The sequence below is a fragment of the Kitasatospora sp. Root107 genome (genome assembly GCF_001424875.1).
In the GTDB taxonomy this organism is placed as follows: domain Bacteria; phylum Actinomycetota; class Actinomycetes; order Streptomycetales; family Streptomycetaceae; genus Kitasatospora.
In genome coordinates this window covers 1-115,343 of sequence record NZ_LMCT01000045.1, presented here as the reverse complement: position 1 = coordinate 115,343, position 115,343 = coordinate 1, and the positions used below count along the sequence as shown (strand labels likewise).

93 protein-coding genes, 1 tRNA gene, 1 other RNA gene, 2 pseudogenes and 1 riboswitch (1 of these 98 running past the window's edge) are annotated in these 115,343 nt (G+C 70.6%); of the genes and pseudogenes, 21 read left to right on the top strand and 76 right to left on the bottom strand.

Features of this window, described 5'->3' with window-relative positions:
• A protein-coding gene (locus ASC99_RS29155) for an MBL fold metallo-hydrolase (RefSeq protein WP_057237609.1) crosses the window boundary here: on the bottom strand, nucleotides 1-633 show its 5' portion. Its footprint begins 114 nt before the window's first position; the window shows 633 of its 747 coding nt (coding positions 1-633); its start codon is at nucleotides 631-633; its stop codon lies off the left edge, out of view.
• A 188-nt stretch (nucleotides 634-821) separates the two neighbouring features.
• Nucleotides 822-1,016 carry an AlpA family transcriptional regulator gene (locus tag ASC99_RS29150; RefSeq protein ID WP_057237608.1) on the bottom strand — a complete coding sequence of 65 codons (195 nt, stop codon included), beginning with the start codon at nucleotides 1,014-1,016 and terminating at the stop codon, nucleotides 822-824.
• 184 nt (nucleotides 1,017-1,200) lie between these two features.
• Here ASC99_RS29150 and ASC99_RS29145 point away from each other — a divergent pair, with 184 nt between their 5' ends.
• The gene (locus ASC99_RS29145; RefSeq protein WP_063857229.1) at nucleotides 1,201-1,605 is read left to right on the top strand and encodes a type II toxin-antitoxin system PemK/MazF family toxin; all 405 of its coding nucleotides are present in this window, start codon (nucleotides 1,201-1,203) and stop codon (nucleotides 1,603-1,605) included.
• A 64-nt stretch (nucleotides 1,606-1,669) separates the two neighbouring features.
• Here the strand turns inward: ASC99_RS29145 and ASC99_RS29140 are convergent, their stop codons facing one another.
• The 7 genes from ASC99_RS29140 to clpS all read right to left on the bottom strand — a co-directional run bounded on the left by ASC99_RS29140 (nucleotide 1,670) and on the right by clpS (nucleotide 6,330).
• On the bottom strand, nucleotides 1,670-2,638 hold the full coding sequence (locus ASC99_RS29140; RefSeq protein ID WP_057237606.1) for a PLP-dependent cysteine synthase family protein: 969 nt from the start codon (nucleotides 2,636-2,638) through the stop codon (nucleotides 1,670-1,672).
• 73 nt (nucleotides 2,639-2,711) lie between these two features.
• A complete protein-coding gene (locus tag ASC99_RS29135; RefSeq protein WP_057237604.1) occupies nucleotides 2,712-2,984 on the bottom strand; it encodes a MoaD/ThiS family protein in 273 nt (90 codons plus the stop codon).
• A 93-nt stretch (nucleotides 2,985-3,077) separates the two neighbouring features.
• Nucleotides 3,078-3,194, bottom strand: coding sequence for a putative leader peptide (locus ASC99_RS42370; RefSeq protein ID WP_350676536.1), 117 nt, complete (start codon nucleotides 3,192-3,194; stop codon nucleotides 3,078-3,080).
• 150 nt (nucleotides 3,195-3,344) lie between these two features.
• Complete coding sequence (locus ASC99_RS29130) at nucleotides 3,345-3,776, bottom strand: Mov34/MPN/PAD-1 family protein (protein WP_057237602.1); 432 nt, start codon at nucleotides 3,774-3,776, stop codon at nucleotides 3,345-3,347.
• Nucleotides 3,777-3,820: 44 nt separating this feature from the next.
• Nucleotides 3,821-5,263, bottom strand: a complete 1,443-nt coding sequence (locus tag ASC99_RS29125) for an amino acid permease (protein ID WP_057237600.1) — start codon at nucleotides 5,261-5,263, stop codon at nucleotides 3,821-3,823.
• A gap of 171 nt (nucleotides 5,264-5,434) precedes the next feature.
• Nucleotides 5,435-5,998 (bottom strand): DUF2017 domain-containing protein, encoded by a 564-nt coding sequence (locus ASC99_RS29120; protein ID WP_057237598.1) that lies wholly within the window; start codon nucleotides 5,996-5,998, stop codon nucleotides 5,435-5,437.
• Nucleotides 5,999-6,036: 38 nt separating this feature from the next.
• Nucleotides 6,037-6,330 (bottom strand): ATP-dependent Clp protease adapter ClpS, encoded by a 294-nt coding sequence (gene clpS, locus ASC99_RS29115; RefSeq protein WP_057237597.1) that lies wholly within the window; start codon nucleotides 6,328-6,330, stop codon nucleotides 6,037-6,039.
• 128 nt (nucleotides 6,331-6,458) lie between these two features.
• On the opposite strand from clpS, the gene ASC99_RS29110 reads away from it, so the two are divergent.
• The gene (locus ASC99_RS29110) at nucleotides 6,459-7,778 is read left to right on the top strand and encodes a nicotinate phosphoribosyltransferase (protein ID WP_057237595.1); all 1,320 of its coding nucleotides are present in this window, start codon (nucleotides 6,459-6,461) and stop codon (nucleotides 7,776-7,778) included.
• Between the two features lie 256 nt (nucleotides 7,779-8,034).
• Nucleotides 8,035-8,625, top strand: coding sequence for an isochorismatase family protein (locus ASC99_RS29105; RefSeq protein ID WP_057237593.1), 591 nt, complete (start codon nucleotides 8,035-8,037; stop codon nucleotides 8,623-8,625).
• A 56-nt stretch (nucleotides 8,626-8,681) separates the two neighbouring features.
• Here the strand turns inward: ASC99_RS29105 and ASC99_RS29100 are convergent, their stop codons facing one another.
• On the bottom strand, nucleotides 8,682-9,716 hold the full coding sequence (locus ASC99_RS29100; RefSeq protein WP_057237591.1) for a hypothetical protein: 1,035 nt from the start codon (nucleotides 9,714-9,716) through the stop codon (nucleotides 8,682-8,684).
• Between the two features lie 317 nt (nucleotides 9,717-10,033).
• Here ASC99_RS29100 and ASC99_RS29095 point away from each other — a divergent pair, with 317 nt between their 5' ends.
• Nucleotides 10,034-10,465 (top strand): hypothetical protein, encoded by a 432-nt coding sequence (locus ASC99_RS29095; RefSeq protein ID WP_057237589.1) that lies wholly within the window; start codon nucleotides 10,034-10,036, stop codon nucleotides 10,463-10,465.
• A gap of 221 nt (nucleotides 10,466-10,686) precedes the next feature.
• Here the strand turns inward: ASC99_RS29095 and ASC99_RS39905 are convergent, their stop codons facing one another.
• Nucleotides 10,687-11,001, bottom strand: coding sequence for a hypothetical protein (locus ASC99_RS39905; protein ID WP_057237588.1), 315 nt, complete (start codon nucleotides 10,999-11,001; stop codon nucleotides 10,687-10,689).
• Nucleotides 11,002-11,215: 214 nt separating this feature from the next.
• Here ASC99_RS39905 and ASC99_RS29085 point away from each other — a divergent pair, with 214 nt between their 5' ends.
• Together ASC99_RS29085 and ASC99_RS29080 are read left to right on the top strand one after the other, a co-directional pair.
• Nucleotides 11,216-11,626, top strand: coding sequence for a hypothetical protein (locus tag ASC99_RS29085; protein ID WP_057237586.1), 411 nt, complete (start codon nucleotides 11,216-11,218; stop codon nucleotides 11,624-11,626).
• Nucleotides 11,627-11,770: 144 nt separating this feature from the next.
• The gene (locus ASC99_RS29080) at nucleotides 11,771-12,838 is read left to right on the top strand and encodes a DUF2332 domain-containing protein (RefSeq protein ID WP_057237584.1); all 1,068 of its coding nucleotides are present in this window, start codon (nucleotides 11,771-11,773) and stop codon (nucleotides 12,836-12,838) included.
• Nucleotides 12,839-12,847: 9 nt separating this feature from the next.
• Here the strand turns inward: ASC99_RS29080 and ASC99_RS29075 are convergent, their stop codons facing one another.
• From ASC99_RS29075 to ASC99_RS29065, 3 genes are all read right to left on the bottom strand, one after another.
• Nucleotides 12,848-13,381 (bottom strand): DinB family protein, encoded by a 534-nt coding sequence (locus ASC99_RS29075; protein ID WP_057237582.1) that lies wholly within the window; start codon nucleotides 13,379-13,381, stop codon nucleotides 12,848-12,850.
• Between the two features lie 94 nt (nucleotides 13,382-13,475).
• Complete coding sequence (locus ASC99_RS29070) at nucleotides 13,476-13,988, bottom strand: GNAT family N-acetyltransferase (protein ID WP_057237580.1); 513 nt, start codon at nucleotides 13,986-13,988, stop codon at nucleotides 13,476-13,478.
• A 99-nt stretch (nucleotides 13,989-14,087) separates the two neighbouring features.
• Nucleotides 14,088-14,588, bottom strand: coding sequence for a GNAT family N-acetyltransferase (locus tag ASC99_RS29065; protein ID WP_157531825.1), 501 nt, complete (start codon nucleotides 14,586-14,588; stop codon nucleotides 14,088-14,090).
• A gap of 84 nt (nucleotides 14,589-14,672) precedes the next feature.
• Between ASC99_RS29065 and ASC99_RS29060 the strand changes: the two genes are divergently transcribed.
• Nucleotides 14,673-15,248, top strand: a complete 576-nt coding sequence (locus tag ASC99_RS29060) for a GNAT family N-acetyltransferase (RefSeq protein ID WP_057237578.1) — start codon at nucleotides 14,673-14,675, stop codon at nucleotides 15,246-15,248.
• Here the strand turns inward: ASC99_RS29060 and ASC99_RS41405 are convergent.
• The 5 genes from ASC99_RS41405 to ASC99_RS29045 form a co-directional block, all read right to left on the bottom strand.
• Nucleotides 15,241-15,429 (bottom strand): hypothetical protein, encoded by a 189-nt coding sequence (locus tag ASC99_RS41405; RefSeq protein WP_157543671.1) that lies wholly within the window; start codon nucleotides 15,427-15,429, stop codon nucleotides 15,241-15,243. The two genes, ASC99_RS29060 and ASC99_RS41405, sit on opposite strands and share 8 nt — an antisense overlap.
• Nucleotides 15,430-15,540: 111 nt before the next feature.
• Nucleotides 15,541-16,938, bottom strand: a complete 1,398-nt coding sequence (gene mycP / locus ASC99_RS36775; RefSeq protein ID WP_082598740.1) for a type VII secretion-associated serine protease mycosin — start codon at nucleotides 16,936-16,938, stop codon at nucleotides 15,541-15,543.
• Nucleotides 16,939-17,028: 90 nt separating this feature from the next.
• The gene (locus ASC99_RS39065) at nucleotides 17,029-18,402 is read right to left on the bottom strand and encodes a WXG100 family type VII secretion target (protein ID WP_162257936.1); all 1,374 of its coding nucleotides are present in this window, start codon (nucleotides 18,400-18,402) and stop codon (nucleotides 17,029-17,031) included.
• Nucleotides 18,403-18,448: 46 nt separating this feature from the next.
• A complete protein-coding gene (locus ASC99_RS39545) occupies nucleotides 18,449-18,931 on the bottom strand; it encodes a hypothetical protein (RefSeq protein ID WP_057237575.1) in 483 nt (160 codons plus the stop codon).
• Between the two features lie 163 nt (nucleotides 18,932-19,094).
• On the bottom strand, nucleotides 19,095-19,778 hold the full coding sequence (locus ASC99_RS29045; RefSeq protein ID WP_057237816.1) for an endonuclease V: 684 nt from the start codon (nucleotides 19,776-19,778) through the stop codon (nucleotides 19,095-19,097).
• A gap of 175 nt (nucleotides 19,779-19,953) precedes the next feature.
• Between ASC99_RS29045 and ASC99_RS29040 the strand changes: the two genes are divergently transcribed.
• Nucleotides 19,954-20,202, top strand: coding sequence for a hypothetical protein (locus ASC99_RS29040; protein ID WP_057237572.1), 249 nt, complete (start codon nucleotides 19,954-19,956; stop codon nucleotides 20,200-20,202).
• A 70-nt stretch (nucleotides 20,203-20,272) separates the two neighbouring features.
• On the opposite strand, the gene ASC99_RS29035 is transcribed toward ASC99_RS29040, so the two are convergent.
• Nucleotides 20,273-20,971 carry an RDD family protein gene (locus ASC99_RS29035; protein ID WP_082598725.1) on the bottom strand — a complete coding sequence of 233 codons (699 nt, stop codon included), beginning with the start codon at nucleotides 20,969-20,971 and terminating at the stop codon, nucleotides 20,273-20,275.
• 92 nt (nucleotides 20,972-21,063) lie between these two features.
• Nucleotides 21,064-22,290 carry an RDD family protein gene (locus ASC99_RS29030; protein ID WP_057237568.1) on the bottom strand — a complete coding sequence of 409 codons (1,227 nt, stop codon included), beginning with the start codon at nucleotides 22,288-22,290 and terminating at the stop codon, nucleotides 21,064-21,066.
• Between the two features lie 228 nt (nucleotides 22,291-22,518).
• On the opposite strand from ASC99_RS29030, the gene ASC99_RS29025 reads away from it, so the two are divergent.
• Nucleotides 22,519-22,935 (top strand): SsgA family sporulation/cell division regulator, encoded by a 417-nt coding sequence (locus tag ASC99_RS29025; protein ID WP_057237567.1) that lies wholly within the window; start codon nucleotides 22,519-22,521, stop codon nucleotides 22,933-22,935.
• Nucleotides 22,936-23,017: 82 nt separating this feature from the next.
• Here the strand turns inward: ASC99_RS29025 and ASC99_RS29020 are convergent, their stop codons facing one another.
• The 4 genes from ASC99_RS29020 to ASC99_RS29005 all read right to left on the bottom strand — a co-directional run bounded on the left by ASC99_RS29020 (nucleotide 23,018) and on the right by ASC99_RS29005 (nucleotide 28,568).
• A complete protein-coding gene (locus tag ASC99_RS29020) occupies nucleotides 23,018-24,409 on the bottom strand; it encodes a glycosyltransferase 87 family protein (protein WP_057237565.1) in 1,392 nt (463 codons plus the stop codon).
• A gap of 161 nt (nucleotides 24,410-24,570) precedes the next feature.
• Complete coding sequence (locus ASC99_RS29015) at nucleotides 24,571-26,106, bottom strand: cellulose binding domain-containing protein (protein ID WP_057237563.1); 1,536 nt, start codon at nucleotides 26,104-26,106, stop codon at nucleotides 24,571-24,573.
• A gap of 342 nt (nucleotides 26,107-26,448) precedes the next feature.
• On the bottom strand, nucleotides 26,449-27,813 hold the full coding sequence (locus ASC99_RS29010) for a HAMP domain-containing sensor histidine kinase (RefSeq protein ID WP_082598739.1): 1,365 nt from the start codon (nucleotides 27,811-27,813) through the stop codon (nucleotides 26,449-26,451).
• Between the two features lie 44 nt (nucleotides 27,814-27,857).
• On the bottom strand, nucleotides 27,858-28,568 hold the full coding sequence (locus ASC99_RS29005; RefSeq protein ID WP_082598724.1) for a response regulator transcription factor: 711 nt from the start codon (nucleotides 28,566-28,568) through the stop codon (nucleotides 27,858-27,860).
• 156 nt (nucleotides 28,569-28,724) lie between these two features.
• Here ASC99_RS29005 and ASC99_RS29000 point away from each other — a divergent pair, with 156 nt between their 5' ends.
• Nucleotides 28,725-29,240, top strand: coding sequence for a hypothetical protein (locus ASC99_RS29000; protein WP_057237557.1), 516 nt, complete (start codon nucleotides 28,725-28,727; stop codon nucleotides 29,238-29,240).
• Nucleotides 29,241-29,263: 23 nt separating this feature from the next.
• On the opposite strand, the gene ASC99_RS28995 is transcribed toward ASC99_RS29000, so the two are convergent.
• Nucleotides 29,264-29,794 carry a VOC family protein gene (locus ASC99_RS28995; RefSeq protein WP_057237555.1) on the bottom strand — a complete coding sequence of 177 codons (531 nt, stop codon included), beginning with the start codon at nucleotides 29,792-29,794 and terminating at the stop codon, nucleotides 29,264-29,266.
• Between the two features lie 181 nt (nucleotides 29,795-29,975).
• Between ASC99_RS28995 and ASC99_RS28990 the strand changes: the two genes are divergently transcribed.
• Together ASC99_RS28990 and ASC99_RS28985 are read left to right on the top strand one after the other, a co-directional pair.
• Nucleotides 29,976-30,458, top strand: a complete 483-nt coding sequence (locus ASC99_RS28990; RefSeq protein WP_057237553.1) for an Lrp/AsnC family transcriptional regulator — start codon at nucleotides 29,976-29,978, stop codon at nucleotides 30,456-30,458.
• A 141-nt stretch (nucleotides 30,459-30,599) separates the two neighbouring features.
• Nucleotides 30,600-31,361: an IclR family transcriptional regulator gene (locus tag ASC99_RS28985; RefSeq protein ID WP_057237551.1), complete on the top strand. Its 762-nt coding sequence runs from the start codon at nucleotides 30,600-30,602 to the stop codon at nucleotides 31,359-31,361.
• Between the two features lie 66 nt (nucleotides 31,362-31,427).
• Here ASC99_RS28985 and ASC99_RS28980 read toward each other — a convergent pair whose 3' ends face one another.
• The 6 genes and pseudogenes from ASC99_RS28980 to ASC99_RS28960 all read right to left on the bottom strand — a co-directional run bounded on the left by ASC99_RS28980 (nucleotide 31,428) and on the right by ASC99_RS28960 (nucleotide 36,320).
• Complete coding sequence (locus tag ASC99_RS28980; RefSeq protein WP_369824163.1) at nucleotides 31,428-32,234, bottom strand: hypothetical protein; 807 nt, start codon at nucleotides 32,232-32,234, stop codon at nucleotides 31,428-31,430.
• Between the two features lie 54 nt (nucleotides 32,235-32,288).
• Nucleotides 32,289-32,939 (bottom strand): IclR family transcriptional regulator, encoded by a 651-nt coding sequence (locus ASC99_RS28975; RefSeq protein ID WP_057237549.1) that lies wholly within the window; start codon nucleotides 32,937-32,939, stop codon nucleotides 32,289-32,291.
• 332 nt (nucleotides 32,940-33,271) lie between these two features.
• On the bottom strand, nucleotides 33,272-33,679 hold the full coding sequence (locus ASC99_RS28970) for a DUF2752 domain-containing protein (protein WP_057237547.1): 408 nt from the start codon (nucleotides 33,677-33,679) through the stop codon (nucleotides 33,272-33,274).
• Nucleotides 33,680-33,750: 71 nt separating this feature from the next.
• Entirely contained in the window at nucleotides 33,751-33,984 is a 234-nt protein-coding gene (locus ASC99_RS28965) for a TM2 domain-containing protein (protein WP_057237545.1), read from the bottom strand.
• A 329-nt stretch (nucleotides 33,985-34,313) separates the two neighbouring features.
• Nucleotides 34,314-34,400: pseudogene (locus ASC99_RS42365) on the bottom strand (LuxR C-terminal-related transcriptional regulator); the annotation flags it as partial.
• A 102-nt stretch (nucleotides 34,401-34,502) separates the two neighbouring features.
• Nucleotides 34,503-36,320 carry a DEAD/DEAH box helicase gene (locus tag ASC99_RS28960; RefSeq protein WP_057237544.1) on the bottom strand — a complete coding sequence of 606 codons (1,818 nt, stop codon included), beginning with the start codon at nucleotides 36,318-36,320 and terminating at the stop codon, nucleotides 34,503-34,505.
• A gap of 347 nt (nucleotides 36,321-36,667) precedes the next feature.
• Between ASC99_RS28960 and ASC99_RS28955 the strand changes: the two genes are divergently transcribed.
• Nucleotides 36,668-37,108, top strand: a complete 441-nt coding sequence (locus ASC99_RS28955; protein ID WP_057237542.1) for an SsgA family sporulation/cell division regulator — start codon at nucleotides 36,668-36,670, stop codon at nucleotides 37,106-37,108.
• A gap of 8 nt (nucleotides 37,109-37,116) precedes the next feature.
• Here the strand turns inward: ASC99_RS28955 and ASC99_RS28950 are convergent, their stop codons facing one another.
• From ASC99_RS28950 to ASC99_RS28935, 4 genes are all read right to left on the bottom strand, one after another.
• Nucleotides 37,117-39,642, bottom strand: coding sequence for a bifunctional lysylphosphatidylglycerol flippase/synthetase MprF (locus ASC99_RS28950; RefSeq protein WP_082598722.1), 2,526 nt, complete (start codon nucleotides 39,640-39,642; stop codon nucleotides 37,117-37,119).
• Entirely contained in the window at nucleotides 39,639-40,961 is a 1,323-nt protein-coding gene (locus tag ASC99_RS28945) for an esterase family protein (protein WP_057237540.1), read from the bottom strand. Before ASC99_RS28945 ends, ASC99_RS28950 begins: the two co-directional genes overlap by 4 nt.
• The gene (locus ASC99_RS28940; protein WP_057237538.1) at nucleotides 40,961-41,590 is read right to left on the bottom strand and encodes a class F sortase; all 630 of its coding nucleotides are present in this window, start codon (nucleotides 41,588-41,590) and stop codon (nucleotides 40,961-40,963) included. The genes ASC99_RS28945 and ASC99_RS28940 overlap by 1 nt, the downstream gene beginning before the upstream one ends.
• A gap of 114 nt (nucleotides 41,591-41,704) precedes the next feature.
• A complete protein-coding gene (locus ASC99_RS28935) occupies nucleotides 41,705-44,245 on the bottom strand; it encodes a phosphatidylglycerol lysyltransferase domain-containing protein (protein ID WP_063857226.1) in 2,541 nt (846 codons plus the stop codon).
• 267 nt (nucleotides 44,246-44,512) lie between these two features.
• Here ASC99_RS28935 and ASC99_RS28930 point away from each other — a divergent pair, with 267 nt between their 5' ends.
• Entirely contained in the window at nucleotides 44,513-45,787 is a 1,275-nt protein-coding gene (locus tag ASC99_RS28930; RefSeq protein WP_057237536.1) for a hypothetical protein, read from the top strand.
• 61 nt (nucleotides 45,788-45,848) lie between these two features.
• Here ASC99_RS28930 and ASC99_RS28925 read toward each other — a convergent pair whose 3' ends face one another.
• A complete protein-coding gene (locus ASC99_RS28925; RefSeq protein WP_057237534.1) occupies nucleotides 45,849-47,312 on the bottom strand; it encodes an MFS transporter in 1,464 nt (487 codons plus the stop codon).
• Nucleotides 47,313-47,403: 91 nt separating this feature from the next.
• Nucleotides 47,404-47,718 carry a multidrug efflux SMR transporter gene (locus tag ASC99_RS28920; protein ID WP_057237532.1) on the bottom strand — a complete coding sequence of 105 codons (315 nt, stop codon included), beginning with the start codon at nucleotides 47,716-47,718 and terminating at the stop codon, nucleotides 47,404-47,406.
• A gap of 35 nt (nucleotides 47,719-47,753) precedes the next feature.
• Nucleotides 47,754-47,814: riboswitch (guanidine-III (ykkC-III) riboswitch) on the bottom strand.
• A 274-nt stretch (nucleotides 47,815-48,088) separates the two neighbouring features.
• Here ASC99_RS28920 and ASC99_RS28915 point away from each other — a divergent pair.
• Nucleotides 48,089-48,160 (top strand) — tRNA-Cys (locus ASC99_RS28915).
• 152 nt (nucleotides 48,161-48,312) lie between these two features.
• On the opposite strand, the gene ASC99_RS41810 is transcribed toward ASC99_RS28915, so the two are convergent.
• The 13 genes and pseudogenes from ASC99_RS41810 to ASC99_RS28855 all read right to left on the bottom strand — a co-directional run bounded on the left by ASC99_RS41810 (nucleotide 48,313) and on the right by ASC99_RS28855 (nucleotide 61,406).
• On the bottom strand, nucleotides 48,313-49,782 hold the full coding sequence (locus ASC99_RS41810) for a WXG100 family type VII secretion target (protein ID WP_057237530.1): 1,470 nt from the start codon (nucleotides 49,780-49,782) through the stop codon (nucleotides 48,313-48,315).
• Between the two features lies 1 nt (nucleotide 49,783).
• A complete protein-coding gene (locus ASC99_RS28905; RefSeq protein WP_057237528.1) occupies nucleotides 49,784-50,113 on the bottom strand; it encodes a hypothetical protein in 330 nt (109 codons plus the stop codon).
• A 142-nt stretch (nucleotides 50,114-50,255) separates the two neighbouring features.
• Nucleotides 50,256-51,620 (bottom strand): type VII secretion-associated serine protease mycosin, encoded by a 1,365-nt coding sequence (gene mycP, locus ASC99_RS28900; RefSeq protein WP_057237526.1) that lies wholly within the window; start codon nucleotides 51,618-51,620, stop codon nucleotides 50,256-50,258.
• Nucleotides 51,621-51,763: 143 nt separating this feature from the next.
• Complete coding sequence (locus ASC99_RS28895) at nucleotides 51,764-52,342, bottom strand: hypothetical protein (RefSeq protein WP_057240859.1); 579 nt, start codon at nucleotides 52,340-52,342, stop codon at nucleotides 51,764-51,766.
• 11 nt (nucleotides 52,343-52,353) lie between these two features.
• Entirely contained in the window at nucleotides 52,354-52,743 is a 390-nt protein-coding gene (locus tag ASC99_RS28890; RefSeq protein ID WP_057237522.1) for a hypothetical protein, read from the bottom strand.
• Nucleotides 52,743-54,011 (bottom strand): amidase domain-containing protein, encoded by a 1,269-nt coding sequence (locus tag ASC99_RS28885; protein ID WP_057237520.1) that lies wholly within the window; start codon nucleotides 54,009-54,011, stop codon nucleotides 52,743-52,745. Before ASC99_RS28885 ends, ASC99_RS28890 begins: the two co-directional genes overlap by 1 nt.
• A complete protein-coding gene (locus ASC99_RS28880) occupies nucleotides 54,008-54,316 on the bottom strand; it encodes a type VII secretion target (RefSeq protein WP_057237518.1) in 309 nt (102 codons plus the stop codon). The genes ASC99_RS28885 and ASC99_RS28880 overlap by 4 nt, the downstream gene beginning before the upstream one ends.
• 117 nt (nucleotides 54,317-54,433) lie before the next feature.
• Nucleotides 54,434-56,770 carry a xanthine dehydrogenase family protein molybdopterin-binding subunit gene (locus tag ASC99_RS28875; protein ID WP_057237810.1) on the bottom strand — a complete coding sequence of 779 codons (2,337 nt, stop codon included), beginning with the start codon at nucleotides 56,768-56,770 and terminating at the stop codon, nucleotides 54,434-54,436.
• 474 nt (nucleotides 56,771-57,244) lie between these two features.
• Nucleotides 57,245-57,697 (bottom strand): annotated as a pseudogene (locus tag ASC99_RS41395) ((2Fe-2S)-binding protein); the annotation flags it as partial.
• Between the two features lie 11 nt (nucleotides 57,698-57,708).
• On the bottom strand, nucleotides 57,709-58,575 hold the full coding sequence (locus tag ASC99_RS28870) for a xanthine dehydrogenase family protein subunit M (RefSeq protein WP_057237808.1): 867 nt from the start codon (nucleotides 58,573-58,575) through the stop codon (nucleotides 57,709-57,711).
• A gap of 252 nt (nucleotides 58,576-58,827) precedes the next feature.
• Complete coding sequence (locus ASC99_RS28865) at nucleotides 58,828-60,444, bottom strand: beta-N-acetylhexosaminidase (RefSeq protein ID WP_057237516.1); 1,617 nt, start codon at nucleotides 60,442-60,444, stop codon at nucleotides 58,828-58,830.
• A 51-nt stretch (nucleotides 60,445-60,495) separates the two neighbouring features.
• On the bottom strand, nucleotides 60,496-60,774 hold the full coding sequence (locus ASC99_RS28860; RefSeq protein ID WP_057240860.1) for a DUF3039 domain-containing protein: 279 nt from the start codon (nucleotides 60,772-60,774) through the stop codon (nucleotides 60,496-60,498).
• Between the two features lie 62 nt (nucleotides 60,775-60,836).
• The gene (locus ASC99_RS28855) at nucleotides 60,837-61,406 is read right to left on the bottom strand and encodes a YqgE/AlgH family protein (protein ID WP_057237512.1); all 570 of its coding nucleotides are present in this window, start codon (nucleotides 61,404-61,406) and stop codon (nucleotides 60,837-60,839) included.
• Between the two features lie 270 nt (nucleotides 61,407-61,676).
• Between ASC99_RS28855 and murA the strand changes: the two genes are divergently transcribed.
• The gene (murA, locus tag ASC99_RS28850; protein WP_057237510.1) at nucleotides 61,677-63,017 is read left to right on the top strand and encodes a UDP-N-acetylglucosamine 1-carboxyvinyltransferase; all 1,341 of its coding nucleotides are present in this window, start codon (nucleotides 61,677-61,679) and stop codon (nucleotides 63,015-63,017) included.
• A gap of 72 nt (nucleotides 63,018-63,089) precedes the next feature.
• On the opposite strand, the gene ASC99_RS28845 is transcribed toward murA, so the two are convergent.
• The 5 genes from ASC99_RS28845 to ASC99_RS28825 form a co-directional block, all read right to left on the bottom strand.
• A complete protein-coding gene (locus ASC99_RS28845) occupies nucleotides 63,090-63,371 on the bottom strand; it encodes an HU family DNA-binding protein (protein ID WP_057237508.1) in 282 nt (93 codons plus the stop codon).
• Nucleotides 63,372-63,885: 514 nt separating this feature from the next.
• Complete coding sequence (locus ASC99_RS28840; RefSeq protein WP_057237506.1) at nucleotides 63,886-65,361, bottom strand: NAD-dependent malic enzyme; 1,476 nt, start codon at nucleotides 65,359-65,361, stop codon at nucleotides 63,886-63,888.
• A 324-nt stretch (nucleotides 65,362-65,685) separates the two neighbouring features.
• A complete protein-coding gene (locus tag ASC99_RS28835; protein WP_057237504.1) occupies nucleotides 65,686-67,968 on the bottom strand; it encodes a UvrD-helicase domain-containing protein in 2,283 nt (760 codons plus the stop codon).
• Nucleotides 67,969-68,175: 207 nt separating this feature from the next.
• Entirely contained in the window at nucleotides 68,176-69,351 is a 1,176-nt protein-coding gene (locus tag ASC99_RS28830; RefSeq protein WP_057237502.1) for a uroporphyrinogen-III synthase, read from the bottom strand.
• Between the two features lie 310 nt (nucleotides 69,352-69,661).
• Nucleotides 69,662-71,041 carry a NarK/NasA family nitrate transporter gene (locus tag ASC99_RS28825; RefSeq protein ID WP_057237500.1) on the bottom strand — a complete coding sequence of 460 codons (1,380 nt, stop codon included), beginning with the start codon at nucleotides 71,039-71,041 and terminating at the stop codon, nucleotides 69,662-69,664.
• A gap of 438 nt (nucleotides 71,042-71,479) precedes the next feature.
• Between ASC99_RS28825 and ASC99_RS28820 the strand changes: the two genes are divergently transcribed.
• Nucleotides 71,480-72,817 carry a ricin-type beta-trefoil lectin domain protein gene (locus tag ASC99_RS28820; protein ID WP_057237806.1) on the top strand — a complete coding sequence of 446 codons (1,338 nt, stop codon included), beginning with the start codon at nucleotides 71,480-71,482 and terminating at the stop codon, nucleotides 72,815-72,817.
• 94 nt (nucleotides 72,818-72,911) lie between these two features.
• On the opposite strand, the gene ssrA is transcribed toward ASC99_RS28820, so the two are convergent.
• The 9 genes from ssrA to ftsE all read right to left on the bottom strand — a co-directional run bounded on the left by ssrA (nucleotide 72,912) and on the right by ftsE (nucleotide 79,543).
• Nucleotides 72,912-73,288: a transfer-messenger RNA gene (ssrA, locus tag ASC99_RS36770) on the bottom strand.
• A 90-nt stretch (nucleotides 73,289-73,378) separates the two neighbouring features.
• Nucleotides 73,379-73,858, bottom strand: a complete 480-nt coding sequence (gene smpB, locus ASC99_RS28815; RefSeq protein WP_057237498.1) for an SsrA-binding protein SmpB — start codon at nucleotides 73,856-73,858, stop codon at nucleotides 73,379-73,381.
• 45 nt (nucleotides 73,859-73,903) lie between these two features.
• Nucleotides 73,904-74,548, bottom strand: a complete 645-nt coding sequence (locus ASC99_RS28810; RefSeq protein ID WP_157531821.1) for a hypothetical protein — start codon at nucleotides 74,546-74,548, stop codon at nucleotides 73,904-73,906.
• Nucleotides 74,545-75,120: a hypothetical protein gene (locus ASC99_RS28805; protein ID WP_057237494.1), complete on the bottom strand. Its 576-nt coding sequence runs from the start codon at nucleotides 75,118-75,120 to the stop codon at nucleotides 74,545-74,547. The genes ASC99_RS28810 and ASC99_RS28805 overlap by 4 nt, the downstream gene beginning before the upstream one ends.
• Nucleotides 75,117-76,319 (bottom strand): hypothetical protein, encoded by a 1,203-nt coding sequence (locus tag ASC99_RS28800; RefSeq protein WP_057237492.1) that lies wholly within the window; start codon nucleotides 76,317-76,319, stop codon nucleotides 75,117-75,119. The genes ASC99_RS28805 and ASC99_RS28800 overlap by 4 nt, the downstream gene beginning before the upstream one ends.
• 9 nt (nucleotides 76,320-76,328) lie before the next feature.
• Nucleotides 76,329-76,640: a hypothetical protein gene (locus tag ASC99_RS28795; protein WP_063857225.1), complete on the bottom strand. Its 312-nt coding sequence runs from the start codon at nucleotides 76,638-76,640 to the stop codon at nucleotides 76,329-76,331.
• Nucleotides 76,641-76,745: 105 nt separating this feature from the next.
• Nucleotides 76,746-77,852, bottom strand: a complete 1,107-nt coding sequence (locus ASC99_RS28790; RefSeq protein WP_057237488.1) for a S41 family peptidase — start codon at nucleotides 77,850-77,852, stop codon at nucleotides 76,746-76,748.
• A gap of 34 nt (nucleotides 77,853-77,886) precedes the next feature.
• Complete coding sequence (ftsX, locus tag ASC99_RS28785) at nucleotides 77,887-78,792, bottom strand: permease-like cell division protein FtsX (RefSeq protein ID WP_057237485.1); 906 nt, start codon at nucleotides 78,790-78,792, stop codon at nucleotides 77,887-77,889.
• Between the two features lie 61 nt (nucleotides 78,793-78,853).
• Nucleotides 78,854-79,543, bottom strand: a complete 690-nt coding sequence (gene ftsE / locus ASC99_RS28780) for a cell division ATP-binding protein FtsE (RefSeq protein WP_057237484.1) — start codon at nucleotides 79,541-79,543, stop codon at nucleotides 78,854-78,856.
• A 441-nt stretch (nucleotides 79,544-79,984) separates the two neighbouring features.
• On the opposite strand from ftsE, the gene ASC99_RS28775 reads away from it, so the two are divergent.
• Nucleotides 79,985-80,179 carry a hypothetical protein gene (locus tag ASC99_RS28775; RefSeq protein WP_057237482.1) on the top strand — a complete coding sequence of 65 codons (195 nt, stop codon included), beginning with the start codon at nucleotides 79,985-79,987 and terminating at the stop codon, nucleotides 80,177-80,179.
• Between the two features lie 80 nt (nucleotides 80,180-80,259).
• Here the strand turns inward: ASC99_RS28775 and prfB are convergent, their stop codons facing one another.
• From prfB to ASC99_RS28760, 3 genes are all read right to left on the bottom strand, one after another.
• Nucleotides 80,260-81,369, bottom strand: coding sequence for a peptide chain release factor 2 (gene prfB, locus ASC99_RS28770; RefSeq protein WP_057237481.1), 1,110 nt, complete (start codon nucleotides 81,367-81,369; stop codon nucleotides 80,260-80,262).
• A 9-nt stretch (nucleotides 81,370-81,378) separates the two neighbouring features.
• Nucleotides 81,379-82,668, bottom strand: a complete 1,290-nt coding sequence (locus ASC99_RS28765) for a serine/threonine-protein kinase (RefSeq protein WP_057237479.1) — start codon at nucleotides 82,666-82,668, stop codon at nucleotides 81,379-81,381.
• 165 nt (nucleotides 82,669-82,833) lie between these two features.
• A complete protein-coding gene (locus ASC99_RS28760) occupies nucleotides 82,834-84,657 on the bottom strand; it encodes a serine/threonine-protein kinase (protein ID WP_057237477.1) in 1,824 nt (607 codons plus the stop codon).
• A 251-nt stretch (nucleotides 84,658-84,908) separates the two neighbouring features.
• On the opposite strand from ASC99_RS28760, the gene ASC99_RS28755 reads away from it, so the two are divergent.
• Nucleotides 84,909-87,638 carry an FHA domain-containing protein gene (locus ASC99_RS28755; RefSeq protein ID WP_057237475.1) on the top strand — a complete coding sequence of 910 codons (2,730 nt, stop codon included), beginning with the start codon at nucleotides 84,909-84,911 and terminating at the stop codon, nucleotides 87,636-87,638.
• A gap of 48 nt (nucleotides 87,639-87,686) precedes the next feature.
• Here the strand turns inward: ASC99_RS28755 and ASC99_RS28750 are convergent, their stop codons facing one another.
• The 6 genes from ASC99_RS28750 to ASC99_RS28725 form a co-directional block, all read right to left on the bottom strand.
• The gene (locus ASC99_RS28750) at nucleotides 87,687-88,658 is read right to left on the bottom strand and encodes a CU044_5270 family protein (protein WP_057237474.1); all 972 of its coding nucleotides are present in this window, start codon (nucleotides 88,656-88,658) and stop codon (nucleotides 87,687-87,689) included.
• Nucleotides 88,658-89,275: an RNA polymerase sigma factor gene (locus ASC99_RS28745; RefSeq protein ID WP_157531819.1), complete on the bottom strand. Its 618-nt coding sequence runs from the start codon at nucleotides 89,273-89,275 to the stop codon at nucleotides 88,658-88,660. The genes ASC99_RS28750 and ASC99_RS28745 overlap by 1 nt, the downstream gene beginning before the upstream one ends.
• An 87-nt stretch (nucleotides 89,276-89,362) precedes the next feature.
• Nucleotides 89,363-94,303 (bottom strand): NAD-glutamate dehydrogenase, encoded by a 4,941-nt coding sequence (locus tag ASC99_RS28740; RefSeq protein ID WP_057237472.1) that lies wholly within the window; start codon nucleotides 94,301-94,303, stop codon nucleotides 89,363-89,365.
• A 273-nt stretch (nucleotides 94,304-94,576) separates the two neighbouring features.
• Nucleotides 94,577-96,202, bottom strand: a complete 1,626-nt coding sequence (gene pruA / locus ASC99_RS28735; RefSeq protein WP_057237803.1) for an L-glutamate gamma-semialdehyde dehydrogenase — start codon at nucleotides 96,200-96,202, stop codon at nucleotides 94,577-94,579.
• Nucleotides 96,203-96,294: 92 nt separating this feature from the next.
• Nucleotides 96,295-96,948, bottom strand: a complete 654-nt coding sequence (locus ASC99_RS28730; RefSeq protein ID WP_082598719.1) for an HAD family hydrolase — start codon at nucleotides 96,946-96,948, stop codon at nucleotides 96,295-96,297.
• 587 nt (nucleotides 96,949-97,535) lie between these two features.
• Entirely contained in the window at nucleotides 97,536-102,317 is a 4,782-nt protein-coding gene (locus ASC99_RS28725; RefSeq protein ID WP_157543672.1) for a LamG domain-containing protein, read from the bottom strand.
• A gap of 640 nt (nucleotides 102,318-102,957) precedes the next feature.
• Between ASC99_RS28725 and ASC99_RS41990 the strand changes: the two genes are divergently transcribed.
• On the top strand, nucleotides 102,958-109,719 hold the full coding sequence (locus tag ASC99_RS41990) for an RHS repeat domain-containing protein (protein WP_162257935.1): 6,762 nt from the start codon (nucleotides 102,958-102,960) through the stop codon (nucleotides 109,717-109,719).
• A gap of 694 nt (nucleotides 109,720-110,413) precedes the next feature.
• Here ASC99_RS41990 and ASC99_RS28715 read toward each other — a convergent pair.
• Both ASC99_RS28715 and ASC99_RS36765 read right to left on the bottom strand, forming a co-directional pair.
• Nucleotides 110,414-111,478, bottom strand: a complete 1,065-nt coding sequence (locus ASC99_RS28715; RefSeq protein ID WP_057237466.1) for an IS110 family transposase — start codon at nucleotides 111,476-111,478, stop codon at nucleotides 110,414-110,416.
• 397 nt (nucleotides 111,479-111,875) lie between these two features.
• The gene (locus ASC99_RS36765) at nucleotides 111,876-113,396 is read right to left on the bottom strand and encodes an IS1380 family transposase (protein ID WP_063857224.1); all 1,521 of its coding nucleotides are present in this window, start codon (nucleotides 113,394-113,396) and stop codon (nucleotides 111,876-111,878) included.
• Between the two features lie 482 nt (nucleotides 113,397-113,878).
• Here ASC99_RS36765 and ASC99_RS28705 point away from each other — a divergent pair, with 482 nt between their 5' ends.
• Nucleotides 113,879-115,327 carry an IS4 family transposase gene (locus ASC99_RS28705; protein ID WP_057237464.1) on the top strand — a complete coding sequence of 483 codons (1,449 nt, stop codon included), beginning with the start codon at nucleotides 113,879-113,881 and terminating at the stop codon, nucleotides 115,325-115,327.
• The last annotated feature ends 16 nt before the right edge of the window (nucleotides 115,328-115,343 follow it).

Genomic DNA, 115,343 nt, shown 5'->3' with positions numbered 1-115,343 from the left:
CAGGCGGCCGACCCCGGCCGCGGCGGCGTGCTCGCCCGCCTCCCGGCCGTTCAGGTGGACGTCCGCGAAGGTCTCCTTGCCGTGGGTGTAGGCCGCCTCGCAGAGGAACAGGTCGGCGCCCCGGGCGAGTTCGACCAGCTCGGCGCACGCGCCGGTGTCGCCGGAGTACACCAGGCTGCGGCCGCCGTGCTCGATCCGGAAGGCGAAGGTCTCCACCGGGTGGCTGACCCGGGCCGTCGTGACGGTCAGCGGGCCGAGCCGAAAGCTGCCCTCGGTGAGGGTGTGGAAGTCGAAGACCTCGGTCATGCCCGGCTGCTCGGGCATGTCGTACGCCCGGGCCAGCCGGTCGGCGGTGCCCGCGGGCCCGTACACCGGGACGGACTCTGGGCAGCCCTCCAGCCGGTAGTTCCGGGCGACCCAGTAGGCGCAGAGGTCGATGCAGTGGTCCGCGTGCAGGTGACTGAGCATCACCGCGTCGATGTCGTACAGGCCGCAGTACTTCTGCAGGGCGCCGAGCGCGCCGTTGCCGAGGTCGAGCACCAGCCGGAAGCCGTCGGCCTCGATCAGGTAGCTGGAGCAGGGCGACTCGGCGGACGGGAAGCTTCCCGAGCACCCCACCACGGTCAGTCTCATGCCGAGCCCCTCCACCCCGATGGGTCATGGTCCGTGCCTGCGGAGCTACCTGGTGGTAGCGGCCGGCTGCCAGACGAGAGTAAGGGCCGGGAGGCACTTTGCCCCCGTCTCCGTGCCGTGCTGTGGCTGATGTCACCAGAACGGGCCGCGCCGGGCGCGGGGCGGGGACGGGGGCGGGACGAGGCGCCTCAGCGGTTGCCGGGGCGGTTCCGGGCCCAGGCGCGGATGGTGCCCGCGAACCAGCGGGGGTGGCCGCTGCCGTCGATCATGTCCGGATCGGGCAGCAGGCCGTGCCGACGGTAGTTGCGGACGGTGTCCGACTGGACGTTGATATGCCTGGCGATCTCGGTGTACGACCACAACTCATCGCTGTGTGAGGACATCTGGGCCACCTTCAGGGAGGGTTCCGAGGGTTGCTGTCGGGAGGTCGCGATCAGCTTTTCCGGCCCAACGAGGATCTTTAGCCCAGAAGGGACTCTGTAGTCGTTCCGTGACAAATCAGCAGCACCAAACGGATAAATGCTCAACTGTCACAGTCGGCCCGAGACGTGGTTGTACGGTCTGCGGATGGAGAAATGGCTGATAGCCGCGTTGGTCGTGCTGGTCCTGCTCGCGGTGCTGGTGGCCGTCCGCCGACGGCGGCCCTCCGCCCCGGCCGGTGGTGGTCCTGCACCTCGCGAGGTGTGGTGGGCCGAGGTGCCGTTCGAGGACGGGCCCGGCACCAAGGACCGGCCGTGCCTGGTGCTGCGGGTGAACCGGCGGACCGCCACCGTCGCGAAGATCACCAGCAAGCGGCACGACGACCGTCCGGGCGTGCTGGCCCTGCCGCCGGGCGCGGTCGGCGACCGGCAGGGCCGGTCCAGCTGGCTGGAGACGGACGAGCTGCGCGAGGTACCGCTGCGCGCCTTCCGCCGCCGGGTCGGACCGCTGGACGGGCCGACCTGGACGAAGGCCCAGCGGGCGCTGCGCTGAACGACGGACGGCGCGGCCCCCGCCCAGCGGGGACCGCGCCGTACCGCATCCGACTGACGGGCCGTCAGGCCCAGAGCTGGCCCTGCAGCGCCTCGACGGCGGCCTCGGTCGACTCGGCCGTGTAGATGCCGGTGGAGAGGTACTTCCAGCCGCCGTCGGCGACCACGAAGACGATCTCCGCCCGCTCGCCGGCCTGGGCGGCCTTGCGGCCGACCCCGATCGCGGCGTGCAGGATGGCGCCGGTCGACACGCCCGCGAAGATGCCCTCCTGCTGGAGCAGGTCGCGGGTGCGGCGGACGGCGTCGGCCGAGCCGACCGAGAACCGGGTGGTGAGCACCTGGGCGTCGTACAGCTCGGGGACGAAGCCCTCGTCCAGGTTGCGCAGCCCGTACACCAGGTCGTCGTAGCGCGGCTCGGCCGCGACGATCCGGACGCCGGGGACCTTCTCCCGCAGGTAGCGGCCGACGCCCATCAGGGTGCCGGTGGTGCCCAGGCCGGCCACGAAGTGGGTGATGTCGGGGAGGTCGGCGAGGATCTCCGGGCCGGTGCCCGCGTAGTGCGCGCCGGCGTTGTCCGGGTTGCCGTACTGGTAGAGCATCACCCAGTCCGGGTGCTCGGCGGCGATCTCCTTGGCGATCCGGACGGCGGTGTTGGAGCCGCCTGCCGCGGGCGAGGGGATGATCTCCGCGCCCCACATCCGGAGCAGCTCGCGGCGCTCCTCGCTGGTGTTCTCCGGCATCACGCAGACCATCCGGTAGCCCTTGAGCTTGGCCGCCATGGCGAGTGAGATGCCGGTGTTGCCGCTGGTCGGCTCCAGGATGGTGCAGCCGGGGGTGAGCAGCCCCGCCGCCTCGGCCCGCTCGATCATGTGCAGGGCCGGCCGGTCCTTGATCGAACCGGTCGGGTTGCGGTCCTCCAGCTTGGCCCAGAGGGTCACCAGACCGTCCCCGTTGCCGGGCACGGCGGCGGAGATCCGGGGCAGCCGGACCAGCGGAGTGTTGCCGACGGCTTCGAGCGGGCTGTCGTACTTCATCTGACGGAGCCTCCGGCAGTCGAGGAGCGGATCGGGGCGGCGGGGCCGCGGACCCTCCGGCGGTTGGGGGGTCCTAGCCGCCGGCGACGGCGGGGAGGATGGTGACGCTGTCGCCGTCCGTCAGGCCGGTGCCGATGCCCTCCAGGAAGCGGACGTCCTCGTCGTTCAGGTAGACGTTGACGAAGCGGCGCAGCTCGCCGCCGTCCAGCAGTCGGGCGGCGATGCCCGGGTGCCGGGCGTCCAGGTCGGCGAACAGCTCGCCGAGGTTGGCGCCGGCGCCCTCGACGGCCTTCTGGCCGTCGGTGTACGTGCGGAGGATGGTCGGGATGCGGACCTCGATGGCCATGGCTGCGCTCCTGATCGGGTGTGAGTTCGGGTGGCCGCGGGCGCGGCAGGGGAGGGTGGCCCCGGGGGCCGGGAAAAGCGGTTGGTGCCGAGGTCAGCAGGCGTCGGCGGGGCCGGGACAGATCGCGCTGGCGAGCCGGCACAGGTCGACGTGCAGGCGCGCCACGAGGCGGATGCCCGGGGCCTGGTTGCTCACATCGACGGAACGCATGGGCTCATCGTATAGATTCCCGCCCCTGCTCCGACATCTCCGTCTCGGTATCCGGATGTTTCCGTATCTACAGGTGAGATTGCGGGGTTTGGACACGGCGCGGTCCGCCGTATCGGCCTGGTCAGGCGGGTACGGCGGGCCGGGAGTCGGTCAGGCTGCGTACGTCTCGACGATCTCGACGTCTTCCTCCGTGATCACACCGTCCACGATCCGGAACGAGCGGAACTGGAACGGGTCGCCGGGCTCGGTGCCCTCCGCGGTGGAGACCAGCACGTAGTGGGCCTCCGGCTCGGAGGCGTAGCTGACGTCGGTCCGCGACGGGTAGGCCTCGGTGGCGGTGTGCGAGTGGTAGACGATCACGGGCACCTCGTCCCGGTCGTCCATCTCGCGGTAGAGCTTGAACAGGTCGCCGGAGTCGAACTCGTAGAAGGTGGGCGAGCGGGCCGCGTTGAGCATCGGGATGAACCGCTCGGGGCGGTCGCTGCCGGCCGGGCCCGCGACCACGCCGCAGGCCTCGTCCGGGTGGTCGGCACGGGCGTGGGCGACGATCGCGTCGTGCAGCTCTCGGGTGATGGTCAGCATGCGGTCAGGATAGCCAGCCGTCCGAGCGGTCCCCATCGACTGTCTCAGTCACCGGACTTGGCGTGGACGTGGTCGTGCCCGTGCGGCACCACGGCCTCCGGCTTACGGCTCTTGAGCACCTGGTAGCCGATCACCAGCAGCAGGGCCCAGACCGGGAAGACGTACAGCGAGATCCGGCTGTCCTCGTCGATCGCGATCAGCACGATCACCATCACCAGGAAGGCCAGCGAGGCCCAGCTGGCCGCCGGTCCACCCGGCGCCTTGAAGGTCGGCGCGGGCAGGTGGCCACCCTTCCAGGCGGTCCGGTAGCGGATCTGGCAGATCAGGATCATCGCCCAGGTCCACAGGCCGCAGACGGTGGCGACCGAGGTGATGTACTCGAACGCCTTTGCGGGGGCGAGGTAGTTGAGCACCACGCCGAGGCCCATCAGCAGGCAGGAGACGGTGATCGCGGCGGCCGGGGTCTTCTGCCGGTTGAGCGCGGTGAGCTGCCCCGGCGCCTGGCCACGGATCGCGAGGTCGCGCAGCATCCGGCCGGTGGAGTACATCCCGGAGTTGCAGGAGGAGAGCGCGGCGGTGAGCACCACGAAGTTGATGATCCCGGCCGCCGCCGGGATGCCCATCTTCTCGAACGCGGCCACGAACGGGCTGACGCCCGGGGCGAACTCCCGCCACGGCACCACGGCCAGGATGACCACCAGCGCGCCGATGTAGAACAGTGCGATCCGCCAGGGCAGCGTGTTGATCGCGCGCGGCAGGGTCTTCTGCGGGTTCTCGCTCTCCCCCGCCGTGACGCCGACCAGCTCGACCCCGAGGTAGGCGAACATGACGATCTGCAGGGTCATCACGGTGGCGCCGATGCCCTTGGGGAAGAAGCCGCCGTCCGACCAGAGGTTGCTGAGCGCGGCGGTGTCACCGGCGTCGCTGAAGCCGAGGGTGAGCACCCCGATGCCGATCAGGATCATGCCGATGATCGCGGTCACCTTGATCATCGAGAACCAGAACTCGATCTCGCCGAACAGCTTCACCGAGATCAGGTTGGCGCCGTACAGGATCACCAGGAAGACCAGCGCGGAGATCCACTGCGGGATGCCGGGCGCCCAGAACTTCACGTACACGGCGGCGGCGGTGGTCTCCGCCATGCCGGTGACCACCCAGAACAGCCAGTACGTCCAGCCGGTCACGTAGCCCGCGAACGGGCCGAGGAACTCCCGGGCGTACTCGGCGAAGCTGCCGGAGACCGGACGGTACGTCAGCAGCTCGCCGAGTGCGCGCATGATCACGAAGATCACCAGACCGGCCACCGCGTAGCTGAGGATCAGGCTCGGGCCCGCCTTGGAGATGGCGGTGCCGGCGCCGAGGAAGAGGCCGGTGCCGATCGCGCCGCCGATCGCGATCATCTGGATCTGACGGCTCCCCAGACCGCGGGCGTAGCCCTCCTCGTCCGGTACCGGATCGGTCACCTCGTCGAACTGCTGCTGGGTCATCGGGCACCGTCCTTGACTCGTGGGGAGTGGCAGTCGTACCACGGTTCGCCCGGATAACGGTGCATATCTGAGCGATATTTGAGCATGTGATGTCAGGTTTGGTGGCGCTGTGCCGGAAATGCCGGAGCCCCTGTCCCAGGGTGTGGGACAGGGGCTCCGGGGCCGCCTCGATCAGTCGGCCATCGCCTCCAGCAGCGACTCCTGCAGAGCGCCGAGCCACAGGTACGCCATCGCCAGCGGCTTGGCCGGGTCCTCGTCCGGCAGTGCGAAGAAGTCGTCGTCCTCGCTGACCTCCAGCCGGGTGCCGAGGATCAGTCGCAGGTCGTTGGTGGCGCCGAGCCAGCGCGGGCACTCCTCGGCCGGCAGTACCAGCTCCTCGCCCGCACCGAGGCCGTCCAGGGCCCGGATCACCGCCAGCACGTCGTCCCGCTTCCGGGTCCGCAGGTCGGGCTCGGTGTAGCGGCGGAACTCGGCCGAGGCCGCCTCCGCCTCCTGGTCGTCCGGCTTCCCGGGGTCGCCGTAGGCGTCCGGGAACAGCCGGGCCAGCGCCGGGTCGGCGGGCGGCCTGCTCGGCCCCTCGGCGAACAGCGCGGCCAGCGGGTCGGCATTCGCGGCCGGCCCGGGGCCGATCATCTCCAGCACCTGCATGAACAGCGAGCGCAGCAGTGCGGCGTCACCCTCGTCCAGCGCGGCCCGCGCGCCGCCGTCGCCCGTGCTCTCGAACAGCCGAACCATGATTAGTCGTCAACCCGTCGTCGTGGTGGGGTGGTTGGTCAGTCGTGCTGGAGCGTGGCCCACAGACCGTAGCCGTGCATCGCCTGGACGTCCCGCTCCATCTCCTCGCGGGAGCCGCTGGAGACCACGGCGCGACCCTTCTGGTGGACCTCCATCATCAGCGTCCTGGCCTTCTCCTTCGGGAAGCCGAAGTAGGCCTGAAAGACGTACTGGACGTAACTCATCAGATTGACCGGGTCATTGTGGACGATCGTGACCCAGGGGGTGTCGGGCTCCACCGCTGGAATGCCTTCGACCTCCGGGCGCTCGATCTCCACGGGCGCGACACTCACGGCTGCACTCCTCGTCGGGACACGGTTTACCGTCTCTCATGCTTCCATCCGGGGGACGCACGAGCGAATCCGGGTCGATCGGTGAGAGAAATCGTCAAACTGACGCTAAGTCCAGTAGCATCATCCCCATGGATGCCGACACCGTGCGCCGCTCCACGGCGCTGCTCACCGACCGCTACGAGCTGACCATGCTGCAGGCCGCCCTGCGCAGCGGCGCCGCCCACCGGCGCTCGGTCTTCGAGGTGTTCACCCGCCGACTGCCCAACGGCCGCCGCTACGGCGTGCTGGCCGGAGTCGGCCGGGTGCTGGACGCGGTCGAGGACTTCCGCTTCACCGCCCCGCAGTTGGACTGGCTGGCCGACCAGAAGGTGGTCGACGAGACCACCCTGCGGTTCCTGGCCGACTACCGGTTCTCCGGCGACATCCACGGCTACCCCGAGGGCGAGGTCTACTTCCCCGGCTCGCCGCTGCTCACCGTGGAGGGCAGCTTCGCCGAGGCGGTGATCCTGGAGACGCTGATCCTGTCGATCCTCAACCACGACTCGGCGATCGCCGCCGCGGCCTCCCGGATGACCAGCGCGGCGGGCGGGCGGCCGTGCATCGAGATGGGCGCCCGCCGGGCGCACGAGGACGCCGCCGTGTCGGCCGCCCGGGCCGCGTACGTGGCCGGCTTCGGTGCCACCTCGGACCTGGCCGCGGGCTTCACCTACGGCATCCCGACCACCGGCACCGCCGCCCACGCCTTCACCCTGCTGCACGACAGCGAGCGGGACGCCTTCACCGCGCAGATCGACTCGATGGGCCGGGGCACCACCCTGCTGATCGACACCTACGACCTGAACGAGGCGGTCCGCACCGCCGTCGAGGTGGCCGGGCCCGGGCTGGGCGCGGTCCGGATCGACTCCGGCGACCTCACCCTGCTGGCCCACCGGGTCCGCCGCCAACTGGACGAACTCGGCGCCACCGGCACCCGGATCATCGTCACCTCCGACCTGGACGAGTACGCCATCGCCGCGCTGGCCGCCGCCCCGGTGGACGGCTACGGCGTCGGCACCAGCCTGGTCACCGGCAGCGGGGAGCCGACCTGCGCGATGGTCTACAAGCTGGTCGCCCGGGCCACCGGCCCCGACGGGCCGCTGGTCTCGGTCGCCAAGCGCTCCTCCGGCGCCAAGTCCAGCGTGGGTGGCCGCAAGTGGGCCGCCAGGCAGCCCGACGCCGAAGGCGTGGCGATGACCGAGGTGGTCGGCACCGGTCCGGTGCCGGCCGAGCTGGAGCCGCACCTGCTGCACGTGCCGCTGATCCGCGACGGCAAGGTGGTCGGCCGCGAACCGCTCACCGCCGCCCGGGACCGGCACCTCCGGGTCCGGGACTCGCTGCCGCTCTCGGCCACCCAGCTCTCCAAGGGCGAGCCGGTACTGCCCACCGAGCTGCGGCTAGGGGCTGTCTGACGATTCGCGTCGGATCAGGCCAGGTCGTTCGGTGCGTGCGATCGGCGTGCGGCCGGGACGCCCTCGTAGCGGAGCTACTTGGGCGTTGCGGCCGTGCGGCGATCGTGCGTGCCGGGCGGGCCGGACCCGACGGGAATCGTCAGACAGCCCCTGTCTGACGGGGCGTCGCCCCTTCCGCCTACGCGCGTAACTGCCTACAGTGGCCACCATCGAGGCCCACCACACCGCCCCTGGTGGCGGAGAAGGAAGCAATCCCATGCATCGGGCACTGATCGTCGTGGACGTGCAGAACGACTTCTGCGAGGGCGGCAGCCTGGCGGTGGCCGGTGGTGCCGAGGTGGCCGCCTCGATCACCGATCTGATCGCCGAGTCGACTCCCGGCTACGCGCACATCTGCGCCACCCGGGACCACCACATCGACCCGGGGTCGCACTTCTCCACCGAGCCGGACTACGTGGACTCCTGGCCGGTGCACTGCCTCGCCGGGACGGAGGGGGTGGGCTTCCACCCGAACTTCTCACCCGCGGTGATCTCGGGCGCGATCGAGGCGGTCTTCGACAAGGGCGCGCACGCGGCGGCCTACAGCGGCTTCGAGGGCTTCGACGAGAACGGGGCGACGCTGGCCGACTGGCTGCGCGAGCGGGACGTCACCGAGGTGGACGTGGTGGGGATCGCCACCGACCACTGCGTCCGGGCCACCGCGCTGGACGCCCGGCGGGAGGGCTTCACCACCCGGGTACTGCTCGACCTCACCGCAGGTGTCGCGGCCCCCACCACCGAGGCCGCGCTGACCGAACTCCGGGAAGCCGGAGTCGAGTTGACCGGGACGCCGATCGTCCGCAGCTGATCTTCCGTCCGTCCGCGCCCCCGCTGCCGCCACTGCCGCGCCGGGGGCGCGGCCGTTCACTCATGACCGGTCACCAGCAGCTCGACCACGTCGGTACCGCCCGCCAGGAACGCCTCCCGCAGCTCGTCGCCGACCACGTCCGGCTCGGCGGCGAGCCGGGACCCCGACACGTACACCACCCGGATCCCGAGGTACTCCATCCGGTGCTGGCCGCCGCGCACCCAGGCCGCCTCGCCCTCGCTGACGCAGCGCAGCTCCGAGTCCACCTCCACCGCGACCGCGGCGGCCGGCCAGTACAGGTCGGGTACGGCCACGAAGGTGCCACCGCGCATCCGCAGCTCAGGACCGGTCAGCGGGGTCGGCAGCAGCCACTCGTCCACCAGCTCGCCGATCCGGCCGAGCACCGACTCCCGCTCCGCCGCCAGCAGTTCGTCCACCGCGGCCCGGACCCGCTCCTCGCCGAGCAGGTCGGCCTCCCGCAGCTCGGCCAGCAACTCCCGTAGCGTGCAACCCGGTTCGGCCTTCGCCAGCGCCTCCCGGAGCACCGCCCTGAGCTGCCCGGCCGGCACCTCGCCGGTGTCGAAGGCACCCGCGTCGGTCCACTCCCGCAGCGTGTCGGCCACCGCCCTGGCCACCGGAGCGCAAGCCAGCCCGTGCACCGAACGGGCCACCAACTCCCGCTCCGTACGCCGGATCCGGACCTCCCCCGCATCCTTCAGCCGACGCTGCCGGGGCACCAGCACCTCCACCCCGGTCACCGCGGGCAGGCGCGGCGCGGAGCTGAATCCGTACAGCGCTAGCGCCGCCGCACCGGTGATGACCGCACCGTCCCGGCCGCCCTCCTCGCGCCCGTTCTGCGCGGCGTACAGCAACGCGGCCCACATCCGCTGCTCCGGCGTCGGCTCGCCGCCCTGCAGCAGGTAGACCCTGGGCAGCAGCCGCTGCCACGGGCCACCCTCGCGACAGTGGCCGCTGACCACCCTGGTCGGCACCCCACGGGCACGGAGCTGGCTGGCGGTGATCACGTTCTGCTGGCGGCGGGCCAGCTCCTCGAGGGAGGGCGACTGCGACGGAATCTGGTAGCTGCTCATGCCGACAACCCTCCCCACCCACCCCCGCTCCGCATCCACGACCTGACGCACCGTTACCCAACCGTCGCGAAACCGGGACTCACCCGCACTAAAGTCCCCATACCCTCACCCATTTGGACCAATGGATGTTCAGCCGTATGCCGGTATGGATCGAAGTTGGCCTGTACCATCCGATTTTCCGCACGGCGGTTGTACGGCCATCCCACCCCGCCGAACACCCTTCCACCTGCAGCGGCTGACCCAGAGTGACGAGCGCCATACGCCTCCCCGCCGTCCGGGGGTCACGGCAGCCCCTCAGGATTGCCTAACATCGCTTCATGCCACGTGACGAATCCGCCACCCTGCGCGCTGCCCAACTGCGCCTCGGTCGCCTGCCCGGCTACGTCCGCCAGCCGGACCTGGCCCGGCGCAGCGGCGACGACGGCCACATGTACAAGAAGGGCTGGGAGGTCCGTTTCACCGCACGGACCGAGGAGGAGATAGCCGAGATCCGAGATCTGGTGATCGCGGCGGGCTTCGCCCCGGCCCGGCCGTTCTTCAAGGGCAACCAGCTCATCCAGCCGGTCTACGGCATCGCCGCCGTGCACGCCTACCTCGAGGCGCGGGAGGCCGCCGAGGCCACCGGCATCCCGGAGCAGCCGAACCGGCGCGCCGCCGCCACGGCAGCAGCCGCGGCCGCAGCCACCGCAGCCGGCGCCGCCGCCAAGCGCGCCCGCCACAAACCTGAGGAACCCAACCGCACCTGCTGACCCTTCCGCAGCTGCCCAGCCAGGTGAGACCAGGGGCTCGGGGCTCCGCTGATGTGCGGCTCCGCCGCGTGGGCGACGCCGGCCTCGGAAGGTCACACGTGCGTATGTGGTCAGGCACTTTCGCGGTTCCCCTGGACAGTCCAACCTCGAGCCCTGCAAAAGGCCTCAGGCGTACGGGTCCAGGTGGACAGTGGCCGCGCGCAGGCGGGGGACGGCCCGGATCAGAGCGTATTCGGCGGCTTCGGCGGGGTTGTGCACGTGCCAACGAGCAGCGCGACCGCACCGGAGAGCGCCACCACCACCGCCTGCGCGCCCGCCGTGAGCGCCAGTACCACCAGCGAGATCCAGAGCGTGCGCAGACCCTCGGCGGGGGACTCCAGGGTGCTGTCGAGCCGGTCGGCGGCGTCGTGCGAGTGCGGCCGGAGCAGATGCGAGGGCCCGTGCCGGTGCGAAGGTCCGTGGGAGTGGTCGTGGTGGTGCTCATTCCGGTGCTCGTGCGGGTGTCCATGCGGCCTTATGGAGGTACGGTGGCACATCAACTCCCTTGCAGCCGCTGCCGTTCTACCCACCCTGACCAGGTGTGTAGCGCTCGCAACTGACAGACCGTCATACAACGGCTCAATCCCACCCCTCCCCGAGTATCTGATGGGACTTGTCACTCAAAGCAGCCGCCCGAGGCCCTAGAGTGAGCATGGGCACCCGTCAACCGTCGCCCGTCACCCGCCACCCCGTCCGGATCGAGAGGCTGATGTGACCAACCGTCATGACCCGGCCTCCTCCGTGGAGTTCATCGCCTTCCGGGAGCTGCACCACCCCCGGTACCTGAGTTATGCCCGGGTCTGGTTCCGCGAGGGCGGTCTGGCCGCGTCGGTGGTGGAGGACGCCTTCGCGGCGATGGCGGCGGGCTGGGCGGAGATCCTGGGCAGCCCCAACCCGACGGCCGCCGCCTGGCGGATCCTGCGGGCCACCGTCGCCGCCCGGTTCGACCCCACCCGGGCGCCGGCTCAGCCCCAGCGGGTCAGCGCCGCCGACGAGGACCTCGCCATCCTGCACTACGTGGTCGGCCTGGCCACCCCGGAGATCGCCGACGTGGTCGGCACCGACACGGCGAACGTGGCCAGCCAGCTCCGGCACGCGCTACGGGCGGCAGCCGACTGGTGACGGCGGCCACCGGCCGAGCCCGCGACCGCGGCTGCCCGCCGGTGATCGTCGTCACCCCGGTGGAGCCTTCACCCCGGCCGCACGCAGGCCAATGATGGGAGACACCGCCCCTGACGGGCGGTCACTCGACCGAGGAGCCCGCCGGTGCCACTCCCCCACGCCGCCGCCGTGATCGACCGGCAGGCCACCGCATGCGGTGAACTCGGCTCCCCGCTCTACGAGTTCCTGCTCCGCCGGGCCGCACTGGACGTGGCGGCGGGCGGCCCGTGCGCGGCGGCGATCGCCGGGTACGAGCAGGCTCCCGAGCCGGACGCGATCGCACTGCGGCTGCTCGGCGGGGTGCACGCGCTGGTGCTGACCGGCCGGGCCCCGGCCCTGGCGGCGTACTACCCGAGCGCGGGCGGACAGTTCGCCCTGCCCGTCCCGGAGGCCGCCTGGACGGCCTTCCGGGCCACCGTCGCCGAGCACCTGGACCGGGTCAGGGGCTGGCTCACCAGGCCCCCGCAGACCAACGAGACCGGCCGGGCCAACCTGCTGATCGCCGGGCTGCTGCACGTCCTGGCGGACGCCCCGTTGCCGGTCCGGCTGTTCGAACTCGGCGCCAGCGCCGGGCTCAACCTGCTCGCCGACCGGTTCCGCTGCGAGTGGTCCGGCGGTGCCCACGGCCCGGCCGACTCGCCCGTCAGGCTGACCGACGCCTGGCGCGGCGACCCGGTCTTCCCGCTCGACCGCCCGCTGCCCGACCTCGAGTTCACCGAGCGGCGCGGGTGCGACCTGACCCCGATCGACCCGCTCTCGCCGGAGGGCGCGCTCGCGCTGCGCTCGTACGTCTGGGCCGACCGCCCCGAGCGGGCCGCCCGGCTGAACGGTGCGCTGGCGCTGGCCGCCAAGCACCCGGTGGAGGTCGAGCGGCTCGGCGCCGCCGACTTCCTCGGCGGGGTCTCGGTGGCCGAGGGCGCGCTCACCGTGGTCTGGCACTCGATCATGCAGCAGTACGTCCCGGCCGCCGAATGGGCCCTGGTGGAGAACGAGTTGGCGCGTCTTGCGGCCGCCGCCACCCCGACCGCCCCGTTCGCGCACGTGGCCTTCGAGCCCAGCCGGGTGGCCGGTTCGGACCAGCGCCGGTTCGTGCTCACCGTCCGGACCGGGCCGGGCCCGGAGCAGGTGCTCGCCGAGGCCGTACCGCACGGGCTGCCCGCCTGGGCCTGCTAGGGCAGGCTGCTACCCCTTGGCGGCGGTGACGTCGTACAGGTGGTGCACCGGGTCGTGGATCAGGTACCGGGCGAACGACTCGACAGTGAACCTGGCACCGTCGCTGCGGTCACCGGTGCGCTGCCACTGCTCCGCGCTCACCGACTCGAACCCCTGCGCCAACTGCTCGGCGGCGGGCAGCAGTTCGGCCGCCACCAGGGCCGGGTCCTGCTCGCCGTAGCGTTCGGCGACCGCGGTCTCGTCCTGGTTCCAGTTCGGAAAGAGCGGGCCGTCCTGGTCCAGCATCAGCCGCAGCCGGACGTGGAACAGCCGGAAGACGTCCCGGACATGGCAGGCGTACTCGAGGTCCGACCACACCTCGGGTGCGGGCCGACGACGCAGCTCAGCTTCCGGGCGCTCGCTCAACAGGGTCACCCAGGCGGCGGCGTTGGCCCGGACCAGTCCCGCGACCTCCTCGCGCACGACCGCCGGCGTGTCGAAGCCGCAGTCGGGGCAGGGGCGGTGCAGGACCCAGGTCCAGTCCTTGGTGTCAGGAGTGATCATGCCTCCAGGATGCTGGCCGGACACTGCCCCGGCCAGGGCCTTGATCGCCAGGCAGCGCCGAAATACCGCCAGCTACCGCCAGACAGCCGTTACTTCAGCCGACGGGCGGCTCGGCCCCGGTCAGCGGGAGGTGCATCACCAGCAGGTCGACGTAACCGAGCTCCGGGTGCAGGAACCCCTCCGGCACGGCCGCCAGCACCGTGAACCCGAACGACTTCCACAGCGCCACCGCCCGGGTGTTGCTCGACGCCACCGCGTTGTACTGGATCGCCCGGTAGCCGTCCGCACGGGCCTGCTCGATCACGTGCGCGCAGAGCGCCCGGCCGACCCCCCGGCCCGCGTGCGCCTCGTCCACCATGAAACCGGCGTTGGCGATGTGCGACCCCGGCCCCATCTGGTTGGGGTGCGTCTCGGCGCTGCCCAGCACCGTGCCGTCCGCCGCCACCGCGACCACCGTCCGGCCCGGCAGCCGCTTCATCCAGATCTCCCGGGCGAACTCCTCGGAGATGTCCCGGGGCCAGGTGAAGGTGTCGCCGGCCGCGACGATCCGGTGCAGGAAGGGCCAGATGGCGGGCCAGTCGGCCGCGGTCGCCTCACGAATGATCACCCTGGCAGTCTGCCCCGCGCGGAGCCCCGGGGCGAGCGGATTTCCCAGCGGTACTGCTCTGCTCCGTCTGCTCTGCTCTGTCTGGTCTGTCTGCTCTGCTCAACCGAGGGGCTTTGCGAACCAGACCTCCGCATACGGGTCGTCCCCGTACGGATCGACCGGCCGGTAGCCGAGGCTGCGGTACAGCCCGATCGCCTCGACCAGGTCCTTCCTGGTGTTCAGCCGGATCAGCCCCGCCCCGCGCGCCCGGGCCAACTCCTCGGCCGCGCCCACCAGTCGGGCCCCTGCCCCGCCCCGCCGGGCCGCCTTCCGGACGTACATCCGGGTCAGCTCCGCGTCACTGTCCGCCAGCCCCACACCCTGCCAGCGCAACCCCACACAGCCCACCGGCACCGCCCCGTCCCTGGCCACCAGCAAGGTCCCCTTCGGCTCCCGCAGATCCGCCCCGTCCCCCAACGCCTCCGTGATCTCCTCCGGGGTCGCCGGACGCCCGTAGTAGCGGCTGGCGAGCTCGTCGATGTACTCGTGCAGCACCGTGGCCGCATCCGGGTGGTCCACGGCGATCGGGGAGACGGTCCAGCTCAGGGGTGTTGCGTTCATACCGCCATTCTCGCGGCAGCGCTGCCTCGGGCGGCAACGCATTTTCCGGTGGCGTCAGCGGCCGCCCGCCGCTAGAACTGCTGGGTGATCAACAACGCGGCCCTCCTCCGCAAACCCACCCTGACCGGCGAAAACCTCCGCCTGGTCCCGCTCTCGCCTCGCCACGCCGAGTCCTTCTGGCGCGCCACCCAGGACCCCGAAAGCCGCCGGCTGACCGGCTCCCGACGAGACTTCACCCTCGCCGACATCGAACACTGGTGCGCTACCCGCGCCGACCAGCCCGAACGCCTCGACCTCGCCATCGAGGACCTCGACGGCCGCTACCTGGGCGAGCTCGCCCTGATCGACCTCGACCGCGACAGCCGGTCCGCCGCCTTCCGAATCGCGCTCGCCCCGACCGCCGCCGGCCGAGGACTCGGCACCGAAGCCACCCGCCTGCTGCTCGACCACGCCTTCACCGCCGTCGGCCTGCACCGCGTCCACCTGGAGGTCTTCGACTACAACCCCCGGGCCCAACGCGCCTACCAGAAAGCCGGCTTCACCCTCGAAGGCCGCCTCCGCCAAGCCCACCACTGGGACGGCCAGTGGCACGACACCCTGCTGATGGCCGCCCTGGCCACCGAATGGCGGGCGGCCACCCCGACACCCGCTGCTACCTGACCGTGCAACTCGAGTCGACCGACGTGGCCGGCAGCCCGACGATCGACTGCGCCCAGCCCAGCAACTCCGAACAGACCTTCGCCTCCTCGGCATTGGCCGGCGGATGCCCCTCACTGCCACCGGCCACCGCCGGAGAAGCAAGGCTCAGCGCAAGCAGAAGCACGGGCAGAATGGACTTCAAACGACGACTGCGCATAACAGAACGGCCCTTCGGGATGATGGCTTACTGACGGGCCATCAGTACCCGAAGGGCCGCCCCCACAGCGGGGATTATGCGCCGTTCGTGGGCGTGTCAGCGGTACGGGTTGCCGCCGCCGGCGCCGCCGGGCTGGGGCGGGTACTGCTGCGGGGGGTACTGCTGCGGATTGCCGCCGTACGGCTGCTGGGGCGGCTGCGGTGCACCGTACGGCTGCTGCGGCGGGTACTGCGGCTGCGGTGCACCCCCACCACCCCCGTACGGAGGCTGGCCACCGCCACCGCCCCCCTTGTTACGTCGGGCCAGCACAATCACGCCGCCGACCACCACAACGGCCAACAGACCGACGATGGCCCAGACATACACCGGGACCCCGCTGTCGCTGTCACTCTTCGGCGCTGCGGCCTGGTCATTCCCACCGACCGTGCTCCCATTGGCCGGAGCGGACGGCTGCGGCGAGGCCGAGGATCCCTCGGGCTGACGCTGCGACTCCGGCCGCGTCAGCAGCGGGTTCTCCTTCGGGCCGTTGTCCACGGCGGGGTTGGCGGCCAGCGCCTTCTGCGGCGAGGCAATTCCATAGCCGTAGCTGTCGTTCGGCAGCTTCTGCCCATCGGGCACCACCGCCGACTTGATCAGCCGGTTGATGACCTGACCGGCCGACAGGTCCGGGTACTTCGAGCGCACCAGCGCCGCGATCGCGGAAACATAGGCGGTCGCATCAGAAGTTCCGCTCCCGGAGTGATATCCGGTCGGCGAGGCATAGTCGGCGGAATAGATCTCCACCCCGGGTGCTACGAGCGTCAGCTCTGGGCCCTTATTCGACTTCTCCCAAAGCTTCCCGAATCTGTCGACAGCACCTACGGCGACAACACCGGGGACAGCTGCCGGATAGCTTACCGGCGTGTCGTGGTTCCCAAGGTTTCCAGCTCCGCCTACCAGTACGACATCCTTGTCGATGGCGTACTTGATGGCCTGCCGCACATCATCGAGCGCCCCGCCGGTAAATGACATGTTGATGACCTTGGCGCCTTTGTCGACAGCGTAACGAATTCCCTCGGCCAGACGGTCCTTCTCCCCCTGGCCGGTGTCCCCGGAAGCCGTGACCGCGATTTTGACGGGCAGGATTTTGGCCTTAGGCGCAAGGCCGATGACACCTTCCCGATTCCCATGCCCTCGGGCGGCGATCAGGCTTGCCATGGCCGTTCCGTGGCCATTCGTGTCAACTCGCCCGTCACTCTGCCCGCCGGAGAGGTCGATGCCTGGCAGGATCTGCCCGGTGAGGTCTTGATGGCCCGCTGCAACGCCACTGTCGATAACCGCCACGATGACGTTCTCGCCCTGGCTGACCGGCCACACCTTCGCCTCGGCATCGAACTTGTCGATGGCCCACTGCCCGGTGCGAACATTGTCAGCAGCAGCTGGGCCGATGACGGCACCCCATAGGAGTGAGCCCAGAACGAGTACTGCTGCTCCCCGAATCTGCCGACTGGACATCAACCCTCGCCACTCCACTCGCTGGAAACGTTGCACTACTTCGACGGATGGGCAGGGTGCCGTACCCCTGCCCATCCGGTCATCCTCTTGTTACTCGACCACGTTCGGATTGGTCGGCTGCCCAACTGCCCAGGTGTCCTCGTCCTCGACGAGATAGTCCGGGCGGCTCTTACCGTTCTTGTCCTTGTCCTTCTTGCCTGGCTGAGCGGCACCGGGCATACCGCCTCCTGCAGCTCCGCCAGTCTGACCCGCCTGCGCGCGGCCACGGCCGAGCCCCGATCCGCCCTCGGTGAAGGACCCACGACCGGTGCCCCCCGAACCGACTGCACCTGCTGTACCACCGGCACGCCGGGCCGCACTCGAGCCTGCTCCACCTGTGGCCCCGCCAGCGGCAGATCCCCCTGCACCCGCGCCTGGCATCCCAGACGCGCCGAAGGCGCCACTCCCTCGACCCGCCGATCCTGCAGGTGCCCGCCTAAGGTCGGAGTCGGCGGCACTCCTCGCCCCGCTGAACCCGCCTGATCCCTTCGGGGTTCCGCCCGAGGAACCGCCGATGACTCCAGTACCACCAAGGTTGCTGCCGGACCCAGCCCCCGTCCCCGGCCCGCCGTTGTAGCCTCCGGACGACCTAGGGGCATTACCTGTCGGCTTCGTCCCAGCTACGACACCATCAATACCGGTGCCCGGTCCGAACGACCCCGGAGACTGCGGCTTGGGGAGCGGGTTTGCAGTACCACCCTTAATCCCAGGATCCGTAGGACCGCTGGGCTGGAACTTCTTCGGCGGCTGAGATCCGGTCGCACCCACCGAACTGGTGGACCGGGACTGGACCGCGGCTCCGCTCGAGCTGTTTGCTCCGGCGAAACCCACACCTGCACCCATGATCAGGCTGCTGAATGCCGCTGGGCCCGAAGAGTCCGGAGCCGGGATGGAATCCCAGTCCTCAATCCGCCCCCGGGAAGGCGGTTTCAGGTAGTCGGTTGCCGTGCGGTACCGAGTGGCCAGAAGGTTCATGACTGCAACTGCCTGAGCCTTCTTCTCATCCGTGACGGCAGTCCTGGTGTCCTCATTGTCGGTACCGGCGGCGGACGCAGCAGTGTCGCCAACGGCGTCGGCAGCCTTGGACCAGAAGCCGGGCTCCTCCGGCATCGTGCGCTTGGCTTCGTCGATGGCTCCCGACATCAGCTCAAGAGTGACGGCAGCGTCATTGGCGTAGGCAGCGACATTGTTGATGCTGGTGGCCAGCTTGGTCATCTTGGTGTGAAACGCCTCGCTGGTGGCACCTTCCCAGGTCGTGACAGCATCCGACGACGCAGTGGTCAGGGCGGTCCGGATCTGCTTGAGGGTGTCACTGGCACGCCGCCAGGGGTCGGCTGCGGACATGATGCCGCCAGAGTCCATGCCACCGACCATGCGCCGAAGATCGCCATGGCTGTAGCCATTGAAGTTGGTGTATTCGCTCACGAGCGGGTGCCTCCTGTCCGCCGGAAAATCCTGGATGCTGGGGTGCTCACCATGTTGACTGGGGCTCGCCGCTGCCGGCCGGGGTCGCTCCGGCGGGCGGGTTGGGGCTCGACTGCGGGACGCCGGGGCGCGAGGACGAAGAGCTGTAACCGACCTGCGTGGCGATCGTGGTGCCACCGACCGACCAACCATCGGAGTTGACCTTGAGACCGCGGGTGGTCTCTGTCTCCTGCTCCTCGTAGTTGCCAGCAGTGAGGTCCGCCTTGCGTTGGGCCTCGTCGATGGTGTCCTGGAGATAGTTCATGACGTCCCGAAGGCTGTCCCGCATGACCTCGTACTTGTCGAACAGCGCCTGCGCCTCAGGAAACGTCCCGAAGGCGGACCGCCCGACCCCGCTCTGCCCGTGCGTCCGGCTGCCGTCCGCACGTGCCTGGAACTCGTCTAGCAGCCCCCGTACCTGCGACGCGAACGCCCGTAGGTTGTCGACCTCGACGCGGTAGCCGGCACCGCCGCCGTTCCCCGTGCTCACGACTGTCCTCCCCCATGGAGCCAGGGCTGGACTGGTATGCCCTGGTATCAACTGTTCCGGTACGACCCGGTCTTGAGAACACGGGCCTACAACCCTCATGTCTAACACATACGGCCGTCGGCCTGAACGGCGACGTGACACCGTGCGAGCGATTGGTACCGAATCAGGACACGGCCGCCGCCAGCGCCCGACGGCAGAGCGAGTCGGCCCGGCGGGTCGTCTCGGGTTGGCGGTAACCGGCCGTCAGGCTCAGGGTGGTGGCCACCGATTCGGCCAGGCCGATGCGGTGGCCGACCGAGACGAAGACCGGCTTGGTGCCCGCTCGGGTGCGGAGGACGGCGCCGACCTGTTCTCCGGTTTCGGGGTCGAGCAGCGGCGCGGTGGCGCCACGTTCGGGACCGGGCTGGGTGAACGTGAAGGTGAACGGCGTCTTGGCGACACCGAGGGTGCGCAGGCCGGTGAGCACGCCCAGGTGACTGGCGAGCCCGAGGCGGCGCGGGTGGGCGAGGCCGTAGCCGTCGCAGACCACCAGGTCGGGGGTGTGCCGGAGGCCGGCCAAGGCGTCCAGCACGGTGGGGAGTTCACGGAAGGCGAGCAGACCGGGGACGTACGGGAAGCTGATCCGCCCGGTCGCGGTGGTCTCCTCCACCACGGCCAGGGTGGGCAGCGAGAGCAGGACCGCCGCCGCGACCACCACGTCCCGGTCGTCGTCGTAGGCCACGTCCACACCGGCGACCAGCGCATCGGCGGCCGGGCCGGGACCGGACGGTTCGACCAGGCCTCGCAGGCGTTGCTGCACGGCGAGAGCCTCGGCCTCGGTGGTGGGCCAATCGGCGGGCTCGGGCATGGACTTCCCCCAGATCACTACGGCTGTTCGATGCCACCGTACCGAGCGCGCGAGTGAGCCTGTGCGCCCCCGGCATCGGCCGAAGGCGTACTTGTCCCGGGCGAGCGCTGGGTACACCTTGGTAAGGCAAGGCTTCTCCCGGCAGCGCAAGGCTCATGCGAAGGACGGTCCCGTCATGTCGCGTCCCACCATCGCCCAACTCACCACCGGCACCCTGACCGTGGTGGCCGCGGCCGCGGTGCTGCTCGCCGTCTCCGGGTCGCGGGGGGTGTTCGAGATCGCGGTACTGGTGGCCTTCGCCGTGGCACTCGGCACCCTGGCCACCGCGCTGCTGGTGACCGTCGCGGCGCAGCGGCCGGCGGCCGGTTCGCACCGGCTGCAGCCCGGTCGGACCAGCACCCCGGAGTACGCGGCACATCGCTGACGAAACGCGGTGCGGGCCGACGCACCAGGGCCCGCGAGCCGACCTGCTGCTCACGGGCCCTGAGGTGCGGTCAGACGGTGGAGACGACCACGGTCTTGGCGGCCTTGTCGTGGATGCACTGGCGGTACGGTTTGTCGAAGACGCCGAACAGGCCGTCCACCGGCCACCACAGCGCGCCGCAGCAGATCACCGCCGGGAGTACGAAGGTCGCTGCCCGGGTCCAGGCTGCCGCACTGGTCGGGGCGCTGCCGTCGACCAGCATCGCGACCCGAACCTTCATCAGCTTCTTGCCGAAGGTCTGGCCGTCCCGGCTGAGCATGACGCCGTCGTAGACCAGATAAAGGGCGTAGCCGAGCCAGGCCGCGCCGACCCAGCCGCCCTGGTCGCCGAGGTTGGCGAACGGGAGCACCACCACGATCGCGACCGCCTGCACCAGCAGGAAGTCGACCAGGCGGGCCAGGATCCGGGCACCCCAGCCACCGAGCGGCGGCATCCCGGGGACCGGCCCGGGACCCGTCTGGTACGGGGCACCGTAGGCGGGCGGCGGCGGCGCGCCGTACGGGCTCCCGTCGTAGCCGCCGGGCGCACCGTAGGAGCCGCTGGGGGGCGGCGTGCCGTAGGGGTCGGCCGCCGACGGGGGCGGGGGCGGTGCGCCGTACGGATCGGGCGGCACACCCTGCGGCCCACCCGGTTGCGGGGGCTGCTTGTCGAAGGAGGGCTTGTCGCCCCCCTCCGGCGCGGGGTCTGACGAAGGGTCATGGGTGCTCATGACCCGAGTAGAACATCACGGATACTACGATGTTGGGATATTTAGTCCGTTTTGACCCATTGGACCACCCGCAGCGGCGTACTGAAGACCCGTCAGGAGCGCACCACCCGGGTCCGCGCCGCCCGGTCCGGCCAACCCCGCCGGGCCGGACGGTCCCACAGTGGCGCCAACAGGCCGACCAGCGAGAGCAGCGCCACCTGCCGGACCAGCCACCGCACCGCCGAACGGCCGAAGGTCGGCGCCAGGGCCGCACGGGTCGTGTCGGCGACCCGGATGCCGACCAGGCGCTTGCCGAAGGTCTGACCGGTCCGGGCGACCGGCAGCACCTCGTAGAGCAGCGCGGCCAGCACCAGGATGCCGAGCAGCGCTCCGACCCGGCCGAGCACCAGGCCGTCCACCAGCCAGACCCGCACCTGGCCGTCCTGCCCGACGCTCGCCGCCTTGGCCTGGTCGACCTTTGTCTCGATGTGGGCGATCACCGAGCCGATCATCGGTACGCCCGCCGCGACGGCGACGACGACGAGTGCAAACGTGTCGACCAGCCGGGCCACCGCGCGGCGGCCGAGACCGGCGGGGAGCGGGGCCGGCGGCTTGCGGGCGGCACTCCGACGCGGCGCGGGCGTCCGTGCGACGGCGGCGAGCGTCCGTGCGGAAGCTGCCGACTTCTGCACGGTCGGCTTCAGCACGGCGGGCTTCACCGCGGCCGACGGCTGCACGGCGACCGGCGGCACCGCCACGGGCTCCGGCGCCACTGCGGGCACCGGCACCGCTACGGGCGTCGCCTGCGCGGCGGGCTGCGGCGAGGTCGCCGGCTCCGCGACCGGCGTCGGCTCAGGGAGGGTCGCAGTAGGTGCACCCCAGGAGACCACCTCGGGCTGCGGGGTCGGCATGGCCTGCCACCCGGTGGCCGCCGGGGGCTCCTGAACGTTCAGCAACTCCCGCTCCGCAAAAGGCGCCAGCACGAAGGACGCACCACCCGTGGTCTGGTCGAAGAAGACCGGTCCGGTCTCCTCGACCGCCAGGACGGGCTGCGGGAACGGAGCGGACGGAGCCGACTGCAGTGGCTCCGTCCGAGCGGGCGGTCCGACGACCGGCCGGGGCGGCGGCGCAGCCGGGGCGAACGTGGTGGCCGCCCGATGAGTGACCCCCCGGGGTGGCGCCGGCGATTCACCGGCGGGTGGGGCCGGGCGGCTGGTGCCTGGCACCCAGGCGGAGCCACCCCAGTAGCGGACGAAGCCGGGGACGGACGGGTCGGGGTAGTAGCCCGGCGCCGGGTCGAGGGCTGTGTCCAGGTCACCGGCGAGGGGCCGTTCCGTCATGGGGGTCTCTTTCCTGGCAGCACCGTGGAGCGGACGACCCGTCAGCACCCGTACGCGGGCGGACAGTCGTCGAGCAGTCACAAAGGGTAGTGCCTCGGGGGCGCGGCAGCGGGCAGTTGGTCAATTCCAGGACGTTGGGCGAATGCGTGTAAGAGCTTCGCCGGAGCTCACTCTCTCCTGATGCAGGGGCTCGGAGGCGGGCCCCACGACATCGAGAGGAATCCCGTCATGGAGCGGTCCACGAGCGTCATCGAGCACGAACTCGAACTCAACCTGGTGCTGTCCCCCGAGCGCAGCGTCCCGGTCCCGGCCCGGCTGTCCTACGGCAGCCACGACCCGTTCGCCGTGCACATCACCTTCCACCTGGACACCGGCACCCCAGTGACCTGGGTGTTCGCCCGCGAGCTGCTGGTCGAGGGGACCTTCAGGCCGTGCGGCCAGGGGGACGTGCGAATCTGGCCGACCCGGTCGGGGCGGCGCAGCGTGCTCTGCATGGCACTCAGTTCGCCGGCCGGGGACGCCCTCCTGGAGGCGCCGCTGCCCGCTGTCGCGGCCTGGCTGGAGCGGGCGCACCGCCTGGTGCCGCCGGGCGCCGAGCTGGCCGCCCTGGACCTCGACCACTCGCTGGCCGAACTGCTCGCGTGAACATAAACGCCGACGTGAACGCCTACTCAGGCGCGAACCTCCACACAGACGTGAACGCCGGTGTGCCCCCCGGCGCCGACCCTCAGCGCTGCCGCAGCGACTCAGCCGCCCCCGCCGCCCCCGCGGAAGTGCGCTGCCGAGGCAGCCGGATCAGCGGCGCCCCCGCCGCCCGCCGCCGCGAACGGATTCGCAGTGCGGCGACCAGCAGGAAGCACAGACCGGTGAGCGGGTAGACCGCCGCCGGGAGCTGGGCCAGCGGCGAGAGGTGCAGGTCGAGATCGCCCTTGTGCGGAACGACCCACATGCCGAACGAGAGGAAGGCGAGCAGCGTGGCAGCGAAGATCAGCCGCCACCGCAGCCGCCGGATCGCCGCCGGCCGGGAGCGCTCGTGCGCAGCCTCCGCGGCCAGCAGCACCAGCACCGGCACGCACCAGACCCAGTGGTGGGTCCAGCTGATCGGTGAGATCAGCACCGCCGTGACGGCCGCGCAGCAGACGCCCCAGGCCTCGGCCCGGGGCAGCCAGCGGGCGCTGCGGACCACCCAGGCCGCAGTGGCCAGCCCGGCGATCGCGACCAGCGCCGCGACCGCGGTGGCGACGGCCCCCGGGTGGGCGGTGTGCAGCAGCCGGGCGACCGCGCCGCTGATCGACTGGTTGTCGACGATCTCGGTCTTGCCGACCCGCGAGGAGTCGTAGAGGTACTTGGTCCAGAAGCCCCAGGTCGCGTCGGGGAGGATCAGCGCGCCGAGCAGGAAGGTGCCGAGGAAGGTGGCCCCCGCCACGAAGGCGGCCTTGGTCCGGCCGGTGATCAGCAGGTAGACCGCGAACAGGCCGGGGGTGAGCTTTATCCCGGCCGCGATGCCGATCGCCACGCCCTTGGACCGGCGCGAGTCCGGGCGGGTCAGGTCCCAGAGGACCAGGCAGGCCAACGCCAGGTTGATCTGCCCGTACCGGAGCGTGGTGAAGACCGGTTCCAGCCAGACTCCGAGCCCGGCCACCAGCACCACGCCGACCGCGCGCAGGTCCCTGCGCGGCCAGCCGACCAGCCTGAAGCAGAGGTGCGCGAACAGGGCCAGCAGCGCGACGTTGCCGCCCGTGATCGCCACCCGCAGGAAGCCGACGCCGAACCAGGTGGTCGGCACGAACAGCATCGCGGCGAACGGCGGGTAGGTGGCGGGCAGGCCCCACTCCGTCACCCGGAGCCCGTACAGGTCCTGGCCGTTCGCGACGGCAGCGCCCTCGGCCCGGTAGACGATCATGTCGACCATCGAGGTGCCGACGAAGTGCCGCACCGTCGCGTACGTCAGCAGCGAGAACAGCGCCACCGCCGTGGCGATCGCCAGCGGGCGGCGCGGAGCCTCCCGAAGCGCCCGGACGGGGGCGCCGAGGGCGGCGGTGACCCGCCGTCCGGGCGTGACAGGGGCAGCTGGGGCAGGCTCCTGGGGGGCCCTGCGCTGCTCTTGCGCCGTTGTCACGTGTTAGCTCCGTCCGCCGGTAGACCAGCTAGCGACCTTACCGGACCACCGGAAACCCGCGACTTGGCGCCGTCCCCGCAGTCCGGGCCCGGGCGCCAGGTACGGAAAAGAAAAGGGGGTGCCCCTGACCCCCCGTGGGTCAGGGGCACCCCGACGGATCGTCAGCCGGTGTAGGCGCCGAACGCCCGGGTGAAGTCCAGCGGCTGCTGGGCGATGCTGCTGCAGCTGGCGTCGGCGTACGGCTTGGCGCCGCCCGCGCAGGCCTTGTCGCGGGTGCCGGACCACATCGCCAGCCAGGCCAGGTGCTTGGTCTTGGCGAACTCGGCGAGCTGGGTGGCGTCGGCGACCGTGAAGATCTCACTCGCCACGTCGTTCACGCCGATCATCGGGGTGACCGCGACCTTGGCCCAGGCTGCTGCGTCGGCCAGGCCGAGCACGCTCTTCAGCTGCGCCTGGGTCGCGGTGGCCGCGTCGATCGCGTACTTGCCCATCCGGCCCTGCGGGTTGGGGGCGGCGCCGTCGCCGTAGTCCATCGCCATGATGTTCACCGCGCCGATCGCGACACCGTTGCTCTTGGCGTTGGCGACCAGGTTCACGCCGTCCTGGGTCAGCCCGCTGGGCAGCGCCGGCAGGGTGTAGGAGACGTCCAGGGTCTTCCCCTTGGAAGCGGCATTCTTCTGCAGCTGGACGATGGCCTGGGCGCGACGGGTGTTGGCGGCGACGTCGCCGAGTGCACCGCCCTCGACGTCGAAGTCCACCTTGGTCGCACCGTACGCGTCCACGGTCTTCTGGTAGGCGGCCGTCAGCTCGGCCACCGAGGAGCAGGCGGTGGCCAGTTCGCTGCCGTTGGCGCCGCCGAACGAGACCCGGACGTCGCCACCGATCGCCCGCAGGGCACCGATCTGCGAGGCCACCGCGTCGGCACCGAGGTCACTGACGCCGCCCCACTTCGGGGTGCAGCCACCGCCGGAGACCACGAAGGCGAGGGTGTAGTTCTTCACGCCGGTCGCCTTGGCGGTGGCCACCAGGTCGAACGGCGGGTAGAGCGAGGTGTCCACGTACGGCGCGAAGTGACCGTTCGTCACCACCGGCGGCGGGGTGCTGGCCGACGCGGTGGGGGTGGGCGAAACGGTCGGGGTCGGGGTGGGCTTCGCCGAGGTGGGAGCCACGGTGGGGGTGGGCGAAGCGGTCGGGGTCGGGGTCGCCGTGGTCGGGCGGCCCGAGGGGGTGGGCGGAGTGGTGGAGCCCGCCGTGCACGGGGCGTCGTTGATCAGACAGTTGGCGGGCTCGGCCTGGGCGGCGCCGCTGCCCTGCACCACGAAGCCGACGTCCAGGGACTTGCCCGGCTCGATCCGCTTGCCCCAGTCCTGCGGCTTCACGGTGACGTGCTGGCCGGTGGCGGTGAAGGTGGCGTTCCAGAGCGAGTCGATCCGGGCGCCGGCCGGGAGGTCGAAGCTGAGGGTCCAGCCGTCGATGGCCTTGCTGTCCGGGTTGGTCACCAGGTACTGGCCGGTGTAGCCGATCTCCCAGGCGCTGGTCCGGCTGTAGACCGCACCCGGGGACGCAGCGCTGGCGGAGGCGGCGAAGGTCACCACGACGCCGGCGACGATCGCGGTGGCGACGGCGGAGGCGCCGATCACCGTGCCCTTGCGGCTGCGGCGGCGGTGCCCGGCGCGGCGGGTGGGCTGGTTCGTCATGGGCTGAGACCTCCGGCTGAGTGACCGTCAACCGGGGCTCCACGCCACCGGCCCGCCCGACGCTAGCGCCGCCCCACCGGCCTCAGGTCCCGCCTCAGCCAGCCGAACGCCTCTGTTAGGGATCACTTAAGGCAGGGGGCTCGAAGCTGCACCTTTTGGCAGGCGCTCCAGTGCTACGGCCCAGGGGCTCGGGGAACTGCGAGGAGATCTGGCGCCGGGGTCACAGGCGAAAGTGCCTGACCACCTACGCACGGATCACCTTGCACGAGGTCGGCGTCGCAGTTCCCCGAGCCCCTGGGCCGTAGCTGCCTGAGCAGTTGCCGACAGCACACCGACGGTGCGTCAGCTGCGGCGCTTGCGCGACAGCCGGGGCAGGGCCGGGCGGGTCTCCAGGCGGAGCCGGAGTTCGGCGCCGCCGAGGACGGCGGAGCGGCCGAGGGCGAGGTCGCCGCCGGTGGTTTCGGCGAGCTTGCGGACGATGTCCAGGCCCAGGCCGGTGGAGCCCTCGCCGCCCTGGCCCTCGCCGCGGCGGAGGGCGGCGTCGGGGTCGGCGAAGCCGGGGCCCGCGTCGCCGACCAGGACGATCACCGATCCTTCGGTGACCAGGACGTCGACCGAGAAGGCGGTGCCGATGGCGGTGTGCCGGAAGACGTTGCCGAGCAGGGCGTCCACGGCGGCGGCCAGGTCGCCGCGCTGGACGGGTACGGGCGCGGTGCCCTCGGCGCCGGCCAGCTGCCAGCGGCGGCCCTCGTCCTCGGCGAGGGCGGACCAGAAGCCGACCCGTTCCCGGATCACCTCGGCGGCGTCGCAGCCGAACGCCACCGAGGGGACGTCCTCGGGTGCGCGGCGAGCGGTACGGATGATCAGGTCGACCTCGCGCTCGAGTTGGGCGACGGCGTGCCGGGTGGCGTCGGCGGCGTCGCCGGTGCCGAGCGAGGCGGTGTTCAGTCGAAGGACCGTCAGGGGGGTGCGCAGGCGGTGCGAGAGGTCGGCGGCGAGCTCGCGTTCGGCGGCCAGCAGGTGGACCACCCGGTCGGCCATTGCGTTGAAGGCGAGGGCGGCCTCCTGGAGTTCCTCGGGGGCGCCGTCGGCCTGCCGTCCTTCCACCGGGACCCGGACGGCGAGGTTGCCGCTGCCGAGCGAACGGGCGGCGGCGGCCAGCCGACGGGCGGATCCGACGATCCGGGCGCCCATCCGGTCGGCCACCAGGACCGAGATGGCGACCAGTGCCAGCGCGACCAGCGAGAGCACCAGCCAGGCGGTGCCGACGCCCCGGGTGAGGTCTCCCCCGGCGACGTACACCTCGACCACGGCGACCCGGTCGGCGTCCACCGCGACGGGCTGGAGCAGGACGAAACCGCCGGGTGCCTTGTCGATGAAGGACTGGCCCTGGCCGGCCGCGGTGGCGACCGCGAGCTGGGAGGCCCGGCCGTTGCCGACCACGGTGCCGGGGCCGAAGCCGGTGATCGGGAGGTGGACGGCCATCTTCTCCTGGGCGCCCGCGTCGGTGCTGGCCAGCGCGCGGGCGATGGCGTCCTGTTCGGTGGTGATCGCCAGGGCCGGGCCGAGCGCGGCGGCCTGGCGTTCGGCGGAGGTGAAGGCGCGGTCCCTCGCGGTCTGCTGGACCATCAGGCCGAGCGGGATCAGGAAGGCCAGTGCGACCATCGTGGTCCCCGCCACCGCCGCCTTGATCAGCGCCCAGCGCAGCGAGTGCCCACTCCGCGCGGCCCGCGCGGAGACGCTGCTCCGGCTCACGTCGGCTCCCCGCCGTCGAGCCCGGTCACCGGCGCCTCCAGCCGGACCCCGACGCCCCGGACGGTGTGCAGGTAACGCGGCTTGGAGGCGGTCTCGCCGAGCTTGCGGCGCAGCCAGGACAGGTGCACGTCGATGGTCTGGTCCCCGCCGTAGGTCTGCCGCCAGACCTCGGCCAGGATCTCCTTGCGCGGCACCACGACACCGGGCCTGGCCGCCAGGAAGGCGAGCAGGTCGAACTCACGCCGGGTCAGATCCAGCGGCCGGTCGTCCAGTACGGCCTCGCGGCGCTGGGCGTCGATCGAAAGTCCGCCGACCCGGAGCACCTGGGCGACCGGAGGGGTGCCGCCGCTGAACCGGCGCAGCACGGCCGTCATCCGGGCCGTCAGATGCTCGACGGAGAAAGGTTTCACCAGGTAGTCGTCCGCGCCGTCGTTGAGCAGTCGGACGATCTCGGCCTCGTCATCCCGGGCGGTGGAGATGATCACCGGGACGTTGGTCAGCCCCCGGATCATCTTGAGCGCCTCACTGCCGTCCAGGTCCGGCAGACCGAGGTCGAGGATCACCAGGTCGCAGCCGACCTGGGCGACCTCACGAAGGGCTTCCAACGCAGTGCCGACACTGCGGACCGCATGACCGGACTCGGCCAGGTGCCGGATGAGGGCGGAGCGTACGAAAGGGTCGTCCTCGACCACGAGCACTGTTGCCATGGGGCCGCAGGGTACGCCATTCGGGTCCAGTGGTCTGTACCTCGGGGCGGTTCCGAGACGTTCGACGACCGTCCCGGTGTCATTTGTGCAACTTCCCTGCCGATTCGCTGACCTGCACTCCTACCGATCCCGGCGGTACGGCAGGATGTGCACGCGATGCGGAACGGACTGGTACAGCTCGGCGCCTGGACGGCGGCCACGGGGGCAGCGGTGGCGCTGTCCTGGCTCGGCGTGCACGCGGTGCTGACCGACGCCGCGTTCGAGCAGCCCTCGGCCCTGCCGCTGCCTTCGGCGGCGGTACGGACCTCCGACACACCGTCAGTCCCGGTGCCGCCGCCCGCGAGCACGGCCACCCCGACGCCCGGTTCGGCCAGCCCGACGCCGGCGGCCGCGACCACGCCGGTGGCCAGGGCGAGCAAGAAGCCCACCACCGCCCCCGCCAGTCCCACGGCCTCGGTGAAGAGCTACCGGGTCCCGGGCGGGCGGGTCGCCCTGGACATGCAGCCGACCACCGCCGAGCTGGTCTCCGCGACGCCCGACCAGGGCTGGCAGATGCAGCTCTGGCAGGGCGACCAGTGGCTCCGGGTGGACTTCTCCAAGGACGGCAGCACCAACTCGGTCTTCGCCACCTGGAACGGCCACCACCCCGACGTGCAGACCGTGGTGCGCTGACCCGCGAGCGAGCAGACCCCGGCTCAGCCCAGGATGCCCGGCGGCGGCGCGAGGTACCCCGGCAGGTACGGCCCCGGGTACGCGGTCCGCTCGACCAGCAGGTGGTGGGCCGGCCCGGGAGTGCCCAGGGTGGCCAGCACGACGGTGCCGTAGCGGTCGGAGAGCTCGGCCGGTTCGGCCACCGAGAGGGCGCCCCGGTCCACCGCGTAGTCGTACGCGGCGTAGGCGTCGGGCACTTCGATGACCAGGTCGAGGATGGTGTCGCCGTACCGGGAGACGTGCCGGGCGATCCGTTCGGCTCGCTCGGTGAAGGGGTGCAGCGCGGAACTGACGATCAGTCGGGTCGCCCCGGACTCCAGCACGAAGGAGAGGGTGTCAGGCCGGCCGGTCTCGGGTCCCGCGTACGCGGTGCAGCGCATGGCCAGCGCGGCGCAGTAGTAGCGCGCGGTGCGGCGGGCGTCCCGGACGGCGAGCACCGCATCGGTGCGCAGGGCCGGCAGCGGACCGGTCTCGTCCGGGTGGAGGGCGAGCTGTGCAGTGGAGACGTCGGTCAACGAGAACCTCCCCGGTTGGCCTCGTGGCGCGGTGTGGGGGCCCGCACCACGAGGCGGTGGAGGGAGCGTGCCGCCCGGACCGGCGTTGCGCAACTGTTCCGTTTTCCGCTGGGCAAGCTGTGCGACCGGGCCGGACAATGACAGGCGCAGCTGGACACATTGCCCACCGGAAGGAGTGGCCGTGCACACCCCGAACGACGCGATCGACGCGCTGGACGGCAAGTTGATCAGACTTCTCAGCGAGGAGCCCCGGATCGGGGTGCTGGAGTGCTCCCGCCGGCTCCAGGTCGCCCGGGGCACCGTGCAGGCCAGGCTGGACCGGCTGCAGGCCCGGGGCGTGATCGGCGGTTTCGGCCCCCAGGTGGATCCGGCCGCGATCGGCTACCCGGTCACGGCCTTCGCCACCCTGGAGATCTCGCAGGGTCAAGGGGTGGACGTCCGGGCCCATCTGACGTCCGTGCCCGAGGTGCTGGAGCTGCACACCATCACCGGGCACGGGGACATGCTGGTACGGATCGTGGCCAGGTCGAACGCCGATCTCCAGCGGGTGATCGACCGGGTGGTGGGTTTCGACGGGATCGTCCGGGCCTCGACCGCGATCGCGCTGGAGAACCCGGTGCCGTTCCGCGTCCTGCCGCTGGTGGATCAGGCCGCCCGGGAGTGAACTCGCACGGGTGTGCGCGACACAGGCCGGAATGGCATATGCCAACGGTCTGTGCGCGTAAAGATCACAGCTATGAGACCCGTACCTGATCAGGCGTCATGCCCCGTCAACCACCGCTCCCCGTCCGGCCGGAGGGCTGCGGTGAGCCCCGTCGTCGGCGCTCCGCCGACCCTGATCGCCTCCGCCCAGCGTGCCCTGCGACTGCTGGAGGCGGCCGCCCGCTACCCGCGCGGCGCCACCGCCAAGCAGCTCGCCCGGGACACCGGGCTGGCCCTGGGCACCGCCTACCACCTGCTCCGCACCCTGGTGCACGACTGCTACCTCGAACGCCGGGAGGGCCGCTACCTGACCGGCCCCGCGGTCGCCGGGCTCAGCCGGGAGGAGAGCCCGGCCGCCGGACAGCGGCGGCTGGACCGGCTGCTGCGGCGGCTCAGCGACGAACTGGCCGCCGCCGTCTACCTGTCCAGGTACTGCCAGGGCGAGGTGGTGATGGTCGGGGCCCAGGCCGCGCCCGGCGCACCCACCGTCGACGTCCGGGACTTCCCGGCCGGCGCGCACGCCACCTCGGCGGGCAAGACCCTGCTGGCGCTGATGTCCGCCGAGGAGCGCCGGTCCTATCTGGCCAGATACCCGATGGTCGCCTTCACCCCGTACACCCTGCGCGACCCGGCCCAGCTGCCGCTGCTTCCCCGGCAGGGGCCGCAGCGGGCCGCACCGATCACCCAGTACCAGGAGTTCGTGCTCGGCACCGCGGCGGCGGCGGTGCCGATCGTGGCCGGCAGCGGGCTGGCCGCGGTCTCGGTCTCGCTGCCGATGACCCAGGCACACCGGTTACCGCAGATCGCCGCACAGTTGCGGACCAGGCTGAGCGACGATTTCGCGTCCGTCGCCTTCGGGCTGTGACCCGACGGGTCTGAGCCGAACCGGCCACCGGAACAGCGCGCCGACGGAGCGTCAGCAGGCGGAGCATCAGCAGGCGGGCACCGAACCACCGGTGTTCAGCGCGGTCAGAGCAGCGACCGCGTCCGCCAGGGTCTCCACCGGCACCAGCCGCAGTCCGGCCGGGGTGTTCACCTCGGCCGACGAGCACTCACTCCTCGGCACCAGGAAGACGGTCGCGCCGTCCCGGGCGGCCGCCTGGGTCTTCAGCGGTACACCGCCGACCGCACCGATGTTGCCCTGGTCGTCGATGGTGCCGGTACCCGCGATCACCCGGCCGCCGGACAGGTCACCGCCCTTGCCGTCGCCCGCCAGCTTGTCGATGATGCCCAGCGCCAACAGCTGGCCCGCGCTCGGGCCGCCGATCGAGCCCAGATCGACCTTCACCTTCACCTGGTCCGGTGAGAGCTTCAGGTAGTTCAAGGCCGCCACGGTGGCGCTGTCCTGGGACTCCGTCATCTGCTCCGCCGTCACCTGCTCGGCCTTGACCGGGTCCCGCTGCGGGTAGACCGCCTCGGAAGGCAGCACCGCCTCGTCCGGGTCCAGCCAGGCGCCCAGCGCGGTGAACAGGCTGGTCCGCTCGCCCGGGTTGGTCGCCGAGATGGTCACCATCCGCAGCTGCCCGGCGGTCTGCCGGACCGGCGCCCCGGTGACGGTCAGCACCGGCTGTCCCTCGTACGAACCGAGCACGTCCGCGGTGGTCCCCGGCAGGGTCAGCGTGAACGGCAGCGGCACGAAGGCCGCCGTCCCGAACAGCGCCGCGACCAGCACCCCGCACAGGGTCAGCGCGCGGGTCTTCGGACGGGTCAGCACCGGGGGCAGCTTCGCATCGGACACACCGGAATCGTACGGGGCATCCCCGCCGGGCGGAGGCACCGACCACCGGGCCTGTCAGCGCAGCGCGTCGGCCACCTCGGTCGCGGCCTCCACCACCCGCGGGCCGACCCGCTCGGGCACCAGCCCGTTCAGCATCACCACGCCGACGCTGCCCTCGATCCCGCTCAGCCCGAGCAGGGCCGCCGCCGCACCGCTGGCGCCGGACTGCTCCTCCGCCCGGGTGATCACGAAGCCCTGCTCGGGCCGCCGCTGACCGGGGAAGTTGCGGGCCTCCAGGATCGCCCGGCCGGCCGCGCTCTCGTCCAGCGGGTGCCGCAGGCCGGTCCGGTACGCGACGTGGAAGTCGGTCCAGCTCGGCTCCACCACGGCCACCGCGAGCGCCTCGGCGCCGTCGACCAGGGTCAGGTGGGCGGTGGCGCCGAGATCCTCGGCCAGGCTGCGCAGCGCGGGCAGCGCGGCCTCCCGGAGCAGCGGGTGGACCCGGTGGGCCAGCCGCAGCACGCCGAGGCCGACCCGGGCCCGGCCGCCGATGTCGCGGCGGACCAGCCCGTGCTGCTCCAGGGTGGCCAGCAGTCGGTAGACGACCGTCCGGTTGACGGCGAGGCGGGCCGCCAGCTCGGTGACGGTCAGGCCGCGCTCGGAGTCGGCCAGCAGTTTGAGGACCCGGACACCACGGTCCAGGGTCTGGGAGGTCTCGGCAGTCACGACGCGCATTCCTTTCTGCGGCGGTCACCGGGCTTCGGGCAGGCCGGGGCCTGACCCGGAGTCCGGGTTGTACGCGCAGGTGGGGTTTCCGCCCTGGAGCTGTCCGTCGGCGTCGTCGACGAACGGACAGCCCTGCGGTGCCCGTCTCGGGTTGGGGTGGGGCGTTCGAGAGAGCGTGTGGAGAAAGTAGTGAAGGAGGGGCACGCTGCGGAAGGGTCTGTCCAAAATTCGGGCAAGATCTGTTATCGAACGGAACGCAAATCCGGACAACAGGGCCATTTAACCGGGCCTTTTCCGCCCATCTGTTCGAACAGAGTCCGGAGTCCGGACAGTCACCAGAGGTTTCGGCCGACCGTCCAGAGCACTGCGGCGGTCAGTACGGCGGCCGTCCCGCGCGTGCCGAGCCGGACCCGGAAGCGCCGTCCGGCCAGTCCGTGCCGGAGCCAGTTCCCGTAGAGCACCGCGAGCAGCGGGAGGGTGAGCAGCAGCGCCGCGTTGTCCGCCCAGGCGGCGGCGAGGTCACCGTGCAGCAGGTCGTACGCCATCCTGGTGCCGCCGCAGCCGGGGCAGGACAGGCCGGTCAGCCGGCGCCACGGGCAGAACGGCAGCAGCTGCCCGGACAGGTGCGGATCGCGCGACCAGAGGTACCAGGCGCCCAGCGCCCCGGCAGCCGGCAGAGCCAGCGGCAGGGCGGCGGTGCGCAGCCGGGCGGCCGTGCTCAGCCGACCGGCCCCGGGCATACCGGAACCCCCGGCCCGGGTGAACTCACCGGACCGGGGGTCGGGACGCCGACGGCGTACCTGGGGCATCGTCAGCCGGCGAGCTTGCGGCCCTGGGCGTCGGTGCGGTCGTTGCTGGTCAGGAAGATGATGCCGTCGATCAGCGCCCAGATCCCGAGGCCACCGCAGGTGAAGAGCTGGGCGAGGGCCATACCGGTGTGACCGGTGTAGAAACGGCCGGCGCCGAAGCCGCCGAGGAAGATCTGGAGAATGCCGGCGACGACCTTCGACTTGTCGGACAGCTCGGGGTTGGCGGTGTTGGCCACTGTGGGTCTTCTCCTTCATGGCGGCCCGCCCGGAAAATGGCATGGTGAGGCCGCGTCAAATCAATGGGAACGCCGAAGGATCGCGTAGGAATCTCGCCGTGCGACCTGGCATCCGGAACGCTAGCGGACCCGCGCATCCCATGTCTCGGTAAAATCTGACCAGGAAACGACATTGTCATAACATTTCCACAACGGACCGTCAGAGCGCCTGGAGCAGCCCGTCCCTGAGGGCCGCCGCGACCGCCGCGACCCGGCTCTCCACTCCGAGTTTTTGCGTAGATATTGGTGAGATGGCTTTTCGCCGTCGCTTCACCGATGAATAGCCGGGCCGATATCTGACGATTCGACAGACCCTCCGCCAACAGCTGGAGTACCTCGACCTCCCGACGGGACAGCCCGGGTCTGCCGCCGCGCATCCGGCGCACCAGCCGGCCGAGCCCCCACCCGGTACGGACCGCACCGAGAGGGCGCCACCGAACCGCCGGACCCGCTGACTCGCTCCGGCCGGCCGGGACCGATCAGTTGGCCCACTCGCGGACCTTGGCGATCCTGGCCTTCAGCTGGTTGGCCGTCGCCTGGGCCGTGAGGGGCCCGCCGCACTGCCGGCGCAGCTCGTTGTGGATGGTGCCGTGCGGCTGGTTGGTCCGGTGGTGCCAGGCGGCGACCAGCCCGTTCAGCTCCTTGCGCAGCTCGCGCAGCTCCTGATGGGTCACCACCGGGCGCTGCTCGGCCGGGAGTTCCAGCAGGTCGGCCTCGTCGGCCGGCTTGCCCTTGGAGCGCTGGATCTGCCGGGTCTGACGTTTCTGCAGCAGCATCTGCACCTGGTCCGGCTCCAGCAGACCCGGGATACCGAGGTAGTCGTCCTCCTCCTCGCTGCCCGGGTGCGCCTGCATCCCGAACTCCATGGAGTTGTAGAGCACCCGGTCGAAGACCGCGTCGGAGCCGATCGCCTCGTAGCTGAACTCGTCCCCGCCGCCGTCCGGGCCGTCGTTGGCCCGCTCGGCCTCGGCGAGCAGCCGGTCCTCCTCGTCGAAGAGACCGTCACCCTCCTTCTTCGGCCGGTCCAGCACGTGGTCGCGCTGCAGCTCCATCTCGTTGGCGAAGCCGAGCAGGGTGGGCACCGTGGGCAGGAAGACCGAGGCGGTCTCGCCGCGCTTGCGGGCCCGGACGAAACGGCCGACCGCCTGGGCGAAGAACAGCGGGGTGGAGATCGAGGTGGCGTACACCCCGACGCAGAGCCGGGGCACGTCGACGCCCTCGGACACCATCCGGACCGCGACCATCCAGCGGGAGTCCCCCGCCGCGTAGTCGGAGATCCGCTGGGACGACTCGTTCTCGTCGGAGAGCACCACGGTGGCCTTCTCGCCGCTGATCTCGCGCAGGATCTTGGCGTAGGCGCGGGCCACGTTCTGGTCGGTGGCGATCACCAGGCCGCCGGCGTCCGGGATCGCCTTGCGGACCTCGGTGAGCCGCTTGTCGGCGGCCTGCAGCACGCTCGGGATCCACTCGCCCTGCGGGGCCAGCGCGGTCCGCCAGGCCTGCGCGATCAGGTCCTTGGTCATCGGTTCGCCGAGCCGGGCCTCCAGCTCGTCGCCGGACTTGGTCCGCCAGCGCATGTTGCCGCTGTACGAGAGGAAGATCACCGGGCGGACCACGTGGTCCGCCAGCGCGTGCCCGTAGCCGTAGGTGTAGTCGGCGACCGACTTCCGCAGCCCGTCGGTGTCCTGCGCGTACTGGACGAACGGGATCGGGTTGGTGTCCGAGCGGAACGGCGTACCGGTCAGCGCGAGTCGCCGGGTGGCCGGCTCGAAGGCCTCGAAGCAGGCCTCGCCCCAGGACTTGGAGTCACCGGCGTGGTGGATCTCGTCCATCACCACCAGGGTCTTCCGCGCCTCGGTGCGGTTGCGGTGCAGCATCGGGTTGACCCCGACGCCCGCGTAGGTGACCACGATGCCGTGGTACTCCTTCGACAGCGGCCCCGAGGAGTAGGCCGGGTCGAGCTTGATCCCTATCCGGGCGGCGGCCTCGGCCCACTGCTTCTTCAGGTGCTCGGTCGGGGCGACCACGGTGATCTGCTGCACCAGGTGGTTGTGCAGCAGGTACGAGGCCAGGGTGAGCGCGAAGGTGGTCTTACCGGCGCCGGGGGTGGCGACCGCGAGGAAGTCCCGCGGCTGCTTCTCGACGTACGTGTCCAGCGCACCCTGCTGCCAGGCCCGGAGCTTGCCCGCCGTGCCGTACGCGGCGCGGCTCGGGAAGGCCGGGGACAGGTGGTGGGAGCCCGCGCCGACAGCGCGGACCGGCGCATGCGGGTCGGCATCCGAGAACAGCGGGGCCATGGCGGAGGAAGCGGCAGTACTCACGGTCTCCGAAGGGGGATCATCGCAGGTCAGGGCCTGTGCGGCAGGCCCGCCCCGCAGTCGGACAGCGGTCGGACAACCCGCCTAGCCTACCGGCACCCGCCCCGGCCGACCGCCCGACACGAGATCCGCAGGACCGCCCGGAGGTGCACGGCGTACTCCCGCCGAAGCCCGGGTCTACCGACCGGTTTCGACGGAAGGATCACGGGCAGTGTGACGTGGATCACGTCATTTGGTGGCAGAAGTGACGTAAGACCCCACGGGTCCCCCGGCTCTCACTGGTGTGGGCCCAAACAACCGGGCCCACGCCCGATCGGGAGGAACCCATGTCCGCCGCCGTAGTCGAGCAGGTCGCCCAGGCCCGGCTCATCGTCAGCACCCACCGCTCCGCCCTGCTCCGCGTCACGCTGCGGTACCGGTCCGACGACCCGCTGGCGGTGCGGATGGGCTTCCCGGCCGAGTACTCGCTGGACACCGAACCCGAGCTGCCGGACACCCCGCAGCCGCCCGAGATCGAGTGGGTGTTCGCCCGTCAGCTGCTGGCGGCCGGTCTCGACCTGCCGACCGGCGACGGCGACGTGCACATCCGCCCCGCGCTCGGCCGGCGGGCCATGGTCGAGCTGCGGGCCCCCGAGGGCGTCGCGCTGCTCCAGTTCGACGCACCCGAGCTGCGCCGCTTCCTCTGGCGCAGCTACCTCGCGGTGGCCGAGGGCGAGGAGCACACCTTCCTGGACGCGGACCAGGCGCTGGCCGAGCTGCTCGGCTGAGGGGGACGTCAGCCGGACAGCTTGCGCATCAGCCGGACTCCCTGGGCGGGCGTCAGATGCGGCAGGTACGCCTTGCCGATCGCCCGGCTGATGCTGCCCAGCGCGGCCGGGTCCGGGTAGACCATGTACATCGGCCGGTACTCGGGCTGGAACTTGGCCTTGAAGGCGAGCAGCGAGCGGAAGCCGTAGACCGGCTCCATGCTCCGGCCCAGCCAGTCCATGGTGCGGTCCAGCGTGCTCAGTTCGGCGCCGCGTTCGGCCCGGGCCAGCGGTGCGCCGGAGAGGCTGAGGAACTCGGCACCCTCCTCCTTGAAGCCGAGCGCGGCGGAGGCGATCAGGAACTCCATCACACCCCGGAAGCCCTCCGAGCGGCGCCGCATGAAGTCCAGCGTCCAGCCCACCGGGGCGCCGTCCCGGTAGACCGGCATCCAGCTGGTCAGCCCGTGGACGGTGCGGTCGGCGTCCACCGCGACCAGCACCCGGACCGCCGGGTCGGCCAGCTCCGCCAGGCCGCCGAGGGTGAAGCCCATCTCGGGCAGGCCCTTGTCGGAGACCCACTCCTCCGAGATCGAGCGGATCTGGTCCCGGATCGCGATCGGGGCGTCCTGCCAGCTCCACCACTCGGCGGTGATGCCCTGCTTGCCGGCCTTGTTCAGCGAGGTCCTGATGTCCTGCCACTTCTTACCCGTGAAGGCCAGGTCGGGCAGCGGCACCACGGTGTCCTCGGCGACCTGGAGCGAGCGCCAGCCGAGCTGCTCGGCGGCCTGCCGGGTGTCGGCGGTGACCGAGTAGAAGCACGGCGTCCAGCCGCGCTCGTCGCAGTACTCGGCGAACCCGGCCACCGCCCGCCGCCGGGCGGCCGGTTCGCCGAACGGGTCGCCGGTGGTCAGCGCCACGGTGGCGAGCACCCGGTACGGGACGGCTGCCTCGCCCCGCTCGTCGAACCAGTAGTGGTTGCCGTCCCAGGTGGAGATGAAGGAGAGCGTCGAGCCGCCGTACCGGGTCAGCAGCTCCCTGGCCCGGGCCGCGTCCTCGGCGTCCACGTGCACCACCGGACGGCGGAACGCCAGCAGCAGCGCGACCAGGGCGACCGCCCAGAACAGCACCCCGCACCAGATCTCGAGTGCCTGCGCGGTGCCGCCGACCGCGATCGGGTAGTCCGGCACCAGGTCGTTGTAGGCGGGCGGCAGCAGCTCCGAGGGCAGCCCGGCGAACAGCCCGCCGAGGGTGGCGTCCGGCTCGTACTGGTCCCGGACCAGCCAACCGATCCCGACGTACGCCCCGCAGCTCAGCACCAGGGCGGAGCCGATCACCAGCGCCAGCCGGCGCAGGTCCCGTCCTGGCAGCCGCTGGTCGAAGCGCTGACGGGTGATCAGCAGCAGCACCAGCATCGCCACCGGCAGCAGCATCGCCTCACCCATCAGCTGGAACAGGTAGCCGGCGCCGCCGCTGTCGGCGAAGTCGTCGTAGTTGTCCACCAGCACCCAGGCCAGCACCCCGGTCCAGAGCAGTTCGGTGCAGGCGGTGATCCACCAGGCCGCCCGCAGCCCCCGGCGCAGGCCCTCGGCCAGCACCACCAGCAGGGCGGGCACCAGGGCCGCCATCAGCCGCCCGGGCGAGTCGAAGAACCGCTGGGTGGAGTGTGCACGGGCGCAGGCCTTGGCCGACTCCTCGCAGGCCTCGGTGACCTCCTCGGCCGAGGGCACGTGCGAGAAGTACAGCTCGCTCATGGTGTTGAAAGGCCCGATCGCGTCCTGGTAGAGCGAGGCGACCAGCGGGCCGAGCGCGGTGGCCAGCAGGCAGAGCGCGACCAGCACCCGGGCCTCGGTGTGCGAGATCCCCCGTGGCAGAGCCGGCCTGCGGTGGTGCAGCAGCGCGCCCAGCAGCAGGCCGACCAGCACACCCGCGAACCGCTGAACGCTCTCCAGATGGCCGATGTAGAGCATCGCCACCAGGGGCACCAGCACCACCAGCAGCCGCACCCGGCGCCGCCAGAGTGCGGTCAGCCGGTAGCTGAGCACCGCCGCCAGGCCGAGCAGGCCGACGCCGGGGCCGACGGCGATCTGGTCCTGGATCGAGTTCAGCCAGTCCAGGTCGGCCGCCACCCCGAGCCGGACCAGACCGGTGCCGAGCAGCGTGCCGAGCACCTGACAGCCGATCAGCACCCCGGCGGTCAGCGGAGTCCCGAGCCGCTGCTCGGCGACCGGGCCGAGCACCAGCAGCAGCAGGCTGGTGGACACGTAAGCGCCGATGCCCGGACACCAGAACAGCGAACTGACCACGGTCCACCAGTGACCGTCCGTCAGGGTCGGGATGCCGACCCCGACCTGTTCGAGCAGCGACTGCCCCGGCCCGTCACCGAGGCTGCCGGTGGCCGCGCCGACCACCCAGAGCGCGGCGAACAGGGCCACCGTGAGCGGCGCGGTGCGCAGCCGCCCGGCCAGCAGGCCGAGAAGCCGCAGCCAGCGGTGCCAGCCGCGCTCGGGCTCGGGGGCGATCGGGGCGGCCTCGGCCACCGGGAGGGTTTCGGTCATCGGATCAGTCCCGCCTGCTGTGCCAGCCAAGGGATGTTGACGCCCAGTCCGGCCCGGAAGGTGTTCCAGTCGTGGCCGCCGGGGACGGTCTGGAAGTGGGCCTGCATCCCGGCCGCCAGCGCGGCCTGGTAGACCTTCTGCTGCTGCGGCCCGAACTCGCCGTCACCGGCGCCGACCACGAAGGCCGCAGCGGTGTCGGGGAACCTCTTCCGGGCCATCACGTGCAACGGGTCGACCGCGTCGAAGGCCGCCTCGTCCCCGCCGAACGCCTGCTGCACGGTCTCCTGACGGGTACCCAGGGTGGGCTCGTCCTGTCCGGAGATGTCCAGGAAGATGCCGTAGACCTCCGGGGCGTTCACGGCCAGCTGCAGTGAACAGGTGCCGCCCTGGGACAGCCCGCCGATCGCGGTGGACTTCCGGCCGGTGGCGGTCTGCAGATGGGTGTGCGCCCAGTCCGGCACGTCCTGGGCCAGATAGGTCTGGGCCTGGGCGATCTTCGAGTTCATGCAGAGCGAGTTGCCCCACTCCGAGCCGTTCTGGCCGATCGCCACCACGATCGGGGCCAGGCCCTGGTGCGCGGCGGCGAAGGCGTCCATCTGCTGCGGCATCTCTCCGGTGCCGACCCACTGCGCCGGGGTGCCGGGCTGGCCGGTCAGCAGCACCAGTACCGGCAGCAGCGGCCGGGGGTTCGCCTGGTAGGCGGGCGGCAGGTAGACGTACGCGTCCGGGGTGCTGAAGCCGGACTTGACGCCGGGGATCGGGGTGGTCGAAACGGTGCCCTTGGCGGGCAGCCCGGCGGGGGCGTGCCAGACCTCGGCGAGCGTCTTGCCCTCCGGTACGTGCAACGGCGTGACCTGACCGGTGGTCAGCGCGTCGGTCTTGCCGAGCCACGGCTCCAGCATCACCCGCAGGGTGGGGTACTCGTCGAACTGTCGGTTGATCTGCGAGGAGGCCATCAGCACCACCAGCGCGGCCCCCAGCACCGCCACCCCTCGCCCGCGCCAGGGCAGCGGCGGCATCCGCAGCGCGGCCAGGCAGAGCCCGAGCACCGCCATCCCGATCCAGAACAGGGTCGGCCTGGGCAGTCCGTCGGGGAACGGCACCCACCAGTCGTCCACCACGAACCGCAGCAGCACGGTGAGCGCGGCGGCCAGCACCACGGCGCACACCAGCCGCCTGCTCCACCAGTGCCGGCTCCTGGAGTACGCCAGCACGAGCAGCGCGGCCCAGCCGACCGCCAGCACCAGGTACGGGATCACCCCGGTGGTCAGCGACCAGTCCAGCGGGTTCCAACCGGCCAGCTCGGCGTGACGGCCCATCAGGTGACGCTCCGCACCAGGTGGGCGAAGACCACCACGTTGGCGTCCCAGCCGTGCGCCGCCGAGAACCCGCCGCCGCAGGTGATCAGCCGCAGCTGGGAGTCGGCCCGCTGGCCGTACACCCGGGTGTCGGGGAAGTCCGTCTTGGCGAAGCTCTCCACGCCGTCCACGGTGAAGTACCCGGTGCCCTTGTCTGCGCCGTCCACCTCCACCTGGTCGCCCTTGTGCAGGGTGCCGAGACCGTAGAAGACCGCGGGCCCGGACGCGATGTCGACGTGCCCGGCCATGATCGCGGTACCGCGCTGGCCCGGGGTGACACCGTCCCGGTACCAGCCCGTGAGGTTGCGGTCGTGCTCCGCCGGAGTCTCCAGCCGGCCGCCGACATCCAGCCCGAGCGCGGCCACCGGGGCGTCCACCCCGAGCGCCGGGATCCTGATCCGGGTCGGCACCGCGTACGGCCTGGGCGGCACCAGCAGGGCCGCCGTGGTGGCGTCGTCCATCGCCTGGCTGCCGTCCGGACCGAGCGGGCCGCCGTGCCCGCCGCCTGCCAGCAGCCAGGCCCCGACCAGCAGGGCACCACCCGCAGCGAGCGAGCCCGGCCACGGGCTCCTGGAGACCTGCCCGGTCACTCCCGACTCCCCTCGTCCGTCCGACCCTGATCCGTGCCAGTCAACCGCCGCCGGCGCCGCACCGCGCGGCGACCGCGCCCTCGCGGCGACCGCTGCAAGGAACATGACCGCAGGTCAACGCCCTGACGATGGGTCAGCACCGACGCCGGCCATGACCTGCCCCGAACGAGTGACCGCACCGCCCGGCAGTCGGCGCCTGGACAGCAGCCCCTGGGTGCTCACGCCGGCCAGCACGATCGCGGGCAGCTCGGCGGACTTCTCGTACAGCAGGAACCTCGGCACCCAGTGCGGGCCGTACCTGGCGTTCGCCCGGTAGCGCTCCTCCAGCCGCCACCAGCGGGCCAGCGAGTTCAGCACCGCCCTGGCCAGCCGGAGGACGGGCCCGGCGCCGACCCGTGCGCCGCGCTCGAAGACGTGGCGGAACATCGCGAAGTTCAGTGAGACCCTGACCACCCCGAACTCCCCGGCCCGCAACAGCAGTTCGGTGAGCAGGAAGTCGACCAGCCCGTCGTCGGACTCGCGGTCCCGGCGGACCAGGTCGAGGGTCAGGCCGTCGCCGCCCCACGGCACCAGGTTGACCAGCGCGCAGACCCGGCCGTACTCGTCCCGGCACTCGGCCAGCAGGCAGTCGCCGTCCGCCGGGTCGCCGAGCCGTCCCAGCGTCATGGTGAGGCCGCGATCGCCCCGCCCGTGCCGCCAGGCGTCGGCGAGCCGGACCAGCTCGGCCGACTCGGCCGCCGGGACGTCCCGGTGACGGCGCAGCAGCACCCGGTACCCGGCCGCGGTGACCCGCTCCCAGACCTCTCGCAGCTCCGCCGACGGCTCGAAGCCCACCGCCTCGACCACCGCCTCGTCGCCGAACTCCAGCGCCCGCAGCCCCGACCGCTGGTACGCCGTCCCGGCCCGCTCCCCCGCGCCCAGCACCGCCGGGATCCAGGCGTACTGCCTGGCCTGCTGCCGCCAGACCTCGATCGCCTGCGGCCAGGCCTCCGGGTCGCCGATCGGATCGCCGGTGGCGAAGGTGACGCCGTTGACCACCCGGTGCAGCACCGCCGCCTTGCCCGACGGCGACCAGCAGACCGCCCGGTCCCGACGGAGCGCCAGATAGCCGAGCGAGTCCCGCTCGCCGTGCCGGGCCAGCAGCGCGCGCAACCGCTCCTCGTCCTCGGGCTCCAGCCTGACCAGCCCGCGCGGGGAGCGGAACAGCAGCCGGACGGTGACCAGCAGCAGCGCCGCACCCAGCACGTTCAGCAGCAGGTCGAACCAGCCGGGCACCGCCAGATCGGCGTACTCGCCGATGCCGGAGAGGGTGACCAGCCGGAGCGCCACGTAGGTCGCGCTCTCGCCCCAGCCCGGTGAACTGCCCTGGTCGGCCACCCGGAGCAGGACGGCGCCCAGGGCGGTGAGCAGCCCGCCGCCGCAGACCAGGAAGGCCAGCGCGAGCGGCAGGTTGCCCGGCTCGCCCCGGGCCCGGAAGGCCGGGCGGCCGAGCAGCAGGGCCACCAGCACGGCCAGGGTCAGCCCGGCCGAGACCCAGTTGAAGGGGTGCACGCGGTCCTCCGGCAGCGCCGCGAGAGCGACCGAGAACAGCACCGCGTACAGCGCCACCACCGTGGTGGCCACCACCCAGGCGGCCCGCTTGCGGCGGCGCAGCATCACCGCGAGCAGCGCGGCGAACAGCGCCGCGGTGAAGCCCGCGGTCATCAGCACCGGGGTGAAGAACTCACCGCTGTTGGCCCGGTGCACCTGATCGCGGAACGGCGCGATCAGCCCGGCCAGCAGGTTGAGCGCCGCCGCGACCCGCAGGTACCACTCGGCCCCGGTGGCGCACCGGCCGCGCCAGCGCGGCAGCGCCACCGGCGGGGCCTCCACCGGCCGGGGTGACGGGGGCTCAGGCACCGGCTCCGGGTGCGGGCTCGGGTCGGGGGCACCGGCCAGCACGTCGTACACCGAGGTCTTCGCCGCCACCAGCCGCCGGTGGATCCGCTCCTCCCGGCGTTCCGCCCTGGCCAGCCGCCGGGGCCGGGCGTGGTAGCGCCAGCGGGCCCACGGGCTGCGCGGCCTGGCCAGCCGGAGCATCCCGACGACCGCCAGCGGCGCCAGCATCACGCCCAGCAGCCCGGTCCAGAGCTTGCCCTTGAGCAGACAGACCAGCACCGGCACCAGCAGCAGGCCTGCACCCAGCAGCTGACTGCCGGTCACCCCGCCGACGAAGCCGCCCAGCGGCACCTCGCCGATCAGCAGCAGCCCGATCAGCGAGACGGTCAGGATCACCGCGTCCACCGAGGTCCGGCCCTGTTCGCTCCAGTACACGTCCTCCAGGTGCAGCACCAGCGCGAACTCGTCCAGCACCAGTCCGCAGCCGATCCCGAACCCGATCGCCAGCACCTCGCGCAGCGCCCCGCCGTCGCCCCGGACCGCGACGGCGCCGACGCCGCAGATCACCATCAGCCCCTGGCCGAACACCACGTGATGGATGTGCAGGCCGCCGGGCGTCACGTTGCCCGGCCACCAGGAGGTGCCGCGGCGGATCATCCGGACACTGAACCGGATGAACAGGAAGGAGCCGATCAGTCCGAGCAGCAGCAGGAAGAGCGGCTGCCGACCGGTGTCGACGATCCGCTCGTGGTAGGCATCGAGCACCGACTGCCACATGGACGGATCTGCCTCCGTGAGTCCCGGGCTCCCATCTGACGCCGGGTCAGGGACGGTCGCCAGCCGGGTACTCCGAACGGGCGAGCGTCGTCCTCGCGCCCTGAGGATCACCCCCGCCACCGCCCCGCCTTACCCGGCGGACGGCGCCCGCCGTGGCAGGCTGTGGCCCATTAGCCACATCCGTGCACTTATCGGACTATTCATCGGCCGACTCCCGAGGGCCTCGGCTCAAGTCACCCCGCACGGCCTCCAGGAACGGACGTGACCATGGACGCACTCTCCCGCCGCACACTGCTGGCCGCCGGGGCCGCCACCGCCGCCACACTGGCGGCCGGCTGCGCCAGTTCGACCGGCAGCGACGGCGAGCAGGCCGCCGCCGCCCCGCCCGCCGTCGGCAGCCCGGGAGCCCACGCCAGCGTCCCGGCCAAGCCCCCGGCCATCGTGATCGGTGACGGCTCCACCTCGGACACCGGCCCGCAGCCCCACCAGCCCACGCCCGAGCAGCTCAAGCCCGGCGAGCGGCCGCCGCAGTTCGTGGTCTTCTCCTGGGACGGCGCGGGCGAGCTGGACAACCGCCTGTTCACCCGGTTCCGGCAGCTGGCCAAGGACAACAACGCCTCGATGACCTTCTTCCTGTCCGGCATCTACACCCTGCCGGAGGCCAAGAAGGACCTCTACCACCCGCCGCAGCACCGGGTCGGCGCGAGCGACATCGGCTACCTGACGGACCAGCACATCCACGACACCATCGAGCAGATCGGCGCCTCCTGGCTGGAGGGCCACGAGATCGGCACCCACTTCAACGGCCACTTCTGCGGCGCCAACGGCGGCGGCCGGTGGTCGCCCGAGGAGTGGGACAGCGAGATCGAGCAGGCGATGTCCTTCGTGATGAGCTGGAAGACCAACACCGGCTTCACCGACCTGCCCGCACTGCCCTTCGACTACCGCAAGGAGCTGATCGGCGGCCGCACCCCCTGCCTGGAAGGCCAGCGCGGCCTGCTGCCGACCGCGGTCAAGCGGAACTGGAAGTACGACAGCAGCGGCCCCGGCGGCACCCAGGTCTGGCCGCAGAAGTTCCAGGGCGGGGCGCTCTGGGACATGCCGCTGCAGTCCGTCCCGTTCCCCGGGCACAGCTTCCAGGTGCTCTCGATGGACTACAACATCATGTACAACCAGTCCGGCAACAACACCAAGGGCAGCGCGGGTTCGTACGACGCCTGGCGCACCCAGGCCGCCGGGTCGTACCTGGCCGGCTTCGAGCGGGCGTACAACTCCAACCGGGCACCGCTCTACATCGGCAACCACTTCGAGCAGTGGAACGGCGGCATCTACATGGACGCCGTCGAGCAGACCATCAAGACCATCGCGGGCAAGCCCGAGGTCCGGCTGGTGTCGTTCCGTCAGCTGGTCGAGTGGCTGGAGGTGCAGGACCCGGCGGTGCTCCGCAAGCTGCAGACCCTCAACCCGGGCCAGGCACCGACCGGCGGCTGGGAGACCTTCCTCGGCACCCCGGCGGCGGCCGTGAGCCCGGCGGCGGGCTGACCCACCGCCCACCTCCCGTCGACAGCGCGGCCCTGTCCGGTCCGGCCGCGCTGTCGGTGCGTCAGACCGTCTTCACCCGGCTGGTGAGGGCGGCACCCAGCAGGGCCACACCCGTCATCACCGCGAAGATCACCGCGAACGGCGCGACCGGCACTCCCGCCGCATCCGCCGCGCCTGCCGCGCCCGCCGCCGAGTCCGCCACCGTCAGGGAGCCGCCGCCGAGCGCGGCGAACAGCACGCCCGCCAGACCGGCCAGCGCCACGTTCCCGAGCGCGTCACTGAGCTGGAGCGAGGCCGAGTTGACCCCCGCCTCCTCCGGCGCCGAGAGCTTCATCATCAGCACGCTGATACTGGCCACCGCCAGCCCCATCCCGACCCCGCCGACCGCCCAGGCCACCGCCGTCACCCAGACCGGCACCGCCGGTATCAGCACCAGCGCCGCCCCCGCGATCGACACCGCCGTCAGCACGAATCCCAGCCGGATCAGCGCCTCTCGGTGCCGGTCCGCCGCCGGCCGCCCCTGCAGCCAGGAGCCCAGCGCCCAGGACAGCCCGCCACTGGTCAGGGTCAGCCCCGCCATGGTCAGCGACAGGTGCCGCTGAGTGACCATCATCAGCGGGATGAACAGCTCGGCCGTGAAGAACGCCCCCGCCGCCACCCCACGCAGCACGATCACCGTCGGGAGCCCCCTGGCCGCCCGCAGCGCCCCGGCCGGCAGCAGCCGCAGCACGGCCGGCGCCAGCAGCGCCACCCCCGCCACCGCCGGGATCAGCCCCAGCAGGTCGCGGCGCTGTCCCGCGTACTGCAACAGCGCCGCACCGACCGCGGCCATCGCCGCAAGACCGGTCCGCCGCAGGTCGAACTCCGCGCCCTGCTGCTGCGGCTGGGCCCGCTCGGCCCGCCGCAGGGCCGGGCCCATCACCGCCAGCGGCAGCAGGATCAGCACCGGCACCGCCAGGAACACCCAGCGCCAGCCCAGGTGCTGGGTCACCGCACCCGAGATCAGCGGCCCGAGGATCGAGGGCAGCACCCAGGCCGCCGAGAAGGCCGCGAACACGGCCGGCCGCAGCCGCTCCGGAAAGGCCCGCCCGACCACCACGTACAACGCCACGATCACCAGCCCGCCCCCGAGCCCCTGCACCGCCCGGCCCGCCACGAACATCCACATGTTCGCCGCCGCACCGGCCACCACCAGGCCCACCCCGAACACGGCGATCCCGGTGAACAGCGGCCCCATCGGCCCCCGCCGGTCCGACCACTGCCCCGAGACCACCAGCGCGAACAGCGTCGTGGTGAAGTACCCCGAGAAGGCGAAGGCGTACAGCCCGAGCCCGTGCAGCTGCCTGGCCGCCTCCGGCATCGCGGTGTTCACCGCCGTCGCCTCGAAGGCGAGCAGCAGGACGACCGAGACGATCCCGAGGGTGAGCGCGCGGTACGGGCCGCTCAGCACGCCGCCGCTCTCCTCTTCCGGGAGCGGGTCTTCCGGGCTGACGGCGTCGACCGAGGTGGGGGAGGCTGTGGTCATGAGTGCCATCGTAAGTGCCGTGGCCGCCTTTTACTCCTGACCTGCGACCCAGGCCCGCTCAGCCCCTGGACCTAGGACCGCCCCTGTTGGGTCAGTGCAGAACCTTGAGCCCGACCACTCCGCCGAGGATCAGCACCAGACAGGTGATCCGGGCCGCCGTCACCGCGTCCCCCATGACTGCCATGCCATATAGCGCCGTACCGATCGCACCGATCCCGACCCAGATCGCGTACCCCGTGCCGAGCGGGATCGACTTCATCGCGTACGCCAGCCCGCCCATGCTGAGCACCAGCGCGACCCCGAACACCACGCTCGGCACCAGCCGCGAGAACCCCTTGGACGCCTCCAGGGCAACCGCCCACACCGTCTCCAGCACACCGGCGATGATCAGAACAACCCAGGCCATGACGAGCACTCCCTCGCAGTAGGTGTCAGTTCACTACTGCGCCGTCTTGTCAGACCGGGTACGACGCGCTCGTCCGGGGCGATCAACTCGCCTGCCATCGAGGCTAGCACGGCCGACACACGGAATTCATATACGGATATTGACGCGGGCCCGCGCATTCGGGCACTATGAATTCACGAACAGCGCGCCCGGTCGATCCGGGCCACGACGACAGGAGCAGGCCATGAGCAGGGAGACGGTGGCGATCTCGATGCCCCTCACCTGTGCCGCTTCGTGTTGTCGGTCCTGTCGCTGACGTTCTCCTCCCTTGCCGACGGCGGTCCCTGACCTGACGTCACACCTTCTGCCTCACCTTCTGTTCCACCTTCACGGCCGTGTGCCCGAGTGGTTTAGGGAACCGCCTGCAAAGCGGTTTACACGGGTTCGATTCCCGTCATGGCCTCTTTGCCGGATGCGTCGAATTCCCCTGCGCGGGGGGAATTCGGCGCATTCTTTTTCGGCATTCTCTCGGCCCTGTCCCCGCCCCCACAAAGCGAACGGCCCGGCCACGGGGTCTCCCCCGTGGCCGGGCCGTCAGTCCGACCGGACCACCCGCTACTCGATCACCGGCGGGTTGGCCTTGCCGCCGGAACGCCAGGTGTCCTCGTCCTCGACCAGGTAGTCGGGACGGTTGCCGTTCTTGTCCTTCTTCTTCCCGCCGGCACCGGCCCCGGGCATACCGCCCGCACCCGGCGCACCACCACGGGCCTGGCCACCCTGGCCGAGACCGGAACCGCCCTGGGTGAAGGCCCGGCCGCTCGCGCCGCCCGCCTTCGCACCGCCGACCGCACCGCCCTCACGCCGGACCAGGCTCGGCTTACCGCCACCGGCCTTGCCGCCGCCGGCCGCACCACCACCGGGCATTCCACCCATACCGGGCGTACCACCACGGCCCTGACCCGCAGCGCCGCCAGCCGCACCAGCACCGGCCCCGGCACCCGCGCCACCGGCCCGGCCACCCGCACCGGAACCCGCACCGCCACCGGCCAGACCGCCGCCACGGCCACCGCCGGTCCCGATACCGCCACCACGACCGCCACCGCCAGGCAGCCCGCCGACACCACCGGGGAAGCCCCCGCCGATGCCGCCACCGCCACCACCGCCGCCGCCACCGGTCCCGATGCCGCCACCACCCGGAAGATCAATCCCGGGCCGGGGCAACGTCGTCCCCGGCGTCGGCACATGCACCCCACCATCGATCCCGGTACCGGGCACCCAGCCCGGCAGCTTGCCCTCCCCGGTCCCACCGGGCACCGGCGGAGTCCACGGCGTCGGCGGCACGACGGGCCTGCCGTCGTCGCCCGGGCCGGGCAGGTGCTTGGGGGGCGTCGGCGACTTGGGGTCGCTGTTGTCGGGGCCGGACGGGCCGACCGGCGGCGCGATCTTCGGCTGCGGCTTGGGCGGCGTAACCGGCGGCGGCTCGACCGGAGTCGGCGGGTAGGGCTTGCTGGGGTCACTGATGTCGTCAATCGGCGGCTTCCCCAGGAACTCGACTGCCGAGTCGTACTGCGGCGCCAGGTGCTCCATCACCACGATCGCCCGCTGATGAGCGATCTCGGTGGCCGACAGTTCGTCATAGTTCTTGTTGACAGCAGTGGCCCGATCCATGCCGCCTGCCAGGTCCGCCTTGAACTGCGCGTCGGAGCGCTGTCCGAGGTCGCCGACCAACTTCACGCCACTCTCGAACCGGCTGGGGACATCGATGTCCTCCATGACCCCCTTGCTCTGCTCCAGCGCCTGCCCGGCGTAGTTCATGGCAGTGGAGGTCCGTACCGCATACGAGGCCGTGTTGGTCATGCTGGTCTGGATGCGAGTGGCCGCAGTGACGAAACTCTGCGAGGCAGTGCCCTGCCAGGTCTGCGTGGCGTGCTCGACCGCCTTCTGCAAGTCCTCTGCAGCGGCCCGTAGTTCGGCGTCGACGTTCTTCCAGTGGTCGGCCACCTCCTTCAGCCGACCAGGGTTGGACACGTTCAACATCCGCTGGAGCGGGATCAGGGATTGACCCTCGAAGTAGGACCTCGCCATGTCAGTTCCCCTTCCGCTGGGAGTCCATGGCGGACTTCTGGTCTTCGTCGACGCCCCGGTAGTTCTGGTTGACCTGATGGGTCTTGTCACCGAAGTCGTTGATCAGCTGGTTCAGGTTGGCGATGGTGGTGCTGAGGAAGGTCTGCATGTTCCCGTGCGCGGAGCGGAGCGTCTCCGCTTCCTTGAAACCGCTGCCCCCGAAGTCGTTCGGTCCGACCACGGTGTTGTACTTGCTGCTGTTCGCGGTCTGACCGAGGTTCTGCTGGAGGGCGCGCAGTCGTCTGACTACCGCCTCCAGTTCGTCGGTGTTGACCTGGTATCCGTCCGACATTCGGCTCCTCCCCCTGGAGTGTCGATGCTTCCCCGTCTGGCTCTGGCGGGTGCTGAAGTCGCCTCGTCCGACCGGTTGCTGTCATCCGGTCAAGGCGTTCGATCGTATCGCTTAAGCAGAGGGTGCTGACACACCCTCAGCGTCACTGGTTCTGACCGGAACCGTAAGGATTCGGGTACGGCGGCTGCTGCGGCGGCTGGTTGCCGTACGGGGGCTGACCCGGCGGCGGAGGCTGGCTGCCGTACGGCTGGTTCGGGTACGGCGGCTGGGCCTGCGGGTATCCGTACGGAGCCGGTCCCGGCGGGACCGAGGCAGCGGCCCGACGGCGCTTCGCGGCTCGCACGATCAACACGATCACACCGATGAAGAGCAGCACAAGGACCAGTAGGATGCCGCCCGCGATGGCAAGACCCTTGCCCACGAAGGAGAATCCATCCGACTCGACCTCCTCAGCGGCTGATCCCCCGGACGCGGCCCCACCCGGTGCCGGAACAGCAGCGCTGGGCGCACTACTCGAACCGTCCGACGCGGCGGTTTTGGCCAGCGGCCCCTGGGCCGGGCCCGCCGGGATGTCCTGGGTGAGCGCCTCGTACGGGCGGATGATGCCGTAGCCGTAGCGCTCATCCGGGAGCTTTCCGCCTCCCGAGGCCGGTGCCTGCGCCGACTTGACCAGCCGGTTGGCGATCTGACCTGCCGATAGGTTGGGGTACTTGGCCCGCAGCAACGCGGCAGCACCGGATACATGGGCTGTGGCGGCCGAAGTCCCGTTGGCCATGCAGTACCGGCTCCCGCTACAGACCCCGGCAGAGACGACTTCCACTCCCGGCGCGGTCAGCAGTACCCCTGGACCGTAGTTGGACTTCGCCCAGACCTTCCCGCCCTTGTCGACGGCACCCACGGCCAGAACGCCCGGCGTGTTGGCCGGGCTGCTGATCGGGGTCTGTCCGTCATTCCCCGTACCAGCCACGATCAGGACGTCTTTCGAGAGTGCGTAGGCAACGGCCTCGGCAACCTCCTTGTCCGCCGCACTCCGTGAGCCCTGGGAGATGTTGATGACCTTGGCGTCGTGGTCGACCGCCCAGCGGATGCCCTCAGGGATCGCGTCCGAGTTGTCGGCGGAGGACTTGAAGATCGGCAGGATCTTTGCCCCCGGTGCCACTCCGATTGCACCCTCGCCGTTCCCGTGGCCCTTCCCCGCGATGATGGCAGCCATCGCGGTGCCGTGATCGGCGGTCGAACTCTTCTCCCGCCCCTGACCACCGGGGTCGAAGCCCGGAAGTGTCTGCCCTGCCAGATCGGGGTGGGTGACATCAATCCCTGAGTCGATGACCGCGACAGTGACGCCGGTGCCCTTGCTCACCGACCAGGCCTTCGCCAGCTCCAGCGTCTGGATGGCCCACTGCCCATCCCGGACCTGGTCCGCCGAGGCCAACGGCGCAGTGGTCAGCAGCAGACCGGCGGCCAACGTCGTGGCACCCAGTGCGCGCATGGTCCTGGTGAGCGTCATCCCTACCCCGTTACCCCGTCAATTGGAGACCGTGGTCCGCGCCTTGGAGGCACGCACCGTCCGATCGTATCTCCCGACCGGCTGACATGGGCAGGACCCCACGCCTCTGCACGTGTTCCGCACAGCCGCCTTGGCTCGATTCGTCACTTCACCGTCGGGATCTTGTCGAAGATCATCTGCGTGATCTTCCGAGCGACTCCGCAGACATCGGGCTGCGACTCCTTGTCGTAGTTCGCGATGTTGACGTTCAGCGCGTTGTCGCCGAACTCGTTGATGCTGTTGAGCTGCACGACGATGTCGCACTCATCAAGCCTTTTGCCGCTCGCCTTGGTCAGCTTCTGCGAAGCCTGGTTGCCACCGAACCGAAGCTTGGTGCCATCCGGATGAGGGTCGTAACGCTCGGCCATCACCGAGATCGCCAGCATCGACTGCTTCGTGGAGACGACGCAGTAGTTGCCGGGGTCGATGATGCCCTCCATCTCGTCGTTGGTGGCCTTGTTGATGTCCGCGGCGGTGAACACCGTGCAGACGTCAATCGTCTGCGTCTTCTTCTGCACGGTCACCGGCCCGGCGGCCGCGCCCGTGTCCGGGGTCTCGGACTCCACCGGCAGGTTGACCGTACTGCCGGAGTCACCAGTCACGGCACTGATGGCTGAACAGGAGACGAGCGTGAGCGGGAGCACCGCCAACGCCACTGTGCCGACGAGTCGTCGAGTGCGCATGTCGTGAGACCTCATTCCGAATTCTGATGTGCGCGGGCGTCAAAGCTCAGCGGCGCAGCGCCGGAGCACAGCCGCCGCCCCGTCCCCAGGTCGAGCGTGTCGGCGACCAGGAAGACGCCCGTACCCACCAGCGCCACACCGGCCACCATCGCGAGGACCGCCAGGACCCCCAGCCGCACCCGTCCCAGCAGGCGCAGCCCCAACGGCACCAGCACCGCCAGCAGCCCGAAGCCGAGCACACCCCAAGCCCCCACCCGCATACCGGTGTTGGCCGGCAGGTCCAGACAGCTGGCCAGCACCGCACGGTGCCGCTCCTCGTACGCGACGCTGAACCACCACGCGGCCGCGCCACCCAGCACGGCCGCCAGCACACCGAGGAGACCGGAAAGACGCGTCGTCATCAGTACCAACTCGGGGAGACGCGCACGATGCGGACCTTCTGTTCGCCCTCGGCCTTCTCGGTGGCGTGAACCCGCCCGTCCAGGCTGACGTTCTGTCGGGAGGTGGTGTGCTGGGTGTACTTGACGTCGCCGTCGGGGGTGACGGCGGTGACCACGGCGGCGTGGTGGGTGTTGCCCTTCTCGATGTGCTCGTTGTCGCCGGACTGCTCGTAGAAGATCAGGTCGCCGGGCATCGCCTGGGAGGCCGGGACCTCGTAACCGCCGTTCTCCAGCATGAAGTTCTGCAGGTTCTCGGCGGCGCCCCAGCTCTTCGAGTAGTCCATCCGCTCGTCGTACCAGCCGGAGTCGGCGTCGTCGTCGCGTCCCCAGCTGTCGTCCGACCAGCCGGGGCCCCAGCCGCTGTCCGGCTTCTCCTTGACGCCGCCCTGCCGCAGCGACTCCGAGGCGAAGTTGGTGCAGTTGTTGTCCAGCTTGTCGATCGACTGATCGTCCCAGTGATCCAGCGCCCACTGCACCTGCTTGACCCGGTCGTACTTGCCGTCCCGGCCGTGCAGGTCGAGCTTGACGTCCTCCGGGATGCCGTCCAGGTTGGCGAGCTTCACGGGCTCGGCCCGCATCAGTTCGCGCTGCTCCTGCACCGTCAGACCGGCCCACCAGTCCCGGACCACCTGCTGGTCGGTGCCGTCGGGGATGCTGCTGGAGAGGATGTTCATCTGGGTGTGCGAGGCGGCGGTCTGCGCCTCGTCCAGCGCCTTGGACGGGTCCGACTCGTACGTCTTGCCCATCAGGGTGCGCAGTTCGGGCTCGGCGAGCGCGTCGGCCTCGCGGGCCTGGCGCAGCGCCTCCTTGATGAGGTCGGAGACGTCGTTGAGGTTGTTGAGCTTCTCGCTGGTGACGCCCTCGCCCTGGGTGGAGGTGTTGCCGTTCTCGTCCACCGTGATCTGGTAGGCCTCGGCGAGTTCGAGGGCGTGCTGCAGGGTGCGCTGGGCGTACTCCATGGACGAGGCGAGCCCGTCCAGCACCATGGTGATGCCGCGCATGATGTCCGCGCCGGCCTCCAGCCGGTCGGCGATGTCCTTCAGGTCGGCGGCGGCCTGCTGCCCGACCGCGTCGGTCCAGTTCTCCGCCAGCGGGCGGCTGCCCTGGCCCCGGACGTCATCGGCGGCCTGCAACGCGTGCTTGGAGAGCGAGAGCCAGTCCTCGGCGGCGGTCTGCCACTGCGTCGGGTGGGCGTTCTTCAGATCGGCGAAGGTGATCACGGCGCTCACACCCGCCCGAGGTCGGTCATCGCCGCCCGCATCCGGGCGTCCGCCTCGGCGTCGGCCGCGTCGTACGAGTTGGCCGAGCTGTGCAGCTGCTCGGAGAGCTGCTGCATCCGGTCGGCCAGCACCACCATGTGGCGCTCCCAGTCCCCGGCGCACTCCCGCAGGGTCGCCGCGGAGGACCAGCCCGCGTCCAGCGAACCCGCGGTCTCACTGCTGTCCAGCGCACCGGAGAGCCGGCTCTTGGTCTGGCCGCTCAGCTCCCCCATGCTGTCGCCCGCCCTGCGTACCCCGCTGGTGGTGATGTTCATGTCCTGCACTCGGACCCCCGCCCGTTCCCCGCTCAAAAATCAGCTTTACCGGGGAACACCCTAACCAGACGGTCCGACGGTCCGTCAGCCGCCCACCGGCCGGACGTCAGCAAGACGTCAGCCGACCGTCGCGTCCTCGGGCAGGATCGGCAGCCGCCCGACCGCCAGCCCCGTGGCGGCCCGGACGGCGGCGGCCACGGCGGCCGGGGCCACCACGGCCGGGACGGCGCTGACCGCCTTGGCGCCGAAGGTCGCGACCACGTCGCGGTCCTCGATCAGGGCGGCGATCCGGACCTCGGGGGCGTCCAGGGCGGTGGGGAGCCGGTAGCCGGTGAGCGAGGGGTTGACCAGGCGGCCGCCCTCGGTGCGGAGGTCCTCCAGCAGGGCGAGACCGACGCCCTGGGCGACTGCCGCCTCGATCCGGTCCTCGATCTGACGGGGGTTCAGAGCCCGCCCGACGTCCTGGGCGACCGTCATCTCGACCACCCGGACGGCGCCGAGCTCGATGTCGACGTCGACCACCGCCCGCATCGCGCAGAACGCGATCGAGACAAAGGCGTCGCCCTGCCCGGCCTCGTCCAGCGGCTCGGTGGGGTGCGGCCGGCACTGGGCGGTGGCCCAGAGCTCCTTGCCCTCCAGTGCCTCGGTGACCGGCATGCCGAGCACGCCGTCGTACGAGGTGATCTTGCCGTCGGCGATCGAGAGCAGCTCGACGGACATCCCGAAGTTGGCCGCGATCGGCTGCAGCAGCTGGTGCCGGACCATCAGTGCGGCCCGCTCCACCGCTCCGCCGGAGACCCAGGTGTGCCGACCCCGAGCGGACGGTCCGGCCGAGGACTGGTCGCTGTCGGCGGGGGCGATGTAGACCTCGGAGACACCCAGCACGGACTGCACGATCTGCCGGGCCAGGGTGGCGAAGCCCTGCCCCGAGTCGACCGCCGCGCAGATCACGGTGGCGTGGTCGCCGCTGACCCGGACGGTGGCGGTGGAGACCTCGTCCTCGCCCTCCGCGCCGAGCATGTGCACCATGCCGACCGCGTAGCCGATCCCGCGGCGGACGGCGGCCGGATCACCGGCGCCGCCCGGGCCGCCAGGCAGCAGCCACTCGCTGTCCGGGTCGTCCAGCGGGAGTGGTGGCAGCGGTGCGGTGGAGACCGCGTCGAGCAGTGCGGCGACCGGGGCGGGGCAGGTGACGGCCTGTCCGGTCGGCATCAGGTCACCGGTGGCGAGCGCGTTGCGGCGTCGGATCTCCAACGGGTCGAGCCCCAACTGGACGGCCAGCTGGTCGAGTTGGGACTCGTACGCGAAACAGGTCTGCAGTGCGCCCTCGCCCCGCATCCGTCCGGCTGGCGGGTTGTTGGTGCGCACCGCCCAGGCGTCGACGAAGACGTTCGGGCAGACGTAGGGGCCGACCGAGAAGGCCGCGGCGGCGGCCAGCGCCTCGGCCGAGACCTCGGCGTAGGCCCCGCCGTCCAGCAGGATCTGCGCCTCGACCTTGACCAACCGGCCCTCGGCGTCGGCGTGGTGGCGGTAGCGCAGCAGCGCGGGGTGCCGGCTGGTGTGGGTCTGGAAGGACTCCTCGCGGGTGAGGGTCATCTTCACCGGGCGGCCGGTGCGCAGCGCGAGCAGCGCCAGGGTGACCTGGAACGAACGGTCCTCGCGGTCGGCGGTGGCGCCGGGCACGCCGGTGACCACCAGGCGGACCCGGTCCGGGTCCAGGCCGAGACCGGCCGCGGTGCGGTCCCGGTCGCCGTGCGGGTCGGTGGAGGAGAGGTGCAGTTCGACGCCGCCGTCGGGGCGCGGGACGGCCAGTCCGGCCTCGGCGCCGATCGGCGCCGGGTCCTGCCGGCCGACCTGGTACAGGCCCTCGACGATCACCTCGCCGACCGCCTCCGGGTCGCCGCTGCGCAGCGGCAGGTGGCGGAACAGGTTGCCGTCGGGGTGCAGCGGCGGGGCGTTGAAGGACTGCTCGGGGTCGGTGACCGGCTCCAGCGGCTCGTACTCGACCACGATCGAGGCGGCGGCCAGCCGGGCGGTGTCCGGGTGGTCGGCGGCGACGGCGGCGACCGGCTCGCCGTGGTGGCGGACCACGCCGGAGGCCAGCACCGGCCGGTCGGCGGAACCGCGGCCGTCCGGGGCGACGTCCGGCGTGCCCTCGGGGCCCGGCGGCAGGTCGGCGGCGGTGATCACGGCGTGCACGCCGGGCACCGCCAGCGCGGCGCTGGTGTCGATCGAGACGATCCGGGCGTACGGGTAAGGCGAGCGCAGCACCGCGCCCCAGAGCAGCCCCTCGGCCCACAGGTCGGCGGCGTACGGGTAGATGCCGAGCGCCTTGGGCAGCGCGTCGGTCCGCGGGGCGGAGCTGCCGAGGCCGAACGGCTCGGCGCCGTCCGGCAGTTCCTCGGCCGAGGCCGACGGCGCGAGCGGGGCGGTGAGGTCGGTGGGCGAGCTCATGCGCGATCGTCCTCGGGGAGCCGGATGCCGTGGGGCGGGGTGTTGCCGTCGTAGCCCGGCTGCACGCCGGGGGCCGTACCGCCGTGGACCGGCCCGTCGAAGGGCGTGCCGTGTGCAGGGGTCGGGTAGTACGGGGTGCCGTGCGCGGGGGTGCCGACCGGGCCGTCCGCGGCGGTGCCGTGGGCCGGGGTCGCCTCGTGCCGGCCGGTTTCGTACGGGGCTTCGAAGCCCGGGTCGTACGGCGCCGGGTCGTAGTACGGGGGTGGTGGCCGCGTACTCGCGGGCCGCAGGCTGCGGCTCGGCCTCGACCCAGACCTCGGAGTCGGCGTACAGCGGGTGCTCACCGGCCAGCGGCAGGTCGGCGGCGGACTGGGTGGGCAGCACCGGGACCTGCGGGGCCGGCGGGGCGGCGGCCGGCTCGGCGGCGGGCTCCTCGACCACCCCACGCGCCTCGGCGACGGCCTGTACGGCGGCCAGCACGCCCTGGTAGCCGGTGCAGCGACAGAGGTTGCCGCAGAGCGCCTGCCTGGCCTCCACCTCGCTGGGCCGGTGGTTGCGCTGGAGCAGGTCGTGGACCGCCATCGCCATCCCGGGAGTGCAGTAACCGCACTGCACGGCACCGGAGTCGGCGAGTGCCTGCTGCACGTCGCTGGCCGCGCCGCCGGCCGACAGGCCCTCGACGGTGGCGATCTCGCTGTCCGAGGCGAGCGCGGCGGGCACCAGGCAGCCGGCCACCAACTGGCCGTCCACCTGCACCGAGCAGGCCCCGCACTCGCCCTGCTCGCAGCCGTCCTTGGCACCGGCCAGGCCGAGCCGCTCGCGCAGCACGTAGAGCAGGCTCTCGCCGATCCACGCGTCGTTGACCGGCCGTTCGAAGCCGTTGACCCGCAGGGTGTACGAGGCGGTCGGACGCACGTCGGCGCCCATGAGGTCGTCCGTCACTTCAGCGCCCTTCCCAGTGCCCGGCGGGCCAGCACGGATACCGTACGCCGCAGCCTCAGCGCGGCCGCGTGCGCCCCCCCGGGGCCGCTCTCCGTCATGCCGTCGGGCACGCAGGCGGCGGCCACGTAGTCGCCGAACGCGGCGGCCGCGGCCGGGTCGATGGCGCTGGCGGCCTGGTCGCCGCGGGCGTCCCAGTCGATGCAGCCGGCCACCCAGGACTCGGCCTCCAGCGGGCGCAGCGGTACGGGGGCGACGGCACCGACGGCGCACCGGACGGCCCGCCGGGCCGGGTCCAGCACCAGGGCGACCGAGGCGGTGGCGCGGGACGGGCCGCTGCGACCGGTGGCCTTCAGGAAGACCTGCGGGGCGTGCAGCAGCGGGACCCGCACCCAGGTGAGCAACTCGCCCGGGCGGACCGGGTCCAGGCCGGTGAGCAGGTGACTGACCGGCACCTCGCGGGTGGCGCCGGCCCGGGCCAGCGTGACGGTGGCCTCCAGCGCGGCGAGCACCGGCAGGGTGTCCCCGGCGGGTGCGGCGGTGGCGATGTTGCCGCCGAGCGTGCCGACGTTGCGGATCTGCGGCGGCCCGGCGGTCCGGGCGGCGTCCGCCAGCGCCGGGATCAGCGCGGCGAAGTCCGGGCGGTCCATCCGGGCGTGGGTCAGCCCGGCGCCGAGGACCGCGGTGCCGCCGTCCTCGTAGCGCCAGCCGCGCAGTTCGGTGATCCGGCCGAGGCCGATCAGCGCGGCCGGGCGGAGGCGGCCCGCGTTGACCGCTTCCATCAGGTCGGTGGCACCGGCCACCGGCACCGCGCCAGGAGTGGCGGCGAGCGCCTCGACGGCCTCGTCGAGCGAGGCCGGCAGCATGATCGTCCGGTTCACCAGGAATCCACCGTGCTCCACTTGCTCATCAACTGCCCGCCGTCTCCCGGCGGTGCGGCCTGGCCCGTAGGGTACGGGCGATCGGGGCGGGTTGGGCAACTCTGGCACACAAAGCTTGGTGATCATTTCCCGGGGGACGGACAGGCGGGGAGAATCCCGGACGAATCCAGGCGGCAAACGATCCGATCCGGTCGGACCAGATCGGATCTTCACCTGTTGTTGACGTACGGGCCGGGTTCAGGAGTTCCCGGGACCCTCCGACGGACGTCCCAGCACCCCGGGGCGGCGCTGCCAGGGGTGCGGCCCGGCGGCCGGCCGGTACTCCACGCCGAGCGCGTCCAGGCGGGCGTAGTGGGTGGTCATCCGGCGCTCGAAGTCCGCCCAGTCCCGGGCGGCCGGCTCCCGCGGCAGGTCCGACCAGGCCACCTCGGCGAACGCGGCCAGCCGGGGGAAGGCCCGGTAGTCGACGTCCCGGGCGTCGTTCATGAACTCGGTCCACAGGTTGGCCTGGGTGCCGATCACCCGGGCGGCCGCAGCCCCGCCGTCGTCCAGAGCCGTCAGCTCGGCCGGGACCGGCTCGAACCGGTAGACGTCCTCCAGCGTGCGCACGAAGCCGACCGGGATCGGCTCGTCCTCCCCGGCCGCCTGCCGGTGGTCCAGGTAGACGTGCTGCTCAGGGCACATCACCACGTCGTGGCCCGCCTTCGCGGCCGCCACCCCGCCCTCGTAGCCGCGCCAGGACGAGACCGCGGCACCGGGCGCGAGACCGCCCTCCAGGATCTCGTCCCAGCCGATCAGCCGCCGGCCCCGGTCGGCCAGCCAGCTGTCGAAGTGCCCGATGAACCAGCTCTGCAGCCCGTCCTCGTCCGCCAGCCCCAGCTCCTTGATCCGGTTCTGCGCGGCCTGGCTGAGCTTCCACTGCTCCTTGCGGCACTCGTCACCGCCGAGGTGGACGAACCGGGACGGGAAGATCTCGAGCACCTCCTCGAGCACCCCCTCGAAGAACCGCAGGGTCTGCTCGGACACGTTCAGCACGTTCTCGCTGATCCCCCAGTCCGTCCAGACCGACAGCCCGGCGGTGTCCACCACATCGGTGTTGCCGAGCTCGGGGTAGGCCGTGATGGCGGCCTGCGAGTGACCCGGCAGGTCGATCTCCGGGACCACGGTGATGTGCCTGGCGTCCGCGTACGCGACGATCTCGCGCAGGTCGTCCTGGGTGTAGAAGCCGCCGTGCGGCTCGTCGTTGCGGCGCTCGGCGGCCCGGAAGCCGACCATCGAGCGGTCCCGCCAGCTGGCCACCTCGGTGAGCCGGGGGTAGCGCTTGATCTCGATCCGCCAGCCCTGATCGTCAGTCAGGTGCAGGTGCAGCACGTTCAGCTTGTGCGCGGCCATCAGGTCCAGGAAGCGCAGCACGTCCGCCTTGGGCAGGAAGTGCCGGGAGACGTCCAGCAGCACCCCGCGCCAGCCGAACCGGGGCGCGTCCTCGATCTCGGTGTACGGCAGCGCCCAGCCGGTACGGCGCAGCGGAGCGCGGCGGTAGGCGTCGGGGCCGAGCAGCTGACGGAGCGTCTGGGCGCCGAGGAAGGCACCGGCCGGGCTGCCCGCTGCCAGCCGGGCGCCGCCGGAGCCGACCGAGAGCCGGTACGCCTCCGGGGCCAGCGACTCGTCGAGGCACAGTCCGATACCACCCGTGCCCGGGCGCAGCGGGAGGCCGGTGGCGGCATTGAGAGCGGCGCGGAGCCAGGACTCGACGCCCTCCAGGCCTGGTTCGGCGGTCAGCGTCGTGCCGGCGTCCAGCACGTACTCGCCGGTCTCGGGACGGGTGACACTCAGCGGGGCCGGGATGAGATCCATGACCTCATCCTGCCCCGCCGGAGCACCAGTGGCATAGACCAATCGGCCTGCCTACTTCTTGTCGTCGTCCCCGCCCTGCGGCTTGCCGATGCCCTCGAAGATCTCCTTGCACATCGGGCAGACCGGGTACTTCTTCGGGTCGCGCCCGGGCACCCAGACCTTGCCGCAGAGCGCGACCACCGGGGAGCCGGAGAGCGCGCTCTCCATGATCTTGTCCTTCTGGACGTAGTGCGCGAAGCGCTCGTGGTCGCCGTCGCCGTGGGACACCTGGGGGACGGGCTCGACCAGGGTTCCGGTACCGAGACCGCGCTCGGGCTCAAGAGTGCTCATAGGCGCCAAGTCTATGGGGCCCGGAGCCCGTACGGGAGCGGGCCTCAGGCCCTCGGGCGGCCTCAGTTCAGCGTCGGGTCGTCCGGGTACGTCGCCAGCACCGCGAGCGGGCCGCGCTGGCGGCGCAGCACCGCGCGCCAGAGCCGTTCCGGGTCCGGGCAGAAAATGTCACCTGGCTCACAGTCCACCAGGTACCAGGCACCCTCGGCCAACTCGGCCTCCAGCTGGCCGGGCGACCAGCCGGCGTACCCGGCGAAGACCCGCAGCCCGCCCAGCTCGCCGGCCAGCACCTCCGGCGGAGCCTCCAGGTCGACCAGCCCGATCGCGCCGTGCAGGCGCCGCCAGCCGAGCGGCTCCGCCTGGCCCGGCTCGCCGGGGACCACCGCCACCGCGAGCGCCGAGTCCAGGCCGACCGGGCCGCCCTGGAACAGCACGGCCGGTCGGCCGGCCAGCTCTGACCAGCCGTCCAGCACCGCCGCCACCTCGATCGGGGTCGGGTGGTTGAGCACCACGCCGAGTGCGCCCTGCGCGTCGTGGTCCAGCAGCAGCACCACGGAGCGGGCGAAGTTCGGGTCGGTGAGCATCGGCGTGGCGACCAGGAGTCGGCCGGTGTGCGAGGAGGCCGGGGTCATGCCTCATATGATCCCGCAGTCCGGCCCCGGCCGGGCGTCCAACACGAAAGCCGTCCCGGTTCTGGCACCACCCGAACGGGCGTACCGGCCCGCCGTGTCGGCTCCAGGGCGAGCATGATCACCAATAGGGCGCAAGGGAACCAATCGTCCTCCCCTTACCATCTATAGGTGGTGGAAGGGCCTTCTACTCCGGTGGAAGATCCTTCCACTTGCGTCTGCCCTGCTCCGCAGCCGATTCACCCCCCTTTGGCATCCCGGATTGCGAGAACGATGACCGACGACGTCCTGCTGGTCCACGGCGGAAACCCGCTCGAAGGCGAGATCCGGGTCCGTGGTGCGAAGAACCTGGTCCCCAAGGCCATGGTCGCCGCCCTGCTCGGCACGGGCCCCAGCAGACTGCGCAACGTCCCGGACATCCGTGACGTCAAGGTGGTCCGCGGGCTGCTGCAGCTGCACGGCGTGACGGTGCGCACCGGCGACGAGGAGGGCGAGCTGATCCTCGACCCCTCGCACGTGGAGAGCGCCAACGTCGCCGACATCGACGCGCACGCGGGCTCCTCGCGGATCCCGATCCTGTTCTGCGGCCCGCTGCTGCACCGCCTCGGGCACGCCTTCATCCCGGGCCTGGGCGGCTGCGACATCGGCGGCCGGCCGGTGGACTTCCACTTCGAGGTGCTCCGCCAGTTCGGCGCCACCATCGAGAAGCACCCGCAGGGCACCTACCTGGTGGCGGCCCAGCGACTGCAGGGCACCAAGATCGAGCTGCCCTACCCCTCGGTCGGCGCGACCGAGCAGGTGCTGCTCACCGCGGTGCTCGCCGAGGGCGTCACCGAGCTGCGCAACGCGGCCGTCGAGCCGGAGATCGTCGACCTGATCTGCGTGCTGCAGAAGATGGGCGCGATCATCTCGCTGGGCACCGACCGGACCATCCTGATCACCGGCGTGGACGAGCTCTCCGGCTACAACCACCGCGCCCTGCCGGACCGCCTCGAGGCGGCCTCCTGGGCCTGCGCGGCGCTGGCCACCAAGGGCGACATCTACGTCCGCGGCGCCGACCAGATCCCGATGATGACCTTCCTGAACACCTTCCGGAAGGTCGGCGGCGCCTTCGAGATCGACGACGAGGGCATCCGGTTCTGGCACCCGGGCGGCGAGCTCAAGGCGATCGCCCTGGAGACCGACGTGCACCCCGGCTTCCAGACCGACTGGCAGCAGCCGCTGGTGGTCGCGCTGACCCAGGCCGACGGCCTCTCCATCGTGCACGAGACGGTGTACGAGTCCCGGCTCGGCTTCACCGGCGCGCTGAACCAGATGGGCGCGCACATCCAGCTGTACAGCGAGTGCCTGGGCGGCACCCCGTGCCGCTTCGGCGCCCGCAACTTCCAGCACTCCGCGGTGGTCTCGGGCCCGTCCAAGCTGATCGGCGGCGAGCTGGTCATCCCCGACCTGCGCGGCGGCTTCTCGTACCTGATCGCGGCGCTGGCCGCCGAGGGCACCTCGACCGTGCACGGCATCGACCTGATCAACCGGGGCTACGAGAACTTCATGGAGAAGCTCCGCGACCTCGGCGCCCAGGTCGAGCTGCCCAGCGAGGAGCTCGTCACCGTCTGATCGACCTGTTGAAACGACCGTGGCCGGTCTCCCCAAGGGGAGACCGGCCACGGTCGTTGGTGCTGCTTCGGGTTACTTACCCTTGGCGGCTTCCTTCAGCTTCGAACCGGCGCTGACCTTGGCGCTGAAGCCGGCCGGGATCTGGATCGGGTCGCCGGTCTGCGGGTTACGGGCCGTACGAGCGGCACGGTGGGTGCGCTCGAAGGTCAGAAAGCCGGGGATGGTGACCTTCTCGTCGCCCTTGGCGACGACCTCGCCGACAACCTCGGCGAAGGCGGCCAGAACAGCGTCGGCGTCCTTGCGGGTCACCTCGGCGCGCTCCGACAGAGCGGCCACCAGCTCACTGCGGTTCATGTGTACTCCTGTGGTCTGTTCGCGTTGCGGTGTGCGGGGGCCCATCGGTCGTCCCTCCCGGGCCCCCCAATTTCTGGAGGATGGCCGGACGGGCCGCTGGTCCGCACACTGTGCTCATTCAGGCGAGGGTTGGTCAGGGGTCGGGCTTGCACCCCGAAGCGCCTCAAACCGCACTGCCTGGGTACGAATCCTGCCCCGACCGGCACTGAGAAAGCCAATCGGACCCCGGCGCGGTTGACCCGAACAGTGCCCGCCCACCGGAGTTGTGACGCTCCGTCGGCTCCGGCGGACCGGATCGGGCGACGGTCCAATGGACACGCCGGGAGCCCAGGGGGACGTTCCGTACTTGTCGGACACGCCTGCCCCGTGCAGGGCTACCGTACGCCCTGGCACCGACAAGCCCAAACACGCCCCTTCCCCTTGTGTCGCAAGGGTTCGGGGCGTGTGTGACTGAGTAAGGCCGCCGACCGGTCATTTGTCCGAGCGCACGGCCACTCCCGAGCGCCCGTACGACCTAGAGCCGAACGGCCGGGAAAGCCGCGGTGTCGAGCGTCCCGACGATGCCGGGGGTGGGCCTCCCCGGGGCGGGCTCCGCGCCGCCACGGGCCGCCAGGGCGGCCTCCCGGACGGCTGCGGCCACGGTCTTGGCCACGTCGGGGTGGAAAACGCTCGGGATGATGTAGTTGGCGTTCAGCTGGTCGTCGGCGACCGTGGTGGCCAGTGCCCGGGCGGCGGCGATCATCATCTCGGTGTTGACGGTGTGGCTCTGCGCGTCCAGCAGGCCGCGGAACACGCCGGGGAAGACCAGCACGTTGTTGATCTGGTTCGGGAAGTCGCTGCGGCCGGTGGCCACCACGGCGGCGGTCTGCCGGGCCACCGCCGGGTCGACCTCCGGGTCCGGGTTGGCCAGCGCGAAGACGATCGAGTTCTCGGCCATGGTGGCCAGGTCGTCGCCGTCCAGCAGGTTCGGGGCCGAGACGCCGATGAAGACGTCGGCGCCCGCCACCGCCTCCTTGAGGGTGCCGGTACGGCCCGAGCGGTTGGTGTGCTCGGCGATCCAGCGCAGCGAGTCGTTCAGGTCGTCCCGGCCGCTGTGCACCACGCCGCGGACGTCCGCGACGGTGGCGTGCTCGACGCCGGCGGCCAGCAGCAGCTTGAGGATCGCGGTACCGGCGGCGCCGGCGCCCGACATCACGATCCGGACCTCGGAGATCTCCTTGCCGACCACCCGCAGCGCGTTGGTCAGCGCGGCCAGCACCACGATCGCGGTGCCGTGCTGGTCGTCGTGGAAGACCGGGATGTCCAGCGCCTCGCGCAGCCGGGCCTCGATCTCGAAGCAGCGCGGCGCGGAGATGTCCTCCAGGTTGATGCCCGCGAAGCCGGGGGCGATCGCCTTCACGATCGCGACGATCTCGTCGGCGTCCTGGGTGTCCAGGCAGATCGGCCAGGCGTCGATGTTGGCGAACCGCTTGAACAGCGCGGCCTTGCCCTCCATCACCGGCAGCGCGGCCATCGGGCCGATGTTGCCCAGGCCCAGCACGGCCGAGCCGTCGGTGACCACGGCGACGCTGTTGCGCTTGATGGTCAGGCGGCGGGCGTCCTCGGGGTTCTCGGCGATCGCCATGCAGACCCGGGCCACACCGGGGGTGTAGATCATCGAGAGGTCGTCACGGTTGCGGATCGGCAGCTTCGAGGACATCTCGATCTTGCCGCCGAGGTGCATCAGGAAGGTACGGTCCGAGACCTTGCCGATGGCCACGCCGTCGATCGCGCGCAGCTTCTCGACGATCTCCTCGCCGTGCGCCACCGAGGAGGCCGCCACCGTCACGTCGATCCGGAGCGCCTCCAGGCCCGAGGCGGTGACGTCGAGACCGGTGACCGAGCCGCCGGAGGACTCGACCGCGGTGGTGATCGAGCTCACCGCGTTTCCGGTGGCCGGGACCTCCAGCCGCACCGTGATCGAGTTCGAGACACTGGGCACCGTCGCCATCGACGTCCTTCTTCCTGGATCAACACGTCTTTAGATCAACACTTTGTTGAAAATCTCACGCCTTGGGCATGCTAGACCTCGATCGTCGCACCTACCAAGGGCCTGCCAGAAATAACGTTCATTGAGTGTCCGGAGTCGACAAGGCTTCTTGCCCTCCACGGGCGATGCGTTACATTGGACAAGGCACCGACTCGATCCAAGCCCCCGGGCCCAACCTTCGTCGCTACGAGCGACCACTTGCCGCGAGGCGAGCATGGCGGGTCGGTGTCACCAACGTCGGAAGGCCCCTCACCACTGGTGAGGGGCCTTCTTCGTGTCGGACCGTCAGCGCAGCAGCGCCGGCACCCCGTCCGCGTCCGGCAGGTCGTCCGGGCCCGAGAGCACGGTCAGCCGCTGGGTCGCCCGGGTCAGCGCCACGTACAGCACCCGCAGCCCGGCCTCCGACTCCCCCGCGATGCCGACCGGGTCGGCCACCACCGTGGCGTCGTACTCCAGACCCTTGGCCTCCAGGCTGCCGAGCGCCACCGCCCGCTCGCCCAGACCGTCGATCCAGCCGGCCGCCTCGGCCCGGCGGTCCATCGGGACCACCACCGCGACGGTGCCGTCCACCTCGGCCAGCAGCCGGGTCAGCTCGGCCCGGGCGGCCGCCGCGAAGACCGCGGGCTCGGCCGAGGCCGCCGCCGCGAAGCGCGGCGCCAGACCGGTCGAGCGGACCGCCGTCGGGGACGGCGTACCGGGCGCGGCCAGCGCCAGCACCTTGGCCGCCACCTCGGCGATCTCGGACGGGTTGCGGTAGTTCACGGTCAGCGTGTGCCGACGGCGCGGCTTGCCCGCCAGCACCTCGTCCATCGCCGCCTGCGCCTCCTGCGGGAACGGCCAGGAGGACTGCGCCGGGTCGCCGACGATGGTCCAGGTGGCCATCCGGGAGCGCCGGCCGACCATCCGCCACTGCATCGGGGTGAGGTCCTGCGCCTCGTCCACGATCACGTGCGCGTACTCGACCCGCTCGACCGGCACCCGGTCGCGCTGCCGGGCCGACCGGTCGGCGTACGTGGTGACCTCGTCCAGACCGGTCAGCAGGTCCACCGCGTCCACCTCGCGGAACGCTCGCTTGGCCGCCTCGCCGAGCAGCAGCTGCAGCTCGTCGACCATCGCCACGTCGTGCGCCGAGAGCGGGCCCTCGCCACGGTCCGTCAGCTCACGCCAGGAGGTGGCCAGCAGGCGCGCCTCCTCCGGCGTGACGGCCCGGCGGGCGATCCGGTTGGTGTGCCGGGGCTGCTTGAGGGTGGCCAGCACCCGACGGGGCGTCAGGGACGGCCACCAGGCGTCCAGGAAGTCCAGGAAGACCGCCTCGTCCGAGACGTACTCGTCGAAGGCCTCCTTCTCCTCCTGGCGCTGCTCCCTGGCGTAGTGGTCGGACGGGCGCGGCTGGTGCCTGATCGCCTCCTGCCAGAGCGCGTCCAGCAGCAGCCGCCGGGCGCGCGGGCGGAGCAGGTTGAGCGGCGTGCCACCGCTGCCGATCACGTTGCCGCGCACCGTCCGGAGCTTGTTGGCGTCCAGCCGGAGCGCCTCGCCCCGGGCGAACACCTTCAGATCGGTCGGTGCACCCAGCTCCAGCGCGGCCTTGGCCGCCCGGCGCAGTAGCGTCACCATCCGGGCCGAGCCCTTCACGTGCGCGGCCTCCGGGGTGTCGTACCGGCCCGCCTCGATGCCGTCCACCAGGCTGCCGACGGCCCGGATCGCGACCTGGCCCTCCTCACCCAGCGAGGGCAGCACGCCCTCGGTGTACGAGACCAGCAGCGCGGTCGGGCTGACCACCAGAATCCCGCCCGCGTACCGGCGGCGGTCCTGGTAGAGCAGGAACGCGGCCCGGTGCAGTGCGACCGCGGTCTTCCCGGTGCCCGGGCCGCCGGTCACCAGGGTGGCGCCCGGCGCGGGGGCCCGGATCACCTCGTCCTGCTCGCGCTGGATCGAGGAGACGATGTCGCGCATCGAATGGCTGCGGGCCCGGCCCAGCGAGGCCATCAGCGCGCCGTCACCGACCACCGCCAGCTCCTGGCCGTCCAGGGTCGGCGTCAGGTCGGGGCGCAGCAGGTCGTCCTCGACCCCCAGCACCTTGCGGCCCTTCGACCGGATGACGCGCCGTCGGATCACCCGGCCCGGCTCCAGCGGGGTGGACCGGTAGAACGGTGCGGCGGCCGGCGCCCGCCAGTCGATGACCAGCGGCCCGAACTCGGCGTCGAGCACGCCGAGCCGCCCGATGTGCAGCGTCTCGGCGACGGCCGGGTCGGCCGGGTCGAGCGGGGTCTGCGACGGGATGCCGTGCTCCTCGGGAGCATCGGCCTGCTGGAGGTCTATCCGGCCGAACAGGAAGTCCTCGAACTCGGCGTTCAACCGGTGCAGGTGCGCGCCCGCGCGATAGACCTGGGCATCACGCTCGGCGAGCGCGCCGGGCGTACCGACCTGCACGCGCTTGGCGGCGTCCTCCAGGATGTACTCGGCCTCGGCGAGCTTCTCCTCCAACCGGTGGTAGACCGTGTCGAGATGGCGCTGTTCGCCCGCGATCTCGCGGTCGCGAATGGTGTCTGAGTCAGAGCTGCTGTGCATGGCCTCGGGGGGTGCGGCGAAGGACCTCGGAAAAGAGACGGACGGATGATCCTACGCCCTGGACACCACCCTCAGCCAGGCACTCCCCGGGTTCGAACACGCCGTTCGGAAGACAGGGGCTCGGGGCCCTGCTGATGTGCGGCTCCGCCGCGTGGGCGACGCCGACCTCGGAAAGGTGATCCTTACGTAGGCGGTGAGGCACGTTCCTTACGCAGCGCCGTACTTCTCCCCCGGATCCGCCACCGGATCGAGCGCCAGCCGGTACCCCCGCTTGACCACGGTCGCCACCAGCGAAGGCGCGCCCAGCGCGGAACGCAGCCGCGCCATCGCCGTCTCCACCGCGTGCTCGTCGTTCCCGCTCCCCGGCAGCGCCCGCAGCAGCTCGGCCCGCGGCACCACCCACCCCGGCCGCTTCGCCAGCGCCCGGAGCAGCGCCATCCCGGCCGGCGGTACGGGGCGCAGTTCGCCGTCCACCAGCACCGCCTGGCCGCGCAGCTCCAGCAGGTGCCCGGCCACCGAGAGCCGCCGTGACCGTCCCGGCAGCTGCGCGGTGAGCATCTGCACCATCGCGCCGAGCCGCATCCGCTCCGGCCAGACCGTCGCGACGTCCAGCTCCTCCAGCGGGGCCGCCGTCACCGGGCCGACGCAGACCGGCAGCACGTCCCGGCGCAGCGCGTGCAGCAACTCCGCTGTCAGGCCGCGCTGTTCGGCCCGGTCGAGCAGGCTGATCGCGGCCGGGGCACTGGTGAAGGTGACCGCGTCCAGGGCACCCGCGCAGCAGGCGTCCAGCAGCCGGTCCAGCGGGGCCAGGTCGACGGGCGGCAGCCAGCGGTAGACCGGGACCTCCACCACCTCCGCGCCGGCCGCCTTCAGCGACTCGACGAAGTCCCGTAGCGGGGCGCCGTGCAGCTGGACGGCGATCCGCCGTCCGTCGACGCCCTGCTCCAGCAGGCGCTCCAGCACCTCGACCGAGGACTCCGACTCGGGCGACCACTCCTCGCGCAGTCCGGCGGCCCGGATCGCGCCCTTGGCCTTGGGCCCGCGGGCGAGCACCACGGCCTTCCCGAGCCGGTCGATCAGGTCGTCACCGAGCCCCCAGCCCTCGGCGGCCTCGATCCAGCCCCGGAAGCCGATGCCGGTGGTGGCCACCGCGATGTCCGGCGGGTCGGCGACCAACGCGCGGGTGGCGGCGAGCAGGTCGGTGTCGTCGGTGAGCGGCACGATCCGCAGGGCGGGTGCCCGCAGTACGGCGGCGCCCCGGCGTTGGAGCAGGGCGGCAAGCTCGTCGGCCCGCCGGGCGGCGGTGATGCCGATGGTGAACCCGGCCAGTGGCGGTACCGGTTCGGTGCGGTCGGTGGGGCGACTGCTCGTCAGATCGTCCATGGCTCGGTCCTTCGGTGGTGCGCCTCACGGCTGCGGCGGGCCGGAAGGGTGGGTGGACGGGAATCGTCCCTCGCGGCGGTGTCACAGCGAGGTCGGTCCGATTTCCGGCTTGTTTCGCAGGTCGGACCGGCCGTCCAGGGGGTGGACAGCCGGTCGCGCTCGGGCCTGTCTGACCATTCCCGTCGGATCAGGCCGGGTCGTTCGGTGCCCTCGTAGCGGAGCTACTTGGGCGTCCCGGCCGTGCGTCGAGCGTGCGTGCCGGGCGGCGCGGACCCGACGGGAATGGTCAGACAGGCCCGAAGTCAGGCCGTCAGGCGCGGGCCAGCGCGGGGCTCGGTACGGCCTCGCCGGGAGCGGCGGTCGGGCGGCGCAGGTACACCGCCCAGGTGAGCACGAAGCAGATCGCGTACGCCACCAGGAAGGAGACGAAGGCCGGGGTGCCGGTCTTGGCCACCAGGAAGGACTGCCGGAAGGCCAGGTTGATGAAGAGCCCGCCGAGCGCACCGACCGCACCGATCACGCCGACCGCCGCGCCCGACATCCGGCGGGACCAGGCGGCGGCCTGCTCGACCGTGTCGCCGAGCTGGGCGATCCGGTCCTGCGCCTTGGCCTCGAAGATCACCGGGATCATCTTGTAGGTGGAGCCGTTGCCGAGACCGGCGAAGACGAACAGGGCGATGAAGCCGGTCAGGAAGACCGGCAGCGACTTGATCGAGGAGGCGTACGTGACCAGCGCGGCGGCGGCCGCCATCGCGGCGAAGTTCCACAGCGTAATCCGGGCCCCGCCCAGCCGGTCCGCCAGCCAGCCGCCGACCGGCCGGATCAGCGAGCCGAGCAGCGGGCCGACGAAGGTCAGCTGGGCGGCCTGCAGCGGGGTGCGGCCGAACTGGTTCTGCAGCACCAGGCCGAAGGCGAAGCTGAAGCCGATGAAGGAGCCGAAGGTACCGATGTAGAGGACGGACATCAGCCAGGTGTGCTTCTGCTTCACGATCTCGGCCAGCGCCCCGGTGTCGCTCCTCATCGGCGCCAGGTTGTCCATGAACAGCGCCGCACAGACCGCCGCGATCACGATGAACGGAACGTAGATGCCCAGCACCAGCCGGGGGTGGGTCGCCCCGGCCCAGGTGATCACGCCGAGCGCGACCAGCTGGATCACCGGTACGCCGATGTTGCCGCCGCCCGCGTTCAGGCCGAGCGCCCAACCCTTCCGGTGCTGCGGGAAGAAGGCGTTGATGTTGGTCATCGAGGAGGCGAAGTTCCCGCCGCCGAGCCCGGTCAGCGCCGCGACCAGCATGAAAGTGGTGTACGAGGTGCCGGGGTGCATGACATAGGCGGCCGCCAGGGTCGGCAGCAGCAGCAGGACGGCAGACACGATGGTCCAGTTCCGCCCGCCGAACCGGGCCACCGCGACGGTGTACGGAATCCGGACGAACGCGCCGACCAGGGTGGGCACCGCGACCAGGAAGAACTTGCCGGCCGGGTCCACCCCGTACTTCGGCCCCATGAAGAGGACCATCACCGACCAGAGGCTCCAGATCGAGAAGCCGATGTGCTCGGAGATGATCGAGAACAGCAGATTCCGGTTGGCCACCTTCCGCCCGGTCCGCTCCCAGAAACCGGCGTCCTCCGGCCGCCACTCCTGGATCCAGCGGCCGCCCGCTCTGCCCTGCGCTGCCGTATCGGTGCTCATCGCGCTCCCCTTGCCTGCCGGTGCCCTGTGCCAACTGACGTTAGGAGGCGGTGATTTCGCCCTCGTTGTGGCCCGTGACGCCCGAGGAACCGTCCTCTCACCCGACGGACGGCGGCACTGTGAGGGCGGGGCCCCTGACCGGACGGGGTGGTGCAACGCGAAGTGCCTACCCATCACGGCGCCGACGAACCGGACCGGCTGTGAGAAGGGTTGACAGTGCACACGCAGTGGAGCACGCTGCCGTCATTCCGACGACGACCGCCGCCCCTCCCACCCCGGGTGGCGTGTTAACGCTCACATGACTTGTGCGTGTCGCACTTGGCTGTCACCCCGCCAGGAGACCTGCGTGATCGTCAGAAGCCCCATGGCCTGATGGCCCTCCTGGCTGCTCACCACTGCGCCATGTTCGCATCCCACCCCACAGCGAAGGACGAGCAGATGAAGTACCGATCCTTCTTAGCCGCCGTCACAGCCGCCGCACTCCTCGTCCTGGGAGCCGCCGGCACCGCACAGAGCCGCACCCCCGACCCGGTCGCCGCACCCGCGGCCGTCAGTGCCGCCGCGCCGACAGCCGGCTGCGGCAAGGCTCCGACGCTGAGCAGCGGCGCCCACACGATCCAGAGCAGCGGCCAGAACCGCAGCTACATCCTCAGGCTCCCCACCGGCTACGACAGCAACCGCCCCTACCGCCTGGTCTTCGGGTTCCACTGGCGGGGCGGCACCGCGAACGACGTCGACTCGGGCGGGACCGACGGGTACAACTGGTCCTACTACGGCCTGCGGCGACTGGCGGACGGCGCGAACAACGGCACCATCTTCGTCGCCCCGCAGGGCTTCGACAACGGTTGGGCCAACAACAACGGCCAGGACGTGACCCTCGTCGACGACCTGACCCGTCAGCTCGAGGCGGGGCTCTGCGTCGACAGCACGCAGCTGTTCGCCGCCGGCTTCAGCTACGGCGGCGCCATGTCGTACGCGCTCGCCTGCGCACGGCCGACCGTCTTCCGGGCGGTCGCGGTCTACTCCGGCGCGAACCTCAGCGGGTGCGCCGGAGGAACGCAGCCGGTCGCCTACATCGGGCTGCACGGCCTCCGGGACAACGTCCTGCCCATCGCCTCGGGACGCGCGCTCCGGGACACCTTCGTCAGGAACAACGGCTGCACCGCGCAGAACCCGCCGGAGCCGGCGAACGGCAGCCTGACCCACAACGTCACCACCTACTCCGGATGCCGATCCGGATATCCCGTCGTCTGGGCGGCATTCGACGGCGCGGGCCACGACCCCGGCCCCATCGACGGCTCCACCGGTGACGGCTGGCGCACCTGGACGTCGGGCGAGGTGTGGAAGTTCTTCTCCCAGTTCGACTCGACCACCACTCCCCCGCCCGTCGGCCAGCAGCTCGTCGGGCAGCAGTCCGGCCGGTGTGTCGACATCAACGGCTCCGCCACGGCCAACGGCACCCAGGCCCAGCTGTGGGACTGCAACGGCGCCGCCAACCAGCGGTGGACCTACACCGCCGGCAAGCAGCTCACGGTCTTCGGCAACAAGTGCCTGGACGCCTCCGGAAAGGGCACCACGAACGGCACCGCAGTGGTGATCTGGGACTGCAACGGCCAGACCAACCAGCAGTGGAACCTCAACTCCAACGGCACGGTCACCGGAGTCCAGTCGGGGTTGTGCCTCGACGCCACCGGGGTGGCGACGGCCAACGGTACGAAGATCCAGCTGTGGGGCTGCTCGGGCGGGGCGAACCAGCAATGGCGTCTGCAGAGCTGACCCGGGCCGCCTGACACTGCGGCAGCGCCCCGGCAGGCCGGGAAGCACGAAGGCCGCCCTCCGGTGTGGAGGGCGGCCTTCGATACACATGGGGTGGTGGAGATGCCGGGAATCGAACCCGGGTCCAGTGGAGTGGATTCAGGACTTCTCCGAGCGCAGTCCGCTGTGATTTTCTCGGCCCTGGCAGTCACACGGACAAGCCGCCAACAGGCCCAGTCACTGTTTGATTTCCCCACCGACCCCCGTGACCGGGGTGGCAAGTTGAGTTCCCTAAATTATGCCAGGGTCCGGGTCGGGAACTCCCCGGTCTGACACCCGTTCACTTTCGCTTAGGCAGCGAGAGCGAACTGCTGGGCATCGCGCTTAGAATTGGCGATTATTGTTTTGCGGCAGATGGTTAACGAGATCATTGCCGCGTTCCTCGGCTCGCTTCTCCTGTTTCGACTTCCCCTGTCGAAACCGATCATCCCCATGTTTTGTTGAGAAACAGCTCCCGGCGGGCGAACCCTCCGGTTGGTGCTGCGCCCATACTACGCGCAGCGACCGGCCTGGCCAAGCAGATTAACCCTGCTGGCGGCGACGGACCGCCGCGACCGCCCGGTCTGTCTCACGACGGTCCTGCTTCTCGCGCAGGGTCTGCCGCTTGTCGTGCAGCTTCTTGCCGACCGCGAGGGCCAGTTCGAGCTTCACCCGGCCGTCCTTGAAGTACAGCGAGAGCGGCACCAGGGTGTGGCCGGTCTCCTTGGTCTTCGACTCGATCTTGTGGATCTCCATCCGGTGCAGCAGCAGCTTGCGCTTGCGCCGCGCCGAGTGGTTGGTCCAGGTCCCCTGGGTGTACTCGGGGATGAACACGTTGTCGATCCACACCTCGCGCCCCTGGACGTAGGCGTACCCGTCCACCAGGTTGGCCCGCCCCTCGCGGAGCGACTTGACCTCGGTGCCGGTCAGCACCATGCCGCATTCGTACGTGTCGAGGATGGTGTACTCGTGTCGCGCCTTCTTGTTCTGCGCGATCAGCTTCTTTCCGGTTTCTTTAGCCATAGCGCCGATCATTCTCGCATCCCGGCGAGGCCTCTGGCAGCCCCTTTACCGCCGGAGCGTCACGCCGCGGGGCTCGAAGGTGACGGTACGCAGCAGCTCCACCACCACCGGGCAGTAGGTCTCCCAGTCCTGGACGGAGGGCGTACTGAACGTCACCACCGTCAGGCTGCGGGCCTTGGGGTCGGCCTCCCGCGGCACCGGGATCCACGCCTGCAGGGTGGCCACCGGGATCGGCTCGTCCGCCCCGGTGACCGAGACGGCGGCCGGGATCAGCAGCGGCGTGTCCAGCTCGATCTCCACGGCGGCGGGCCCGCACGGCAGTTCGTACCGCTGTAGCTGCCGGCGATCGGACCCGCGTCGGCGGATCTCGATAATCCCCGCGACGGCGATCTCCGGGTCGGCGCAGTCCACCTCCTGATGGGAGATCAGCAGCGAGGCGGCGGACGGACGGCCTTCGTCGATCAGCCCGAAGCAGTTGGCCGCGTAGTACGCCCCGGTCTCCGCGAGCTGCCAGGACGTCCGCGCGTAGCTGGCGAGCAGCTGCTTCAGCACGACGGGATCGGTGTCCTCGACCCGGTCCTCGCCGATCCGCCCCCGCAGGTCGTCAGTGAGCTCGACCATGTCCGCCCCGACCGGGATCTCCCGGAAGTCGGGCGGCAGCTCGAAGCTGATCCGGTACTCGGGGCTCATCCGCCGGGCCCCCACTTCTTCTGGGCTCGGGCGGCTGCCGCCCGGTGGGACGTCCGGTAACCGAACTTGCGGAGCGCGACGAACAGGGCGAACAGGGCGACCATGAACGCGGTCTTCCACTCCCAGTTGTCGGTCGACTTGAGCAGGGCCCCGGTCAGGCCCCCGCCGAACATCAGCACCAGGGCCAGCGGCCCACGCATATTGGCTCGGGCCAATCCCGTCAGCATCCGCAGGTCCTTGGCGTCCTCCGGCGCCATCCCCGAGATTCGGACGCTCGGGTGCCAGCCCGGCGGGTTGAAGCCGAAGGGCACGTCCGTGCGCCAGCTGAACGGGGGCACGAAGGACGGGTCCGCCTGCGGGTTCCGCATGTAGGCCGCCCGGCGGCGGGCGAGCGGGCTGTCGTCCCGGATGAACCGGATGCCGTGCCAGCTGCTCCCGGCCGTCACATCCGCGAGCGCGTAGCCGTAAAGGTGCGCCACCCAGACCACCTCCTCCGGCGTCGCCATGGCGTAGGTGATCGAGAACTCGGGGCGCCCATCGGCGAGGGCAGGCACCTTCTCGACGGGACTCATCGTGCTCCCCTCTCGGCGGCGGCCTGGCGGTCCTTTTCGACGCCCGCCTTCCAGGCGTTCTCGTAGGCGGGGGCGAGCATCATGGTCGTTCCGATCACGGGCAGGAATCCGAGGCTGAGCTCCGCCTTCTGCCGATCATTCCGTGGGACGAAGTACTCGAGCGTCTCGGCCCCGCCCGCGAGTTCCTTGAGATCGAGGAACCCACCGACCTGGTCAGACGCGGGCTTGGCCCCTCTGGCGACAGCCACCACTCCCAGCGACGCCTCCGTACCCGCCTCCGCCGTCTTCCCGATCCCGAAGGTCAGGCTGCTGATGGCGTCCTCGCCGAGCTTCCCCCACGAGACGTCCGCGCCACCGGCCTTGGCCACCCCGTGCAGGGCGAACGCGGCGAGCCCGTTGACACCCGATGCGATTCCCACCGGCCCGCCGATGATCGCGCCACCCGGGATGGCGTCCAGGGTCGCCCCGACGAGGCCGGTGACCGCGCTGACGGTGGAGAACACGTCGCCGACCGCCGCGATCGAGTTGGCGTGGTCCTGGACGAACTTCACCACCTCCTGCCCGGCCTTGATCTGCAGCATGGCGACCTGCTCGATGGACTCGCCGACCCGGGCCAGCAGCCCGGGCCCGTCCGGGGCCTCTTCGGCCGCCGCCCGCAGGGCTGCCGCGCACTTCTCGGAGAGGTCCTCGTGCAGGGCCGAGAGCTCGGCGGCCTGCCGCCGGAGGTCGGCGAGCTCGTCCTCGGCGCTGTCCACCTCGCGGGCCGCCGAGGCCAGCCGCCGCTCGGCGTCGGCCAGTTGGTCGCCGTCGGTGAACAGCACGTTGACCAGGTCGAGGTCGGGGTTGTCCTTGGCCCGCTTGAGCCGGTCCTTCGCGGCCTGGGCCGAGTCCTCGTACGCGTGCGCCTTGGACTTCAGGCCCGCCAGGTCGGCGCCCCAGCGGTCCAGCTCCCGGGCGGCCCGGTCGAAGGACTGCCGGGCGATCTCGAGCTGCCGGGGCAGCGGCTGGATCTTCGCGGTGAAACCCGATGCCGCGTCACCCTGCCATCCGGCGTCGCCGGAGACGGCCCGGGTCAGCGTCGCGTGCGCGTCCTCCAGGTACTTGGCGGAGGTGGTGAGCTGCAGCACCAGGGCGTCGATCCGGCCCGGTTCACCGGGCGTGGGGTCGAACCCCAGCGCCGGGAAGTCACGTTCGAACACGGCGCCCCCTCAGCTCGCCGAGGCCGAAGCCGAAGCGCCCTGGTACACGGCCGCCAGCGCGGCCTCGGTCTGCTGGTACGCCGTGACCGTCCGGTCCAGGCCGTTGGTGACGGCCTGGACGGTCTGGGTCAGCTGCTTGAGGCCGTACTCCCACTTCTCCTGGAAGTCGTCGCAGGCGTGGTCGAGCCGCTTGCTGCCGGTGGTCTTCGGCCCGGTGGTCTCCATCGCGCGCATGGCGGCGCCCATCGAGCCGGTGCTCTCACCCAGTTGACGTGCCAGCAGGTCCAACTGACCCACGTCGACGCGGAAATCCGATGTCACTTGTTCGCCCCCCAGCGTCGCCACCGTGCCGCGTGATCCGCCGGCACCCGTCGTGGCGTTCGGTCATGGTAGCCACACGCTCCGACACGACCGCGTGTTGGGGGGCTACTTACGGCCGAGGCCGGAGAGCACGGTGTCGGCGAGCCGGAGGGTGTCGGCGGGGGTGGCGCGGGCCGGCCGGGGGACGTCGGGGGTCAGGCCGGTGCCGTCCGGGGAGCGGCCGGCCGGGGTGAAGTACCGGCCCACCGTGAGCTCGAGCACGGCGCCGTCGGCCAGTCGGCTGGGCTGCTGGACGGTGCCCTTGCCGAAGGTCCGGGCGCCCACCAGGACGGCGCGGCTGCGGTCCTGGAGCGCTCCGGCCAGCAGTTCGGCGGCGCTCATGGTGCCGCCGTCGACCAGCACCACCAGCGGTGTGGCGGTGTCGCCACCGGGTGCGGCGGTGAGTTCGCGCCGCTCGCCGTGCTCCAGGTAGGAGCCGACCGGGCCGCCGTCCAGGAAGAGCGCGGCGGTGGCGGCGGCCTCGTCGACCAGCCCGCCGGAGTTGCCGCGCAGGTCGAGCAGCACCCCCTTGGCACCCTGGGCGGCCGCCCTGACCTGCTCGGCCACCCCGGCGGTGAAGCCGTGCACCGCGATCCGGACCACCCCGGAGCGCGGGTGGTCCACCGTCACGTCACGGGCCGCCAGTTCGGCCCGGCGCAGGGTGAGTTCGCGCTCGACGCCGCTGGGGGCGCGCAGCGCCAGCGCGACCGTCGAACCGGCCGCACCGCGCAGCCCGGCCACCACCTCGGTGACCGGCAGCCGGTCGGCCGGGGCGCCGTCGATCCGTAACAGCTGCTCCCCGACCGCGATCCCGGCCTGCTCGGCCGGCCCGGCCGGGGTCACCTGGGCCACCGTGGTGGCCCCGTCGGGCGCACGGCGGACCGAGAGGCCGACACCGTGGTACCGCCCCTGGGTGAGGTCGGTGTACGCCTCGCGGCTGTAGTACGCGGCCCACGGATCGTCACCCCCGGCCAGCAGTTGCTCGGCCTGCTGCCGGGAGAGGTCGGCCCCGGCCAGCGTCTGGCCGTTCAGCGCGTCCGAGGAGGTGGCGAGTTGGGCGAGTGCCGGGGGTTCGCTCCAGGCACCGGTCATCGCGCCACCGAGCAGTACGGTGCCGAACACCAGCGAGAGCATGGCCCCCTGGCGTACCCCTCTGCGCAGTGTCACCGACATGGCCCGGAGTCTAGGCGCCGTCCTCTGCCCGACGTCAGACCTTCAGGTACTTCCGCAGAGTGAAGAACGCCGCGATCGCGGCCATCCCCATGCCGACCACGACCAGCAGCGGGATCACCGACAGCACCGAGGAGAGCCCGATGAAGTGGATGAACTCCACCTTCTTGGCCAGGAAGCCCTGCACGAAGAAGTGCCCGCCGACCAGCAGCCCGGAGGCCAGCGTGGCCCCGAGCAGGGCGGCGAACGCGGCCTCGGCGATGAACGGCATCTGGACGTAGAAGTTCGAAGCACCGACCAGGCGCATGATGCCGGTCTCACGCCGTCGGCTGAACGCCGACACCCGGACGGTGTTGACGATCAGCAGCAGCGCAACGAACAGCATCAACACCATGATCACGAACGCGGCCGTCTGCAAGCCGTTCAGCAACCCGAACAGGTTCTCCAGGATCTTCTTCTGGTCCTGCACCGACTTGACGCCCGGCAGGCCGGCGAAGGCGCTCTGCATCACGTCGTACTTGGTCGGATCGGTCAACTTCACCCGCCAGGACTGCGGCATCGCCTCCGCACCCACCGCGACGATCAGCGGGTTGTCCGGGTTGAGGTCCTTCCAGTGCTTGAAGGCCTCCTGCGAACTCTCGAAGCTGAAGTTCTGCACCAGCGGCATCTTCTCCAGCTTCGACTTCACCTCGGCGATCTGCTGGTCGGTGGCGGCACCCGCCAAACACTGGGGCGACTTGGAGTCGGCCTTGGTGCAGAAGTAGATGCTCACCTCGACCTTGTCGTACCAGAAGTCCTTCATCGAGTTGACCTGGTCACGCACCAGCAGGCTGGCTCCGGCCAGGGCGAGCGACAGCGCAACACTGACCACGACCGCGATGGTCATGGTCAGGTTGCGACGGAGACCGACGCCGATCTCCGACAGAACGAACTGGGCGCGCATGGCTTTGTCTCACTCCAGGGTCATTGCGGGTGGGGGCGGGCAGGCGGGCGAGGCGTCAGGCTCAGTGCTGGTAGCCGTAGACGCCACGGGCCTGGTCGCGGACCAGCAGCCCCTTGTCGAGCTCGATCACTCGCTTGCGCATCTGGTCGACGATGGCCTGGTCGTGAGTGGCCATCAGGACGGTGGTGCCGGTGCGGTTGATCCGGTCGAGCAGCTTCATGATGCCGACCGAGTTCTGCGGGTCGAGGTTTCCGGTCGGCTCGTCGGCGATCAGCAGCATCGGACGGTTCACGAAGGCGCGGGCGATCGCCACGCGCTGCTGCTCACCACCCGAGAGCTCACCGGGCATCCGGTCCTCCTTGCCACCGAGGCCGACCAGGTCGAGCACCTCGGGGACGACCTTGTTGATCGAGGCCTTCGGCTTGCCGATGACCTCCAGGGCGAACGCCACGTTCTGCGCCACGGTCTTGTTCGGCAGCAGGCGGAAGTCCTGGAAGACGGTGCCCAGCTGGCGGCGCATGTGCGGCACCTTCCAGTTGGACAGCTTGCCGAGGTCCTTGCCCAGGACGTGCACCTCGCCGACGCTCGGCCGCTCCTCGCGCAGGCAGAGCCGGAGGAAGGTCGACTTGCCCGAGCCGGAGGACCCGACCAGGAAGACGAACTCACCCTTCTCGATCTCCAGCGAGACGTTGTCCAGGGCCGGACGGTTCTGCTTGGGATAGGTCTTGGAGACGTTGTCGAATCTGATCACGGCTGCATCACGGGGGCCATCCTAGGTGGAATGGCGACCGCGTCGGCCGAACTTCCGTGACCCGATCGTTACTTCGGGCCTCGGAGGGCTGGCCGGACGGCACCGTTCCTCGGTCGGTTCCACTCCCGCGGCAGGCCGGGAGCGGCGGCGGAAATGGCGGACTGCCACTTCTCCGGTCTCGGACCATACGCGAAGCGCATCCGGGCTCGCAGGCTCGGCCGGTCCGACGGCCTGAGAATTGGTGGCGAATGTTCTGTTTTGCCCGGATAAATGCGAGCCATGTCACAGACCTGCTTGCGGTTGAGCGGTCCGCCGCCCCCACGCACGGGCCGGATCGTCCGGAACCTGGCACAGTGGTAGGCAGAGAGCGGCCGTATGGGGCAGCCGAAGGAACCGGAAGCCCTCCCGGCGCGTTGCTGTAAGCAGCAAGGAGGAGATCGCATGACGTGCGACCATCTGGTGTGCGCCAACTGCAACGGCCGCGTGAGTGACGGCCGCTGCCCCGTCTGCCGCGCCAACCGGGCCCGGCTGGAGGGCGAGCAGGGCCCGTTCGCCGCACTGACACCCGCCACGCTGCTCGCGTTGCTGGTCGGCCTGCTGGCCGTGGCACTGATCGCCCGGCAGGCCCTGGCCTGACCCGCGCCACACGACAAGAGCCGCACCGAACGACAGGAAGGGCCCCGGGACGACGTCCCGGGGCCCTTCCTCATGTCGCCTTACGCGGCGGTCTCACGCTGCTTGCGCCAGCGGATGCCCGCCTCGATGAAGCCGTCGATGTCCCCGTCCAGCACGGACTGCGGGTTGCCGACCTCGAACTCCGTCCGGAGGTCCTTGACCATCTGGTACGGGTGCAGGACGTACGAACGCATCTGGTTGCCCCAGGAGCTGCCGCTGTCCTTGAGCGCGTTCATCGCGGCCTTCTCCTCCTGCCGGCGCAGCTCGAGCAGCTTGGCCTGGAGGACGTTCATCGCCGAGGCCTTGTTCTGGATCTGCGAGCGCTCGTTCTGGCAGGAGACCACGGTGCCGGTCGGCAGGTGGGTGATCCGGACCGCCGAGTCGGTGGTGTTGACGCCCTGGCCACCGGGGCCCGAGGCGCGGTACACGTCGATCCGCAGCTCGCCCTCGTCGATGTCGACGTGGTCGGACTGCTCGACCACGGGGAGCACCTCGACGCCCGCGAACGAGGTCTGCCGGCGGCCCTGGTTGTCGAACGGCGAGATCCGGACCAGGCGGTGGGTGCCCTGCTCGACCGAGAGCGTGCCGTACGCGTACGGCACCTTCACGGTGAAGGTCGCGGACTTGATGCCGGCCTCTTCGGCGTACGAGGTGTCGTAGACCTCGGTCGGGTAGCCGTGCCGCTCGGCCCAGCGGAGGTACATCCGCATCAGCTGCTCGGCGAAGTCGGCGGCGTCCACGCCACCGGCCTCGGCCCGGATGTTGACCAGGGCCTCCCGGGAGTCGTACTCACCGGAGAGCAGGGTGCGGACCTCGAGCTCCTCGACCGCCTTCTGCACCGAGGTCAGCTCGGTCAGCGCCTCGCTGAGGGTGTCCGCGTCGTCCTCGTCCTCGGCCAGCTCGAACATGATCGAGAGGTCGTCCACCCGGCCGCGCAGGGTCTGCACCTTGCGCAGCTCGCCCTGCAGGAAGGAGAGCCGGCTGGTGACCTGCTGCGCGTTCGCCAGGTCGTCCCACAGGTTGGGGGCGGCTGCCTCCTCCTCGAGGGCGGCGATGTCGGCCCGGATCTTGTCCAGGTCGAGGACGGCCTCGATGGACCCCATGGTCGTTTCGAGGGACTTGAGCTCTTCTGAAGGATCGACGACTGCCACGCCACCAGCCTAATGGTTCGGGGCCACCGACCGTGCATGGGTATCCACAGCCGATCCGACCTGCCAGGGAGCGGGCGCCCCGATCCGCGCGTCGGGCGGCGAGGCCGCGAAGGCCGAGTAGGCGGCCGCCGCACCGGCCAGCAGTAGCACCACGGCGAGCAGCACCGCGTACAGCCGGCGGCGCCGGACCAGCGCCCGCCGCCCCTTCCGGTGGCCGCTCGCCGGGGCCGCCTCCCGGCGCTGGGCCTGCGACTCGGCGGCGTACGAGGCCAACTCCTGGGCGGACGGGCGGCGCAGGCTGGTGTGGGTGTCCCGGGTGGAGTCCGGCGAGGGGGTCGGCACCAGCGGGACGGCCGGGCCCCGGCGGCGGCGGTGGGTGCCGGGTCCGGCGTCGACCTCGGCGTAGACCGCCTCGCCCGGGGTGATCAGTTCCTCGGCCGGGGCCTTGCTCTGCGGCGGGACGTGCGCGGGCAGCCCGGCCAGGTACGGCAGCTGCTCGCGCAGCCGCTCGGCCAGTTCGGCGGCGCGCAGCCGGGAGGCCGGGGCCTTCGCCAGGCACTCGCCGATGATCCGTGACAGCCCGTCAGGAATCCCGGCGATCGGCGGGACGGTCTCGGTGACGTGCCGCCGCAGCACCGCGCCGGTGTGGCCGCCGCCGAACGGGGTGAAGCCGGTCAACAGCTCGTACAGGACCGTGGCCAGCGCGTAGATGTCGACGGCGGCGCGCGGCTCCAGGCCCTCGATGATCTCGGGGGCCAGGTAGTCGGGGGTGCCGATGATCCTGGTCGCCCTGGTCCGGCGCGGGGCGTCCACCAGGCGGGCGATGCCGAAGTCGGTGAGCTTGGCGCGCGGGGCGCCGCCGGGCCCGGCCGGGGCGGCCAGGTCGAGCATCACGTTCTCCGGCTTCACGTCCCGGTGCACGATCCCGGCGGCGTGTGCGGCGGCCAGGCCGTCGGCCACGTCGGCGATCACCGAGACGGCGGCCAGCGGGGTCATCGGACCGTCCCGGTCCAGCCGGGAGCGCAGGTCGGCGCCCTGCACCAGCTCCATCACCAGGGCCAGGTCGTCGCCGTCCATCACCATGTCGCGGACCCCGACCACCCGGGGGTGGTCCAGGCTCATCAGCGCGGTGCGCTCCTGGATGAACCGCCCCACGAGGACCTGATCGGATGCCAGATCCTCACGCAGCAGCTTGACTGCCACCGGCCCGTCCGGGCCCTCGCCGAGCCAGACGGTCCCGGCGGACCCCCGGCCGATCACCTGGTGGACGGTGTACCGGCTGCCGATCTTGCGTGCCAATGCTGCTGCTCCGTAGGCGGCGGGAGCACGCGGTACTGCTGCGTGCTCGGTAGGTCGGTGCTTCAGCCCACCAACCTACGCGCCCGACGGCCGTTCGGGGGACGCCGAACGGCCCTGTAAGCCCTCGGGTGACAGGAAAAATCGTGAAGTGTCGACAAATCTCTACTACTGACTGCCGGTCAGATCGGTGACCCAGTCGCTCGCGGTAGTGAACCAGTCCTGGACGTTCTGCCACCAGATCGGCAGGTCCGTGAAGTTCCACAGCGCGACGGCGGCCACCGCCAGCACCACGATCACCATCAGGCAGCCCTTGAGACAGCCCAGGCCGGGGATGTACATCCGGTTCCGGCTGCGGCGGCGCGGCTCCCGGGCCGGCTCCGGCTCGCGCTGCTGCGGGGCCGGGGGCTCCTGGCGGCGCGGCGGGGCGGGCTCGGGGCGGCGGGCCGGGGCGGGCGCCTGCTGGTACGGCTGGGGCGGCGGCGGGGCCTGCTGGGGGTAACCCTGCTGCGGGTAGCCCTGGGGCTGCTGCTGAGCCTGGTACGGCGGCGGGGCCACCGGCGGGCGCTGGTTGTAGCCGCCGGGCGGCTGCGGGTGCTGCTGTTGCTGCTGCGGGCGCTGCTGCTGCGGCTGACCCGGCTGCGGCGACCGGTAGGGCTGGTACGGCTGCGGCGGGGGCGCCTGCTGGTAGCCCTGCGGCGGGCGCGGCTGCTGCGGCCTGGCCTGGTACGGCTGCGGTGCGACCGGCGGCTCGCCGAAGTCGGCCGGGTCGAAGTAGCTGACCTCGGTCTGCTGGTTGCGGTCCCGGGCTGCCCGCAGCTGGGTCTGCCAGGGGTGCGGCTGCTCGGGCGCGGCGGGGGCGGCGGGCGCGGCCGGCGGGGTGGTCGGCGGCATCGGCGGCAGCACCGACGTCCGGTCGGCGGCACCCTGAGGGGTCATCAACTGGGTGGCAGCACCAGCGTCGTACTGCCCCGAGGGCAGCACCTGGGTCGGCTCGGCACCACCGAAGGCGGAGTCGGTGAACTGCGCGGACACCGGCACGCCGGGCTCGGTCGGCGCGACGTACTCGGGCGTCGGCCGCGGGTCGGGCAGCAGCAGGGCACCGACCTCGAAGGCCGCCTCGGCCTGGTCCGGGGAGGCGTGCACGCCGACCCCGGCCGCGACCACCCGCAGCGCCCGGGCCAGCGCGACCGCGCCTGGCCGCTCGGCCGGGTCCTTGCGCAGGCAGCGCTCGACCACCGTCCAGAGCGGCTCGGGCATGGTGCGCGGGCGCTCCGGGTCCTGCTGGAGGTGGGCCTGCAGGATCGCGATCGGGCTGTCGCCCTGGAACGGCGCCCGGCCGGTGACCAGCTCGTACAGCATGATCCCGGCGCCGTAGACGTCCACCGCGGAGGTCTGCGGGCGGCCGTCGGCGGACTCGGGGGCGACGTACGCCGGGGTGCCGACGAACTCGTGGGTGCGGGTGATGCCCGGGGAGTCCGCCAGCCGGGCGATGCCGAAGTCGGTGAGCATCGGGTGCATCTGCTCGGCGCCGTCCACGGTGTTGCTGGCGAGCAGCACGTTGGCGGGCTTGAGGTCGCGGTGCACGATGCCGTCGGCGTGGCTGACCGCCAGCGCGTCGGCGATCTGCGCCATCAGCAGGCTGCCGGCGATCGGGCTGAACGGGCCGTTGCCGCGCAGGTAGTGGAACAGGTCGGGGCCGTCGACCAGGTCCATCACCAGGGCCAGCAGTTCGCCCTCCACCACCAGGTCACGGACCCGGACGATGTTCGGGTGGCTCAGCCGGAGCAGCACCGAGCGCTCCCGCAGGAAGCGCATCACCACGTCCGGGTCTGCGGCCAGTTCCTCGCGCAGTATCTTGATCGCCACCGGCCGCCCGGGCTCGATCCCGAGCACCACGACGCCCTCGCGCACCCGGGCCCGCCAGACGGTGCCGGTGGCCCCGCGCCCGAGGGCTTCCTCAAGCAGATACTTGCTGCCGACTGGCCGCACCTACGACTCCTCGCGCCGCCGTGTTTTCGGCAACTCTAACGGTGCCCGCTCAGGTTTCCGAGGCGCCAGGACCGCGTCCTGCGGGGCCCCGTCCGACACGAGGTTGACCTGACGGTTCGTCGGCTCCACCATGGCGATCATCGCAAGATCGTCAAATCCGGTGCCGGGAGCGCGGTGTCGGTCCGGGGTGGCAGGATGACAGGCACCACTCTTGTGGCCCAACGGCATCACTGAAGGGGAGTGCGGGGGCGATGCAGATCCGGCTCACTGTCCTCCGACCGCGCAGCGGCCCGGCAGCCGTCGGAACGGCCACCGACGTCCTGGTCACCGCCCCGGTCGGCACGGCGCTCGGCGCAGTCGCGGGGGCGCTCGCAGGCGCGGTGGGCGTACGCGGCCCGCGCTCTGCCACCCATGTGCACCTGTACGCCGGGGCCGAGCGGATCGACGAGCAGACCCTGCTCGGCCACCCGCCACTGCTGGACGGCGCCGTGCTCTCGCTCAACGAGCCCGATCCGGACGCGGACGAGGACGGCCCGCCAGCCCCCGCCGAACTGCGGGTCACCGGCGGCCCCGACGCGGGCGGCGTGCACCGCCTGCACGGCGACCGGATCCACGTCGGCCGCTCCAGCGCCGCCGACGTCCCGCTCGACGACCCCGACGTCTCCCGGCTGCACCTCTCGCTGAACCTGGGCGCCGACGGCCGGGTGACGGTCCGTGACCTCAACTCGACCAACGGCACCGGTATTGACGGCCGGTTCCTCCGCGACGAGGCGGTCGAGCTGACCGACGGCGGGCTGGTCCGGATCGGCGAGTCCACCCTGCAGGTGATCCGGACCGATCTCCGGGACATCTCCGGGTCGCGGACCAGCCCCGACGGGCTCGGCCGGCTGCAGCTCACCGTCACCCCCTCACCCCGGCAGGCGGCGGCGCCCGAGCCCGAGCCGGCCGCCCCCGAGCCACCGGCCACCGGGAGCCGGGCCCGCGCCCTGCTGTCCCGCCGACGCGCCCGCCCCGAGCCCACCGCACCGAGCCCCGCCCAGCAGCACGCCGCCGTCCGGCTCCGGCAGGCCGCCGCCCAGCGCGAGCGCTGGCCCGACCTGGCCGCCGTGCTGCTCACCGCGCTCGGCCCCGGCCCCCGGCTCTGGGAGCGCGGCCCGGCCCACCCCGACTCGCTCACCCTGCGGCTCGGCACCGCCGACCGGCCCGGCGGCCCCGGCACCACCCCGGGCACGGTGCTGCCCGCCGTCCCGGTCACCGTCGACCTGCAGACCGCCGGCAGCCTCGGCCTGGCGGGCCCACGCGCCCGGCTGACCTCCCTCGCCCGCGCCGTACTGGCCCAACTCGCCGTGCTGCACCCGCCGAGCGCGCTCAGCCTGGTGGTGGTCGGCAGCACCGAGGAGCAGACCGCCGACTGGTCCTGGTCGTTCTGGCTGCCACAGCTCCAGCCGGCGCACGGTCAGGCCTGCCGCCTGCTGGTCGGTTTCGGCCCCGAACAGACCGAGGCCCGGCTCACCGAGCTGACCAAGGGCCCCAGTGACGGCCTGTCAGGCCCGCCCGCCACCGTGCTGCTGCTGGACGGCACCCCCGGCACCCCCGAGGGCCGGGCCGCCCTGGCCGTCCTGCTGGAGCAGGGCCCCGCCCTCGGCGTCTTCCCGATCTGCCTGGCCGAGCAGGCCACCGAGCTGCCCGCCGGGCTCGGCGCCACCGCCGTTCTCACCGGCGAGGTCGCCACCCAGTTCACCCTGGACCGCCCGCTCGGCGGCGGCGGTCGCGAACGGGTCGAGGAGATCGCCCTGGACGCGGTCTCCCCCGCCTGGGCCGAGCGCCTGGCCCGGGCCCTCGCCCCGCTCACCGAGGCCACCCCGGTGGCCCGCGGCCCGCTGCCCGACCAGCTCCGGCTGCTCGACCTGCTCCGCCTCGACACCGTCACCCCCGCCAAGCTCTCGGCCCGCTGGGCCGCCCTGCCCTCAGGGCCCGGCACCGCCACCGCCCTGCTCGGCACCACCCGGGACGAGCCCTGCCTGATCGACCTCGCCGACCCGGACGAGCCGAACGGCCCGCACCTCCTGGTCGGCGGCGCCCGGGGCACCGGCAAGACCGAGCTGCTCCGCACCCTGGTCGCCTCACTCGCCGTCTCCGAGCAGCCCGAACGGCTCCGGATCACCATCGTCGAAGGCCGCGGCTCCGCCCCCGACGACCCGTCAAGTCTGCGCGGCTGCACCGACCTCCCCCAGGTCATCGAGCACATCGACGCCGGGGCCGACCCGCGCCGCGCGATGCTCGCCGCCGAGACCCTGCTGGACGAACTGGCCCACCGCGAGGCGCTCTTCGGCGACCAGGACTTCACCGGCTGGCACACCGCCCGGGCCCTCGGCACCCCCGTCCCGTCCCTGGTGACGGCGGGTGGCGGCGCCCGGCACGAGACCGCCGTCCGGGTCACCGCCCCCCGCAAGGCGCCCGACGTGCTGACCGCCGTCCCGGCCCGGCTGGTCGTGGTGGTCGACGACTTCGACGTCCTGCTCGCCCCCACCTCCCCGGCCGGCCGGCCGCTCGGCCGCGCCCTGGCCGCCGTCGCCGAACGCGGCGGCCGGCTCGGCGTCCACCTGGTGGCCGCCACCGGCTCCCCCGAACAGACGGCCGGTACGGAGCTGGACGAGGTCGCCCAGCTCCGGATCGCCCTGCGGACGGCCGACCCGGCCGACTCCGACCAGCTGATCCACCTCGCCGACGCGGCGGCCCTGCCGGAGGACACCCCCGGCCGCGCCTACCTCCGGCGGCCCGACGGCGGGGTGACGGCCTTTCAGTCCGCCCGGGTCAGCGGCCGGATCCCCCGCACCGCCACCCTCCGCCCCACCGTCGTCGCCATCGACCCCACCCACCTCGGCGCCCCGCCCACCCGCCGCCCCGTCCGCGAGCTGGGCAACGGCCCCACCGACCTCGCCCTGCTGGCCAGCGCTCTCCAGCGGGCCACGACGCTCTAGTGCCGGGCGCGGCACCAGGGGCGGCCCTGACGTGAGACAGCCCCTAGCTCACGGGCGGTCACCCGCCTTGTCGACGACGGCCCGGGTGAGCACGGCGGTCTCGGCGATCACGTCGCCACGCTTGCCGTAGCTGGTGCCGTCGCGCACGACGACCTGGCGTTCGCCGAGGAACTCGGAAGTGCTCCGGTCGAAGACCCACTCGACCCGGACACCGAGCGAGGAGGTCAGCCCGACCGCCACGCCGGTCCTGCCCTGGGCGTCGGCCACGTTGTCGATCAGCTCGACGCCGTCGATCAGGGCCGCCGCGCGGTACAGCGCCGCGGCCACCTCGGGCGGCGCGATCTGCTCGCGCAGCAGGTCACCGATGACCCCGAAGGCGTCCTGCTCGGTGTGGCTCTTGCCGCTCCGCTCGTCGATCATCTTCTGCAGCAGCACCTTGGGATCGGTGGGCAGCCCGGCCAGGTACCGGTAAGTCGGGGACTGGATGTTCGGGGTCAGGTTCCGGTCGAGCGAAATGGTGCCATCGGGGTTCACATCGGGATCGACCCCGGGACGGAACGTGCTCGGCTCGTACAGCAGGCCGGCCCGCTTGCCGTCCACCGAGAGCCAGACCTCCCGTTCGTGCAGCGTGCCGTGGATCATCCCGTCCCGCCCGAACTCCGGGAACTTGTCCAGGGACTTCACGTAGACGAACTGGTTGTCCCGCAGCTCCTTGACCGGCTTGGCCGCCGCGACCTGTGCGATCCGGTCGAGCAGCTGCACCGGCCCGGGGTGCGCGGTCGGCGACAGCGACCCGACCGGCCCGGCCACCACGGCCGGCCGGCCGGGCGCCTGGCCGCCCCCGGTACCGATCACCATCACCAGCGCCAGCCCACCGACCACGGCGGGCAGCGCCACCCATCCGTACCGCCGCGCCGGACGCTTCCTGGCTACGGTCTCCCGGTTGATCTCGCTCATCAGATGTCCCCTCAACAGCTGGTGGCGGTCGGCGGGGAGCAACGGTTCGTGCTCACGGTTCATCAGTTCTTCCCCTGTGTCGACCGGACCGCTTCGACGCGGTCACTGACTACCTGTCCGCTGCCCCCGCCGGGTTCCACCAGTTCTTCTGCCGCCAGCTCCCGCAGCCGGGCCCGGGCCCGGGAGAGCCGCGAACGCACCGTCCCGACCGGCACGCCCAGCGCCTCGGCGGCCGCCGCGTAGTCCAGCCCCACCAGGACGCAGAGCTGGAACACCTCCCGGTCCCGTCGTCGCAGCCGCTCCAGCGCCCGCCGGGCGGCGGCCAGCCGGGCACTGTCGTCGAGCCGCCCGACCAGCTCGTCCGCGAAGTCGGGCACCACGTCCCGGTCCGGCAGCCGGGCCAGCGCCGCCCGGTGCCGACGGGCCGCCCGCGCGGTGTTGCGCAGCACGTTGGTGGCGATCCCGAACAGCCAGGGCCGCACCGAGTCGCCGTCCTGGTCCAGCTTGGCGCGCAGCCGCCAGGCCTCCAGGAAGGTCAGCGAGACGGCATCCTCGGCGGCGGCCCAGTCCCCCAGCGCCCGTACGGCGTACCGGTACACCCCTTGCGCATGGTCATCGAAGAGCTCCCCGAACGCGCTCTGGTCTCCGGCGCGCAGCCGGGACCGCAGTGACAGTTCCACGCCCCTACCTGTCCGCTCGCGCCCGCGGGTTCCACACAGAAAAGTGAGGGCGGGACCACGAAGGTCCCGCCCTCACTCACCTACCGGTCAGCGCGTGGTGCGCAGCAGCGTACGGATCACCCGCATCGCGACCGAGAGGCTGGACAGCTCGTACTTGTCCGAACCCCTTATGTCGTCGAGGGTGGTCTTGGCCCGGCTCAGCAGGGTGGAGTTGAGCTCCGCCCAGGCCGCGTACCGCTCCTCCGGCGAGGCGCCCTCGGGGCCACAGGAGAGGATGTCGGCGGTGAGGGCCGCGTGCGCCGCGAACAGGTCCTCGCGGATCGCCGCCCGGGCCATCGAGGACCACCGGTCGGTGCGCGGCAGTTCGATGATCCGGTCCAGCAGGTGGGTGATCTGGAGCCGGTCGGCGAGGTCGTAGTAGAGCTCGGCGACGTCGGTCACCTCGGCGCCGTTGCGGTCCGCGACGCCGACGATGTCCAGGGTCGGGAAGGCCGAGGAGAGTCCGGCGATCCGGCCGGCCAGCTCGTCCGGCACACCGGCTGCGGCCAACTCCCGCTGGATCAGCTCGAACCAGGCCAGGTCCTCGCCGCGGAGCGGCTTGGGCAGGCTGTCCCAGACCTGGTTGACCCGGCCCTGGAAGAACGCGATGTTCTCCGCGATGTCCAGCGGCTGGCGGCGGTTGTTGAGCATCCACCGGGTGGCCCGCTCGACCAGCCGCCGGGTGTGCAGCCGCATCTTGGTCTGCACCCGGGCCGGCACCACGTTGTCCAGGCCCTCGATCTCGCCCCAGATCCGCTCCAGGCCGAAGACCGCGCGCGCCGCCGCGTGGGTCCGGGCGATCTCCTCCATGGTGGCGCCGGTCTCCTCGCGGAGCCGGAACGCGAAGGTGCAACCGCCGCGGTTGATCGTGTCGTTGACGATCAGGGTGGTGATGATCTCGCGGCGCAGCGGGTGGTTGTCGATCGCCTCGGCGAACTTCACCCGGAGCGCGCTCGGGAAGTACTCGTGCAGCGCGGTGCGGAAGTACGGGTCGTCGGGGAGCTCGGTGGCCAGCAGCTGGTCGGCCAGGGTGATCTTGGTGTAGGCGAGCAGCACCGACAGCTCGGGCTGCGAGAGCCCGCGGCCGCTCTGCTGGCGCTCCCGGATCTGACGGTCCGTCGGCAGGAACTCGATGCCCCGGTCGAGCTGGCCGTCGGCCTCCAGCCGGTTGATCATCCGGGCGTGCACGTCGACCATCGAGGCGGCCTGGGCGACCGCGTTGGCCAGCACCACGTTCTGCGCGTAGTTGTTGCGCAGCACCAGGTGGCCGACCTCGTCGGTCATCTCGGCGAGCAGCTTGTTGCGCTGCTTGACCGTCATGTCGCCGTCGGCGACCACCTGGTTGAGCAGGATCTTGATGTTGACCTCGTGGTCCGAGGTGTCCACCCCGGCCGAGTTGTCGATCGCGTCGGTGTTGATCCAGCCGCCGGTGCCCTCGGGGCCGCCGGTCGCCGCGTACTCGATCCGGCCGAGCTGGGTGCAGCCGAGGTTGCCGCCCTCGCCGACCACGCGTGCCCGGACCTGGCCGCCGTTGACCCGGATCGCGTCGTTGGCCTTGTCACCGACCTCGGCGTTGGTCTCGGCGGTGGCCTTGATGTAGGTGCCGATGCCGCCGTTCCAGAACAGGTCCACCGGGGCCTGCAGGATCGCCTTCATCAGCTCGGCCGGGGTCAGCTTGGACTCGGTGATGCCGAGCCGCTCGCGGACCTGGGCGGTCAGCTGGATCGACTTGGCGCTCCGCGGGAAGATCCCGCCGCCGGCCGAGATCAGCGACTTGTCGTAGTCGTCCCAGGAGCTGCGCGGCACGTCGAACAGCCGGCGGCGCTCGGCGTAGGAGACCGCCGCGTCCGGGTTCGGGTCGAGGAAGATGTGCCGGTGGTCGAAGGCGGCCAGCAGCCGGATGTGCTCACTGAGCAGCATGCCGTTACCGAACACGTCACCGGACATGTCGCCGATGCCGACCACGGTGAAGTCCTCGGACTGGGTGTCGACGCCCAGCTCGCGGAAGTTGCGCTTGACGGACTCCCAGGCGCCGCGCGCCGTGATGCCCATGCCCTTGTGGTCGTACCCGGCCGAGCCGCCGGAGGCGAACGCGTCGCCGAGCCAGAAGCCGTAGGACTCCGCCACGCCGTTGGCGATGTCGGAGAAGGTCGCGGTGCCCTTGTCGGCGGCGACCACCAGGTAGGTGTCGTCCTCGTCGTGGCGGACCACGTCGACGGGGTGAACGACATCGCCGGCCTTCAGGTTGTCGGTGATGTCGAGCAGCGCCGAGATGAAGGTCTTGTACGAGGCGATGCCCTCGGCGAACCAGGCGTCCCGGTCCACCGACGGGTCGGGGAGCTGCTTGGCGACGAAACCGCCCTTGGCGCCGACCGGGACGATCACGGTGTTCTTGACCATCTGGGCCTTGACCAGGCCGAGGATCTCGGTCCGGAAGTCCTCGCGCCGGTCGGACCAGCGCAGACCGCCGCGGGCGACCTTGCCGAAGCGCAGGTGCACGCCCTCGACCCGGGGCGAGTAGACCCAGATCTCGAAGGCCGGGCGGGGCGCGGGCAGGTCCGGGATGGCCTTCGGGTCGAACTTCATCGACACGTAGGAGTGCCAGTCGCCGTCCTCGGCGTGCTGGAAGAAGTTGGTCCGCAGGGTGGCCTTGATCAGGTGCAGGAAGGAGCGCAGGATGCGGTCCTCGTCCAGCGAGACGACCTCGTCCAGCGCGCCGGTCAGCTCCTCCAGGATGCCCTCGGTCAGCTCGGCCGCACCGAGCTGGTGGCCGGGGCTGAGCCGGGCCTCGAAGAGGTTGACCAGCAGCCGGGTGGAGTGGATGTTGTTGCGGAGCGCGTCCTCCATGTAGTCCTGGGAGAAGGTGCTCCCGGCCTGCCGGAGGTACTTGGCGTAGGCGCGCAGCACCACGGCCTGACGCCAGGTCAGCCCGGCGCTGAGGATCAGCTCGTTGAAGCCGTCGTTCTCCGCCTTGCCGGTCCAGGTGGCCGAGAAGGTGTCCTGGAAGCGCTCGCGGGCCTCCTCGGTGAGGGTGGTCGCCTCGTGCAGCCGCAGCCCGAAGTCGTAGACCCAGGCCTTGGTGCCGTCCTCGCGGGTGAGCGCGTACGGGCGCTCGTCCAGCACCTCGACGCCCAGGCGCTGGAGCACCGGGAGCACCTCGGTCAGCGAGATCGGGCCGCCGACCCGGTAGATCTTGAACCGGCGCTCGTCGTCACCCGCGCCGACCGGCTGGTACAGGTTCAGGCGGAAGTCGCCCTCGCCGCTCAGCGACTCGATCTGCTTGAGGTCGGCGACCGCGGTGCGCGGCGGGAAGTCGGCGCGGTAGCCGTCCGGGAAGGCGTTGCCGTAGCGGCGGCCGAGCTCGGCGGCGCGCTCCTCGCCCAGCTCGATGTGGAGCTGGTCGTTGAAGCCGTCCATCCAGAACCGGGCGGCCTCGGCCAGCTTGGACTCGATCCGCTCGATCTCGGCGTCGGTCAGGCTGGGCAGTTCGCTGCCCTTGGCGACCCGGACCACGAAGTGCAGTCGGGTCAGCACCGACTCGGTGGACCACACCGAGTACTCGATGTTGTCGCCGTTCAGCTCCTGCTTGAGGAGCTCCATCAGCCGGAGCCGGATCCGCGTGGTGTAGCGGTCGCGCGGCAGGTAGATCAGCGCGGAGAAGTAGCGCCCGTACTCGTCCTGACGGAGGAACAGCCGCAGCCGGCGGCGCTCCTGCAGGTAGAGCACGCTGGTGGCGATGGAGAGCAGCTGCTCGGCCGGGGTCTGGAAGATCTCGTCCCGGGGGAAGGTCTCCAGGATCTGCAGCAGGTCGCGCCCGTCGTGGCTCTCGCCGGAGAAGCCCGAACCGGCCAGCACCTCCTGCACCTTGCGGCGGACCACCGGGATCCGGGTGACCGACTCGGTGTACGCGGCGGAGGAGAACAGGCCGAGAAAGCGGCGCTCGCCGATCACGTTGCCCTGGGCGTCGAACTTCTTCACGCCGACGTAGTCCAGGTACGCGGGGCGGTGCACGGTGGCCTTGCTGTTGGCCTTGGTGAGGACCAGCAGCTTCTTCTCGTGCGCCTTGGCCCGGACCGGCGCGGTCATCCGGCCGAACGCCTCGGAGACCGGGTGGTGGTCGGTGTCGTGGCTGAGCGGGTCGGAGCGCAGGATGCCGAGCCCGGTGCCGGGGACGGCCCGCAGCACCTCCTCGCCCTGGTGCTCGGCCAGGTCGTACTCGCGGTAGCCGAGGAAGGTGAACTTGTCGTCGGCCAGCCAGCGCATCAGCTCCCAGGCCTCGCCGACCTCCTGCTCGGACAGGTGGGCCGGGGGCACCTCGGCGAGCTCGTCGGCCAGGCGCAGCGCGGAGTCGCGCATCTTCGCCCAGTCCTCGACCACCTCGCGGACGTCGCCCAGCACCCGGCGCAGACCGGTCTCGATCGCGCGCAGGTCCTCGCGGTCGGTCTCCCGGTCGATCTCGATGTGCATCCAGGACTCGACGGTGGCGTCGGCGGGCCACTCGGCGCCGGCCGCCTGGCTGCGCGAGCAGGCGTCCAGGTCGAGGATCTCCAGCAGCTTGCCGGTGATGTCACGGCGCACTGCCAGCTGAGGGTGGATCACCACGTGGATGCCGCGGTCCTGCCGGGTCAGCTCGTTGGTGACCGAGTCGACCAGGAAGGGCATGTCGTCGGTGACCACCTCGACCACGGTGTGGCCGCAGGACCACCCGTTCTCCTCGACGGTCGGGGTGTACACCCGGACCTCGGCGGTGCCCTGGGGCCGCTTGAGACCCAGCCGGTACTGGGAGGCGGCGGCGCCGTAGACGTCGACCGGGTCCCGGTCCACCAGGTCCTCGGGGGCGGTGTGGAGGTAGTAGTGGTGCAGGTACGCGGCCAGAGCGCCGTTGCTCAGACCTTCCCCTGGCGCCGCTCCCCCCACCTGGCTGTTCTCAGCGGCGTGTGCTGCCTTGGTGAGCAGTTCGGCCTTGGCTGCGTCCAGCTTGGTCTGCATGGCTGTTTGGCTCCTGTCGCGCGCCGTTGCGTGACTCGGTGATGGCTTGGTCTCAACCGCCGGGTCTGCTCGCAATCCTCCCGCAGCATCGGAGGAAAACCGCTCATGGCACGCATGAAGCGACGTCCGTCCGGGTACTAGGGATGTTTGGCCTGCGACCGAAACCCGACGACGCCAGTCAGCCTAACCGGAGGAAACGAAGGTGTCAGGGGACATGGAGGAGCAAACCCGTAGGAAGATCGGCCCGTCCTGGACACCTTGTCCAATCCGTCCTCAGCCCATGTGCGGATAGCCGTACTCGGTCGGCGGCACGAAGGTCTCCTTGATCGACCGGGCCGAGGTCCAGCGCAGCAGGTTCTGCCCGGCGCCCGCCTTGTCGTTCGTACCCGAGGCCCGGCCGCCGCCGAACGGCTGCTGGCCGACCACCGCGCCGGTCGGCTTGTCGTTGACGTAGAAGTTGCCCGCCGCGAACCGCAGCCGCTCCATCGCCTGCGCGATCGCGTACCGGTCGGTGGCGATCACCGCGCCGGTCAGCCCGTACGGGGCACCGGAGTCGACCCGGTTCAGCACGTCGTCCCAGCGCGAGTCCTCGTAGACGTGCACGGCCAGCACCGGGCCGAAGTACTCCTGGCTGAAGATCTCGTTCCGGTGGTCGGAGCTGACCAGCACCGTCGGCCTGACGAACCATCCGATCGCGTCGTCGTACTGGCCGCCGGCCGCCAGCTCCACCGTCGGGTCGGCCACCGCCCGGTCGATCGCGGCGGTCACCCGGGCGTACGCCTTGGCGTCGATCAGCGCGCCCATGAAGTTGGACAGGTCGCTGACGTCGCCGACGGTGAGCGCGTCCACCTCGGCCAGGAACTCGTCCTTGATCTTCTGCCAGAGGCTCCGTGGCAGGTACGCCCGGGACAGCGCCGAGCACTTCTGCCCCTGGTACTCGAAGGCGCCCCGGAGCAGCGCGGTGCGCAGCACGTCCGGGTCGGCCGAGCGGTGCGCGACCAGGAAGTCCTTGCCGCCCGTCTCGCCGACGATCCTCGGGTAGCTCCGGTACGAGCCGATGTTGCTGCCGATGGTGCGCCAGAGCGACTGGAAGGTGGCGGTCGAGCCGGTGAAGTGCAGCCCGGCCAGCGCCGGGTCGGCCAGCGCGACCTGGGAGAGCGCCTGGCCGTCGCCGGTCACCAGGTTGATCACCCCTGGCGGCAGCCCGGCCGCCTCCAGCAGGCGCATCAGGTGATGGGCCGCCAGGGTCTGGGTGGGCGCGGGCTTCCAGACCACGGTGTTGCCCATCAGCGCGGGCGCGGTCGGCAGGTTGCCCGCGATGGCGGTGAAGTTGAACGGGGTGACCGCGTAGACGAAGCCCTCCAGCGGGCGGTGGTCGGTGCGGTTCCACACCCCCGGCGAAGACTTCGGCTGCTCGGCCAGGATCTGCCGGGCGAAGTGCACGTTGAACCGCCAGAAGTCGACCAGCTCGCAGGGGGCGTCGATCTCCGCCTGCTGCACGGTCTTGGACTGGCCGAGCATGGTGGCCGCCGCCACCGTCTCCCGCCACGGCCCGGCCAGCAGGTCGGCGGCCCGCAGGAAGACCGCGGCCCGGTCGTCGAAGGAGAGCGCGCGCCAGTCGGCCCCGGCCGCCAGCGCGGCGTCCACCGCGAGCCTGGCGTCCTCCCGGGTGGCGTTGCCCAGTAGGCCGAGCTTGGCGGCGTGGTGGTGCGGCTGCACCACGTCGGTCCGCTCGCCGGAGCCGAACCGCTGCTCACCGCCGATGGTCATCGGCAGCGGGATCTGCTCCGCCGCCAGTTCGTCCAGTCTGCGCTCCAGCCGGTCCCGCTCGGGGCTGCCTGGGGCATAGCCGCGCACGGGCTCGTTGACCGGCTCGGGGACCTGGGTGACTGCGTCGATGGGCATGGCTGGCTCACTCTCTTCCGCTCAGCCCCCAGCCTGACCACCCGTCAACCGAATCGCCGCAGCTGACACGCCCTAACCGACGTGGCTCACACCACGATCCGCTCGGCCAGCCGCACCGCTTCGGCCAGCGAGTCGACCACCGGGACGCCGAGCGGCTCCAGCTTCTCCCGGGTGTGCGAACCGCCGGTGTACAGCACCGCGTGCGCCCCGGCGTTCTTCGCGGCCACCGCGTCGTCCGCCGCGTCACCGATCAGCACGGTGTGCGCCGGGTCCGCGTTCAGCGCCGCCAGGTGCTGCCGCAGGTAGTCGGTCTTGCCGGTCCCGTACGACTCGCCGACCCGGCCGTCCACCCGGACGAAGTGCTCCTCGATGCCCCGGGCCCGGACCTGCGGCACCAGCCGGTGGTGTTCGTGCATCGACAGCAGCGACTGGCTGCGGCCGGCCGCCTGCCACCCCGTCAGCAGCTCGGCCGCGCCCTCGGTCAGACCGCAGGCGTCGCTGAGTTCCTCGTACCGGTCCTGGAAGGCGGCGTCCAGCACCAGCCACTCGTTCGCGCTCGGCTCCCGGCCGAGCAGCAGCTCGTAGAACTTCGGTATCGGGAAGCAGTACAGCTCCCGGTACTGCTGCACGGTGATCGGCGCCACCCCGAGCGTGGCGAAGGCGGCATTGCTGGCCTCCACCACCGCTGCCATGTCGTGCAGCAGGGTGCCGTTCCAGTCCCAGACGATGTGAGTACGCACCCGGGAACGGTACCCGGTGGAGTGTCGAGCGGCACGAAAGATTGCAGTAGCGCATGATTCAGTGCAGTCATTTCTGCAGTACCGCAGTTGATAGTGCAGTGGCCAGTTGGCCGTCACGGTGAGTGACAGAGATGGATCGGCGCCCGGCCGGTGCGGAGGTGGCTGGGGTTGCACCCACTCTGCTGCACCCGGCCTGTGGATAGAGATCAAGCGATGCCATCCCAGACGGTCACCGGCCCAACGGGCGGTCGGGAGGGCCTGACCGCCTGTTCCCTGCGCGGATCAGGCGGTAGTCGTTGTCAGCGTCCAGGGTGAGGCGCGGATGCTCAGGCAACGGCCCGAGAGCCGACTCCAGGGCGACACTACTGGTCACGGAACTTCGGAACTACTCGTCTAGAAGGCTCCTGAAGATCTTGTGCTGGGCCTTCGTTCAGGTCGGGGCAGGGTGGCCCCTGCTGCCCTATGCGGTAGCAGGGGACTGTACGGGTCGTCTTCGGGACAGAGCCCTTAGCTGTACAGACCCGGGATGGACGGGTGCCCCGTCGTGTGGGACGACGGGGCACCGGTGTTTGTGGTGGTGTGTCAGGTCAGCTGAGTTGGACTGGGGTGGGGTGGGTGCCGGTGTTGAGGGTGGCGATGGCTGCGGCGGGGAGTGCGGTGGTCCAGGTTTGGACGTCGCTGATTTTGCCGGGGAAGGGGTTTTCGTTTTTGGCGTTGCCGATGGTGAGGGGGCCGGTGGCGTTCCAGGCGGTGGTGTTGGTTGCGGTGCTGACGAGGGTGCCGTTGATGTAGAGGCTCATGGTTTGGTTGGTGGCGTTGTAGACGCCTACGAGGTGGGTCCAGGTGTTGAGCGCGGGCGGGGTGCTCGCGAACGCGGCGGGGAAGGCGGTGGGGTAGGTGGTGTCGGTGTTGGGGGCGGTGAAGGTCCAGGCGTTGAAGGCTCTGGAGTACTGCAGGTAGAAGGCGCTGACGTTGGTGCCGGACTGGCCGACGATGTTGGCGTAGGCGTTGGTGTTGTTCAGGTAGGCCCAGGCGGAGACGGTGTAGCTCTGGGTGGTGTTGACGACGGGGCCTGTGGTGCTGGCGCGGGAGCCGTTGGAGCCGTCGAGGTTGAGGACGGTGCCGCGGGTGGCGTCGGTGGTGAAGCCGGCGCCGCCGGTGAGGGTGAGGTCGTTGGTGCGGATGCTGTCCTTGTTGTCGGCGAGGCGCCACCGGTCGGTGGGCTGCGCGAGGTATCCGAGCGTGGTTGCGGGGCTGAACTGGGCGACGTCGGCCATGTCGGCCCTGACGGATGAGTCGACCAAGGCGGTGGGGTAGGTCCGGGCGTCGCTGACGGAGCCGGCGAGGTAGTCCTTGAAGGTGTTGGTGGACAGGGCGCGTCGGCCGATCTGGACCGGGCCGGTGGCGTTCCAGGTGGTGCCGTTGTAGGCGGCGGTACCTGCCGTGGCGCCGTTGACATACAGGGTGAGCTGCTTGCTGGTGGCGTCGTAGGTGCCGGCCAGGTGGGTCCAGGTGTCGGCCTTGGGGGCGGCGTTGCCGGTGGTGGGACCGTTGGCGACGGATTGGTTTCCGGTGGTGTCGTCGGCCCATGCGTGGCCGAAGGCGAAGGCCTGGGCCGAGCTGGAGTAGTAGAGGTGGAAGCCGCCTGCGCTCGTGCCGGGCTGGGAGACGAAGCTGGAGCTGTTGGCCAGGCTGGAGAGCTTGGCCCACGCCGTCACCGTGAAGCTCTTGCTGGTGTCGACGCTGGCGGTGGTGCTGGCGGCGTAGGCGGTGGTGCCATTACCGGTCAGGACAGTGCCACGGGCGGCATCAGCAGTGAAGGCGGCCCCGCCGTTGAGAGTAAGGCTGTTGGCCGGCTTGACGGTGTTGGTGCTGTCGGTGAGCTTCCAGCGGTCGGACCTGACCGGGGCTGCGCCGGGGTAGCTGACGATCTGGCCGCTGGTGGAGATGGCGTGGAGCTCGGGGTTGCCATCACCGTTGGCATCGCCGGGGGTTGAGATCGCTGGGTACGTCTTGCCGTTGATGCCCACGGGAAGGATCGGCTGGGGTGTGGGCAGTGCGTTGCCTGGTGTGGTGGCGGCCCAGTTCGCGTTGGCGCTGCCGCCGCAGTCCCAGATGACCAGTTGGGTTCCTGGGGTCTGGTTGCTGTTGGGGTCGTCGAGGCAGCGTCCGGACTGGGGGTTCTGCAGGGTGCCGGGGAACGGGCCGGGGATCCATTGCTGGGCGCCGGTGTTGTTGCAGTCCCAGATCTGGACCAGGGTGCCGTTGTCGCGGTAGCCGCCGTTGACGTCGAGGCACTTGCCGAGGACGTGGATGGTGTTGTCGGTGCCGAGCGTGAAGCTCTGGGCGGTGCCGCCGTTGCAGTTCCATATCTGCGCAGGGGTGCCGTTGGTGGTGTTGGAGCTGGCGATGTCAAGGCACATGTTCTTGCCGGCGGTGTCGACGACTCCGGACACCAGGGGCGCGCGGGTGGGAGCGGCGATGACGCTGGTCGGGTTGCCGTCGTTGTCGAAGGTGAGAGGGAAGCTGCTGATGGATCCGGTGACGTTGTTGCGGACCCACAGGGTGGGGGTGCCGCCGGTGGTGATGGCGCTGGGCCCGGTGCCGGTGACGGTCGCGCCGACGTTGCCGACACCGACCAGGGTGGTGTTGCTCCAGTCGCCGCTGCCGATGGGGCGGACGTCGCGGGTGTAGGTGCTGGGGTCCCTGCCGCCGATGTAGTACCAGAGTTTGCCGTTCTCCATAGTGATCAAGTCCGGCACCAGGCTGACGGGCCTGGTTGGGTGCGCGGCGTTGTAGATGGGGGCGGAGAGTGTTCCGGGGGCGATCATCTGGGTGAGCTGGGACCAGTCGGACGGGTGCCCGGCACAGGTGAGTGGTCCGTTGCTGGTTGTGCAGGCTCGATGGCCCAGGGGGTTTTGGACGCTCTCGGTGCGGGTGAAGTACCCGGCGGTGCCGACGGACCCGTCGGAGCCCAGAGTGGTCGCGTCGTTCTTGTAGCCGTACATCTGGTGTGACGACTTGTTGTAGGCGAAGAGGTCGTCGATGCCCTGTTGGGTAAGGCTGCCGCGGTGGGCGATGAGGTAGTTGTTCCAGCCGTCCCTTTCCGGGCTCTGCCCGCTGGTGGAGGCGGTGACCGGTGCGGCACTGGGGTCGGAGTTGCCTCCGATGAGGATGAGGTTACCGTCGGTGGTGGTGGCGAGCATGTCCGGCTTGCCGTCGCCGGTCAGGTCACCTGCGGTGACCTTGGCGGTGGGGTTCCAGGGGGCATAGAAGCTGTAGGTCGCTGCGGTGGCCTGGGTGTTGCCGGCGTTGTCGATCGCCCGGACGTAGAGGGTGTGGGTGCCCCACTGGTTGTTCGGGACGGTGATGGGGATGCTCGCGGTGGCCACGCCGTTGGTGACGGTGCCGGTCACGGTGTTGGCACCGGAGGCGGGGATGTTGGTGTCCAGCGAGTACTGGAACGTCTGGACGCCGCTGCTGATGCAGGCGTTGAGGGTGCATCCGCCCGGCACCGGGTCGGTAGTGCTGACGCTGACAGTGGCGGTGTCACCGGCGTGCGCGGTGGTGGGTGTGCCGCTGCCCAGGGGCGGGAAGGCGGCTGACGGTGTGAATGCTGCCAGGGTCGGCGGGCTCAGGTCGACGTTGAAGTAGCAGTACGCCGAGCTCGGGCTGCCGAGCGTGCCGTCGCTGGCCCAGACGTTCCACCCGTACTGGTGGCCGTCACTTACCGGGCCACCGATGTTGGTCCTGACCGTTGTACCTGTGGCGGACCAACCGGGACTCACGGGCCAGGCGGCGTCGGCGGGAGAGCCGGAGCCGTTGTTGGCCATGTTGTCCCAGACGTGGTAGCCCGCCTTGAGATTGACACCGCTCATGTCGGTGGTGAGCGTGGCGTCCAGGGTGATGTTGGAGGCGTTGCCGTTCAGGCTGGTCATCCCGATCCAGCCCGGCGAGCCCGAGCCGCACGCCGGCCCGGCGGGGTTCTGCGACGCCGGGGTGGTCCCGACGTTGGTGGGCGTGTTCGGCGCGATGTCGTAGACGGTCAGCATGGATGGGTTGGTGTTGAACCGCATGAACCCGTAGTTGGTGTCGTACTTGCTCTCGTTGCCGTACAGGCCGAACGTCAGGTTGCCGTTGGTCTGCCACTGCCGGACCGTGCCGGTGACATCGAAGGGGACCGGGTGATTTCCGCAGCCCATCGAGACGTTGGAACTCAGGACCGTCGTGGAGCCGATGGTGGCCACCTCACCCGGCCCGGGCCACACGGTGTTCCCGTTGATCGCGCCGGTCAGCTTCAGCGTGACCGGCAGCGGTGCGTAGCAGTTCTTGTCCCCACCATGGGTCTCGGTGAAGGTCAGCGTCGAACTCGAGATCACCATACGACTGTTGAGATAGCTGATGTCGAACTCGAAGAACGACCGGTAGAGGCCGTAGCACTGACTGCTGTACTGCTGGAACCCGATGCCCTCACCGTTCTCCTGCGCCTGGTCGTAGGTGGGTGTGGTCGGGCAGCCCTCCTTGACCTGGGTGTAGTGGTTGGTGCCACCGGTGACGGGGTTGACGTAGGGGTCGATGTAGACCGGCCACGTGGTGCCCGGGTTGGTGAACTGCTCGGCGTCCGGAGTCAGGGTCAGACCTGTGCTGTCCGTGCTGACAGCGATCGGAGCAAGGTGCGCGTCGCGGCCGGGGCCCTTCTCGGAGGAGACAGCCGAATCGGACGCGTCGACCGTGACAGTAGTGGAGGGCGCGGCCGGAGCCGTGGGAGCTTCTGCCGCTGCTGCGGCAGGGGCGCCCAACGATTTGGCGGCATCGGCAGCCGGTGGTGTGGCGACGTTGGAGTCCCACATCACCGGGGCGGGTGCATTGAAGACGGCGGCGCCATCGGATGCCTTGGCGGTGATGTTGCCGGCCTGGTCGGCGGTGACGGTTAGCCCGTTGGTGGCGGTGGCTAGGCGCAGGTTCTTCAGGGCGGGGTTGGCGGCCGCGGCGGCGTTGTGGACGACCAGGACCTCACGGAACGCACCTTGCTCGGTGACGGTGGCCTTAAGGTCCACGTCGGGCAGCACGTTCGCGTAACTGACACTGCCGCCGGACACGGTGGGTGCGGGCAGGGCGAACGGGAGGGTGAGGGAGAGGCTGCGGCCCTTGGCGTCGGTGAAGGTGGCGAGCGGTCCGCTGCCTCCGCCGGAGAGCACGACGCCGGAGGGGGTGGCCTTCGGTGCGTAGGTGCCGTCGGGGTTCTTGGCGAGGGTGGCGTCGACCGGAGTCCAGCTGCCGTCCTTCTTGACCCGGGCGGGCTGCTGGTGGTCGGTGCGGGTCAGCGTGCCGCTCGGGTTCGCGACGGTGAGACTGGTCGGAGTGGTCAACTCATCGACCGTCACCGGCTTACCCGTGCTCTTCGCCTTCGCCCTGGCAACCTGCACCGGCCCGTCGGGCGCCGACGCCAGCTGACTGACGGCACTGGCAGGCGGCGTCATGTTCCCGGGCGGAACAGCCCACGGGCGGTCGTCCGCGAACGCCTGCCCACCGAGCCCGGTCAGAGTGGCAGCCACTGCGGCTACGAGTGCGAGAGCACGATGACGCGACCGCCGCGAAGGCAGCCGAGAGTCTTTGTGATACATCGTCAGATTCCTTAAAGATTGCAAAGCTTTGGCCAAACATGGCGCGACTCCTGGCGCTGACGTAACTGCCCGCCCCCGAGATTCGCCCCGTTTCGCTCCATCAAGAACGACTTCGCCTCATTTGGCAATGACACTCCGTCATCAATAAAGCCTGGTAGGCGTTCCTGGCGGCCGGGGAAGGCTATTGCGCCCCCTGGTTCGCTGGCAATAGCGTTCCGCCGCCAGGCATCTGTCCTGGTCAACGACATGTCGGGCCATCAGTAGGCCCGCAAAACAGATTGACGGGAGAACGCGCGTCGTGCACGCACGCTCGAAAAGTATGAGGGTCGCGCCTGGTCGCGCCAGATTCAGAGGGGGAACCCTCTTCACAGCGGTCCTGACAGCGATGTCTCTGATGGTGCCGATAGCGAGCGCTGAGACTCTCGTTGGGCCGTACAAGTACACGGACAAGTTGTGGGCGGCGGATCCGCTGCCGGACCTGCCGAAGGTCCAGGGCCACAACGCGGACGGCAGCTCCACGACGCCTACTGCGTCGGTGCCCGTGGGTGCGCGCGAACTGCGCTCCCACAAGGTGGAGGCAGCCAAGTGGCCTGCCGCCTCAACGGGCACAGTCAAGCCCGGCGGCGCGCAGGCGTCTTCGGGCCCGGTGTCCGTTGCTCCGGCTGCTGCTGATGCGCGGGCCAGGAGTGCGACGGGCGTCGCGCCGCAAGGCACGCCAGCCTCGGTGAAGGTCGAGACCGTCGATCGCACCAAGGCTCAGGCTGCAAACGTGGACGGGCTGCTGGTCGGGCTGACCCGGCAGGACGGCCAGGACGCGGGTGCCGTGTCGGTGTCGGTCGACTACGGCTCGTTCGCGCAGGCATATGGCGGTGGTTGGGCCACGCGGCTGCACCTGGTCCAGATGCCCGCGTGCGCACTGACGACACCCGAGGTCGCGTCGTGCCGAACCCAGCAGCCGCTGGAGACGGTCAACGACCCGGTAACGCACAAGCTCACCGCCACCGTCGTGCTGCTGCCCTCACAGGGCGGGCAGACCGCAGACGGCGCCGAGGTGTCGTCGATGCGACTGGATGCGGTCGCGTCCTCCGGTATCGCGGTCGCCGCTGTGTCCGGAACCGGTGGCTCGCAGGGCAGTTACTCCACCACCTCGCTGTCGGGGTCGGGTTCGTGGGGCTCAAGCCAGGGCACCTTCACGTACGGGTACCCGATCAGCGTGCCGCCGTCCTTGGGTGGTTCCGCGCCTTCGGTGGGTCTGTCGTACAACTCGCAGTCCGTGGACGGCAAGACGTCGGCACGTAACTCGCAGGCCTCGTGGATCGGTGACGGCTGGGACTACTCGCCCGGCTTCGTCGAGCGCACCTACAAGTCCTGTGCCAACAGCGGCATCACCGACTCCGGTGATGAGTGCTGGGCCGGCTGGAACGCCACCCTGTCGCTCGGCTCCGCGTCCGGCGAGCTGGTCCGCGACGGCAACGGTGTCTACCACCTGCAGAACGACAACGGTACCAAGGTCGAGTTGCTGACCGGTGCTTCGAACGGCATGTGGAACGGCGAGTACTTCAAGGTCACCACGACCGACGGAACCGCCTACTACCTCGGCCTCAACCACGCACCGGGCACCACCACGGACGCTGCCACCAACAGCGCCTGGGCCGCTCCGGTCTACCACCCCAACCCCGGCGACCCCTGCTACAGCTCCGCGACGGGCAAGAACTCCCAGTGCGCAGCGCAGCCCGGCTACCGGTTCAACCTCGACTTCGTGGTCGATCCGAACGGCAACGTTCAGCGCTACGACTGGGCGAACGAGACGAACTACTACAACCGTGGCTACGGTCAGGTCGTCCAGTCCGGGGGCGGCGGCACGCTGACGCCGTACACCCGTGGCGGCTACCTCACCCAGATCTCCTACGGCTACAAGCTCGCCGACGCGAAGGCGAGCCGGGAGCCGGCGGCCAAGGTCGTCTTCAACCCGGGGCAGCGCTGCGTCACCTCCGACACTGTGTGCCAGTACTCCAACCTGTCCTCGTCGACGGCGACGAACTGGCCCGACGCCCCGTACAACCTGAACTGCACCTCCGGGATGGCGACTTCGGGGACCGGCAGCAATGTCTGCCAGGTGGGTTCGCCGACGTTCTGGTCCACCTACCGGCTGAAGTCGATCACCACCAAGGTGAAGGTCGGCACCACCTGGCAGGACGTCGACTCGTACGCGCTGACGCATCTGTTCTCGGACGCCGGCGGCACGATGGACCCCGTCACCGGCAAGACGGTCGACCCCGCCAACGCGGGCCAGCTGCAGTCGGTGATGTGGCTGTCCAAGATCCAGCGCACCGGCCTGGACAACAGCGCCGGCGGCGGTCAGGCCGCGCCCACCGATCCGGTGACCTTCTCCGGCATCGAGATGAGCAACCGCGTCGACGGCCTCACCCCGGCGGCCCCGCCGCTGTACCGGCCCCGGATCTCCAGCATCCAGACCGAGACGGGCGAGTCGATCGCGGTCACCTACCGCGACCCGGAATGCTCCCGGGTCAACGGCACCATGCCCACCTCCGCCGACAACAACACGATGGCGTGCTACCCGGTGTGGTGGACGACGCCCGGCGCCGTGAATCCGATCGCCGACTGGTTCCACAAGACGCTCGTCGCCCAGGTCACCAACAACGACCTCACCAAGGCCGCATCTCCCGCCAAAATCACCACGTACACCTACAGCGACGGCGCGGCCTGGCACCGGGACGACTCCGAGCTCACCGACGACAAGTACCGCACCTGGAACGACTTCCGCGGCTACCGCACCATCACCACCACTACCGGCGCCGCGCCCGACCCCATCACCCAGTCCGTCACCTCCTACCTGCAGGGCATGGACGGCGACTACAAGGCAGACAAGACCCAACGCACCGTCAGCCGCACCAACTCCCTGGGTGAGCCCACCCCCGACAGCAACTGGCTCGCCGGCACGGCCCAGGAGACTGCCGCATACACCCAGGCCGGTGGCACCATCACCGGAAAGGCCCTCGGCACAGCACCTGTCGTCACCGACACCGTCAGCCTGCCGCGCACGGCCTGGACATCACAGACACCGGCACCGCAGCAGCTGTCCACGCTCCCGCCGCTGACCGCCCGTCGCATCATCTCAGCCTCGCAACGCTCCCTGGGGCTACTCGCCAGTGGAGCGTGGCGCACCATCCGGACCGACACCAGCTACGACGGCCTGGGCCGGCCCGAAACGGTCGACGACAAGGGCGATACCGGCGTTGCCGCGCAGGAGAACTGCACCACCATTTCCTACGCCAACGCACCTGCGGCGAACCCGATGATGCTCGCCCTTCCCAAGGAGACCATCACCGTCGCCGGGCCCTGCGGCACCACGGCGGGCACCGCCACAACCGTCGCTCACAATCGGTTCTTCTACGACGGCGACGGAACCGTCACCAACCCCGGCGCCCTGGGAACCATCGGAGCCAATGCCACTGGCCTCGGCCTGCTCACCGCCATGCAGACCGCTACCTCCTACGACGGCGCTGGCAACCCGGTCTTCCGGACCACTGGTGCCATCACCTACGACTCTTACGGCCGTGTGACCAGGTCCCGCGACGCCGCCGGCTCTGCCACCACGACCACCTACACGCCCGCGACCGCGACGCTGCCCACGCAGGTCGCCACCACCAACCCACTGGGCTGGAACGCCAGCAGCACCATCGCCCCGGCACGTGGCCTGGCAACCCGCGCCGTCGACGCCAACGGCAAGATCACCGACTCCACCTACGACAGCCTCGGCCGCCGCACCCAGATCTGGCTCCCCGGCCGCGACAAGGCCACCCAGAGCCCGGACCGCAAGTTCACGTACGCGATCCACGGTGCCGGCACCAAGCCCGATCCGTCCGCCGTAACCAGCCAGACACTCCGGGAGAACAACTCCTACAGCACCGCCGTCGACATCTACGACGGCTTCCTGACCAAGCGCCAGAGCCAGACCACCACCGCCAACAACTCGGCCGGACGTCTGATCGCCTCCACCCGCTATGACTCGCACGGCTGGGCAGTCTCATCGACCGCACCGTACGCCGACATCACCACCGATCCGAGCAGCACACTGTTCGTCGAGGTCGAGAACACGCTGCCCTCGCAGACCCTCACCACCTACGACGGCCAGGGCCGACCCACCATCAGCACGCTCGCCAGCAAGGCCAGCCCGCTGTGGCAGTCCACCACCGCCTACCCCGGTGTCGACCGCACCGACAGCACACCCCCCTCCGGTGGTATCCCGGCCACCGCGTTCCGTGACGGGCGCGGCCGGACCACCTCCACCGTCGCGCACGGCGGCACCGGCGTCGGTGACGTCACCACCACCTACACCTACAACCGCGCCGGGCAGGTCGCCACAGTCGCCGACACCGTCGGCAACACCTGGACCTACACCTACGACCTGCTGGGCCGCAAAACCTCCCAGACCGACCCCGACGCCGGCCCCTCCTCCATCACCTACGACAGTCTCGGCCGGGTCGCCAGCACCACCGACGCCCGCACCCGCACCATCTCCAATACCTACGACATCCTCAGCCGCCCCACCGCCACCTTTGACGGCACCAGCACCAGCGACGTCACCAAGCAGCTGACACGCTTCACCTACGACACCCTGCAGAAGGGCTACCCCACCTCCAGCACCCGCTACAGCGGGGGCTCCGGCACCGGTAGCAGCGCCTATGTGCAGGAGGTCACCGGCTACAACACGGCCTACCAGCCCACCGGCACCAAGGTCACCATCCCCGCCAAGGAAGGCAAACTCGCCGGCACCTACACCCTGGGAGCCGACTACACACCCAACGTCGGCCTGCTCGCCCACAGCGTCTACGGCGCCGCCGGCGGACTGGACGCGGAGACGGTCGGTTACGGCTACAACCTGCAGGGTGGGCTCGTCGCCTCCGGATCGGACTGGGCCGGCTATCTGGACATCGCCAGCTACAGCCCTCTGGGTCAGATCCTGCAGTCCACCTACGGCGACGCAGGCAAGCAGTTCCGCACCGCGCAGACCTACGACGACGCCACCGGACGCCTGAACACCAACCGCGTCAGCCTCCAGACGGCGACCAACAGCCCCGTCTCCGACACCACCTACGGCTACGACCCGGCGGGCAACCTCACCACCGTCAGCGACACCCAGTCCTCGGGCGGCGTCACCCTCGCCACCGACACCCAGTGCTTCGGCTACGACGGCCTCGACCGTCTGACCACCGCCTGGACCGACACCCAGGGCATCACCACCCCCACCGCCGGCCAGCTCGCCAACTGCACCAGCACCGCTCCCGCACCCGCCACCATCGGCGGACCCGCCCCCTACTGGCAGACCTGGCAGTACAACCTCCTCGGCGACCGCACCCAACACGTCAAGCGCGACATCACCGGCAACATCGCCAAGAACGTCACCCAGACCAGCACCTACCCCGGCGCCGGAACCACCACAGCCAACCAGCCCAACACCGCAACCACCATCACCACCGTCGGCCCCACCGGCACCACCACACTCACCCCCCACTACGACGCGGCCGGCAACACCAAGGACCGCGCCAACACCGGCACCACCGTCACCAACCAGACCTTCACCTACAACGCCGAAGGCCGCACTGAAACCGCCACCACCAAAATTGGTACTGGCGCCAACCAGGACACCGGCTACCTCTACGACGCCACCGGCGGCCTGCTCATCCAGAGCGGCCCCGCCAGCAAGGTGCTCTACCTCTTCGGCGGAGCCGAACAACTCACCCTCAACAAGTCCACCGACACCGTCAGCGGCCTGCGCTACTTCAGCAACCCCGATGGCACCACCATCGTCAGTTCCAGCACCGGCGCCGTCACCTACCAGCCCACCAACCCCCAGCACACCGCCCAACTCCAAGTCGACGCCTCCAGCCTCACCGTCACCCGCCGCGCCTACGACCCCTACGGCAACCCCCGCGGCACCGCACCATCCACCTGGGCCGACAACCACGGCTACCTCGGGTTGCCCACCGACACCACCACCGGCCTCAACCTCCTCGGCGCCCGCAACTACGACCCCGCCATCGGCCGCTTCCTCACCGCCGACCCACTCTTCCAACCCGGCGACCCCAACCAAATGGGCGGCTACACCTACTCCGGCAACAACCCCACCACCACCAGTGACCCCACCGGACTCCAGAGAAACGAAAGCAACGACGGAGCCTCAGACGGCTTCATACAGCTCTGCGGCTACGTCATCGACTGCAGCGGAGTACCAGCCAACACGGCCAAGAGCGGGACGAAGCTAGACTTCCTCTGGGGCCTCGAAAACAATCTCTTGGGCATTGCGGAACTCGTGGTTCCCTCTACCGCCAAACCTGCGGTCGATGCGACGCGCGCAGTAGCCCATCACCTTGGCGCCGACGAAACCACTGCCAGGGGCCAGGACGGCGCCCTTTTGGGCACCGTCCTAACATTCTTCATACCCGCCGGTGAACTGGATGCTGTTGCTGGAGAAGCTATAGCCGCAGCGCGAGCCGCTATCGCCAGCAAACTCAAAGGCCTTAGGAATAAAGGCGGTGAAACCGCTGCAGAATCCGCAGCCACAGCCGCAGCACGTGACCTCGCCCAATCCCAAGCAGCCAAGAACGCACTCGAAAACGCCGCCCGAGAAGCCAAAGGCGCCGAAGGCGCTGCATCCAAGGTAAACCCCGCCAGCCCCGAAGCGCCCATAACCCCAAAGTCCGAGCCAGCCCCCATAGGCGCGTCGGACAGTGGCGCCTCCCCCGGCCTCGAACGCCGCACATCCAATACTGGTGGCCTGTCAGCCCTCCCCATTGCGATGCAGAAGCGCGTGGTGAATCAGGTCGCCAAGGATGCAGGCGTCGAATTGAACGGGGTAACCATTAAGATTAATCGCCAGACGGATCTCATAGGAAAGGACCTCTATGGGCATACCTCGCCAGATGGCCGTACTATAACATTGTACCCAGATGCATTCTCATCCATGGAGAACCTTGTCAAGACAATTGGCCACGAACGAATGCACGTTATGCAGGTAAGATTGCACGGCCCCGCATCATCCATCGAGCAAGAGCACGCTTGGGAGCGAGCTGCCTATGCCACTGAAGAGCAATTCTGGAACTACTACAATGGAAGGCTTGGATAATGGGCGACCGGGAGAAATGGCTAGCAACTCTCGCTCAAATCGGTGACGATCGCACTGCAATGCGCGCTGAACCCTGCCCGGACTGCCGCCAATGCCAGCTTGAACTTCGGTACATCGTTGACATTGAAACTAGGATCGGATATGCACTATTCTGGTGCGACTCATGCCTGCATGGTATATCAGTCTCGCGCGTGCGAGCCCCCCAAGGAATGACCGCTCGGTCGATCGAGAATCCAGAGTCAATTGCAGATGTTCCAGACTTTACTCGCCACAATTGATCCGCACTACACAAGAAAAGCCGCGCCGTCTACTTGGTCGATCCGGCAGGGCAGACGCTTTTACGTCGGATAACTAAGCGAATTTGCCGAGTCTTTACAATGCGGGGCCGCTTGATCGGGCCACGATCGACTTAGACAGGCGCTCGGCCGGGATTTACCGGCCGAGCGCCTCGCGCACAATCCCTCGGTGATCCTCGCTCTACAGGGCGGGCGCCGCCTGCGGGGCGGGCGGTCCCGGGCCGGAAAGCCGAGAACTCAACCCCCTCACGACTCAGGGGCGATGCGTTCTCGGCGGGTGAGATGAACCGGGCTTGCGCCGTATGGCAGCTGACGGCCCGTCTGCCCGATTGGAAGCAAGCGACGCGACGCCAGATGATCAAGGCTTCTGAGCTTGACTCTGAAGCTCCTATAGATCGTCAAGCCGCAGGAGAGGTCGATGGTGTGCTGCCGTATGCGCTGGTGAGGTGGCGGTATACCTCTCGCGCGACGAAGCGCTTGAGGCATCTGAAGATGTCCTTCGTCTTGAGTCCTTCGAGGGTGCGTCGTGCGACGTAGTCGCGGGTGCGCGGGTCGTGGCGCATGCGTACCAGCACGATCGTGTGCAGGGCTCGGTTGGCCTGGCGGTCACCGCCGCGGTTGAGTCGGTGGCGGTCGGTTCGCCCGGAGGAGGCTGGCACAGGTGCGGCGGCGCACAGGTGGGCGAAGGACGCCTCTGACGCGAGCCTGTCGGGGTTGTCCCCGGCGGTGACCAGCAACTGCCCGGCGGTCTCCGTCCCGACACCCGGCAGCGCGAGCAAGCCAGGCGCGGTGCGGGCGATCAGGACGCGCAGATCGGCGTCCGCGTCCGCTATTTCCTCGCTCAGGTGCCGGTATCGCTTGGCCAGGCGCTTGAGGGCGACTTTGACGGCGGTGGCCGGGTCGGCGAGATCGGCACCGGGGCGGCTGGTGGCCAGTCGCCGGACCAGCTCGGTGGTGGTCAGTGAGCGCAGTGCTTCGCGTACCGCGGAGGGCGCGGTGATGATCAGTGACTTGATCTGGTTGATGGTCTGGGTACGGGACTTGACGGCGCTGGCGCGTACGACGCGCAGGCCGCGGATTGCCTCGACCACACCGTCGCGATGCTTCGGGGTGCCCGTAGCGCGGCCTGCGAGCACCGCGGTGGCGGCGGCGTAGGCATCAATGGGGTCGGATTTGCCTGCCGCGCGGCGAGCTCGACGGTCCGGCTGGTCCACCTCGATGACGGTGATCTCATTGGCGCGGAGGTGGCGGGCGAGTTCGGCACCGAAGGAGCCGGTGCCCTCCATGCCCACGACCAGCACCTGGCCGTGGGAGCGCAGCCACTCCAACAGCGAATGGTAGCCCGCAGGCGTTGTGGGGAAGGACTCGGTGGCCAGGTGCCGGCCGATGCTGTCGATGACGGCGGCCTGGTGGGCATCGGTGTGGGTGTCGATCCCGCCGATCACCTCGATGGGCTGTTGCATGGTGGCCGGGTTGGTCCTTCCGTGCGCGGTGAATGGACTTGCGCGCACCGGCCGGCAGAGGGACACGACTGTGATGGGACCGCTTGGGTCAAGCTCCTATGAGGTCACGATCGCCGGCCGGTACGCGCAACGGCACCGCTCGGAGGGTCGACGATTCAGAGTGAGGACAGCCGAAGCGTCAATCGGGGATCGGGTCAGACCCCCGAGCGGTACCTCCGCCATCCTCACAGTCGGGGATCTTGGTCGCTGCGGCGTCAGCTGACGGCTCGCCAGGAACGCAGGCGCTTGACCTCGATTCGTCTGCGGTCTGGCGGCGTCGTGGTGGGCGGCTGGCTGCCCGATATGTCCCGTGCCGTGTCGGGACTGGCCGTCGCGCGACGCTGCGGGGCGTCGGGTTCTACGGGCCCGAGGGTGGTGCGGTCCCCTCCTTCCTGGTCGTCGGGCTGGTGATCGGCCGGCAGTCGGGGGCCGGCAGCTGGGTGGACCGCTGCCAGGCGATGGTGAACGCCGTGGCCCAGGGCCAGGATCGGTCCAGGTGCAGGATGCGGTGGCGGGCGTGGGTGGTGAGGCGGGCGGGCAGGTTGTAGGGCTTCCCGCGGAGCGTCTCTGGTTGCGCGGCGGCGGGTTCGGGCTCGTCGTGCAGGAGGAGGAGCCGGGTCCAGGCGTCGAGGTCGGCGGCGAGGGCTGCGGCCAGCACCCAGGCCGTGTTCAGCTGCCACGACTTCGAGGGCAGGAGCCCGAGCCCGACCCGCTTGATCGCCTTCACCCTGTCCTCAACCTCGGCGTGATTACGGTAGAGAGCATCGACGAACCACGCTTGACCGGAGCCCGGTACACCCGAAAGCCCTTGGTGGGCAGGGATGTTGGTGGCGACGATCTGGTAACGCCATCCGGTGCGCCGTTCGAAGACGGTGAGCTTCTTCAGGTCCCGGCGGGAGGGCTTGACCCTGCGTACGATCAGCCGCATTCCCTCGGGCCAGCCGGTCAGGTCGCGCAGCCCGGTCAGCTCGGCGGCCTGGTAGGAGATGCAGTCGCCGTCGGGGCTGGTGATCTCGTGCACCGTGCCGTCCTGCCGCAGTGCGGCACTCCACACGCTCTCGGGCAGCAGGGCGATCGCCTGCTCGTCGGTGGTGTTGATGGCCCAGCCGGTCACCCAGCGGACCCGGCGTCGGCTGGTGGTCAGCCTCTGCAGGTGGTCGAGGAGGGCGTGGCTGAAGGCCGCGCCATCGACGCGGACCAGCAGTTTCGACCATAGTGGCAGGGGGAGTTGGCGCAGTGCCGCAGCCAGCACCGATTGGTGGTCGGCCACGTCGTTGGAGGCCGCATTGCCGGGCCGCAGCAGCATCGTGACGCACTCGCGGGTGTTGGCCACCCATGCCCCCAGCGGATGATGCCCGTACGAACCTTTGAATGTGCCAGCCGCCCCCTGCTTGCGGCTGGTGCAGGTGACGTGGGTGGCGTCCAGGTCCAGGACGTACCAGCCAGTCAGCGCCCGCCCACCCACCGCGATCCAGGGAAACCCGCCGGGCCTCAAAGCCAGGAACGTCCACACCACCCGGCGTATCGCGGCCCGGGCGCGCTCGATGCGCGCGAGCACCGGGCCGTCGATCGCCTCCAGCGTGCGCCACCGGGTGCTGTCGGAGACCGGCAGGGGGAACAACGGCCGCCAGTGCTGCTGGAGTTGCTCGGCCTCCAGGATCTTGGTGGCCCCCAGCGCGATCGCGCACACCAACTGGACCAACGCCTGTCCCCGATCGCGCCACCCCGGACCGACACCGCGTGGCAACGCGGCGCTCAGGGCGGTGGTCAGCCCAACGCGGTCGGCGACCTTGCGCAGCAGCACCACCCCGACGTGGCCGATCAGGTTCTTACCGTCGGCCCGGACAGCGAGCCGGTGATCCCAGCCGGTATTCTTCACCCGTTGGGTGCCGCTCCCGAACGATGCTCTTGATCTAGACAGTCCAGATCATCGCCGGTGGGAGCAATGCCAGTGAGTTAGCGCATCACTGCAGGTAGAGCGCATATCGATCGCCGATTTGGGTGGATAAATCCCCTGGCGGCATGGGGCAGTTCGCCTCAATCTCTGATGAGCCGGGAGATGATCCCGGCGGTGAAGGCGCCCGCAATGCCAGTGAGTTAGCGCATCACTGCAGGTAGAGCGCATATCGATCGCCGATTTGGGTGGATAAATCCCCTGGCGGCATGGGGCAGTTCGCCTCAATCTGATGAGGCGCCAGATGATCTCGGGACACAGCAACGGAGCCCCCGGTAAGACAGAAGATCGACCAAGATCCGACTGTCCGCAAGGGAGCTCCGTTGGGCGCTCAGTCTGCCATCGCCTGTGCCTCGTCCGCCATGACAGTGGCCTGCCCGACATCCTCGCGAACCCGTCGAATTCAGATGGAGCCGCAGTTCGGCGACAGGATCCGGCTCGGCGTACTGACCGAGGAGATCACACCCGAAGTGGTAGATGAGGTACTGGAGTTGACGGGGCGCGTCGAGCGTCGGCGCAGGCTGCTGCCGGCCCGGGCGGTGGTCTACTTCGTCCTGGCCCTATGCCTGTTCAGCAGCTCGGACAGCGCCGGTCCGCCAGGGTATCGCGTGGTCCTGCGGACCCTGACCGAGAAACTTCGGCACCTGCCGGGCGGGTTCGTCCAGCGTCTTCCCACCAGTTCGGCGCTCACCAGGGCCCGCCAGCGCCTGGGCGACAAGCCACTGCAGGCGCTCTTCGAACGTCGGTGCGGCGCGCTCGCGACGCCCACCACCGCGGGTGCGTTCGCCTTCGGGCTGCGGCTGGTCGCCTGGGACGGCACCGCGCTGGACGTGCCGGACACCCCCGAGAACGCCGCCGAGTTCGGATTCACCGGTCGCGAGGGCACCAACAAGAGCGGAAACCCGCAGGTCAGACTGATGGCCCTGACCGAGTGCGGCACCCACGCCATCATCGACGCCGCCTTCGACTCGGTAGCCAGGTTCAGCGAGCACAAGCTCGCCCGCCGCCTGCTCGCCGCCCTGCGACCGGGAATGCTGCTGCTGGCGGACCGCAACTTCGCCGGCCATGAACTGTGGGGCCTGGTCGAAGCGACCGGGTGCCACCTCGCCTGGAGGATCAAGAAGAACCTGATCCTCCCCCCGCTGTGGGTCCTGCCGGACGGCTCGTACCTATCCGTCATGCCCACCCCGGCCGAGAGCCAGCGCCTGGGCAACGCCCGCTTCCATGGCCGGACACCGACCGGGCTGCCAGAAGGCCACCTGGTACGCATCATCGAATACACCGTCACCATCCGGCCCCGCGGAGGGTCGGCCCAGACCGAGACGTTCCGAATGTCGACCAGCCTGCTGGACCACCAACTCGCCCCAGCCCGGCAGTTGGCCATGATCTATCACCAGCGCTGGGAGATCGAGACCGGATTCGCGGAGCTCAAGAACCGCCTGCGAGGCACCGGGTTCATCCTTCGCTCCAAGACACCCGAACTCGTCTGCCAGGAGGTCTACGCACTCCTCACCGTCTACCAGGCCCTGTGCGCCCTGGAGGTTCACGCGGCCGAGCAGGGCCAAGTCGACCCCGACCGTATTTCCTTCACCACCACCGTGCAGCTCGCCCGGCTCAAAGTTGCCGGACAAGCGGCAGCGAACCCCCAGACCCTGCACACCGCCCGACGCGAGGTCGTCCAGGAACTCCTGAACGACCTCCTCCCACAGCGCCGCGACCGCCGCTGCCAACGAGTGAAGAAGCCGCCGAAGAACACCTTCGAAGTRAAGAAACCGGACCAGTCACGCCCTCCCAGCAACGTCAGTTACTCACTCAGGGTCACCTGGCCCCCCTCCCCACCTGCGAGAACGGCCTAACTCACTGGCATTGCGC

Bases quoted from the DNA above. Each gene is read 5' to 3' on its own strand.
- ASC99_RS29025 (WP_057237567.1), top strand. From the start codon at position 22,519: ATGGAGCGGTCCACGAGCGTCATCGAGCACGAACTCGAACTCAACCTG.
- ASC99_RS28925 (WP_057237534.1), bottom strand. From the start codon at position 47,312: ATGACCACAGCCTCCCCCACCTCGGTCGACGCCGTCAGCCCGGAAGAC.
- ASC99_RS28860 (WP_057240860.1), bottom strand. From the start codon at position 60,774: ATGAGCACTCTTGAGCCCGAGCGCGGTCTCGGTACCGGAACCCTGGTC.
- ASC99_RS29040 (WP_057237572.1), top strand. From the start codon at position 19,954: ATGTCGCGTCCCACCATCGCCCAACTCACCACCGGCACCCTGACCGTG.
- ASC99_RS29030 (WP_057237568.1), bottom strand. From the start codon at position 22,290: ATGACGGAACGGCCCCTCGCCGGTGACCTGGACACAGCCCTCGACCCG.
- ASC99_RS28810 (WP_157531821.1), bottom strand. From the start codon at position 74,548: ATGAGCCCCGAGTACCGGATCAGCTTCGAGCTGCCGCCCGACTTCCGG.
- ASC99_RS28905 (WP_057237528.1), bottom strand. From the start codon at position 50,113: ATGTCGGACGGATACCAGGTCAACACCGACGAACTGGAGGCGGTAGTC.
- ASC99_RS28805 (WP_057237494.1), bottom strand. From the start codon at position 75,120: ATGAGTCCCGTCGAGAAGGTGCCTGCCCTCGCCGATGGGCGCCCCGAG.
- ASC99_RS29035 (WP_082598725.1), bottom strand. From the start codon at position 20,971: ATGAGCACCCATGACCCTTCGTCAGACCCCGCGCCGGAGGGGGGCGAC.
- ASC99_RS28920 (WP_057237532.1), bottom strand. From the start codon at position 47,718: ATGGCCTGGGTTGTTCTGATCATCGCCGGTGTGCTGGAGACGGTGTGG.
- ASC99_RS29110 (WP_057237595.1), top strand. From the start codon at position 6,459: ATGGATGCCGACACCGTGCGCCGCTCCACGGCGCTGCTCACCGACCGC.
- ASC99_RS29125 (WP_057237600.1), bottom strand. From the start codon at position 5,263: ATGACCCAGCAGCAGTTCGACGAGGTGACCGATCCGGTACCGGACGAG.
- ASC99_RS29120 (WP_057237598.1), bottom strand. From the start codon at position 5,998: ATGGTTCGGCTGTTCGAGAGCACGGGCGACGGCGGCGCGCGGGCCGCG.
- ASC99_RS29065 (WP_157531825.1), bottom strand. From the start codon at position 14,588: ATGAACGCAACACCCCTGAGCTGGACCGTCTCCCCGATCGCCGTGGAC.
- ASC99_RS28945 (WP_057237540.1), bottom strand. From the start codon at position 40,961: ATGGGCCGTCACGCCGAGCTGGCCGGTTGGAACCCGCTGGACTGGTCG.
- ASC99_RS29135 (WP_057237604.1), bottom strand. From the start codon at position 2,984: ATGGCCATCGAGGTCCGCATCCCGACCATCCTCCGCACGTACACCGAC.
- ASC99_RS28880 (WP_057237518.1), bottom strand. From the start codon at position 54,316: ATGAACATCACCACCAGCGGGGTACGCAGGGCGGGCGACAGCATGGGG.
- ASC99_RS29045 (WP_057237816.1), bottom strand. From the start codon at position 19,778: ATGCCCGAGCCCGCCGATTGGCCCACCACCGAGGCCGAGGCTCTCGCC.
- ASC99_RS29105 (WP_057237593.1), top strand. From the start codon at position 8,035: ATGCATCGGGCACTGATCGTCGTGGACGTGCAGAACGACTTCTGCGAG.
- ASC99_RS28755 (WP_057237475.1), top strand. From the start codon at position 84,909: ATGCAGATCCGGCTCACTGTCCTCCGACCGCGCAGCGGCCCGGCAGCC.
- ASC99_RS28955 (WP_057237542.1), top strand. From the start codon at position 36,668: ATGTCCGCCGCCGTAGTCGAGCAGGTCGCCCAGGCCCGGCTCATCGTC.
- murA (WP_057237510.1), top strand. From the start codon at position 61,677: ATGACCGACGACGTCCTGCTGGTCCACGGCGGAAACCCGCTCGAAGGC.
- mycP (WP_057237526.1), bottom strand. From the start codon at position 51,620: ATGACGCTCACCAGGACCATGCGCGCACTGGGTGCCACGACGTTGGCC.
- ASC99_RS28750 (WP_057237474.1), bottom strand. From the start codon at position 88,658: ATGAACCGTGAGCACGAACCGTTGCTCCCCGCCGACCGCCACCAGCTG.
- ASC99_RS29140 (WP_057237606.1), bottom strand. From the start codon at position 2,638: ATGAAGTACGACAGCCCGCTCGAAGCCGTCGGCAACACTCCGCTGGTC.
- ASC99_RS42370 (WP_350676536.1), bottom strand. From the start codon at position 3,194: ATGCGTTCCGTCGATGTGAGCAACCAGGCCCCGGGCATCCGCCTCGTG.
- ASC99_RS28855 (WP_057237512.1), bottom strand. From the start codon at position 61,406: ATGACCCCGGCCTCCTCGCACACCGGCCGACTCCTGGTCGCCACGCCG.
- mycP (WP_082598740.1), bottom strand. From the start codon at position 16,938: ATGTCCAGTCGGCAGATTCGGGGAGCAGCAGTACTCGTTCTGGGCTCA.
- ASC99_RS29150 (WP_057237608.1), bottom strand. From the start codon at position 1,016: ATGTCCTCACACAGCGATGAGTTGTGGTCGTACACCGAGATCGCCAGG.
- ASC99_RS28865 (WP_057237516.1), bottom strand. From the start codon at position 60,444: ATGGATCTCATCCCGGCCCCGCTGAGTGTCACCCGTCCCGAGACCGGC.
- ASC99_RS28950 (WP_082598722.1), bottom strand. From the start codon at position 39,642: ATGACCGAAACCCTCCCGGTGGCCGAGGCCGCCCCGATCGCCCCCGAG.
- ASC99_RS29075 (WP_057237582.1), bottom strand. From the start codon at position 13,381: ATGATCACTCCTGACACCAAGGACTGGACCTGGGTCCTGCACCGCCCC.
- ASC99_RS41990 (WP_162257935.1), top strand. From the start codon at position 102,958: ATGTCTCTGATGGTGCCGATAGCGAGCGCTGAGACTCTCGTTGGGCCG.
- ASC99_RS28715 (WP_057237466.1), bottom strand. From the start codon at position 111,478: ATGCAACAGCCCATCGAGGTGATCGGCGGGATCGACACCCACACCGAT.
- ASC99_RS28790 (WP_057237488.1), bottom strand. From the start codon at position 77,852: ATGTCGGTGACACTGCGCAGAGGGGTACGCCAGGGGGCCATGCTCTCG.
- ASC99_RS29130 (WP_057237602.1), bottom strand. From the start codon at position 3,776: ATGCTGACCATCACCCGAGAGCTGCACGACGCGATCGTCGCCCACGCC.
- ASC99_RS28960 (WP_057237544.1), bottom strand. From the start codon at position 36,320: ATGGCCCCGCTGTTCTCGGATGCCGACCCGCATGCGCCGGTCCGCGCT.
- ASC99_RS29000 (WP_057237557.1), top strand. From the start codon at position 28,725: ATGCGGAACGGACTGGTACAGCTCGGCGCCTGGACGGCGGCCACGGGG.
- ASC99_RS28845 (WP_057237508.1), bottom strand. From the start codon at position 63,371: ATGAACCGCAGTGAGCTGGTGGCCGCTCTGTCGGAGCGCGCCGAGGTG.
- ftsX (WP_057237485.1), bottom strand. From the start codon at position 78,792: ATGCGCGCCCAGTTCGTTCTGTCGGAGATCGGCGTCGGTCTCCGTCGC.
- ASC99_RS28930 (WP_057237536.1), top strand. From the start codon at position 44,513: ATGGACGCACTCTCCCGCCGCACACTGCTGGCCGCCGGGGCCGCCACC.
- ASC99_RS28935 (WP_063857226.1), bottom strand. From the start codon at position 44,245: ATGTGGCAGTCGGTGCTCGATGCCTACCACGAGCGGATCGTCGACACC.
- ASC99_RS29100 (WP_057237591.1), bottom strand. From the start codon at position 9,716: ATGAGCAGCTACCAGATTCCGTCGCAGTCGCCCTCCCTCGAGGAGCTG.
- ASC99_RS29005 (WP_082598724.1), bottom strand. From the start codon at position 28,568: ATGGCAACAGTGCTCGTGGTCGAGGACGACCCTTTCGTACGCTCCGCC.
- smpB (WP_057237498.1), bottom strand. From the start codon at position 73,858: ATGGCTAAAGAAACCGGAAAGAAGCTGATCGCGCAGAACAAGAAGGCG.
- ASC99_RS29015 (WP_057237563.1), bottom strand. From the start codon at position 26,106: ATGACGAACCAGCCCACCCGCCGCGCCGGGCACCGCCGCCGCAGCCGC.
- ASC99_RS28740 (WP_057237472.1), bottom strand. From the start codon at position 94,303: ATGCAGACCAAGCTGGACGCAGCCAAGGCCGAACTGCTCACCAAGGCA.
- ASC99_RS28890 (WP_057237522.1), bottom strand. From the start codon at position 52,743: ATGACGACGCGTCTTTCCGGTCTCCTCGGTGTGCTGGCGGCCGTGCTG.
- ASC99_RS28835 (WP_057237504.1), bottom strand. From the start codon at position 67,968: ATGCACAGCAGCTCTGACTCAGACACCATTCGCGACCGCGAGATCGCG.
- ASC99_RS28870 (WP_057237808.1), bottom strand. From the start codon at position 58,575: ATGCTGCCGGCCTCGCTCGACGAGGCCGTCGAGGCGCTCGCCGCCACT.
- ASC99_RS29145 (WP_063857229.1), top strand. From the start codon at position 1,201: ATGGAGAAATGGCTGATAGCCGCGTTGGTCGTGCTGGTCCTGCTCGCG.
- ASC99_RS28820 (WP_057237806.1), top strand. From the start codon at position 71,480: ATGAAGTACCGATCCTTCTTAGCCGCCGTCACAGCCGCCGCACTCCTC.
- ASC99_RS41810 (WP_057237530.1), bottom strand. From the start codon at position 49,782: ATGGCGAGGTCCTACTTCGAGGGTCAATCCCTGATCCCGCTCCAGCGG.
- ASC99_RS39905 (WP_057237588.1), bottom strand. From the start codon at position 11,001: ATGTGCCACCGTACCTCCATAAGGCCGCATGGACACCCGCACGAGCAC.
- ASC99_RS28830 (WP_057237502.1), bottom strand. From the start codon at position 69,351: ATGGACGATCTGACGAGCAGTCGCCCCACCGACCGCACCGAACCGGTA.
- ASC99_RS28970 (WP_057237547.1), bottom strand. From the start codon at position 33,679: ATGCCCGGGGCCGGTCGGCTGAGCACGGCCGCCCGGCTGCGCACCGCC.
- ASC99_RS28840 (WP_057237506.1), bottom strand. From the start codon at position 65,361: ATGGCGACGGTGCCCAGTGTCTCGAACTCGATCACGGTGCGGCTGGAG.
- ASC99_RS28875 (WP_057237810.1), bottom strand. From the start codon at position 56,770: ATGAGCTCGCCCACCGACCTCACCGCCCCGCTCGCGCCGTCGGCCTCG.
- ASC99_RS28775 (WP_057237482.1), top strand. From the start codon at position 79,985: ATGACGTGCGACCATCTGGTGTGCGCCAACTGCAACGGCCGCGTGAGT.
- ASC99_RS28895 (WP_057240859.1), bottom strand. From the start codon at position 52,342: ATGCGCACTCGACGACTCGTCGGCACAGTGGCGTTGGCGGTGCTCCCG.
- ASC99_RS29095 (WP_057237589.1), top strand. From the start codon at position 10,034: ATGCCACGTGACGAATCCGCCACCCTGCGCGCTGCCCAACTGCGCCTC.
- ASC99_RS28825 (WP_057237500.1), bottom strand. From the start codon at position 71,041: ATGAGCACCGATACGGCAGCGCAGGGCAGAGCGGGCGGCCGCTGGATC.